Annotated in this window: 93 protein-coding genes (1 of these 93 running past the window's edge); 33 read left to right on the forward strand and 60 right to left on the reverse strand. The window is 71.3% G+C overall.

Annotated elements, in window-relative coordinates:
* Positions 1 to 258 precede the first annotated feature (258 nt).
* Complete coding sequence (locus ACW9TB_RS25240; RefSeq protein ID WP_472750533.1) at positions 259 to 2,136, forward strand: S9 family peptidase; 1,878 nt, start codon at positions 259 to 261, stop codon at positions 2,134 to 2,136.
* A 157-nt stretch (positions 2,137 to 2,293) separates the two neighbouring features.
* Here the strand turns inward: ACW9TB_RS25240 and rny are convergent, their stop codons facing one another.
* From rny to recA, 3 genes are all read right to left on the reverse strand, one after another.
* Positions 2,294 to 3,910: a ribonuclease Y gene (gene rny, locus ACW9TB_RS25245; protein ID WP_472750534.1), complete on the reverse strand. Its 1,617-nt coding sequence runs from the start codon at positions 3,908 to 3,910 to the stop codon at positions 2,294 to 2,296.
* Positions 3,911 to 4,196: 286 nt separating this feature from the next.
* A complete protein-coding gene (gene recX, locus ACW9TB_RS25250; protein ID WP_472750535.1) occupies positions 4,197 to 5,051 on the reverse strand; it encodes a recombination regulator RecX in 855 nt (284 codons plus the stop codon).
* Positions 5,052 to 5,065: 14 nt separating this feature from the next.
* On the reverse strand, positions 5,066 to 6,208 hold the full coding sequence (gene recA / locus ACW9TB_RS25255; RefSeq protein WP_472750536.1) for a recombinase RecA: 1,143 nt from the start codon (positions 6,206 to 6,208) through the stop codon (positions 5,066 to 5,068).
* Positions 6,209 to 6,566: 358 nt separating this feature from the next.
* Between recA and ACW9TB_RS25260 the strand changes: the two genes are divergently transcribed.
* Complete coding sequence (locus ACW9TB_RS25260; RefSeq protein WP_472750537.1) at positions 6,567 to 6,845, forward strand: hypothetical protein; 279 nt, start codon at positions 6,567 to 6,569, stop codon at positions 6,843 to 6,845.
* 179 nt (positions 6,846 to 7,024) lie between these two features.
* On the opposite strand, the gene ACW9TB_RS25265 is transcribed toward ACW9TB_RS25260, so the two are convergent.
* Together ACW9TB_RS25265 and ACW9TB_RS25270 are read right to left on the reverse strand one after the other, a co-directional pair.
* Positions 7,025 to 7,219 carry a DUF3046 domain-containing protein gene (locus ACW9TB_RS25265; protein WP_472750538.1) on the reverse strand — a complete coding sequence of 65 codons (195 nt, stop codon included), beginning with the start codon at positions 7,217 to 7,219 and terminating at the stop codon, positions 7,025 to 7,027.
* Positions 7,220 to 7,366: 147 nt separating this feature from the next.
* Complete coding sequence (locus ACW9TB_RS25270) at positions 7,367 to 7,855, reverse strand: VOC family protein (RefSeq protein ID WP_472750539.1); 489 nt, start codon at positions 7,853 to 7,855, stop codon at positions 7,367 to 7,369.
* 281 nt (positions 7,856 to 8,136) lie between these two features.
* Between ACW9TB_RS25270 and ACW9TB_RS25275 the strand changes: the two genes are divergently transcribed.
* Positions 8,137 to 13,197: an Lhr family helicase gene (locus ACW9TB_RS25275; RefSeq protein WP_472750540.1), complete on the forward strand. Its 5,061-nt coding sequence runs from the start codon at positions 8,137 to 8,139 to the stop codon at positions 13,195 to 13,197.
* A 282-nt stretch (positions 13,198 to 13,479) separates the two neighbouring features.
* Positions 13,480 to 13,623 (forward strand): hypothetical protein, encoded by a 144-nt coding sequence (locus ACW9TB_RS25280; protein ID WP_344920677.1) that lies wholly within the window; start codon positions 13,480 to 13,482, stop codon positions 13,621 to 13,623.
* 129 nt (positions 13,624 to 13,752) lie between these two features.
* Here the strand turns inward: ACW9TB_RS25280 and ACW9TB_RS25285 are convergent, their stop codons facing one another.
* Genes ACW9TB_RS25285 through ACW9TB_RS25310 form a run of 6 tightly spaced genes read right to left on the reverse strand, consistent with a single transcriptional unit; the run spans position 13,753 to position 25,736 of the window.
* Positions 13,753 to 19,470, reverse strand: a complete 5,718-nt coding sequence (locus ACW9TB_RS25285) for an amino acid adenylation domain-containing protein (RefSeq protein WP_472750541.1) — start codon at positions 19,468 to 19,470, stop codon at positions 13,753 to 13,755.
* The gene (locus tag ACW9TB_RS25290; RefSeq protein ID WP_472750542.1) at positions 19,467 to 20,681 is read right to left on the reverse strand and encodes a 2-oxo acid dehydrogenase subunit E2; all 1,215 of its coding nucleotides are present in this window, start codon (positions 20,679 to 20,681) and stop codon (positions 19,467 to 19,469) included. The genes ACW9TB_RS25285 and ACW9TB_RS25290 overlap by 4 nt, the downstream gene beginning before the upstream one ends.
* Positions 20,674 to 21,657, reverse strand: a complete 984-nt coding sequence (locus ACW9TB_RS25295) for an alpha-ketoacid dehydrogenase subunit beta (RefSeq protein WP_472750543.1) — start codon at positions 21,655 to 21,657, stop codon at positions 20,674 to 20,676. The genes ACW9TB_RS25290 and ACW9TB_RS25295 overlap by 8 nt, the downstream gene beginning before the upstream one ends.
* Positions 21,648 to 22,571, reverse strand: a complete 924-nt coding sequence (locus tag ACW9TB_RS25300; RefSeq protein WP_472750544.1) for a thiamine pyrophosphate-dependent dehydrogenase E1 component subunit alpha — start codon at positions 22,569 to 22,571, stop codon at positions 21,648 to 21,650. The genes ACW9TB_RS25295 and ACW9TB_RS25300 overlap by 10 nt, the downstream gene beginning before the upstream one ends.
* Positions 22,564 to 24,246 (reverse strand): condensation domain-containing protein, encoded by a 1,683-nt coding sequence (locus ACW9TB_RS25305; protein WP_472750545.1) that lies wholly within the window; start codon positions 24,244 to 24,246, stop codon positions 22,564 to 22,566. Before ACW9TB_RS25305 ends, ACW9TB_RS25300 begins: the two co-directional genes overlap by 8 nt.
* Positions 24,243 to 25,736 (reverse strand): class I adenylate-forming enzyme family protein, encoded by a 1,494-nt coding sequence (locus ACW9TB_RS25310; protein ID WP_472750546.1) that lies wholly within the window; start codon positions 25,734 to 25,736, stop codon positions 24,243 to 24,245. Before ACW9TB_RS25310 ends, ACW9TB_RS25305 begins: the two co-directional genes overlap by 4 nt.
* A gap of 366 nt (positions 25,737 to 26,102) precedes the next feature.
* Between ACW9TB_RS25310 and ACW9TB_RS25315 the strand changes: the two genes are divergently transcribed.
* From ACW9TB_RS25315 to ACW9TB_RS25335, 5 genes are all read left to right on the forward strand, one after another.
* Positions 26,103 to 32,552 carry an amino acid adenylation domain-containing protein gene (locus ACW9TB_RS25315; RefSeq protein ID WP_472750547.1) on the forward strand — a complete coding sequence of 2,150 codons (6,450 nt, stop codon included), beginning with the start codon at positions 26,103 to 26,105 and terminating at the stop codon, positions 32,550 to 32,552.
* Between the two features lies 1 nt (position 32,553).
* A complete protein-coding gene (locus ACW9TB_RS25320; protein ID WP_329091877.1) occupies positions 32,554 to 32,727 on the forward strand; it encodes an MbtH family protein in 174 nt (57 codons plus the stop codon).
* A gap of 75 nt (positions 32,728 to 32,802) precedes the next feature.
* Positions 32,803 to 33,054, forward strand: a complete 252-nt coding sequence (locus ACW9TB_RS25325; RefSeq protein ID WP_472750548.1) for an acyl carrier protein — start codon at positions 32,803 to 32,805, stop codon at positions 33,052 to 33,054.
* A 58-nt stretch (positions 33,055 to 33,112) separates the two neighbouring features.
* The gene (locus ACW9TB_RS25330; protein ID WP_472750549.1) at positions 33,113 to 34,450 is read left to right on the forward strand and encodes a condensation domain-containing protein; all 1,338 of its coding nucleotides are present in this window, start codon (positions 33,113 to 33,115) and stop codon (positions 34,448 to 34,450) included.
* Between the two features lie 187 nt (positions 34,451 to 34,637).
* Positions 34,638 to 36,476 carry a N,N-dimethylformamidase beta subunit family domain-containing protein gene (locus ACW9TB_RS25335; protein WP_472750550.1) on the forward strand — a complete coding sequence of 613 codons (1,839 nt, stop codon included), beginning with the start codon at positions 34,638 to 34,640 and terminating at the stop codon, positions 36,474 to 36,476.
* A gap of 70 nt (positions 36,477 to 36,546) precedes the next feature.
* Here ACW9TB_RS25335 and ACW9TB_RS25340 read toward each other — a convergent pair whose 3' ends face one another.
* Positions 36,547 to 37,734, reverse strand: coding sequence for an FAD-dependent monooxygenase (locus ACW9TB_RS25340; protein WP_472750551.1), 1,188 nt, complete (start codon positions 37,732 to 37,734; stop codon positions 36,547 to 36,549).
* 104 nt (positions 37,735 to 37,838) lie between these two features.
* On the reverse strand, positions 37,839 to 41,207 hold the full coding sequence (locus ACW9TB_RS25345) for a BTAD domain-containing putative transcriptional regulator (protein WP_472750552.1): 3,369 nt from the start codon (positions 41,205 to 41,207) through the stop codon (positions 37,839 to 37,841).
* A 136-nt stretch (positions 41,208 to 41,343) separates the two neighbouring features.
* Between ACW9TB_RS25345 and ACW9TB_RS25350 the strand changes: the two genes are divergently transcribed.
* The 3 genes from ACW9TB_RS25350 to ACW9TB_RS25360 all read left to right on the forward strand — a co-directional run bounded on the left by ACW9TB_RS25350 (position 41,344) and on the right by ACW9TB_RS25360 (position 43,530).
* Positions 41,344 to 41,937 (forward strand): DUF4291 domain-containing protein, encoded by a 594-nt coding sequence (locus ACW9TB_RS25350; RefSeq protein ID WP_472750553.1) that lies wholly within the window; start codon positions 41,344 to 41,346, stop codon positions 41,935 to 41,937.
* Between the two features lie 136 nt (positions 41,938 to 42,073).
* Positions 42,074 to 42,625, forward strand: coding sequence for an RNA polymerase sigma factor (locus ACW9TB_RS25355; protein ID WP_472750554.1), 552 nt, complete (start codon positions 42,074 to 42,076; stop codon positions 42,623 to 42,625).
* The gene (locus ACW9TB_RS25360; protein ID WP_472750555.1) at positions 42,622 to 43,530 is read left to right on the forward strand and encodes a hypothetical protein; all 909 of its coding nucleotides are present in this window, start codon (positions 42,622 to 42,624) and stop codon (positions 43,528 to 43,530) included. The genes ACW9TB_RS25355 and ACW9TB_RS25360 overlap by 4 nt, the downstream gene beginning before the upstream one ends.
* Before the next feature lie 342 nt (positions 43,531 to 43,872).
* Here the strand turns inward: ACW9TB_RS25360 and ACW9TB_RS25365 are convergent, their stop codons facing one another.
* Positions 43,873 to 44,205, reverse strand: coding sequence for a cupin domain-containing protein (locus ACW9TB_RS25365; protein ID WP_472750556.1), 333 nt, complete (start codon positions 44,203 to 44,205; stop codon positions 43,873 to 43,875).
* A gap of 70 nt (positions 44,206 to 44,275) precedes the next feature.
* On the opposite strand from ACW9TB_RS25365, the gene ACW9TB_RS25370 reads away from it, so the two are divergent.
* Positions 44,276 to 45,241 (forward strand): helix-turn-helix domain-containing protein, encoded by a 966-nt coding sequence (locus ACW9TB_RS25370; protein ID WP_472750557.1) that lies wholly within the window; start codon positions 44,276 to 44,278, stop codon positions 45,239 to 45,241.
* A 178-nt stretch (positions 45,242 to 45,419) separates the two neighbouring features.
* Here the strand turns inward: ACW9TB_RS25370 and ACW9TB_RS25375 are convergent, their stop codons facing one another.
* Positions 45,420 to 45,659 (reverse strand): DUF397 domain-containing protein, encoded by a 240-nt coding sequence (locus ACW9TB_RS25375; RefSeq protein WP_472750558.1) that lies wholly within the window; start codon positions 45,657 to 45,659, stop codon positions 45,420 to 45,422.
* Positions 45,656 to 46,558 carry a helix-turn-helix domain-containing protein gene (locus ACW9TB_RS25380; RefSeq protein ID WP_472750559.1) on the reverse strand — a complete coding sequence of 301 codons (903 nt, stop codon included), beginning with the start codon at positions 46,556 to 46,558 and terminating at the stop codon, positions 45,656 to 45,658. The genes ACW9TB_RS25375 and ACW9TB_RS25380 overlap by 4 nt, the downstream gene beginning before the upstream one ends.
* Positions 46,559 to 47,164: 606 nt before the next feature.
* On the opposite strand from ACW9TB_RS25380, the gene ACW9TB_RS25385 reads away from it, so the two are divergent.
* The 3 genes from ACW9TB_RS25385 (at position 47,165) to ACW9TB_RS25395 (ending at position 49,762) form a co-directional block, all read left to right on the forward strand.
* Complete coding sequence (locus ACW9TB_RS25385; RefSeq protein ID WP_472750560.1) at positions 47,165 to 48,199, forward strand: XRE family transcriptional regulator; 1,035 nt, start codon at positions 47,165 to 47,167, stop codon at positions 48,197 to 48,199.
* Between the two features lie 101 nt (positions 48,200 to 48,300).
* Positions 48,301 to 49,266, forward strand: coding sequence for an asparaginase (locus ACW9TB_RS25390; RefSeq protein WP_472750620.1), 966 nt, complete (start codon positions 48,301 to 48,303; stop codon positions 49,264 to 49,266).
* A 28-nt stretch (positions 49,267 to 49,294) separates the two neighbouring features.
* Complete coding sequence (locus tag ACW9TB_RS25395; RefSeq protein ID WP_472750561.1) at positions 49,295 to 49,762, forward strand: PPC domain-containing DNA-binding protein; 468 nt, start codon at positions 49,295 to 49,297, stop codon at positions 49,760 to 49,762.
* A 67-nt stretch (positions 49,763 to 49,829) separates the two neighbouring features.
* Here ACW9TB_RS25395 and ACW9TB_RS25400 read toward each other — a convergent pair whose 3' ends face one another.
* The 7 genes from ACW9TB_RS25400 to ACW9TB_RS25430 all read right to left on the reverse strand — a co-directional run bounded on the left by ACW9TB_RS25400 (position 49,830) and on the right by ACW9TB_RS25430 (position 55,443).
* Complete coding sequence (locus ACW9TB_RS25400; protein WP_472750562.1) at positions 49,830 to 50,540, reverse strand: hypothetical protein; 711 nt, start codon at positions 50,538 to 50,540, stop codon at positions 49,830 to 49,832.
* A 32-nt stretch (positions 50,541 to 50,572) separates the two neighbouring features.
* A complete protein-coding gene (locus ACW9TB_RS25405) occupies positions 50,573 to 51,238 on the reverse strand; it encodes a pentapeptide repeat-containing protein (RefSeq protein WP_472750563.1) in 666 nt (221 codons plus the stop codon).
* A gap of 72 nt (positions 51,239 to 51,310) precedes the next feature.
* Positions 51,311 to 51,493: a multiple cyclophane-containing RiPP AmcA gene (amcA, locus tag ACW9TB_RS25410; RefSeq protein ID WP_472750564.1), complete on the reverse strand. Its 183-nt coding sequence runs from the start codon at positions 51,491 to 51,493 to the stop codon at positions 51,311 to 51,313.
* Entirely contained in the window at positions 51,490 to 52,626 is a 1,137-nt protein-coding gene (gene amcB / locus ACW9TB_RS25415) for a cyclophane-forming radical SAM peptide maturase AmcB (protein WP_472750565.1), read from the reverse strand. Before amcB ends, amcA begins: the two co-directional genes overlap by 4 nt.
* A 41-nt stretch (positions 52,627 to 52,667) precedes the next feature.
* Entirely contained in the window at positions 52,668 to 53,126 is a 459-nt protein-coding gene (locus ACW9TB_RS25420) for an ATP-binding protein (RefSeq protein ID WP_472750566.1), read from the reverse strand.
* Positions 53,127 to 53,482: 356 nt separating this feature from the next.
* A complete protein-coding gene (locus tag ACW9TB_RS25425) occupies positions 53,483 to 54,127 on the reverse strand; it encodes a M15 family metallopeptidase (RefSeq protein WP_472750567.1) in 645 nt (214 codons plus the stop codon).
* A gap of 89 nt (positions 54,128 to 54,216) precedes the next feature.
* Positions 54,217 to 55,443: an ROK family transcriptional regulator gene (locus tag ACW9TB_RS25430; RefSeq protein WP_472750568.1), complete on the reverse strand. Its 1,227-nt coding sequence runs from the start codon at positions 55,441 to 55,443 to the stop codon at positions 54,217 to 54,219.
* A 207-nt stretch (positions 55,444 to 55,650) separates the two neighbouring features.
* Between ACW9TB_RS25430 and ACW9TB_RS25435 the strand changes: the two genes are divergently transcribed.
* From ACW9TB_RS25435 to ACW9TB_RS25450, 4 genes are all read left to right on the forward strand, one after another.
* A complete protein-coding gene (locus ACW9TB_RS25435) occupies positions 55,651 to 56,988 on the forward strand; it encodes an extracellular solute-binding protein (RefSeq protein ID WP_472750569.1) in 1,338 nt (445 codons plus the stop codon).
* Positions 56,989 to 56,990: 2 nt separating this feature from the next.
* The gene (locus ACW9TB_RS25440; protein WP_472750570.1) at positions 56,991 to 58,004 is read left to right on the forward strand and encodes a carbohydrate ABC transporter permease; all 1,014 of its coding nucleotides are present in this window, start codon (positions 56,991 to 56,993) and stop codon (positions 58,002 to 58,004) included.
* Positions 58,001 to 58,909 carry a carbohydrate ABC transporter permease gene (locus ACW9TB_RS25445; RefSeq protein WP_472750571.1) on the forward strand — a complete coding sequence of 303 codons (909 nt, stop codon included), beginning with the start codon at positions 58,001 to 58,003 and terminating at the stop codon, positions 58,907 to 58,909. The genes ACW9TB_RS25440 and ACW9TB_RS25445 overlap by 4 nt, the downstream gene beginning before the upstream one ends.
* 124 nt (positions 58,910 to 59,033) lie before the next feature.
* A complete protein-coding gene (locus ACW9TB_RS25450) occupies positions 59,034 to 60,488 on the forward strand; it encodes a glycoside hydrolase family 3 protein (RefSeq protein WP_472750572.1) in 1,455 nt (484 codons plus the stop codon).
* A 196-nt stretch (positions 60,489 to 60,684) separates the two neighbouring features.
* Here the strand turns inward: ACW9TB_RS25450 and ACW9TB_RS25455 are convergent, their stop codons facing one another.
* The 6 genes from ACW9TB_RS25455 to ACW9TB_RS25480 are packed head-to-tail and all read right to left on the reverse strand — an operon-like array spanning position 60,685 to position 71,798.
* Positions 60,685 to 61,389, reverse strand: a complete 705-nt coding sequence (locus ACW9TB_RS25455; RefSeq protein ID WP_472750573.1) for a DUF6875 domain-containing protein — start codon at positions 61,387 to 61,389, stop codon at positions 60,685 to 60,687.
* Positions 61,383 to 63,005 (reverse strand): FAD-dependent oxidoreductase, encoded by a 1,623-nt coding sequence (locus ACW9TB_RS25460; RefSeq protein ID WP_472750574.1) that lies wholly within the window; start codon positions 63,003 to 63,005, stop codon positions 61,383 to 61,385. Before ACW9TB_RS25460 ends, ACW9TB_RS25455 begins: the two co-directional genes overlap by 7 nt.
* A complete protein-coding gene (locus tag ACW9TB_RS25465) occupies positions 63,002 to 64,033 on the reverse strand; it encodes a class I SAM-dependent methyltransferase (protein ID WP_472750575.1) in 1,032 nt (343 codons plus the stop codon). Before ACW9TB_RS25465 ends, ACW9TB_RS25460 begins: the two co-directional genes overlap by 4 nt.
* Positions 64,011 to 65,423, reverse strand: a complete 1,413-nt coding sequence (locus tag ACW9TB_RS25470; protein WP_472750576.1) for an MFS transporter — start codon at positions 65,421 to 65,423, stop codon at positions 64,011 to 64,013. The genes ACW9TB_RS25465 and ACW9TB_RS25470 overlap by 23 nt, the downstream gene beginning before the upstream one ends.
* Complete coding sequence (locus ACW9TB_RS25475; protein WP_472750577.1) at positions 65,416 to 70,284, reverse strand: non-ribosomal peptide synthetase; 4,869 nt, start codon at positions 70,282 to 70,284, stop codon at positions 65,416 to 65,418. The genes ACW9TB_RS25470 and ACW9TB_RS25475 overlap by 8 nt, the downstream gene beginning before the upstream one ends.
* A complete protein-coding gene (locus ACW9TB_RS25480; protein WP_472750578.1) occupies positions 70,281 to 71,798 on the reverse strand; it encodes a condensation domain-containing protein in 1,518 nt (505 codons plus the stop codon). Before ACW9TB_RS25480 ends, ACW9TB_RS25475 begins: the two co-directional genes overlap by 4 nt.
* A gap of 181 nt (positions 71,799 to 71,979) precedes the next feature.
* Between ACW9TB_RS25480 and ACW9TB_RS25485 the strand changes: the two genes are divergently transcribed.
* The gene (locus ACW9TB_RS25485) at positions 71,980 to 73,488 is read left to right on the forward strand and encodes a glycoside hydrolase family 3 protein (RefSeq protein WP_472750579.1); all 1,509 of its coding nucleotides are present in this window, start codon (positions 71,980 to 71,982) and stop codon (positions 73,486 to 73,488) included.
* Positions 73,489 to 73,514: 26 nt separating this feature from the next.
* Here the strand turns inward: ACW9TB_RS25485 and ACW9TB_RS25490 are convergent, their stop codons facing one another.
* The 4 genes from ACW9TB_RS25490 to ACW9TB_RS25505 form a co-directional block, all read right to left on the reverse strand.
* On the reverse strand, positions 73,515 to 74,216 hold the full coding sequence (locus tag ACW9TB_RS25490) for a PIG-L deacetylase family protein (protein ID WP_472750580.1): 702 nt from the start codon (positions 74,214 to 74,216) through the stop codon (positions 73,515 to 73,517).
* Positions 74,213 to 74,335: a hypothetical protein gene (locus ACW9TB_RS25495; protein WP_472750581.1), complete on the reverse strand. Its 123-nt coding sequence runs from the start codon at positions 74,333 to 74,335 to the stop codon at positions 74,213 to 74,215. The genes ACW9TB_RS25490 and ACW9TB_RS25495 overlap by 4 nt, the downstream gene beginning before the upstream one ends.
* Entirely contained in the window at positions 74,332 to 75,516 is a 1,185-nt protein-coding gene (locus ACW9TB_RS25500) for a methyltransferase domain-containing protein (protein ID WP_472750582.1), read from the reverse strand. Before ACW9TB_RS25500 ends, ACW9TB_RS25495 begins: the two co-directional genes overlap by 4 nt.
* A gap of 260 nt (positions 75,517 to 75,776) precedes the next feature.
* On the reverse strand, positions 75,777 to 76,955 hold the full coding sequence (locus ACW9TB_RS25505) for an ROK family protein (protein WP_472750583.1): 1,179 nt from the start codon (positions 76,953 to 76,955) through the stop codon (positions 75,777 to 75,779).
* A 295-nt stretch (positions 76,956 to 77,250) separates the two neighbouring features.
* Between ACW9TB_RS25505 and ACW9TB_RS25510 the strand changes: the two genes are divergently transcribed.
* From ACW9TB_RS25510 to ACW9TB_RS25520, 3 genes are all read left to right on the forward strand, one after another.
* Positions 77,251 to 78,921: a condensation domain-containing protein gene (locus ACW9TB_RS25510; protein ID WP_472750584.1), complete on the forward strand. Its 1,671-nt coding sequence runs from the start codon at positions 77,251 to 77,253 to the stop codon at positions 78,919 to 78,921.
* 20 nt (positions 78,922 to 78,941) lie between these two features.
* Complete coding sequence (locus tag ACW9TB_RS25515; RefSeq protein ID WP_472750585.1) at positions 78,942 to 79,391, forward strand: RrF2 family transcriptional regulator; 450 nt, start codon at positions 78,942 to 78,944, stop codon at positions 79,389 to 79,391.
* Between the two features lie 201 nt (positions 79,392 to 79,592).
* Entirely contained in the window at positions 79,593 to 80,384 is a 792-nt protein-coding gene (locus ACW9TB_RS25520; protein WP_472750586.1) for an Fpg/Nei family DNA glycosylase, read from the forward strand.
* Here the strand turns inward: ACW9TB_RS25520 and ACW9TB_RS25525 are convergent.
* From ACW9TB_RS25525 to ACW9TB_RS25550, 6 genes are all read right to left on the reverse strand, one after another.
* On the reverse strand, positions 80,381 to 80,728 hold the full coding sequence (locus tag ACW9TB_RS25525) for a helix-turn-helix domain-containing protein (RefSeq protein WP_030904158.1): 348 nt from the start codon (positions 80,726 to 80,728) through the stop codon (positions 80,381 to 80,383). The two genes, ACW9TB_RS25520 and ACW9TB_RS25525, sit on opposite strands and share 4 nt — an antisense overlap.
* 207 nt (positions 80,729 to 80,935) lie before the next feature.
* Complete coding sequence (locus ACW9TB_RS25530) at positions 80,936 to 81,439, reverse strand: CinA family protein (protein ID WP_472750587.1); 504 nt, start codon at positions 81,437 to 81,439, stop codon at positions 80,936 to 80,938.
* A gap of 7 nt (positions 81,440 to 81,446) precedes the next feature.
* Positions 81,447 to 82,052 (reverse strand): CDP-diacylglycerol--glycerol-3-phosphate 3-phosphatidyltransferase, encoded by a 606-nt coding sequence (gene pgsA, locus ACW9TB_RS25535; RefSeq protein WP_472750588.1) that lies wholly within the window; start codon positions 82,050 to 82,052, stop codon positions 81,447 to 81,449.
* 25 nt (positions 82,053 to 82,077) lie between these two features.
* A complete protein-coding gene (rimO, locus tag ACW9TB_RS25540) occupies positions 82,078 to 83,487 on the reverse strand; it encodes a 30S ribosomal protein S12 methylthiotransferase RimO (protein WP_472750589.1) in 1,410 nt (469 codons plus the stop codon).
* A 156-nt stretch (positions 83,488 to 83,643) separates the two neighbouring features.
* The gene (locus ACW9TB_RS25545) at positions 83,644 to 84,399 is read right to left on the reverse strand and encodes a helix-turn-helix domain-containing protein (protein ID WP_472750590.1); all 756 of its coding nucleotides are present in this window, start codon (positions 84,397 to 84,399) and stop codon (positions 83,644 to 83,646) included.
* A gap of 252 nt (positions 84,400 to 84,651) precedes the next feature.
* The gene (locus ACW9TB_RS25550) at positions 84,652 to 87,183 is read right to left on the reverse strand and encodes a DNA translocase FtsK (protein WP_472750591.1); all 2,532 of its coding nucleotides are present in this window, start codon (positions 87,181 to 87,183) and stop codon (positions 84,652 to 84,654) included.
* Between the two features lie 219 nt (positions 87,184 to 87,402).
* Here ACW9TB_RS25550 and ACW9TB_RS25555 point away from each other — a divergent pair, with 219 nt between their 5' ends.
* Positions 87,403 to 88,914 (forward strand): sodium:solute symporter family protein, encoded by a 1,512-nt coding sequence (locus ACW9TB_RS25555; RefSeq protein WP_472750592.1) that lies wholly within the window; start codon positions 87,403 to 87,405, stop codon positions 88,912 to 88,914.
* 202 nt (positions 88,915 to 89,116) lie between these two features.
* Here ACW9TB_RS25555 and ACW9TB_RS25560 read toward each other — a convergent pair whose 3' ends face one another.
* The 4 genes from ACW9TB_RS25560 to kduI form a co-directional block, all read right to left on the reverse strand.
* The gene (locus ACW9TB_RS25560) at positions 89,117 to 89,302 is read right to left on the reverse strand and encodes a tautomerase family protein (protein WP_389912358.1); all 186 of its coding nucleotides are present in this window, start codon (positions 89,300 to 89,302) and stop codon (positions 89,117 to 89,119) included.
* An 87-nt stretch (positions 89,303 to 89,389) separates the two neighbouring features.
* Complete coding sequence (locus ACW9TB_RS25565) at positions 89,390 to 90,154, reverse strand: IclR family transcriptional regulator (RefSeq protein WP_472750593.1); 765 nt, start codon at positions 90,152 to 90,154, stop codon at positions 89,390 to 89,392.
* Positions 90,155 to 90,171: 17 nt separating this feature from the next.
* Entirely contained in the window at positions 90,172 to 90,909 is a 738-nt protein-coding gene (locus tag ACW9TB_RS25570; RefSeq protein WP_472750594.1) for an SDR family oxidoreductase, read from the reverse strand.
* Positions 90,909 to 91,721 (reverse strand): 5-dehydro-4-deoxy-D-glucuronate isomerase, encoded by an 813-nt coding sequence (gene kduI / locus ACW9TB_RS25575; protein WP_472750595.1) that lies wholly within the window; start codon positions 91,719 to 91,721, stop codon positions 90,909 to 90,911. Before kduI ends, ACW9TB_RS25570 begins: the two co-directional genes overlap by 1 nt.
* 186 nt (positions 91,722 to 91,907) lie before the next feature.
* Between kduI and ACW9TB_RS25580 the strand changes: the two genes are divergently transcribed.
* Positions 91,908 to 92,591: a hypothetical protein gene (locus tag ACW9TB_RS25580; RefSeq protein ID WP_472750596.1), complete on the forward strand. Its 684-nt coding sequence runs from the start codon at positions 91,908 to 91,910 to the stop codon at positions 92,589 to 92,591.
* Positions 92,592 to 92,704: 113 nt separating this feature from the next.
* Here the strand turns inward: ACW9TB_RS25580 and ACW9TB_RS25585 are convergent, their stop codons facing one another.
* Positions 92,705 to 94,390 carry a ribonuclease J gene (locus tag ACW9TB_RS25585; RefSeq protein ID WP_472750597.1) on the reverse strand — a complete coding sequence of 562 codons (1,686 nt, stop codon included), beginning with the start codon at positions 94,388 to 94,390 and terminating at the stop codon, positions 92,705 to 92,707.
* A 164-nt stretch (positions 94,391 to 94,554) separates the two neighbouring features.
* Entirely contained in the window at positions 94,555 to 95,481 is a 927-nt protein-coding gene (gene dapA, locus ACW9TB_RS25590; RefSeq protein ID WP_472750598.1) for a 4-hydroxy-tetrahydrodipicolinate synthase, read from the reverse strand.
* A 558-nt stretch (positions 95,482 to 96,039) separates the two neighbouring features.
* On the opposite strand from dapA, the gene ACW9TB_RS25595 reads away from it, so the two are divergent.
* On the forward strand, positions 96,040 to 96,762 hold the full coding sequence (locus ACW9TB_RS25595) for a GntR family transcriptional regulator (protein ID WP_472750599.1): 723 nt from the start codon (positions 96,040 to 96,042) through the stop codon (positions 96,760 to 96,762).
* Positions 96,763 to 97,033: 271 nt separating this feature from the next.
* The gene (locus tag ACW9TB_RS25600) at positions 97,034 to 97,690 is read left to right on the forward strand and encodes a JAB domain-containing protein (protein WP_472750600.1); all 657 of its coding nucleotides are present in this window, start codon (positions 97,034 to 97,036) and stop codon (positions 97,688 to 97,690) included.
* Positions 97,691 to 97,876: 186 nt separating this feature from the next.
* Here the strand turns inward: ACW9TB_RS25600 and ACW9TB_RS25605 are convergent, their stop codons facing one another.
* Complete coding sequence (locus ACW9TB_RS25605) at positions 97,877 to 98,200, reverse strand: hypothetical protein (RefSeq protein ID WP_472750601.1); 324 nt, start codon at positions 98,198 to 98,200, stop codon at positions 97,877 to 97,879.
* 109 nt (positions 98,201 to 98,309) lie between these two features.
* On the opposite strand from ACW9TB_RS25605, the gene ACW9TB_RS25610 reads away from it, so the two are divergent.
* Entirely contained in the window at positions 98,310 to 98,807 is a 498-nt protein-coding gene (locus tag ACW9TB_RS25610; protein WP_472750602.1) for a GntR family transcriptional regulator, read from the forward strand.
* Between the two features lie 2 nt (positions 98,808 to 98,809).
* On the opposite strand, the gene ACW9TB_RS25615 is transcribed toward ACW9TB_RS25610, so the two are convergent.
* From ACW9TB_RS25615 to ACW9TB_RS25630, 4 genes are all read right to left on the reverse strand, one after another.
* Positions 98,810 to 99,286, reverse strand: coding sequence for a peroxiredoxin (locus ACW9TB_RS25615; protein ID WP_472750603.1), 477 nt, complete (start codon positions 99,284 to 99,286; stop codon positions 98,810 to 98,812).
* Positions 99,287 to 99,794: 508 nt separating this feature from the next.
* A complete protein-coding gene (locus ACW9TB_RS25620; protein ID WP_472750604.1) occupies positions 99,795 to 100,691 on the reverse strand; it encodes a hypothetical protein in 897 nt (298 codons plus the stop codon).
* 1 nt (position 100,692) lies between these two features.
* Positions 100,693 to 101,193, reverse strand: coding sequence for a SigE family RNA polymerase sigma factor (locus tag ACW9TB_RS25625; protein ID WP_472750605.1), 501 nt, complete (start codon positions 101,191 to 101,193; stop codon positions 100,693 to 100,695).
* 127 nt (positions 101,194 to 101,320) lie between these two features.
* A complete protein-coding gene (locus ACW9TB_RS25630; protein WP_472750606.1) occupies positions 101,321 to 102,244 on the reverse strand; it encodes a DMT family transporter in 924 nt (307 codons plus the stop codon).
* Between the two features lie 58 nt (positions 102,245 to 102,302).
* Between ACW9TB_RS25630 and ACW9TB_RS25635 the strand changes: the two genes are divergently transcribed.
* The 4 genes from ACW9TB_RS25635 to ACW9TB_RS25650 all read left to right on the forward strand — a co-directional run bounded on the left by ACW9TB_RS25635 (position 102,303) and on the right by ACW9TB_RS25650 (position 106,135).
* On the forward strand, positions 102,303 to 103,709 hold the full coding sequence (locus ACW9TB_RS25635) for an aminotransferase-like domain-containing protein (RefSeq protein WP_472750607.1): 1,407 nt from the start codon (positions 102,303 to 102,305) through the stop codon (positions 103,707 to 103,709).
* A 220-nt stretch (positions 103,710 to 103,929) separates the two neighbouring features.
* The gene (locus tag ACW9TB_RS25640) at positions 103,930 to 104,496 is read left to right on the forward strand and encodes a CGNR zinc finger domain-containing protein (protein ID WP_472750608.1); all 567 of its coding nucleotides are present in this window, start codon (positions 103,930 to 103,932) and stop codon (positions 104,494 to 104,496) included.
* 132 nt (positions 104,497 to 104,628) lie between these two features.
* Positions 104,629 to 105,240, forward strand: a complete 612-nt coding sequence (locus ACW9TB_RS25645; RefSeq protein WP_472750609.1) for a GNAT family N-acetyltransferase — start codon at positions 104,629 to 104,631, stop codon at positions 105,238 to 105,240.
* A 25-nt stretch (positions 105,241 to 105,265) separates the two neighbouring features.
* Complete coding sequence (locus tag ACW9TB_RS25650; protein ID WP_472750610.1) at positions 105,266 to 106,135, forward strand: 1,4-dihydroxy-2-naphthoate polyprenyltransferase; 870 nt, start codon at positions 105,266 to 105,268, stop codon at positions 106,133 to 106,135.
* Positions 106,136 to 106,174: 39 nt separating this feature from the next.
* On the opposite strand, the gene ACW9TB_RS25655 is transcribed toward ACW9TB_RS25650, so the two are convergent.
* The 10 genes from ACW9TB_RS25655 to rbfA all read right to left on the reverse strand — a co-directional run.
* Positions 106,175 to 106,684: a GNAT family N-acetyltransferase gene (locus tag ACW9TB_RS25655; RefSeq protein WP_472750611.1), complete on the reverse strand. Its 510-nt coding sequence runs from the start codon at positions 106,682 to 106,684 to the stop codon at positions 106,175 to 106,177.
* The gene (locus ACW9TB_RS25660) at positions 106,653 to 106,829 is read right to left on the reverse strand and encodes a hypothetical protein (RefSeq protein ID WP_472750612.1); all 177 of its coding nucleotides are present in this window, start codon (positions 106,827 to 106,829) and stop codon (positions 106,653 to 106,655) included. Before ACW9TB_RS25660 ends, ACW9TB_RS25655 begins: the two co-directional genes overlap by 32 nt.
* 49 nt (positions 106,830 to 106,878) lie before the next feature.
* Positions 106,879 to 107,616: a 4-hydroxy-tetrahydrodipicolinate reductase gene (dapB, locus tag ACW9TB_RS25665; protein WP_472750613.1), complete on the reverse strand. Its 738-nt coding sequence runs from the start codon at positions 107,614 to 107,616 to the stop codon at positions 106,879 to 106,881.
* 145 nt (positions 107,617 to 107,761) lie between these two features.
* Positions 107,762 to 109,075, reverse strand: a complete 1,314-nt coding sequence (locus ACW9TB_RS25670) for a M16 family metallopeptidase (RefSeq protein WP_472750621.1) — start codon at positions 109,073 to 109,075, stop codon at positions 107,762 to 107,764.
* A complete protein-coding gene (locus ACW9TB_RS25675; protein WP_472750614.1) occupies positions 109,075 to 111,429 on the reverse strand; it encodes a polyribonucleotide nucleotidyltransferase in 2,355 nt (784 codons plus the stop codon). The genes ACW9TB_RS25670 and ACW9TB_RS25675 overlap by 1 nt, the downstream gene beginning before the upstream one ends.
* Positions 111,430 to 111,748: 319 nt before the next feature.
* Complete coding sequence (rpsO, locus tag ACW9TB_RS25680; protein WP_030904195.1) at positions 111,749 to 112,018, reverse strand: 30S ribosomal protein S15; 270 nt, start codon at positions 112,016 to 112,018, stop codon at positions 111,749 to 111,751.
* 255 nt (positions 112,019 to 112,273) lie between these two features.
* Positions 112,274 to 113,227: a bifunctional riboflavin kinase/FAD synthetase gene (locus ACW9TB_RS25685; protein WP_472750615.1), complete on the reverse strand. Its 954-nt coding sequence runs from the start codon at positions 113,225 to 113,227 to the stop codon at positions 112,274 to 112,276.
* A gap of 141 nt (positions 113,228 to 113,368) precedes the next feature.
* Complete coding sequence (truB, locus tag ACW9TB_RS25690; protein WP_472750616.1) at positions 113,369 to 114,268, reverse strand: tRNA pseudouridine(55) synthase TruB; 900 nt, start codon at positions 114,266 to 114,268, stop codon at positions 113,369 to 113,371.
* Between the two features lie 30 nt (positions 114,269 to 114,298).
* On the reverse strand, positions 114,299 to 115,306 hold the full coding sequence (locus ACW9TB_RS25695; RefSeq protein ID WP_472750617.1) for a DHH family phosphoesterase: 1,008 nt from the start codon (positions 115,304 to 115,306) through the stop codon (positions 114,299 to 114,301).
* Positions 115,303 to 115,343: the 3' portion of a 30S ribosome-binding factor RbfA gene (rbfA, locus tag ACW9TB_RS25700; protein WP_472750618.1), read on the reverse strand. Its footprint extends 442 nt past the window's final position; only the last 41 of its 483 coding nucleotides appear in the window; its start codon lies off the right edge, out of view — the gene reads right to left on this strand; its stop codon occupies positions 115,303 to 115,305. Before rbfA ends, ACW9TB_RS25695 begins: the two co-directional genes overlap by 4 nt.

A 115,343-nucleotide genomic window follows, 5' to 3' on the forward strand; every position in this document is an offset into this window, starting at 1 on the left:
GGGTCTCCGCGTGACGGGTCTCCGCGTGACGGGTCTCCGCGTGACGGGTCTCCGCGTGACGGGTCTCCGCGTGACGGGTCTCCGCGTGACGAGCGGGTGAAAACATCCGCAGGTCGGCCTATCGCAGAGACCGGGCCAACCGCCCTCACCTCACATTCCCCCTGATCTCGCGGCCCGCACGGTTCACCGACGGCATATCTCGGGTGACGCGAGCGTGATACCGACGACACGCGACGGGTTATCGGGCAGGATTGCGCCATGTCCCCCGAGCAGGTCGTCCTGCCGTACGCCACCTGGCCGTCGCCGGTCTCCACCTCCGACGTCGCCCGTTCCGGGCTGCGCCTCGGATACCCGACGGTGCTCGGCGAGGAGGTCTGGTGGACCGAGGACCGTCCCGCCGAGGGCGGGCGGACCACCATCGTGCACCGGAGCGCCGACGGCGCCCAGCGCGAGCTGCTGAGCGCGCCGTGGAGCGCCAGGACCAGGGTCCACGAGTACGGCGGCAGGTCGTACGCGGTGGTGCCCGGCGAGGGCGTGGTGTTCACCAACTTCGCCGACCAGCGGCTCTACCTGCTGCCCACCGGCGGCGAGCCCCGGCTGCTCACGCCGGAGCCCGAGGAGCCGACGGCCCTGCGCTACGCGGACCTGGTCGTCCACGACGGGCAGGTCTGGTGCGTCAGGGAGCGCCACGACGACGGCCGGGTGAGCCGGTCGATCGTGTCCATCCCGCTGTCCGGCGAGGACGAGCCGCGCGAGCGGGTCAGCGGGCACGACTTCTACGCCGCTCCCACCATCTCCCCCGACGGCGAGCACCTGGCCTTCATCTGCTGGGACCACCCCCGGATGCCGTGGAACGGCACCGAGCTGTGTGTCTCCCGGCTCGCCGACGGCAGTTCCTGGAAGGTCAAGGGCGGCACCTCCGAGTCGGTGCTCGCCCCACGGTGGCGTGACGCGCGGAGCCTCTATCTGATCTCCGACTGGTCGGGCTGGTGGAACCTCTACCTGGTCGGGATACACGGCACCTCACCGAGGGCGCTCTACCCGGCGGAGCAGGAGTTCGCGGGCCCGCTGTGGCAGCTCGGCGCGGTGCCGTACGCGCCGATGGCCGACGGGAGCCTCGCGGTCCTGCACGGGCGGGGCGACCTGCGGCTGGGGGTCTTCGACCCGGACAGTGGCGTGCTGAGCGACCTGGACGTGCCCTACGCGGGCTGGGACGCGGTGCTGGCCACCGACGGGCACGCCCTGGTCGGGATCGGGTACGGCCCGGCGCTGCCCCGGTCGATCATCAGGATCGACACCGTGACCGAGCGGGTGGAGGAGCTCCGCAGGGACGTCAACGAGCTGCCCGACCCGGGCTATCTGCCCCTTGCCAGGCCGGTGGAGTTCGAGACCCGGTTCGGGCGCGAGGTGCACGCGTTCCTCTACCCCCCGGCCAGCCCCGTGGCGCGCGGCGAGGGCCCCGCGCCGTACGTCGTGTTCGTGCACGGCGGGCCGACCGGGCACAGCGTCGGCGCGCTCGACCTGGAGAAGGCGTTCTTCACCAGCAGGGGCATCGGCGTGCTCGACGTCAACTACGGCGGCTCCACCGGCTACGGCCGCGTCTACCGCGAGCGGCTGCGCGGCCAGTGGGGCGTGGTCGACGTCGAGGACTCGATCGCCGCGGCCGAGTGGCTCGCGGCGGAGGGGCTCGGCGACCCGGCACGGATCGCGATCCGGGGTGGCAGCGCGGGCGGCTGGACGGTCATGGCGGCCTGCTGCGCGTCCGACGCGTTCGCCGGAGGTGTCTCCTACTACGGCGTGAGCGCGCTCGCCAACTTCAGCGCGACCACCCACGACTTCGAGTCACGCTACGTCGAGTGGCTCATCGGCCCGGAAGACCCCGCCCTGTACGCCTCGCGCGAGCCCGTCGGCCGGGTGGCGGGGGTGAGCTGCCCCATGCTGCTCCTGCAGGGCCTGTCCGACCCGGTGGTGCCCCCGGCGCAGTCGCAGGCCTTTGTCGACGCCCTCGCCGAACGCGGCGTGCCCTGCACCTACCTCACGTTCGAGGGCGAGGCCCACGGCTTCCGCCGCGCCGAGACCCGCAGCGCGGCCCTGGCGACCGAGCTCGCCTTCTACCAGCAGATCTTCCACTCCTGAGCGGGGCCGGACTCCCTGGTTCCCTGACTCCCGAAGGATCGGCGCATCCGGCTCCGCGGGGTCGGCGGACCCGTCGGGTTCGGGGATTCGGCGGGTTCGGGGATTCGGCGGGTTCGGGGATTCGGCAGGTGCAGCGGGTTCGGCGGGTTCGGGGGGTTCAGCGGGCGAACTCGGTGGCCCGCGATTCGCGGACGACCGTGATGCGGATCTGGCCGGGGTAGGTGAGCTCCTCCTCGACCTGCTTGGCGACGTCGCGGGCGATCACCTGGGCCTGGATGTCGTCGACCGCGTCGGGCTTCACCATGACCCTGATCTCCCGCCCCGCCTGCATGGCGAAGACCTTCTCGACGCCCTCGTAGGAGGTGGCGATCTCCTCAAGGCGCTCCAGCCGCTTGACGTAGGCCTCCAGCGACTCGCGGCGGGCGCCGGGACGGCTGCCGCTGATCGCGTCGGCGGCCTGGGTGAGGACGGCCTCGACGGTCTTGACCTCGACCTCGTTGTGGTGGGCCTCGATGGCGTGGACGACGTCCTCGTGCTCGCCGTACCGTCTGGCGATCTCGGCGCCGATGAGCGCGTGACTGCCCTCGACCTCGTGGGTGAGTGCCTTGCCGATGTCGTGCAGGAGGGTGCAACGCTTGAGCAGCGTCGTGTCGAGCCGCAGCTCGGCCGCCATGATGCCGGCGATGTGGGCGGACTCGATGAGGTGGCCGAGCACGTTCTGACCGTAGGAGGTGCGGTAACGGAGCTGGCCGAGAAGGGTGACCAGCTCGGGATGCATGTCGGTGATGCCGAGCTCCACCAGGGCGTCCTCGCCCGCGCGCACGCACAGCTCCTGGACCTCGGCCTTGCTGCGCTCGTGGGCCTCCTCGATGCGCTGCGGATGGATGCGGCCGTCGAGGACGAGTTTCTCCAGGGTCAGCCGCCCCGTCTCGCGACGGACCGGGTCGAAGCACGACAGCAGCACGGCTTCCGGCGTGTCGTCGATGATCAGGTTGACGCCGGTGGTCGACTCGAAGGCGCGGATGTTGCGGCCCTCACGGCCGATGATGCGCCCCTTCATCTCGTCGCCCGGCAGGTGCAGGACGCTCACCACGGACTCGGCGGTCTGCTCGGTGGCCACCCGCTGGACCGCCAATGTGACGATCTTGGTGGCGCGCTTCTCGCCCTCCTTGCGGGCCTCGCCCTCGATCTCCCTGATGATCAGCGCGGCCTCGCGCTTGGCCTGGTTCTCGATCTCCCGGACCAGCTCGGCCCTGGCCTGGTCGCTGGTGAGCCCGGACACCCGTTCCAGGATGGTCTTGCGCTCCTCGGAGACCCGTTCGAGATCCTCGCGGCGGTCGGCCAGCTCGGTCTCCGTCTCGGCGAGCTTGCGGGCCCGGTCGGCCTGGCGCCTGGCCTCCTCGTCGAGACGCTGCTCCCGCTCGGCCAGCCGGTTCTCCCTGCGTTCGAGGTCGGACCTGAGCTCCTTGAGCTCGTACTTCAGGATCTTGCCCTCGGCCTCGGCCTCCTTGCGCGTCTCGGCCGCCGCCTCGACCGCCGCCTCCGACTTGCGCAGGAGCTCTCCGGCGTCGTCCCGGGCCTTCGCCCGGATGTCGGCGGCCTCACGCCTGGCCTCCTCCAGGTGGGCCTCGAACTCGGCCTCCTGCTCGGGGGTGGGGCCCTTCGGCACGGCCCCGGCTCCACCGATGCGACGCAGCAACACGACCAGCACGGCTGTCATCACGGCGAGAGCCACAACCGCCACTGTCAACATGACGACCACGACCGGATCCATGCGCGCCTCACCTTCCTCGCGTCGCAAATATCAAGCACACGAGGGGTCACACGCACGGCACGGAAAGCTCAAGAGACGGCGCTGTCGGGACAGAAGTGAACCCAGAGGGGATCACCTACCGGCTTTCCCAGCCGGTCCGTCGTCCCGTCCTCATCCGCCAAGCCTGCTTGTCCGTATTACACCGCTATGACAATCCGCGCTGCGCGGAGTAACTCCTCACTGCCGTTGAGATTAAGCGTCAGAGAGGTAACGAGCAAGCAAAGACCCGCTGTCAAGCCGCTTTGAACTAGTCGAGCGGATAGCCCGGATCTTCCGAGAATGGCGATGTTTCCGCCCCCTCGTCCTCCAGCACTTCGCGGATGACGCGAAACGCCAGGCCGGGGCCGTATCCCTTCCGGGCGAGCATGCCGGCCAACCTGCGCGTCCTGACCGCGGGCTCCAGGCCACGGGTCGAGGAGAGCTTGCGCCGCACCAGGCGACGGGCGGTCTCCGCCTCCTCCTCGGGGTCGAGCTGATCCACCGCCTCGTTCACGGTCTCCTCGTCCACCCCCCGGTGGCGAAGCTCCGAGGCGAGGGCCTTTCTGGCGAGACCCCGCCCGGCGTGGCGCGAACTCACCCATGCCGCAGCGAACGCCTCGTCGTCGATGAGCCCGACCTCGGAGAAGCGGTCCAGCACGGCGTCCGCCGCCTCCTGGGGCACCTCACGCTTGCGCAGCGCCTCCGCGAGCTGGGCCCGGGTGCGCGGCGCCATGGTCAGCAGCCGCAGGCAGATGCCTCGCGCCACCGCCTGCGGATCGGCTTCGGACTTCCGGCTCGCCGAAGACCCCTCGGCCGGGTCGCCGGATCCACCGGGGTCGCCAAAGCCACCGGATCCGCCGGATCCATCGGGGAGGAAGCCGGAGGAAGCACCCCCGGACCGCCGTCCGCCACGCCGGGAGGCACGTTTCCTCCGGCCTCGCGGCGCGTCACCCTCGGGTTCCGCGGGTTCCGCGGTCTCCTCGCGGAACCCTCCTTCCGAGGCGGACCGGCCGTGGTCGCGCCCGCGCCTGCCCGGTGAGCCCGCCCGAGGCTCGTCGGGCCAGGCGCCCCAGTCTCTCGGCCCGGCCTCGCCGGCCGGACCGGAGTCAGGTCCCGTCGTCATCGATCAGCCCGGATTCAGGCGTCACCAGGCTTGGGGGCGGCGGCAGTGGCCTTGGTACCACGACCGGACCCGGCGGAAGCGGCGGCACCCGACGCGCGACCGGACGTGGCGGCCGGGGCCGACGCCGCGGGGGCGGGCGACGGGGTGGCCGGGTTGTCGACGCGCGGCCCGACCCCCAGCTTCTCCTTGATCTTCTTCTCGATCTCGTTCGACATGTCCGGGTGGCTCTTGAGGAAGTTTCGCGCGTTCTCCTTGCCCTGGCCGAGCTGGTCGCCCTCGTAGGTGTACCAGGCGCCGGACTTGCGGACGAAGCCGTGCTCGACGCCCATGTCGATCAGGCCGCCCTCGCGGGAGATGCCGACGCCGTAGAGGATGTCGAAGTCGGCCACCCGGAAGGGCGGGGCCATCTTGTTCTTGACGACCTTCACCCGGGTGCGGTTGCCGACCGCCTCGGTGCCGTCCTTCAGCGTCTCGATGCGGCGGATGTCGAGACGGACCGAGGCGTAGAACTTCAGCGCCTTTCCACCGGTCGTGGTCTCGGGCGAGCCGAACATGACGCCGATCTTCTCGCGGAGCTGGTTGATGAAGATCGCGGTGGTGCCGGTGTTGTTGAGCGCTCCGGCGACCTTGCGCAGCGCCTGGGACATCAGGCGGGCCTGGAGACCGACGTGGCTGTCGCCCATCTCGCCCTCGATCTCGGCCTTGGGCACCAGGGCCGCGACCGAGTCGATGACCAGCAGGTCGACGGCGCCGGACCGGATCAGCATGTCGGCGATCTCCAGCGCCTGCTCACCGGTGTCGGGCTGGGAGACGAGCAGCGCGTCGGTGTCGACCCCCAGCTTCTGGGCGTACTCCGGGTCGAGCGCGTGCTCGGCGTCGATGAACGCGGCGATGCCGCCGCCGCGCTGGGCGTTGGCCACCGCGTGCAGGGCGACCGTGGTCTTGCCCGAGGACTCGGGACCGTAGACCTCGACGATGCGGCCGCGCGGGAAGCCGCCGATGCCGAGGGCCACGTCGAGCGCGATGGAGCCGGTGGGAATCACCTCGATGGGCGCCCGGGTCTCGTCGCCCAGGCGCATGATCGAGCCCTTGCCGAACTGACGCTCGATCTGAGCGAGTGCGGTCTCAAGCGCCTTCTCGCGGTCGTTAGCTGCCATGGGAGCCCCCTGAAGGGTCGCGGGTTGGATCGGTTGCCAGAAAGCTACGGGGTGCCGCCGACAATTTCGGGAGGGCACGCCAGGAGTGGTGGCCTGTTCAATATAGCCGAACGACTGTTCGATCGCCGCCCGTTGGCACCACGGGTTACGGGAGTCGCGAACCGCCGCCGAGGCCCCCCGCGCACAACCTCGCACGGGCCGATATGGGTGGGTACGGGCAGGTATGGGCGGGGTGGGGCATGGCCCCAGGGAGTACGGAACCCATCCGGGAGGCGACATTTCCGAGAATTACCTTGGGCCTGTTGTCACCGAGCTGACCTGGAGTGATCCTGAGGGGAAACGACCCGAGGTGCCCGACGTGCCCAATGCGTTCACGCAGCAACGCCTAGCCCATCTCGATTCCCTGTCCACCGAACTGCGACAACGGGGGCTGGTGAGCCGCACCCTCGGGGGTACCGCCCCGGTGCTGTGGGTGTGGCATCCCGACAGTCGCAGGCAGACCATCGTGTTCGCCACCCCGGTCAAGGACGGCTGGCTGTTCCTGTGGGCACCGGACGGCGAGGAGAACGCCGACGATCCCGCGCACGCGGCCGACTCGGTGGAGAAGCTTCTCGCCCCGCTCCCGGAGCCGTCCTGACCGGTCCCGTCCTCCCTGTTTTCCCAGTTTTCACCGGGCTGCGTTTTCCGGGGTTCCCGGGGTTCCCGCGTTTTCCGGCCCGGGGCCTCACGCACTCCTGAGGCGTCCCCGGGTTTCACCCCGGTCTCCGGGCCTCGCGTACCGTCCGGGTTCTACCGCGGCCCGGGGCACACCGGTCCTCAGCGGAGCCTGGGCGAGACGTCGGTCACTCCGCACACGGCGTGCCAGACCTCCTTGGCCCCGACGCCCTCGGCCAGTGCCTGGATCACGGTCCGGCCACCGAGATCGGCGATGACGTAGTCGCGGGCCCACGAATCGGCGTACTGGTCGCCGAAGTGTGACTTCATCCGCTTCCAGAATTCCGACAGGCGCATAAGCCCAAGTATGGATCCACTCCGGTGTGCCGTGGCCCGTCCCGGCCTCCCGGCCCGGCGGGATCGGGCCTGGAGGAAGGACGTACGGGCGTACGAGGGAAAGGCCGTCGCAGGTGGGGGCGCGAAACGGCCGGGGGTGCGGGGTCGTCAGAGCACGCGGGAGCCGTACATCTCTCCGAGGGGGTCGGCGAGCAACTCCAGGCGGGCCCCGTCGGGGTCGGCGAAGTAGATGGACGCGCCGCTCTCGACCTGGTGCGGCACGCCCGCCGCCTCCAGCTTGCCCCGGAGGCGCTCCCACGTGGAGGGGTCCACGGAGATGGCGACGTGGTGCAGCCCGCCGAGAACCTCCTTGTAGGGGCCGAGGTCCAGGCCGGGGAAGTCGAAGAAGGCGAGCAGGTTGCCGTTGCCGATGTCGAAGAAGAAGTGGTTCGAACCCTGGTAGTCACGGTTCTCGAAGATCTCTGTGAGCGGGAACTCCAGGAGGTCCTGATAGAACGCGATCGTCGTCTCGACGTCGGAGGAGATCAGCGCGAAGTGGTGCAACCCTCTCGCGCTGCTCGGCGGGCGGTGCGTCCTGAGGTGTTCCGCCCTGATCCGCTCGCGTGTCGCCTCGATGGCCTGATGGTCGATGCTCACCGTTAGCTCACCACTCAATGCGTCGTGTGTTCGTCAAAGCCATGTCCGTGACGACAGGGAGCCAACCTATCCCGGCCGTCATGTCATGGTGGCGAAGCCCCTGACCCCGTCCGGGCGCGGTCTCCTGTGGTCCGGCCGTGGGAGCGGTGGATCATGTGTCCGCAGGTGGCGCGCGGGCGATCCGGTCCCGTCCGCCGGTCGGCGGGGGGTTCTGTCGGTGGGGCCGTGCAGTATGGGCGGTGACCCGGTTGGTCGGCCGGACCGGGAGCTAGGGGGCCACGATGAGCGGGACGACGGGCACGGGCGGAGCGCTCGGCCACTTCACCCGGATGACCAGAGACTGGTTCACCGGGGCGTTCGCCGCGCCGACCGCCGCGCAGGAGGGGGCGTGGGCGTCGATCGCCCGGGGTGACAACACCCTGGTGGTCGCGCCCACCGGCTCCGGCAAGACGCTGGCCGCCTTCCTGTGGTCGCTCGACCGGCTCGCCTCCTCCGCCCCGGGCTCCCCCTCTGAGGCCGAGTCCTCCGGTACGGGCACCCGGGGCGGGCGGGGGCGTTCGCGCGGAGACGGCGAGCCGGTGAAGCGGTGCCGGGTCCTGTACGTGTCGCCGCTCAAGGCCCTCGCGGTCGACGTCGAGCGCAACCTCCGGGCGCCGCTGGCCGGGCTGAGGCAGACCGCGCGGCGGCTCGGTCTCCCGGTGCCGGAGATCTCGGTGGCGATCCGGTCCGGCGACACCTCCCCCGAGGAGCGGCGCCGGTTCGCGACCAGGCCGTCCGACATCCTGATCACCACCCCCGAGTCACTGTTCCTGCTGCTCACCAGCCAGGCCCGCGAGGCGTTGCGCGGTGTGGAGACGGTCATCGTCGACGAGGTGCACGCGGTGGCGGCCACCAAGCGTGGCGCGCACCTGGCCCTCAGCCTGGAGCGGCTCGACACCCTCCTGCCCAAGCCCGCCCAGCGGATCGGCCTGTCGGCGACCGTGCGGCCGGTGAGCGAGGTGGCCGCCTTCCTGGGCGGGTCGCGCCCGGCGACCGTGGTCCAGCCGCCCTCCGACAAGGTGATCGAGGTCGAGGTGGTCGTCCCGATCGAGGACATGACCGAGCTCGACACGCCTCCCCCCGCCCCTTCCCCCGACGACGACCGCTGGCTGACCGAGACCCCGGCCAGGCGGTCGATCTGGCCGCACGTGGAGGAGCGGTTGTTCGAGCTGATCGGGAGCCACGGTTCCACGATCGTGTTCGCCAACTCCCGGCGGCTGGCCGAGAGGCTGTGCACCCGCCTCAACGAGCTGGCCTGGGAACGGCGGGAGGGTGGCGGGGAAGGGGCCGGGGAGAGCGCGGGGGCGGGGCCGACGCACTGGGCCGAGGGGTTCCCCGGGCCACCGGCCTCCCTTTCCACCCCGGCGGCGATGATGGCGCAGGCCGGGGCGGCCAAGGGGGTCGTCCCGGAGATCGTGAGGGCCCACCACGGTTCGGTGTCGAAGGAGGAGCGCTCCCAGATCGAGGAGGCGCTCAAGTCAGGGCGGCTGCCCGCCGTGGTCGCGACCTCCAGCCTGGAGCTCGGCATCGACATGGGCGCGGTCGACCTGGTGGCCTGCGTCGGGGCGCCGCCGAGCGTGGCGAGCGGCCTGCAGCGGATCGGCCGGGCCGGGCACCAGGTGGGCGCCGTCTCGCGCGGCGTGATCTTCCCCAAGTACCGGGGGGACCTGGTCCAGACGGCCGTGGTGGCGGAGCGGATGAGGAGCGGGGAGATCGAGGACCTGCGCTACCCGCGCAACCCCCTCGACGTGCTCGCTCAGCAGATCGTGGCGATGACCGCGCTGGACGAGTGGACCGTCGACGAGCTGGAGGAGGTCGTACGGCGAGCCGCCCCCTACCGGACGCTGCCCAGAAGCGCGCTGGAGGCGACGCTCGACATGCTCGCCGGGCGCTACCCGAGCGAGGAGTTCGCCGAGCTGCGGCCGCGCATCGTCTGGGACCGGGTGACCGGCACCCTGCGGGGCCGTCCCGGAGCCCAGCGGCTGGCGGTCACCAACGGCGGCACGATCCCCGACCGGGGGCTGTTCGGCGTGTTCCTGGTCGGGGAGAAGTCCTCCCGGGTGGGTGAGCTGGACGAGGAGATGGTCTACGAGTCGCGGGCCGGGGACGTGTTCGTGCTGGGCGCGACCTCCTGGCGGATCGAGGAGATCACCGCCGACCGGGTGCTGGTCACGCCCGCCCCCGGCCAGCCGGGAAAGCTCCCGTTCTGGCACGGCGACACCGCGGGGCGACCGGCGGAGCTGGGGAGGGCCATCGGCGCGTTCCTCCGCGAGATGTCGGCGGCGGGCGCGGACATCGAGGCGGGAGGCGGGGGCGGGGGTGCGCGCAGCGCGAGGACGGAAAACGCGGGAGCGGGAAGCGGAGAAGCAGGGAACGCGGGAGCGGGGACGGGAAACCCGAGGGTCGGAGACACGGGACCGGGAAACGCACAAGCAGGGAGCGCGGGAGCGGGAAGCACTGGAACGGGGACGGGAAACCCGGGAGCCGGAGACACGGGACCGGGAAGTGGAGAAGCGAGAAATACGGGAGCGGGGAACGCGCAAGCGAGGAGCGCGGGAGCAGGAGCGGGAAGCGCGGGAGCGGGAAACGCTGGAACGGGAGCGGGAAGCGCGGGGAAGGGGGACGCGGCGCGGGAGGGGGCTCTGGCGAGGATCAGGGCGGCGGGGCTGGACGACTTCGCCGCGGCCAACCTGCTCTCCTACCTGGCGGAGCAGCGGCAGGCGACCGGCTACGTGCCGGACGACAGGACGTTGCTGGTCGAGCGCTTCCACGACGAGCTGGGCGACTGGCGGGTGGTGGTGCACTCCCCGTACGGGGCACGGGTGCACGCGCCGTGGGCGCTGGCGATCGGGCGGCGGCTGCGGGAGCGCTACGGCGTCGACGTGCAGGCCGTGCACTCCGACGACGGGATCGTGCTGCGCATCCCCGACACGCTCTCCGACCCCCCGTCCGATGTCGCGGTCTTCGACGCGGACGAGATCGAGCGGATCGTCACCGAGGAGCTGGGCGGCTCGGCGCTGTTCGCGGCACGGTTCCGCGAGTGCGCGGGGCGGTCCCTGCTGCTGCCGCGCCGGGTGCCGGGCAGGCGGTCGCCGCTCTGGCAGCAGCGGCAGCGCGCCTCGCACCTGCTGAACGTGGCGGGCCGCTACGGGTCGTTCCCCGTGGTGCTGGAGACGATGCGCGAGTGCCTCCAGGACGTGTTCGACGTGCCGGGGCTGGTCCGGCTGATGCGCGACATCGAGGCGCGGCGGGTCCGGCTGGTGGAGGTCGAGACCGACAAGGCGTCGCCGTTCGCGGCGTCGCTGCTGTTCAACTACATCGGCGCGTTCATGTACGAGGGGGACGCCCCGCTCGCCGAGCGCCGCGCCCAGGCGCTCGCGCTCGACACGAGCCTGCTGGCCGAGTTGCTGGGCCAGGCGGACCTGCGCGAGCTGCTCGACCTCGACGTCATCACCGACACCGAGCGGGAGCTGGCCCGGCTGGACCGGCCGCTGCGCGACGCCGAGGACCTGGCCGACCTGCTCCGCTCCCACGGCCCCCTGGTGGCCGAGGACGTCAGCGTGCGCGAGGGCGACCCGGCGTGGCTGACCGCGCTGGAGGGCTCCCGGCGGGCCATCAGGGTACGGGTGGCGGGGCAGGAGCGGTGGGCGGCGATCGAGGACGCCGCCCGGCTGCGCGACGCGCTCGGCGTGCCGCTGCCCGTGGGGGTGCCGCACGCGTTCCTGGAACCGGTCGACGACCCGCTGGGCGACCTGCTGGCCCGGCACGCCCGTACGCGCACGTCCTTCCTCGCGAGCACCGCCGCGGCCAGGTTCGGCCTCGGCCCCGCGGTCGTCGCCGACGCGCTGCGCCGCCTGGCCGCCTCGGGGCGGGTGGTGGTCGGGGAGTTCAGGCCGGGCGGCCGGGGCGAGGAGTGGTGCGACGCGGGGGTGCTGCGGATGCTGCGCCGCAGGTCCCTGGCCAGGCTCCGCAAGGAGGTGGAGCCGGTCTCCCCGGAGACCTTGGCCGCCTTCGCGCCCGGCTGGCACGGCATCACCGGCTCCCCGCAGCGGGGCAGGCCGCCGATCGACGCGCTGGTGGGCGCGATCGAGCAGTTGCAGGGCGCGGCGGTGCCCGCGTCGGCGCTGGAGACGCTGATCCTGCCCTCGCGGGTGCCCGGATACGACCCGTCGTTCCTGGACGAGCTGACGGCCTCCGGCGAGGTGATCTGGGTGGGGCAGGGGTCCCTGCCGGGCGGTGACGGCTGGGTGTCGCTCTACTTCGCCGACACCGCGCCGCTGCTGATGCCCGGTCCCGCCGACGTCACCCTGACGCCGGTGCACGAGGCGGTGCTGGAGGTTCTGGGCGGCGGGGGCGCGCTGTTCTTCCGCGAGCTGGGCGGCCGGGCCGGTGCCCTCCTGGCCGGTGCCGTCCCGGACGACCGCGCCCTGTCCGCCGCCGTGTGGGACCTGGTGTGGTCGGGCCGGATCACCGGCGACACGCTGGCGCCGCTGCGGGCCGTCCTCGGGACGGGGCGCCCCGCGCACCGCCCGGCACCGACCCGGCGACGGCGGGCGGTGCTGCCGACCAGGAGCGGCCCGCCCACGGTGGGCGGGCGCTGGTGGGCGCTGCCCGCCCTCGCGGAGGACGCCACCCAGCGCGCCCACGCCCAGGCCGAGGTGCTGCTGGAGCGGCACGGTGTGGTGACCAGGGGCGCGGTGACCGCCGAGCGGCTGCCGGGCGGGTTCGCCGCCGTCTACCAGGTGCTCCGCGCCTTCGAGGAGAGCGGCCGGTGCCGCAGGGGCTACTTCGTGGAGGGTCTGGGCGGCGCCCAGTTCGCCCTTCCCGGCGCCGTCGACCGGATGCGCGCCACGTCCCCCTCGCCCGCCCGCCCGGACACGGCCCCGGCGCCCGACCCGTGGAGCACGCGGAGGCCGGAGCGGCCGGAGGGAGACACCCGGCGGGCGGTGGTGCTGGCGGCCGCCGACCCGGCCAATCCGTACGGGGCGGCCCTGCCGTGGCCCGCCCATCCCGGGGAGGTGTCCCACAAGCCCGGCAGGAAGGCCGGATCCCTGGTCGTGCTCGTCGACGGGCACCTGGTCCTCTACGTCGAACGCGGCGGCAAGACCCTGCTGTCCTTCTCCGGTGACGACCGTCTCCAGCCCGCCGTCGACGCCCTCGCGCTCGCCGTGCGCGACGGCGCCCTGGGCAAGCTGACCGTCGAGCGGGCGGACGGCACCGCCATCAACGACTCCCCCCTGGGCGCCGCCCTGGAGTCGGCCGGGTTCCACCCGACTCCCCGGGGCCTGCGCCTGAGGGCGTAGAAAACCCTGCGCGGCGGGCCGGGGGCCGGTTCGGCGCTCCGGGCGCGGCCCCGACGCCCGTCCAGCACGTCCGCGGGAGCGGCCCCCGGGTCGGCCCCGACGCCCGTCCGCCACGTCCGTGGGCGCGGCATCCGTGCCATTCGTGTCACCCGCGTCACCCGTGTCGCCCTCGGTTCTCCGCGATCCGGCGACCGGTCTCGCGCGATTGCAGCCATCCACCAGTGACCCACAACCGGACATTGCGATATTTAGCACGTTGTTAGATCGAAAGGGGAAACAACGATGGCTAAGGCTAAGCCGGAACTGTCCGCGCTGTCCGAAATCGGCACCGAGCTGGACGAGAGCCAGCTCGCGCAGGTCAACGGTGGCTACTACTGGGACTTCTACCACTGGGAGGACTTCGCTCCCGGTGGCTGGGCGTACTGACCCGACCGGATTGTGCTGACACGGCACGCGTAGCCGGATAGACGCGAGAAGACGGGGTGCGGCCACCGGCCGCGCCCCGTCCGCGTTTCCCCGCTTCCTCCGGTCGGAGTTCCGCGGGTCAGAACGAGGTCATCTCCGGAGCGGGATCACCTCGGCGACCGGCTCGCCGCGCTCGTGTTCCCGCTCGTGTTCCTGACGCTCGCGTTCCTGGCGCTTCTGGATGGCCTGGAAGCCGACCAGGTCGTCCGGGAGCGCGTCGGGGACGTCCACGTCGAACCTGGACAGCGTGCGGGTCCGCATCGCGACCAGCACCGTGACCGCGATGGCGACGGCGAACAGCACGTACATCAGGCCGACGCCCCGGCCCCCGCCGGTGCCGAGCACGAGTCCGGCCGTGTCGGCCAGCGGCCCCCCGGGAAGCAGCAGCGGTTCGAACAGCGCGCTGCCGTACGGGGCGACCAGGCCGAAGCCGATCGGCAGGGTGGACCAGGCGATGAGCGTGTTGAGCGCGATGACGCGGCCGTGGAAGCGCTGCGGCACCTTGACCTGGATGATCGTCGCGTAGACGCCGTTGAGCATGGTCAGCCAGAACGACATCCCGAAGGCGCCGACCGCGATCAGGACCAGGTTCTGCTGCAGGCCGATGACCAGGCAGAAGAGGCTCAGGGCGAGGGTGGAGAGCATGACGCCGCGCAGCCGCTGCCGTCGCGGGCCTCCCCATACGGTCATGGTCAGGCCGCCGAGGAAGACCCCGAGGCCGCCGAAGAAGGAGATCCGGCCGACGTCCTCCAGGGTGGCGAAGCCCAGGACCAGCGGCGAGACGAGCAGGAACAGCGGGGACAGGAAGATGTTCAGCACCGCGAAGAAGAACAGCATGCCGCGGAAGCCCCGGTTGCCCCAGGAGAACTTCCAGCCCTCGACCATCTCGGCGACCAGCGACTCCCTGCGCTTCCACGCCATGGTCCTCGGGAAGCGGACGAAGAGCAGCACCCCGATCGCGAAGACGTACGAGACGACGTCCAGGACGAGGATGCCCTCCAACCCGATCACGGCCATCAGGCCGACCGCGACCAGCGGGACGACCAGCTGGGCGGTACCGGTGACCATCTGGACCACGCCGTTGGCGTGACCGAGGAAGCGCTTGGGGACCAGCTGCGGGATGGCGGAGTTGTAGGCGAGGCGCTGGAAGGTCAGCGCGACCGACAGCAGTACCAGGAGCGGGTAGATGTGCCAGATCTGGAGGTTGCCGGTCCACAGCAGGACGCCCAGTGCCAGCTGGGTGCCGAACGCTCCGGCGTCTCCGGCGAGCATCACCTTGCGCCGGTCGTAGCGGTCGACGAGGGCACCGGCCAGGGGGGACACCAGCATGCCGGGGACCAGCGCGAGGACGGAGAACAGGGCCATCATGGGGAGCGAGCCGGTGGTGATGTAGATCCACAGCGGGATGGCGAACTCGGTCAGCGACGACCCGATGATCGAGACGAGCTGTCCGGCCGCCACGGCGGCGAATCGCTTCATGCTCGGCGGAGGACCGGAGCGCGCCGGGGGATCCGTCGCGACCGGGTGTCCCGTCCCGGGCGGCGCGCCGCCCGCGCCCGCGTCGGTGAGAACGGGCGCCACCGACTCCAACCCGGAAGAAACCGATCCCCTACCGGGAGAAGCCGATCCCAACCCGGAAGCAGCCAACCCCTGACCGGGAGAACCCGACTTCAGACCGGGGAAGGACCCCGCGCCGGTGACCGCGGGGGCCGTCGTCGCCGGGACGAGCTCCGTGAGGGTGTCCTGGGTGGAGACGCCGCCGAGCCACCAGGTGGACCGGTCGGTACGGGCCAGCTTGGCCGTGTCGCCGGAGGCGATGGCCCGGTGGGTGCCGGTGACGATGACGGCCAGCTCTTCCGCCCGATATTTCAGGAAAAAGTGCCCGGCCTCGTCGAGGACCACCACGGCCGTGGAGCCCGTCAGGAGATGCCACTCGCGGTAGCGCTCCTGGTAGAACTCGGTGGCCGGGTCACGGTCGCCCGCCACCGAGATGATCGGCGCCCTGAGCGGCTCGACGCCCTCCTCGAAGAGGCGGGTGAAGTAGCGTTCCGCCTCCTTGGTGCCCTTGCGACGGTTGTCGATCATCAGCTTGAGCTGGTCACGTTCCAGGTCCTCCACGTCGAGGCCCGCGGCCTGCAGGGCGTTGGCCCAGACCTGGTCGCTGCGGAGGCGGTCGGTCAGGTTCGACAGCTTGGCCAGCACCGAGGTGGGACGCGCGAAGGGGAAGATGCCACCGAGGTAGATCGCCTCGACCGGGCGGCCCGCGGCCTCCAGGCGGCGGGCGATCTCCACGGTCAGCATGACGCCGAGCCCGCAGTGCCCGTACAGCGCGAGCGGGCCTCGGATGTCCTTGAGGATCTCCTCCACGCAGCCCTGCGCGACCTCCGCGACCGGCCAGGTCTCCTCGATGAGCCCCATCTCCTGGCCGGGGACGGCGACCGCGTGCAGCGCCCAGTTCTGGGGCAGCGTGTCGGCCAGCGGCTGGTAGATGGCCGCGCTGCCGCCGCCGTACGGGACGCAGACCAGGGTCGAGGTGGCCGTGCGGGCCGGGGTGAGCCGGTGCAGGAGCATGCGCGGGCCGTCGTCGGCCGTCTCGACGAGCCGCGCGAGCTCGCGGACGGTCCGGTTCTTGAACAGGTCCAGGATCGTGACCTGGCGCCCGCCTTCGGGAATGGCTTTCCGAAGGCGGGCGACCACCTGCGCGGCGAGCAGCGAATGACCGCCCAGGTCGAAGAAGTCGTCCAGCACGCCGACCTGGACCAGCCCGAGCACCTTCGCCCACACCGCCGCGATCGCCTCTTCGAGGGGCGTCTCCGGCGGGACGAATCCGGCTTCCTGGTCGGGTCGTGCCTCGTCGGGTTCGGGCAGCCTGGCCCGGTCGACCTTGCCGTGCGACTTCAGGGGCAGCTCGTCCAGCCAGACGAACCGCCCGGGGATCATGTACTCGGGGAGCCGCTCACCGAGCCGCGCCCGCAGCTCGCTGACACTGGTCTTTTCTCCGCCGACCTCGCCGACCACGTACGCGACCAGCCGGTCCGCGCGCAGGTCGACGACGGCGTGGGCGACTCCCGGCTGGTCGGCGAGCACCGACTCGATCTCCGGCAGTTCCACCCGGTAGCCCCTGACCTTGACCTGAAGGTCGCGGCGGCCGAGGAAGCACAGGTCGCCGGAGGGCAGCCAGCGGCCGAGGTCGCCGGTCCGGTACATGCGGGCGCCGGGTTCACCGTACGGATCGGGCAGGAACCTCTCGGCCGTCAGGCCGGGCCGCCCGAGGTATCCGCGGGCAAGCCGGTCTCCGCCCAGGTAGATCTCGCCGGTCATGCCGGGCGGGACCAGCCTCAGGTGCTCGTCGAGCACGTAGACCGCGGCACCGGGCAGCGGCCTGCCGATGGGCAGGTTCAGCGCCCGCTCGTGCTCGCCGGTGACGGCGTGGGTGGAGATGCCGACCGTGGCCTCGGTGGGGCCGTAGTGGTTGACCACCGTGGTGTGCGCGGTCAGCTCGCGGGCCCAGCTCCACCGGGAGGCCTCGCCGCCGAGGACGAGGAGCTTGCGCGGGAGCAGCTCGGCGGGGTCGTCGACCGCGGCGAGCAGCGAGGCGAGGTGGGAGGGGGTCATCTTCAGGTAGTCGGTGCCGCGCAGCAGCCCGGCGAGCTCCTCGGCGGGGGCCTGGGGATCGGCCAGGTGCAGCTCTCCGCCGGTCATGAGCGACAGGTAGAAGATCGTCACCCCGAAGTCGAACGAGAGCGACTGCAGCAGCGTGTAGACCGCGCCGGGCTCGACCTCGAAGCGCTCCTCGACCCCGGCGAGGTAGTTGAGCACCTGCCGGTGCTGCACCCCGACGCCCTTCGGCCGCCCGGTGGTCCCCGACGTGTAGATCACGTACGCGAGGTGGTCCGGCGAGACCTCGGGGGGCTCGAACCCGGTCTCGTCCAGCGCCTCGGAGTCCAGGTGGATCGTCGGGGCGCCGGGAAGGTCGGGAAGCAGGTCGCGCAACGCGGAGGTGGTGAGGATTGCGACGGCCCCGGCGTCGGCGAGCATGTACGCCAGCCGGTCGCGGGGCTGCTTGGGGTCGAGGGGCACGTAGGCGCCACCGGCCTTCAGCACGCCGACGACGGCCGCCGCCAGGTCGGTGGACTGCTCCAGGAAGACGCCCACCCTGGTGTCGGGACCCACGCCGTGCCGGTTCCTCAGCAGGGCGGCGATCCTGGTGGAGCGCTCGTCCAGCTCGGCGTACGTCAGCGAGCCGCCATAAACCACGGGCGACGCGGGCGAAGCGGGCGACGCGGATGACGACGCGGACGAGGCGGTGACGTCGTGGACCACGGCCGTCGCGCCGGGGGTGAGCGCGGCCCGCGCGGTGACGAGGTCGTGCAGCAGGCCGTGACCCGGCGGGCGGAGCGCGGGTCCCGAGCCGAAGCCCAGGACCCTCTCCCGCTCGTCGCCGGAGAGCAGCGACAGCTCCCCCACCCGGGTGTCCGGGTCCGCCACGATCGAGCGCAGCAGCGTCTCGAAGCGCGCGGCCAGCAGCTCCACGGTCTCCGGGTCGAACAGGGCGGTGCTGTAGGAGAGGTGGCCGACCAGCCCGCCGTCCGGGCTCTCGAACAGGTAGAGGCCCAGGTCGAAGCGGGTGGTCCTGGCCGGGAGCGTGAGGTAGGAGACGCGCCCGTCCTCCTCGCCCGCCTTGAAGTTCTGCAGCGCGAACGTGACCTGCGCGAGCGGTGAGCGGCTCACGTCGCGGACCACGTTCAGCTCGCTGACCAGCTGGTCGAACGGGAGCTCCTGGTGCGCGTACGCGTCCAGGGCGGTCTCGCGCGTCCGGGCCAGGAAGGCGGTGAACGACGGGTCGTCGGCCAGGTCGGCGCGCAGGACCAGGGTGTTGACGAACATGCCGACCACCCCGTCCAGCTCGGGCAGCCCGCGCCCGGCGACCGGGGAGCCGACCGCGAAGTCCGTCTGCCCCGAGTAGCGGGCCAGCAGGACCTGGAAGGCCGCCAGCAGCGTCATGTACGGCGTGGCACCGGCCTCGGCGCCCAGCTCGGCGAGCCGCCGGGCGAGGTCGGCGTCCACCCGGACGTCGAGGGCGGCCCCCTCGTGGCGCTGCTCGGCGGGGCGCGGCCGGTCGGTTGGCAACTCGATGGCGGGCAGCCCGGCGAGCCGGTCGCGCCAGTGGTCGATCTCGCGGCGGTGGTCGCGGCCCCGCTGCCAGAGGGCGTAGTCGCCGTAGCCGACCGGCGCGGGCGGCGGGGTGGCGCCGTCGTGCAGGGCGAGCAGCTCGCGGATGAGCAGGTCGCTGGACCAGCCGTCGATGACGGTGTGGTGGGCGGCGATGAGGAGGACGTGGTCGCCGGGCGCGATCCCGACCAGCACGGTGCGGAAGAGCGGGCCGCGCTCCAGGTCGAACGGGACCGCGAGGTCGGCGTCGAGCAGCTCGATCGCGGCGTCCACGCCGTCCGCCTCGGCGACGCGCAGCGCGGCGGGGCCCGGCTCGTCGATGACCAGCTCGGGGGTGCCGTCGTCGGTGGTGAGGAACCGCGTCCGCAGGGCCTCGTGGCGCGCGACGATCTCGTCCAGGGCCCGGCGCAGCGCGTCGGCGTCCAGGTCCCCGCGCAGGCGCACCGCGACGGGGACGGTGTAGGTGGTGGTACCCGGCCGGTACTGCTCAAGGAACCACAGGCGTTCCTGGGCGTGGGACAGGGGCGGGACGGTTCCGGGGGCGCGGCGGGCGACGGCGGCCCGTGACTCCCCCCGGCTCTTGAGCCGCTTGGCGAGCAGTGCCTTCTTGGCGTCCGACAGGGTTGTCTCGGTCACGCGTGTAACTCCATCCGGAGGGCCGCGAGGAAGAGCGCGGCGTCCCGTCCGTTGATCAGCCGATGGTCGTAGGCGAGGCCGATGTTGGCGACGGTCCTCGCGGTCACCGCGCCGTCCTCGGCGAGTACCAGTTCGGGCTGCGGCGAGGTGATCGCGAGGGCGCAGACCGTACCGGGGAAGATGAGGGGGATCGCGAGGATGACGTCGGCGTCGGTGTGCAGGGTGACGGCGATGTTGGCGCCGGTGAGGTCCTTCTCGCGGAAGTCGCCCTCGGTGGCGGCGAGCCGGTAGCGCATGAGCGCGTCGGCGATGGCCTTGAGCGAGCCGGTGTCGTGGACGACCGGCACGTACAGGCCCTCGCCCATGTCGAAGGTGACGCCGACGCGCGGGGCGTCGGCCGGACGCGCCCGGTCCCCGTCGAGCGAGGCGAAGAACAACGGGAACGCCGGGTGCAGCGCGGCCACGGCCTGGACGAACAGCTCCGCGAGCCCGACCGGCCTGCGCACCTCCCTGCTCAGCCCCCTGGCCCGCTCCAGCAGCGGGCCCACCTCGAACCTCACGACGGTGTACGCGGCGGGGATGGTGGCGTGCGAGGTGGTGACGGCGCGCGCGACGGCCCGCTGCACCCGCGAGAGGCGGTGCGCGCCCGTGTCCACGGCCGGTTCCGGTACGTCCTCCAGCACGTCGCCCGGCACGATCCCCGGCGCGACCTCTCGTACGCCTTCCCGGACGCCTTCCCGGGCATCGGGAGCCGTACGGCGGGAGACCACGGCCTCCACGTCGGCCCTGCGGATGACGGCCAAGCCCAGGGACGCGACCTCGGCGTGGGAGACGCCGAGCTCCTCCATGGCCGCGCGGGCGGGAGCGGTGACGACCGGCTCGGCGACCGGCGCGTCTTCCTGTCCCGGCACGTCCTCCGAGGTCACGGACTCGGGCGCGACAGACACCGCGACGGACACCGGGGCGGGCGGCGGGGCCGCCTCGGGCGTGACGCGGGCGAGGAGCGCGCCGGGAGCGATCCAGGTGCCGAGGGCGGCGGCGTGGTGCAGGTAGCCGGTCTCCTCCGCCTCCAGCTCGTCGGCCGCCTTGGAGGTCTCCAGGACGGCGATCGGCTCCCCGGCGATGACGGGCTTGCCGTTCCCCACGAGCCACTCGACGATCTGGTACTCGGTGTCGTTGTTGTTGAGCTTGGGGACGTGGATGTCAGCCACGCAGAGCCTCCCGTACGGCGTGGTGGATCGTGGACTCCCCGACCAGGACCTCGTTCTCCAGGTGCGCGGCGGTGGGGATCACGGAGGCCCGCGAGTGGACGAGGCGGACGGGTCCGCGCAGGCGGTTCCAGACGCGGGCGTGCAGCAGGTGCGCGACCTCGCTGCCCCAGGTGCCTCCGGCGGTGCTCTCCTCCGCCACCAGGACGACGTCGCCGAGATGGGGCAGCAACGCGTCGGCGTCCAGCGGGTAGAGCCGGGAGGGGACCAGCAGCCGGACGGAGATCTCCTCCTCCATCATCAGGGAGCGCATCGCGCCCAGCACCCGGTGGGCCATCCCGCCCGGGGCGATGACCACGCAGTCCGGGCGGTCGCCCGCGTCGCGGATGTCCACCACGGCCAGGTCCCCGTCGCGGCGCATCAGGAACAGCGGGTCCACCCGCTCCATCTGCCGGGTGTAGAGGACCTTGTCCTCGAAGAACACGCACGGCTCGCCCCGTTCCAGCATCGCCGCGAACGCCGCGCGGTTGTCGTGGAAGGGGGACATCTCGTACAGCGACAGCCCCGGCATGCCGACGAAGTGCTTCTGCAGGCTCTGGCTGTGGGTGGGGCCGTAGCCCCGGCCGCCGCCGGTCGGGCAGCGCACCACCATCCGCAGCGGCAGCCGCTTGCCGTACATCGACACCGACTTGCTGGCGAAGTTGCACAGCTGGTCGAAGGCGAGCGCCACGAAGTCGCCGAACATGATCTCGGCCACGGCCGTGTTGCCGGTGAGCGCCAGTCCCGCCGCGACGCCGGTCAGCGCGCCCTCGCTGATCGGGGTACCGATCACGCGCTCGGGAAAGCGGGTGGACAGCCCCTTGGTGACCTTGAAGGCGCCGCCGTACGGGTCGAGGATGTCCTCGCCGAGCACGTAGGCGGTGGGGTCGTCGTCCAGCAGCCCGTGCAGGGCCGCGTTGAGGTTCTCCGCTACGCGCACGGTCCCTCCCAGCGGGAGAGCGGGCGCGCGGCCACCTCGTCGGCGACGGCCTCGACCTCGGCCCTGACGACACCGTCGAGCCGGTAGAACTGCTCGGGGTGGTCGTGGGCGTAACGGGTGTACCAGTCGTTGTCCCTGGCGGCCCGTACGACCTCGGCCGGGCGGATGTCGTCGCCCTTGCTGTGCGGCCCGAGGCGGTGGGTGACGAACTCGACCACCAGCGGCTGCCCCTCGCGCACCCGCGCGATCTCGCGTTCCAGCGAGAGGCGGATCTCGTTGACGTCGGTGGAGACGACCAGCCGGTGCGGGATGCCGAAGGCCGCCGCCCGGTCGGCCACCGTACCGGCCATCTGCGCGGCGGTCGGGGTGGACTGGGCGATGCCGTTGTTCTCCACCACGACGAGCAGCGGGAGCCTCCAGAGCGCGGCGAGGTTCAGGGCCTCGTAGACCGCGCCCTCGCCCCAGGTGCCGTCGCCGATGTGCACGCAGGCCAGGGTGCCGGGCTCGGAACGCTTGAGGTGCAGCGCGACCCCGGCGGCGACCGGCATGCTCTCGCCCTGTACGCCGGTGGACATGTAGCGGTCGCGGTGGATGTGCTGGCTGCCGCCGACACCCCCGCAGACCGCGCCCTCCCTGCCCATGATCTCGGCGAGCAGGCCGTGCGGGTCGCGGAACCTGGACAGGTAGTGGCCGTGTCCCCGGTGGTTGCTGAAGACGTGGTCGGCCGGGCCGAGCAGGGACCGCAGCGCGACCGGGACGTACTCCTGGCCCAGGCAGGTGTGCGTGGTGCCGTTGAGGTCGCCCCTGCCGTACAGCTCGAGAAGCTTGAGCTCGAAGTGCCTGACCAGGAGCAGGAGTTCCAGGTCGTCGTCGGCGAGGGGGGAGAGACGGAGCCCGTCGAGGGTCTCAGTCATCGCCGAGGGAGTCCACGATCCCGGCGATCGTCGGGTTGTCGAAGAAGGCGTCCAGGGAGACCTCGATGTCCAGGCGCTTGCGCATGCGGGCGATGATCTGCGTGATGGTGAGGGAGTGGCCGCCCAGATCGAAGATGTCGTCGTCATCGGCGATCGGTGAGATGCCCAGTACTTCCTCCCAGATCTCGCGCACCTGGTCGGTCAGCGTGGTGACGGAACCCATCTCGTTCTCCAGAATTTCGTGCAGTGGCAGGTCGGGGTCGTGAGTGGCGCGTTCCAGAAGGAGACGCAGGTCGTCGGCCACCCGGGCGGCGTCGGGCACCGTCTCGGGGTCGTGGCGCAGGCTGATCTCCAGCCCGTCGGGGCCGTCCACGCACTGCAGGTGCAGCGCGCCGCGTACGGCGTGGTTGAAGACGGTCCACTCCACCGACGCGTCGAGCCCGGTGAACACCGGGTCGGCGTCGCGGCGGGTGCGGTAGCTGACGGAGACGGGGACCAGCGCGGCGTGCGGCCGGAGGCGCGGCATCGCCCGGGAGAGCGGTACCTGGCGGAACCGGTACACCTCTCTCAGCTCGGCGCGCAGCGCGGTGGCGAACTCCCGGAAGGTCGTCTCCGGGGACGGGCTGGAGGCGACCGGAAGCTCGTTGACGAACAGGCCGATGTGCCCGGCGGCCTCGGGGGGCCGGGTCGACAGGTCGACGGCGGTGGTCACCGAGGTGTTGCCGTAGCCGAGGAGCAGGGTGTGCAGCGCGGCGAGCAGCACCTCGAACCGGGTCAGTCCGGGGACCGGCGTGTCCGGCGGGCCGGAAGGTGCGTTAACCCCACCGGAGAGCGGGCCGGAAGCCTGACCGGAAGACGCGCCAACCGGACCGGACGGGACCGCCGGGTTTGACGGGTTCGACGGGTTCACGGTGAATCGCAGTACGCGGCCCTCGCCCGCCCGCCGGGATTTCAGCGCGTGGCCGAGAACGACGGTCTCGCCGGGATCGCGCCAGCGGGGCTTCCAGAACTCCCGCGCGCCGGGAAGCAGGGCCGCCACCCGGGCGCGTTCGGCCCGGCCGTGATCGATCCCGGGCAGCGGGGGCGGCGGCTCGCCGTTGTGGAAGGCGGCCAGGTCGCGCACCAGGATGTCCTTCGACTGCCCGTCGAAGACCAGGTGGTGGGCGACGAAGAGAAGCAGGTGCCGTCCGGGGCCGGTCTCGAACAGGGTGAACCTGGCCAGCGGGCCCTTCTCCAGGTCGAACGGGCGCAGGATCTCCTCCCGCACGGCCCGCTCGTACGCCTCGCCGTCCTCACCGCTCTTGGACTGCGAATCCGGCAAAGATCCACCGGAGGGGATCGCCACCTGGCGTACGGGGACCTTGGCGCCGGGCACCAGCCGCAGCTCGTTGTCCACCTCCGCCACCACGCTGCCCAGCATCGGGTGCCGGGCGACCACCGCCTCGCAGGCCGCCAGCAGCGCGCCGGTGTCCAGGTCGCCGCGCAGGTGGACGAGTATCGGCATGTGATAGGCGGCGCCCCCGCCCACGGTCTGCTCGGTCACCCACATCCCCTGCTGGGTGAACGTGACCTCCGGCATGCTCGCGGGCACGGGGTCAGACGTACTCGCGGACACGGAGCCGGAGGTGCTCGCGGGCGCCGGTTCCGGGGTGTTCTCGGGCGGGACCCGGGTCATCGCGCGTTCTCCGTCGTCCGGCGCAGGGCCTTCTTGTCGACCTTGCCTCCGGCGTTGCGCGGCAGGGCGTCGACCGTGACGACGTGCGCGGGCAGCTCGTGCGGGGCGAGGCGGTCCTTGAGGAAGATCCGCAGGTCCTCGGGCGTGAGCGGCTCCCTGGTGACGAGGGCCACGGTGACGACGGTCCCGAGCACGGGGTGGGGAACCCCGAAGGCGGCGGCCTCGATCACCGCCGGGTGCCGGTAGACGACCTCCTCGACGTGGATCGTGGAGACCTTGAAGGCCCCGGACTTCACCACGTCGCCCTCGCGGTCGACGAGGTAGAGGTAGCCGTCGGCGTCGATGTAGCCGAGGTCGCCCATCCGTACCCAGCCGTCGCGGAAGGTCCCGCTGTCGGGGTCGCCGTAGTAGGCGCGCGGCGCGGCGGGGGAACGCATCCAGACCTCCCCGGTCTCCCCCGGCGCCAGCGGCTCGCCCTCCACGGTGGCGATCCTGACCCGTCCCCCGGCGATGGCGCGGCCGACGCTTCCCGGCCGGTCCGGGTCGAACATCATGACCGTCTGGGCCGGGGCGGCCTCGGTCGAGGTGTAGTAGTTGGTGATCGTCGCCTTGGGGAAGGCCGTGGTCAGCGCCTGGGCGACGGCCGAGGGCAGCGGCGCGGCGGCCGAGCCGAGCAGCAGCACGCTGGACAGGTCGTGCCGTTCGGCCACCCCCGCGTTGACCAGCTCGATGGCCATCGCGGGGACCAGGAAGACCGTCCCCGCGCGGTACGACTCGATCAGCGAGGCGAAGCGGGCCGGGGTGAAGCGCGGCAGCGTCACGACGGCCGGGTGGGCGTCGAGCGCGTTGATCAGCATCGCCTGCCCGGCGTTGGTCCCGATCGGGAAGGCGTGGACGAGATGCCGGGAGTGCGCGAACGGCCGTCGCTTGGCACCGCAGCCGTAGGCCAGATTGGCATGGGTGGCCGAGACACCCTTGGGACGGCCGGTCGTCCCGGAGGTGTAGAGGATCTGGGCGAGATCCCCAAGCCCCGCGAGATCCGCGAGCTCCCCGGGCTCCCCCGACTCCGGAGGGGCGATATCGGCCTTCTCATAGGACGTTTCGGCGCTCAGACCGTCAACCGTGACGCTCCAGCCGATCTCCGGCACGGGGAGACCCTCGGCGTGGACGACGCCGGTCGCGCGGCAGTTCTCCAGCATGAAGCGCAGGTCATCGAGGGTGAGGCGGTCGGAGAGCGGTACGGCCACCGCCCCGGCCGCGAGGACCCCGCAGAAGGCCACGGCGTAGTCCGCCCAGTCAGCGGCCCCGAACACCAGCCCCACCCGGTCGCCCCGGGCGACACCCCGTGTGACCAGGCTTTTCGCGAGCGCGGTGGACCGCTCGTGCCACTGGCCGTAGGTGAGCTGAGCCGAGCCGTGCACGATCAGCGCGACCCCGTCGGGGTCGGCGAGGGCCCGGTCTCTGAGCAGTTGGGGGACGGTCAGGTTCACCAAGTGAACCTCCCACTAAAGATCGGATGTATGTGCCTTCGGTGTGTGCGAGCATCGGAGGCACTACAGGAAAGAATCTTTACTATTTAAAAGCGAGCGTCAGTCTTACATGATCGTAAGGGTCGCGCAAGACTTTGGGGAGAGGTTCACAGAGGCAACAAAACCCACGCGAAAGTGACCCTTGCGCCCTCGGGGCGAAGGTGTAACACTGACGACCGCAGAACTAACTGGAAAGTTTCTTTCCAAAAAGAAACCATCCCAACGCCCGCCCAACTGGGCAAATGTGCACAGAGCGGGCTTTTTGCGTACTAACCTCCAGCGCGATTGCGTGAACTACCGGGCCCGCGGCCGACAAAGGAGCCCTGCGTGTTCCCACCGGAGACCGTTCCCACCGGCCAGCCAGGGACGGAGTACCCCCTGTCGTACGGCCAGCAGCGGCTTTGGTTTCTCCACCGGCTCGATCCGGGCGACTCGGCCTACAACACATCCTATGTTTACAGGTTGAAAGGTCACCTTGACAAGATCGCCCTGGGGGCGGCTTTCACCGCGGTGGCGGCACGGCACGAGAGCCTGCGGACCCGCTTCCGCGAGGTGGCCGGGGAGCCCGTGGCGATCGTCGAGCCGCCCTCACCGGTGACGGTCGAGCGGCTCACCGCCCGGGGCGAGCAGGAGACCGCCGCCCTGGTCTCGGCGCTCACCAATACGGCCTTCGACCTGGCCGCCGCACCGCCGTTCCGCGTCTCGCTGATCGAGCTGGGCCCCGCGGAGTACGTGCTCTGCGTCGTCCTGCACCACATCAACGGCGACGGCTGGTCGATGAACGTGCTCCGTTCCGAGGTCGCCACCCACTACGGGAGCCGGGGTACCGCCCCGCTGCCCGAGCTGCCCCTGCAGTACGGCGAGTACGCGCGCGCCCAGCGCCCCGCGGACTCGGAGCTTCGCTGGTGGACCGAACGGCTGGCCGGGGTGCCTCCCCTGGAGCTCCCTGCCGACCGGCCGCGTCCCGCCCGGCGGACCGGCGCGGGTGCCCAGGTCGACTTCCGGATCGCGCCCGAGGTGGCCGCCTCGATCGGCGACCTCGCCCGCCGCGCCCGGTGCACGCCGTTCATGGTGCTGCTCTCCGCCTACCAGGTCCTGATGCACCGGCACACCGGCCAGACCGACTTCTGCGTGGGCACCCCCTCGGCCGGTCGCGGCAGCACCGAGCTGGAGACCATGATCGGTTTCCTCTCGACCACGCTGGCCCTGCGGTGCGACGTGTCCGGCGACCCCACCTTCGAGGAGCTGCTCAGGCGCACCCGCAGGGTCGTGCTGGACGGGCTCTCGCGGCAGGACGTCCCCTTCGAGCGCCTCGTGGCCGAGCTCGACGTGGAACGGGACCTGAGCCGCACGCCCCTGTTCCAGACCCTGTTCGCCTTCCACACCCACGGCGAGTGGGCCGAGCCCCTGCCCGGTCTCGACGCCACGTACTTCCCCAACGGCTGGGCCCGCGCCCGGCTCGACCTGTCGGTGGACCTCTACCGGGGCGACGACGGCGCGCTGTACGGCACCGCCATCCACAGCACCGAGCTGTTCGACCGCGAGACCGTGGAACGGATGGTCGCCCGCTTCCAGGAGCTGCTGGTGGCCGTCGTGGCGGACCCCGGCTCCCCGGTGAGCTCGCTGCGGATGCTGCCGGACGCGGAACTCGGCCTGCTGGAGGAGTGGAACGACACCTCGGCCGGGCTGCCGGAGGTCACGCTCGTCGACCTGCTGCTCGAACAGGTCTCGGCGACCCCCGACGCGGTCGCGGTCCGCGCCGCGCCCGCCCGTACCGCCTCCCCGACCGGCACCGCGCCCGGAGACGGGCCGCTGGACGGGAGCGAACCGGCGAACGGGACCACACCGGTCACCACGGGCGGCCCCGCGTCCGGGAACGGGCCGGTGGACGGGACCGGCGCGCGGGAGCTGACGTACGCGGAGCTGGCCGCGCGGGCGGCGGAGCTGGCCGGGCGGCTGGGCGCGGCCGGGATCGGGCGCGGCTCGCTGGTCGCGGTCCGGATGGAACGCGGTGCCGACATGCTCGTCGCCCTGCTGGGCGTGGCGATGAGCGGCGCGGCCTACCTTCCGGTCGACCCCGACTACCCCGAGGCGCGCGTCGCGTACGTGATCGAGGACTCCAGGGCGGCACTGGTCCTCACCGGCCTCGACGACCTTCCTCCCGTCACCGGTACGGGAACAGGTGCCCCCGCGCGACCGCTTCCCGACGACACCGCGTACGTGCTCTACACCTCGGGGTCCACCGGGCGGCCGAAGGGGGTGGTGGTGCCCCACCGGGCGCTGACCAACTTCCTGCTGGCCATGCGCGACCTGGTGCGGTCCTCCCCGCAGGACGTGTGGCTCGCGCTGACCTCGCTGTCGTTCGACATCTCCGCCCTGGAGCTCTACCTGCCGCTGGTGACGGGCGGGCGGGTGGTCGTCGCCGACGCGGAGACGGCCCGCGACGGGATGCGGCTCGCGCGTCTCGTCAGGGACGAGGGCGTGACCCACGTCCAGGCGACGCCCTCGGGGTGGCGCGTCCTGCTCGCCGGGGACCTGCCGCGCGTGGTGGGCCTGACCGGCGGCGAGCCGCTCGCCCCCCGGCTCGCCCGCGAGCTGCGCCCCCGGGTCGACCGGCTCGTCAACGTCTACGGCCCGACCGAGACCACCATCTGGTCCACGGCCTGGGACGTCCCCGAGGACCCCGGTGAGATCGTCATCGGCCGCCCGATCGCCAACACCGTCGTCCACGTCGCCGACCCCGGTGGCGGGCCGTGCCCGATCGGGGTGGCCGGGGAGCTGCTCATCGGCGGCGCGGGGGTCGCCACCGGCTACCTCGGCCGCCCGGCCCTGACGGCGGAGCGCTTCGTCCCCGGCCCCGGCGGTTCGCGGCACTACCGGACGGGAGACCGCGTCCGCCGCCGCAACGACGGCACCCTGGAGTTCCTCGGCCGGACCGACAACCAGGTCAAGCTGCGGGGCCACCGCATCGAGCTGGGCGAGATCGAGGCCGTGCTGGACGCCTGCCCCGGCGTGCGGCAGGCGGTCGTCGCGGTGCGCGGGGACCGGCTGGTGGCCTTCGTCGTACCCGCCGCGCCGTTGGAAACGAACGCGGAGACGAACGCGGAGACGGACCCGGAGGGTACGGGAACGGACGGTGCGGGAGCACTCGACGGGCTCGGGGAGCGCGCCGCGCGGGAACTGCCCGGCTACATGGTGCCCAGCGTGTTCGTCGAGATGGAGACGCTGCCGCTCACCCCCAACGGGAAGGTCGACCGCAACGCGCTCCCCGACGTGGACGCGGCGCCCGCGCGGGACGCGGTCGCCCCCCGCACCCCGGGCGAGCGGATGGTCGCGCAGGTCTTCGCCGAGGTGCTCGGGATCTCCGAGGTCGGGGCGTACGACGACTTCTTCACCCTCGGCGGGCACTCGCTGCTCGCCACCATGGTCACCGCGCGGCTGACGGCGCTGTCCGGGACGGAGGTGCCCGTCCGGGAGGTGTTCACGCGGCCGACGGTCGCCGCGCTGGCCGAGCTGGTCGCCACCGCGTCCGGTGAGACGAGCGACGGGCCCCGGCCGAGGCCCGAGGGAACCGTGCCGCCGCTCTCCTTCGGCCAGGAACGGCTCTGGTTCCTCAACCGGCTCGACCCGGACGACGCGTCGTACAACATGTGCCTGGTCAGGCGGCTGCGCGGGCCGCTGGACCGGGACGCGCTCGCCGGGGCGCTGGCCGGTACGGTCGCCAGGCATGAGAGCCTGCGCACCCGTTTCCCCGAGGTGGACGGCGTGCCGGTCGTGGTCGTCGACCCGCCGGGGCCCGTGACCGTCGAGGAGACGGACGCGGCGGGCGAGGCCGGGGCGCTGGAGCTGGTCGCGGCCCTGACCAACGCGCCCTTCGAGCTGGGCGCCAGGACGCCGCTGCGCGTCACCCTGATCAGGATCGCCGAGGACGACCACGTCCTGTGCGTCGTGCTGCACCACATCCTCGGCGACGGCTGGTCGCTCAACCTCATCTTCGACGAGGTGTCGCGCCAGTACTCGGGCGCCACCGCCCTGCCGCCGGTCCCGCTCCAGTTCGGCGACGTCGCCCTCTGGCAGCGCGGGCGCGACCTCGACGGCCTGCTCGGCTACTGGCGGGAGCGGCTCGCCGACCCCACCCCGCTGGACCTGCCGGTCGACCGGCCGCGTACCGCCGGGGCCGCCAGGCGCGGCGACGTGGCGAGCGTCCGGCTGGACGCGGCGGAGGCCGCCGCCCTGGCCCGGCTGGGCAGGGAGCACGGCGCCACCATGTTCATGGTCCTGCTCGCCGCCTACCAGGTCCTGCTGTCCCGGCACACCGGGCGGAACGACATCCTGGTCGGTACGGCCACCGCGGGCCGGGACCGGGTCCAGCTCGAACCGGTCGTCGGCTACCTCAGCGACACCCTGGTCATGCGCGGCGACCTGTCGGCCGACCCCACCTTCGCCGGGCTGCTCCGCGACACCCAGATCGGTGTCCTGGACGCCTTCTCCCACCAGGGCGTGCCGTTCGAGGAGCTGGTGACGGCCCTGAGGGTCGAGCGCGACCTGACGCGCACACCGCTGTTCCAGACCATGCTCATCCTGCACACGCAGGACTTCGCGCAGTCCCGCGACGCCTTCGCGGGGCTGACCACGACGGGTTTCGAGCACGGCATGCGGCAGGCCAAGCTCGAACTGATGCTGGAGGCCTGGCAGGACGAGCACCAGCTGACGCTCAGCTTCGTCTACGACGCCGAGCTGTTCGACCGGACCACGATCGAGGCGATGGCCGCGCGGTTCCGCCTGCTGCTCACCGCGCTGCCGGACGCGTCCGGCGCCCGGGTCTCCGAGCTGCCGCTGCGCACCGGGGACGACGACGCCCTGCTGCGGCGCCTCTCGCGGGGACCCGCGCGCCCGCCCGCTCCCCCGGTGCCGGACCTGTTCGCGGCGACCGTACGGGACACGCCGGGCGCGACGGCGATCGGCTGCGGGGGCGCCACGCTCACCTACGCCGGGCTGGACGCCCGCGCGGACGAGCTGGCGGCGCTGCTGCGGGGGCGGAACGTCGTCCCCGGCGACGTGGTCGGCGTCTGCCTGGACAGGTCGCCCGACGCCGTCGCGGCCCTGCTCGCCGTCTGGCGGGCGGGGGCGGCCTACCTGCCGCTCGATCCGGAACACCCCGCCGAGCGGCTCGCCTTCATGCTGGACGACAGCGCCGCCTCCCTCGTCCTCACCTCGGCGGGCCTGGGCGACCGCCTGCCTCCCGGCACACCACGCGCGTACGCGGACGACCTCTCTTCGCCCACCGCCTCTTTGCCCGCCGCCCGTACGGCTGAGCCCGGCACGCCACGCGCCCTTACGGCCCAGCCTGGTACGCCAGGCGCGGACGAGCGTCCTCGCGTCCCGGTGCCAGGCTCCGCCGCTTACGTGATCTACACCTCCGGGTCCACCGGAACGCCCAAGGGGGTCGTGGTCTCGCACCACAGCCTGGCCGCCCGTGTCGCGTGGATGCGTGACGCGTACGGGCTGGGGCCCGGCGACCGGGTGGTCCAGTTCGCCTCGCTGAGCTTCGACACCCACGCCGAGGAGATCTACCCGGCGCTGGCCGCCGGGGCCCGGCTGGAGCTGCTGCCCGAGGGCGGCGTCACCCTGCCCGACCACCTCGACCAGGTCACCGTGCTCGACCTGCCCACGGCGTACTGGCACGCGCTCGTCGACGACATCGGCGAGATCGCCTGGCCGCCGACCCTGCGCCTGGTGATCCTCGGCGGCGAGCAGGTGCACGAGGCTGCGGTGGCCCGCTGGCGGGAGCGCTTCGGCGACCGGGTGCGGCTGGTCAACACCTACGGCCCGACCGAGGCGACGATCATCGCCACCGCCGCCGAGCTGGACGGCTCCCCCGGGCGCCCGCCCATCGGCGTCCCGATCGCCGACACCTCGATCCTGCTCCTGGACGGCTCCGGCGAGGCCGTGCCGCCGGGGGTGCCGGGTGAGCTGTGTGTCGGCGGGGCCGGGGTGGCCGTCGGCTACCTGGGCAGGCCGGACCTCACGGCCGAGCGCTTCCCCACCCTCGGCGTCCCGGGCGCTCCCGACGTCTCCGGTCTTCCCGGTGTCCCGGGCGTTCCCGGTGGCGTCGGCGGGGAGCGGATCTACCGGACCGGTGACCTGGCGCGCTGGCGGGCCGACGGGCAGCTGGAGTTCCTGGGCCGCCTCGACGACCAGGTCAAGGTTCGCGGCTTCCGGATCGAGCTCGGCGAGATCGAGGCACGCCTGCTGGCCCATCCCGGCGTCGGCCAGGCGGCGGTGGCCGTCCACAGGGAGACGCTCGTCGGCTACGTCGTCGGCACGGCCACCGGCGACGAGCTGGCCGGGTACCTGGCCGGGACGCTGCCCGCCTACATGGTCCCCGCCCTCTGGGTGAGCCTCACCGCCCTGCCGCTGACCGCGAACGGCAAACTCGACCGGGCCGCGCTGCCCGCGCCCGAGGCCGGGCCCAGGACGAGGACCGCCCCGCGCGGCGACGCCGAGGAACTGGTGGCCGAGATCTTCGGCGAGGTGCTGGGCATCGAGGAGATCGGCGCCTTCGACGACTTCTTCGCGCTGGGCGGGCACTCGCTGCTCGCCACCCGCGCGGTCGCCAGGCTCCGGGCCGCCGTCGAGGTGGACGTGCCGATCCGTACCCTGTTCGCCCGCAGCACCGTGGCCGACCTCGCGGCGGCGGTGGAGGAGCTGCTCGTCGCCGAGCTGGCCGAAATGTCCGACGAGGAGGCCGAGCGCCTCATGGAAACCGGGAGCTGAGATGGGTTACCGCGTCGTGGTCAACCACGAGGAGCAGTACTCGATCTGGCCGGACGGCCGGGACCTCCCGGACGGCTGGCGCGAGGAGGGCGTCTCCGGCACCAAGGAGGACTGCCTCGCCCACATCGACCGCGTCTGGACCGACCTGCGCCCGCTCAGTGCGAGAAGATCGTGAAAAGTCCTGAAATATCCGACAGCTGGAACCGAATCCCGGCGAACGGCGCCGGAGACCGTACGAGAGGGGCTGGCAATGGTTAGGGAACGGCTGGCGGCGATGGTGGCCTCGGCCTCCGACGGAGCGGTCACGGCCGGGGAGGCACTGGCCGCCACGGTCCCGCTGTCCGCGCTGGGGGTCACCTCCCTGGCGCAGATGCGGCTGATCGACGCGGTGGAGACCGAGTTCGGGGTGGAGATCGACCTGTCGGGCGACGGGTTCGACCTCCTGGACGACCTTGACGCGCTGGAACGCCATATCAACGAGGCGCGAAGCGCGCATTCCTAGACGCACTTCCGAACGGGGGAAGCACATGGACATCCGGTTCTCGGGGAGCCGATCGGGGATGGCACCGCTGACCTGGGGGCAGCGGGCCATCTGGGACACGATCCAGAAGACGGCGCCGGACGACCACTACTTCAACTTCGGCCGCGTGCTCGCCGTGCCCAGGCGGGCCAGGCCGCTCACGGTGGCGGGGGCCACCGAGGTGCTGCGCGCGCTGGTGGAACGGCACGAGTCCCTGCGTACCAGGCTGGGCGAGGCACCGTACGGCGACCGGGAGGGCGGGACTCCCTACGAGAGGACGCGCGGGAGCGGCGGCGCGGAGCCGTGGCAGGTGCTCGCGACCGGCGGCTCCATCCCGGTCACCGTGTCGGAGGGCGACCCCGAGCGGCTGCGGGACGAGCTGGCGCGGACCGCGTTCGACTACGGGAACGAGTGGCCGCTCAGGATCGGGCTCGTCGTCGACCGCGACGAGGTCACCCACATCGTGCTCGTCTTCTGCCACCTGGCCGCCGACGGCCTCGGGGCGGAGGTGGCGGTCACGGACCTGCGGCTGCTCCTGCTGCGCGGCTCCGTACCCGGGCCGACCCCGCCCTCGCCGCTGGAGCTGGCCCGCTGGCAGGGCTCGGAGCAGGGGCTGAAGGTCGCGGCGGTGGCCGCGGAGCACTGGGAGAGCGAGTACCGGCGCATCCCCCCGACCATGTTCGACCGGTGGGCGGGCGCCCCCGCGGATCCGCCGATCTGGCGGGCGCAGCTGGTCTCCCGGGCGATGGACCTGGCCGTGCAGCGGATCGCCGCGCTGAGCGGCGCGAGCACCTCGACCGTCCTGCTGACCGCCGCGTCCGTGCTGGCCGGGAGGGTGACCGGCCACGACGTGAGCGCGATGCTGCCGATCGTGGGCAACCGCTTCCGGGGAGACACCGTCAACGCGGTCACCACGCTCTCCCAGGAGGGCCTGTTCGTGCTGGACCTGCGCGAGGGCGGTTTCAGCGAGCTGCTGCGCGCGGCCAAGCCCGCCGCGCTGCGCGCCTACCGGTCCGCCTACCACGACCCGGACGACCGGGACCGGCTCACCGAGCGGGCCGGCCGGGAGCGGGGCGTGCGGGTCCACCCGTACTGCTGTTTCAACGACATGCGCTTCGCCGACCGGGTGGACGCCTCCCCCGACGAGCCGAGCGTACGGCGGGCGCTGGACGAGACGACCCTCACCTGGCCGCTCAGCCAGGAGCGGCTCAACTGCCGCTTCTGCCTGCACGTGACCGGCGAGCCCGGCGGGCTGGGCGTCTCGCTCACCGCCGACACCGGCTACCTTCCCCGCCCCGCCATGGAACGCTACCTGCTCGACCTGGAGTCGCTGCTGGTCGAGGCCGCGTTCCGCGAGGTGCTGGAGCCGGTCGGTTGAGCGTCCCGCCCAAAACCGAAACCAGGACCGGACCCAAAGCCAGAACCAGAACCAGAACCAGGACCGAGGCCGGAGCCGGAACCAGGACCGAGGCCGGGACCGGAACCGGGGCCAGAGCCCGAACCGGGGCCAGAACCGAAGCCAGAACCAGGACCGGAGCCCGGAGACCCCACGCCGGAGGTGTCCGATGACGGTCCACGCCTACGCCGAGTCGACGTCCTGCGTCCAAGGCGGCGCGCTCCGCTTCCACCTCGCCCGCGCCTCCCGTGCCCCGCTGCGCGGCTCGGTGCTGGTCGAGGACGTGGCCACCGACCTGGCCGTACTCGACGGGGAGTTCACCGGCCCGGTGTGGACGCTCGACGTCCCCCCCGGCTGGCGCAGCTCGCTCTACCGCGCGGTCTTCACCGCCGGTGAGGAGAGCAGCGAGGTCTACTTCGCCGTACGGGCGGCCCGTCCCCGTTCGCCGGTCCTGCTGTCGATCCCGTTCCCGACCTGGCAGGCGTACAACCGGGCGGGCATTCCCGGCGAGTCCATCTACTGGAGCGAGCAGCCGACCCGCGCCTCGCGCGTCGCCTTCGACCGGCCGGGCGGCGGGCCGCCGCCCGAGCGCTGGGAGGAGGGCATGATCCGCTGGCTGGGCCCGGCCGGGTACGACGTCGACTACTGCTCGGCCCTGGACCTGCACGAGGGGCGCGAGCTGCTCTCCGGCTACCGGCTGCTGATGGTCAGCGGGCACGACGAGTACTGGTCGGCGGGGATGCGCGACAGCGTCGAGGAGTTCGTCCGCCGGGGCGGCAACATGGCCGTCTTCTCCGGCAACACCTGCTGGTGGCAGTTCCGGCTGGAGGACGACGGGCGCACCATGGTCTGCTACCGCGACGCGGTCGCCGACCCGATGGCCGCGGTGGATCCCGCCCTCACCACGGTCGAGTGGTCCAGCGCGCCGGTGAACCGCCCGGAGAACGGCCTGACCGGGGTCAGCTTCCGGCGCGGCGCCGGGACCTGGGGCCCGTACATGCAGCTCATGCACGAGGAGTCCTACACCGCCCGCTTCCCCGAGCACTGGGTGTTCGAGGGCACCAAGCTGGGCGAGGGCGACACGTTCGGCAGGGGGGCCATCGGCTACGAGACGGACGCCTGCGACTTCGTCGAGGAGGACGGCGTGCCGGTGGCCACCGGGCGCGACGGCACCCCGCCGTCCTTCGTCATCCTGGCCACCGCCGACCTGCGGCACTGGCACCGGTACGGCCAGGGCGGCATGGCCACCATGGGCGTCTTCGGCCTCGGCGCCGGGACGGTGTTCACCGCCTCCACCGTGAACTGGGGCAACACCCTGCACGACCCGGTCGTGGACCGGATCACCCGCAACGTGCTCGACCGGCTGTCGGTACGCACCGGCGGCTGGGAGACCGTCGGCGGCGCGGACGAGGTCGGCGCGCTCACCGTGTTCGACTCCCTGCTGTACGGCGCCACCCCGGACGGCTCGCTGCTCACCCGCGAGGTCTCGAACCAGAACCTGCGCTGGCGCCCCGCGGGCACCGCCCCCGCCCTGGTCGCCCTGGCCACCCCCAGGGAGGCCACCGCCGTCCACCCGATCGGCCTGTACGGCCTCACCGCCGACGACCGGCTCGTCTACCGCGACCCCGAGCACGGCTGGACCACCCTCGCCGACGGGCCTCGCGGCGGGGTCGGCCTGGGCATGGTGAACGGCGAGCTGTTCGCCGCCGCCGGGGAGGGCCTGTGGCTGCTCGACCCGGAGACCTCCACCTGGAGCCTGGTCGAGGCCACCACCGGGGCCGACGCCGTGGCGCTGGCCGCGATGAACGGCCGCCTGTACATGGCGGACGCGGACGGCCGGATCCGCACGCGGCTGCCGGTGGCGACCCCGGACGGATGGACCGACCTGTGCGACGCGGGCGGCTGCACCGTGCTGACCGGGCACGCGGGCACCCTGATCGGCACCGCCCCCGGCCGCCCCCTGCTGCGGCGCGCAAGCTTCCTGGAGGAGACGGCTCCCGCGTCGTGACCCTCGCGTGGTCCGCGGGACACGGCCGTGTCACCGTCGTCGGCCACGGTGAACGCGAAGTCTCCGTCGCTCACGTCGCGGCGGAGGTCCCGGAGAGCGCCGGGTAGTCCTTGAGCCTGATATCCGTGGCGAACCTGTCCGTCATCTTGAGCATCGCCCGCAGCAGGAAGCGACGCTTGAAGATCCAGTTCCGCATCCTGATCCCCCGCCACGTCGCCGGGGCGAGGAAGGGACCGGCACTGCCCTTCCCCGCCACCTTCGCGTAGCCACGGAAGATCTCCTCGTACTCGCGGAACGCCGTCCGGTGGTCGCCACCGGCCGCCGCCAGCTCCCCGGCCAGCACGTACGCGCCCACGACGGCCAGGCCGGTGCCGAAGCCGCCCAGGGTGTTGCCGTAGGCGGCGTCGCCGAGCAGCACCACCCGGCCCTTCGCGTAGTGGTCCATCTCGACCCTGCTGATCGAGTCGAGATAGAGGTCGCGCGCCTCCGGCAGCCGGGCCATGAGCTCGGGAACCCGCCAGCCCATGCCCCGGTAGGCGTCGGCCAGGATGCGTTCGTGCCGCCCCACGTCGTCGCGGTCGTAGTCGAGCCGCTCGGAGGCGAAGACGAGGAACGCGGGCGACTTGGGGCCGCCGAACGCCGCCATCCGGCCGGGCTCGTTGTACATCCACCCGGGCCCGTCGTCCGTCACGCCGCCGGAACCGGCGCCGAAGTCGGCCAGCGCGTAGTAGTGGCCGAGGAAGCGCACGTGGTCGGACTCGGGGCCGAAGGCGAGCCGCCGTACGTTGGAGTGGATGCCGTCGGCACCCACCACGAGGTCGAAGGTACGCGGCGCGCCACGCTCGAAGGTGACGTGCACACCGCCCGCCGTGTCGGTCAGCGAGGTGATGGAGTCGCCGAAGACGTACTCGCAGTCTCCCTCGGTCCTCTCGTACAGCAGGGCGGCGAGGTCGCCGCGGAGGATCTCGATGTCGCCGCCGGTGAACTCGCCGGGCATGACCGCCAGCCGCCTGCCGTCCGCGTCGACGATGACCTGGTCGGTCCCGCCGGTCTGGCGCCGCCGCACCTCCCGGAGGATTCCCATCCGCTCCAGTACGACGCGGTGGGTCTCCCCCTTGAAGTCGACGGCCTGGCCGCCGGGACGGAGCGCGGGCGCCTTCTCGACGACGGTGACGGCGTGGCCGGAGCGGCTCAGCCAGTAGGCGAGCGCGGGCCCGGCGATGCTCGCCCCGGAGATGAGGACCGTGGTGTTCTTCATGCCCACGAGCTTCGCGGGGAGCGCTGACAGCTCACCGACCATCGGCTGACAGCCGGACGCCCTCGGCACCGGCTCTTGTCAGCCGCCTTCGACCCCAGGCGCTTTCAGTCGTCGTCCGGGTCAAGCTCCGCGAGCACCTCGTCGTGGCGCATCGCGGCCCCGCGGGCGTACGCCGAGGCGAACGCCTCCGCGCCGACGAGGTCGCGGGCGCCCGCGGCGACCCCGGCGACGTCGCGGTCACCGGCCACGGCCGTCCCGCGCAGTGCCACCGCCATGCCGAGCAGCAGCGCCGCCCGGTTCCCCGCCCCTTCGAGCAGGGCGGCTCCCGCCAGGCCCTCGGCGGCGTCGGCGAGGTCCACCGCCAGCGGCGACCTGCGCGCGCGATCCCGCGCCCGGCGATGGTGGAGCAGGGCCCCGGCGAGGTCGCCCTCGGCCTCGGCCAGCCGTCCCAGCGCGGTGAGCGCCCGCGCCCGCGCCGCCTCCGCGCCGAAGGACTCGGTCTCCGCTCCCCGAAGCGCCAGGTCGATCCGGCGGCGGGCCTCGGGGAGATCGCCTTCGAGCCGCGCGATCTCCCCGAGCCCCAGATGCGTCACGGCGGGCACGCCCGGCGCGCCCGCCTTCCTGGCGAGTTCCCCGGCGCGCCGGTGGTCGGCGGCGGCGGCGGCGAGGTCTCCCTCGCGTACCAGTGCCTCGGCCCGGCGTCCCAGCACGTCCGAGGTCTCCTCCAGGGCACCGAGTTCCTCCAGCAGTTCCAGCGCCTCCCGCCACAGGCCGCGGGCTCGCGCCCACTCCCCGCGCCAGCCCGCGACCAGGGCCAGCCAGTCGAGCCCCTGGGCCGTCCCCCAGCGCTCCCCCAGGGACCTGAAGCGAGCCAGCGCCTCCTCCAGCTCCTGCTCGCCCCCGGCCGGATCACCGCCGAGCACCTTCAGCAGGGCGCGGCTCAGCCCGGCCAGGGCCAGGCTCCACGGATCGGAACCGAACAGCCGGTCGGTCTCGGGCCCGGTGGGCGGCGACTCCGGCGGGCCGGCGGACATGCCCCACAGGGCCATGGCGAAGGGGTAGCGCAGCGGCCGGTCCCGCGACCGCATGATCGCCCCGGCCCGTTCCCAGTGTTCGGGCAGCGCCCGGGGTACGGCGTGCGCCACGCACATGACGTACTCCTCCTCCAGCCCCGGCAGGGGATCGACGGTCGCGTCGAGCAGCTCGGCCGCCGCCTCTCCCGCGTGACCGCGCCGGCCGCTCAGCCACCAGTACGCCGCCAGCGCGGCGACCAGCCGCATCCCCGTCTCCCCGTCGTCACGCACGGCCCAGCGCAGTGCGGCCGTCAGGTTGGCGTGCTCGGCGGAGAGCCTGGCCAGCCACCGGAGCTGTTCGGCCCGGCGCAGGTGGGGGTCGGCGCGCCTGGCCAGGTCGAGGAAGTGGCGGGCGTGGCCGCCGCGCAGGCGCTTCTCCTCCCCCGACTCGGCCAGCCGTTCGGCGCAGAACAGCCTGATCGTGTCGAGCATCCGATAGCGGTCGCCGTCCGCCACGACCAGCGACCTGTCCACCAGGTCGGCCAGCAGCCCGGCGGCGTCCTCCACCTCGCAGACCGCCTCGGCGGCCTCCAGGGACGCGCTTCCCGCGAACACGGAGAACCGCCTGGCCAGCACCTGCTCTCCGGGCGAGAGCAGGTCCCAGCTCCACTCCACCACCGCGCGCAGGGTCCGGTGGCGGGCCGCCGCCGTGGGGTCTCCGCGCGACAGCAGCCGGAACCGGCCGTACTCCGCCAGGCGCGTGGCGATCTCCTCGGCGGTGAAGGAGCGCAGTCGCGCGGCCGCCAGCTCGATGGCCAGCGGCAGTCCGTCCAGCGCCGCGCAGATCCGGACGACCGTCTCCACGTTGGCCCGCCGCACCTCGAACCCCGGTCGTACGGCCGCCGCCCGGTCGGCGAACAGCCGCACGGCCGGGCAGGCCAGGGCGACGGACGGCGAGGAGTCCGGTGGCGGGGTCTCCAGCGGGGCCAGCGGCACCAGCGTCTCGCCGGTGATGCCGAGGGGCTCGCGCCCGGTGGCCAGCACGGCCAGCCCGGGGCACTCTCCCAGCAGCCTGCGGGCCAGCGTGGCGGCGGCGGCGTTCACGTGCTCGCAGTTGTCGAGGACCAGCAGAAGTTCCCGCCCGGCGAGTGCCACCACCAGGTGCTCCACGAGGTCGGCCGGGCGCGGCGCGTGGAACCCGGGCTCGCGCAGCCCGAGCGCGCCGAACACCGCCCGTACCACCTGGTCACCGCCACCGGCCGGAACGTACCCACCGGGCAGAGCGGGACCACCGGGTAAAACAGGACCGTCGAGTAAAGCAGGACCGCCGGGTAAAGCAGGACCGTCGAACGGGACAGCGCCACCGGACAGGGCGGGACCGCCGAACGGTACGGTGCCGCCGGGCACGGCAGGATCGTGGGGCGAGGCGGGAGCACCGGGCGGAGCGGGACCGTCGAGCAGGGAGAGGTCGACGAAGCACGCCTCGCGCCGCCCGCGTCCGGCCGCCTCGATCGCCAGCCGGGTCTTGCCGGTGCCGCCGGGCCCGATGATCGTGATCAGCCGCGAGTCGCGCAGCGCGTCGATCCGCTCCAGCTCCCGCTCGCGTCCCACGAAGCTGGTGAGCTGGGCCGGTAGCCTCCGCCGTGGCGGCGGCGCGGGCCGCTCGGCGCGCAGGACGGCCAGATGGATCGCGGCGAGCTCGGGCGAGGGGTCGACACCGAGTTCCTCGGCGAGCAGCCGCCTGGCCTCCTCGAACACCGCCAGCGCCTCGGCCTGCCGCCCCGCCGCCCGCAGGGCGAGCATCAACTGGCCTCTGAGCCGCTCCCGCAGCGGATGCGCGGCCACCAGCCGCTGCAGCTCCGCCACCGAAACCACCGAAAACGCTGAAGCCGCAGAAACCGCTGAAGCCGCAGAAACCGCAGAAACCGCAGAAACCGCAGAAGCCGCTGAACCGCCCTCGGGAAGGGCCGACTCCGCCTCGGCGAGGTCCTCCGTCGCCGACAGCCGGAGCTCCTCCAGCCGGGCCGCCCGCGCCCGCCCGAAGGGCAGGTCGGCCAGCGCGGGCCCGCGCCACAAGGCGAGCGCCTCCCGCAGCGGACCGGCGGCGACCGCGTAACGGCCCGCCGCCAGCAGCCGCCGCCCCTCGCGAGCCAGTCGTTCGAACCGGTGGGCGTCGACGTCGTCGGGATCGGCCACCAGCCGGTAGCCGGTCCCGTGGAACTCGATCACCTCGCCGGGCAGGCTCCGGCGGAGCCGGGAGACCTGGGCCTGCACCGCGTTGGCGGCACCGGCGGGGGGATCGTCACCGTACTGGCCGTCGATCAGACGCTGGACGCCGACCACCCGGCCCACGTCGAGCAGCAGCATCACGAGCAGGGCACGCGGCCGGGGCCCGCCCACGGAGATCTCCTCACCGGTGGGGGACCGCACCTCCAGGGGACCGAGGACACCGAACCGCATCGCCTCAATTGTCTCCCATATCTCCGGGGACGCCCGTACAGCGGGGGCGTACCGGAGCAGGGGCATGGGCGAATCCGAAGAGGGCCGTTGGTAAATCAATGGCTTTTCCCGGACGGCCGGGCTCATCCTGTCCGCCATGGAAGAACCGAGGCACCGGATCCGGGCGGTTCACAACGCGTCCACGATCACCGTCTACCAGGCGTACACCCCGGAGATCGGTCTCCCCGCCGCTCGTCACGGCCGCTTCCCGGCCGCCTGGAAGCGCGACCGGATGACGTGGATCAAACCATCGTTCCTGTGGATGATGTACCGCTGCGGCTGGGGCACCAAGGAGGGACAGGAGACCGTCCTGGCCATCGAGATCACTCGTGAGGGGTTCGAATGGGCCCTGCGCCACGCGTGCCTGTCGCACTACGAGCCGGGGCTCCACCCCGACCGGACCGCCTGGAAGCGGGAGCTGAGACACGCGTCGGCCCGGGTGCAGTGGGACCCCGAACGCGATCTCCACCTGCGACCGCTACCCCACCGCTCCCTGCAACTGGGCCTCTCGGGTGAGGCCGCGCGCCGGTACGCGGACGAGTGGACGGTCGCCGTCACCGACGTCACCCCGCTCGCCCGCGAGATCCACGCACTCCTGCGCGAGGGCGAACCGGACACCGCGACCCGGCTCCTCCCCGAGGAGCGCCCCTACCCTGCCGGGGACGACCTTCTGGCCCACCTGCGCCCGTAAGCGGAAACGGGTCCGCCCCTCCGCAACGATCCGATCGGCTCAGCCGTTCTGTTCCCGGCCTGAAATTCTGCCGCCGCCCGCGGACACGTAGGAGGTGAAAGCCCGCAGCGTTCGGAAGGTCTGACGAGGATGACACGTGAGTGAACAAGACGACCGGTCCCGGTTCGAGGTGGTGTACCGGCGAACCCATGAGCAGATCCTCGGATACGCCGTGCGGCGGTGCTCCTCCCCCGAGGACGCCGCCGACGTCGTGGCCGAGACCTATGTGATCGCCTGGCGGCGGATAACCGAGCTCCCCGACGGTGAGGGCGGCAAGCTGTGGCTGTACGGCGTGGCCCGGCGGGTCCTGGCCAACCACCGCCGGAGCGAGCGGCGCAGGCTCACCCGGCACACCGAACTCACCGACGAGATCGCACACCTCTACACCGCTCCCTCCCACCACGGTGAGCGGGACGGCGTGGACGAGGCCATGGGCATGCTCGCCGACGGCGATCGTGAACTGCTGGCCCTGACCCTCTGGGAGGGGCTCGCCCCCGGCGAGATCGCCACGGTGCTGGACTGCTCCCGCAACGCCGCCCGTATCCGCCTGCACCGGGCCCGCAGGCGCTTCGCCAAGGCCCTGGAGAAAACCCGCCCATCGGCCGCCCGTTTCGCGTCACGGCCCCTCATCGAGAAGGAGTCACGGTGAACAACGACCAGATCTTCAAGGACCGGGCGAGGGCGCTGGACGAGGACCTGACCGGCCGGGCATCCACCGCGGGGGCGGACGCGCTGCTGGCGGAGATCGTCTCGCTGGAGAACATCCCGGTGATCGTCCCGCCGGAGCACACCCCGGCCCGGCGACGGCTCATGCCCTCTCCCGGCCGCGCCCTGCTCGGCCTGGCCGTGGCCGCCGCCCTGGCCGGAGCCATCGTCGTCGGGCCGTCCCTGTTCAGAGCGTCCGAGCAGGTGTACGCCAGTCAGGCCGTGACGATCGACCGCGTCGGCGACGAGTACGCCTTCTACTTCACCGACGGCGATCCCGATCCCGCCGAGCTGCGGAAGGCCTTCCACAAGGTCGGCCTGGACAACCTCACGGTGAAGCTGATCCCCGTCTCGCCGTACATGGCGCCGGGCTCCGTCTTCGGGTTCGAGAAGACCGACCCCGACGCACGGGCGACGTTCGCCGGGAACGGCTGCCCCGGGCGGGTCGCGGACTGCATAACGGCCTTCAGCGTCACCGCGGACATCGAGGGACCCGCGGAGGTCCGCCTGAGCCGCCCGGCGAAGCCCGGCGAGAAGTACGTCTTCCCCGGCGACGCGAGCTGGCCGGGCGAGGCGCTGGCCGGGGTGAGGCTGCAGGGACGTTCGGTGGCCGAGGCGGAGAGCGTCGTGCGCGAGCACGACCTGAAGGTGGCCTACGGCATCGACTGGCCGCTGCGAGGTGCCGTGGGAGTTCGCCCCGAGGATGACGTTCCCGCCTCCCGCGTCGATCCCGGCTGGTCGGTGACGACGGCGGAGACCTACAACGACGGCGTGATCGTCCTACGCGCCGAACCGGGCCCGGGCGCGACCCCGCCCTCCGGATTCTGCGTCGACCCGGTCTGCCCTTGACACCCGTACGGACATGACCGCGGCTGGGCTCAAAGCAGGTGGGCGGTCGTTGTCCACCTGTCCCTCAGCCCGTGCCGATCGACCGGGCAAAGGATATCGACCGGGCAAAGGATGAGGTGAGGGGCGGGCCTGTTCACCGGGATCCGTTTCGTGGTCGATCCCAGAACCGGCCCGCCTCTCGCCAAGGTGTCGACGAACGTGGGCAGGCTCGCGAACGAACGGCAGGTGGAGACCTTTCCGCGCCCGGCACATCCGGGTGGTCTCCGCGCCACCTGTCTCCTGGAGCCGTGAGCGGACAGGCGTCCGCACGGCTGTTCCTCCACCACAACGGGCACTCCCAGCTCAGTACGCCTGGCGCCGGGGGATGCTGATCCCGAGCATGCGCGCCCCGGTCTCCGTACGCGGGCGGTGGGTGCTGCCCGGGGCGAACACCACGTAGCTGCCCGGCCCGAGCCGGTGCCCCCTGTCGATGAACTCGCCGGACACGACGTAGTAGCGCTCCTCCCCGTCGTGCACGTCGACCTCCGGCCATTCGCTGCCCGGCGCGAAGTCGTAGACCCAGCCACGAGCCGACTCGGTGGCGGGCAGCAGCCGCCGGAAGATGCCGGGGACGACCTCAACGGATTCGACCTCGTCGACATTCAGGATCTGCACGCCGTCGTGTTCCTCGTTCATGAGCCCATCGTGGCCGGACACGGTCAGGCCGCCCAGTGTCCAGAATGACATCCTCCGGTACTTTCCTGCCATGGCCGTTCATCGCGTCGTCGCCCTGGTCCTCCCGCCGCAGTCCACCTTCGAACTCGCGTGCGCCGCCGAGGTCTTCGGCGTGCGCCGTCCCGGCCTGCCCGTCCGCTACGGGTTCGAGGTCTGTGCCGAGCACCCGGGCCAGGTGCCCACCCTGGCCGGTTACGACATGGCGGTGACCGCGGGCCTGACAACGCTCGACGCCGCGGACACGGTCGTGATCCCCGGCTGGCAGCGGCCGGACACACCCGCCTCACCCGCCGTCGTACGCGCGCTGCGGCTGGCTCATCGGCGCGGGGCCCGGATCGTCGCGATCTGCTCCGGCACCTTCCTGCTGGCCCAGGCCGGTCTGCTCGACCAGCGCCGGGCCACCACGCACTGGCGAATGGCCGCCGAGCTGGCGGCACGCTTCCCCGACGTCCAGGTCGATCCCGACACCTTGTACGTCGACCACGGCGACGTCGCCACCAGCGCCGGAACAGCCGCCGGTATCGACCTGTGCCTGCATCTGGTCCGTGCCGACCAGGGCGCCGCCTACGCCGCGCAGGTCGCCCGGCACATGGTCATGCCGCCACACCGCGAAGGAGGGCAGCTTCAGTACGCCGCACCCCCTCCCGCCGACCACCTGCCCGGCTCCCTGGCCCCCGTGCTCGACTGGGTGACCGAACGGCTCCACGAACCCCTCTCGGCCGATGACCTCGCCTCCCGGGCCGGGGTCTCCGCCCGCACCCTCGCCCGCCGCTTCGCCGAACAGCTCGGCGTCAGCCCCGGCCAGTGGCTGCTCGGCAAGCGGATCGCGGCCGCCCAGGCCCTGCTGGAGGAGACCGACCTGCCCGTCGAGACGATCGCCGCCAGGGTCGGCCTCTCCTCGGCCACCAACCTCCGCCGCCGCTTCCACCGCGCCCTGCGTACCACCCCCACCGCCTACCGCCGCGCCTTCCGCGTCGGCGCGCCCACTCCCCCGTGACACGAACCCACCGAAGCAGGCCGATGCCGTACGTGCCAAACAATGCAATCCCATGATCACGAAGTACCGCTGACCAACCGGCGTACGAGGTCAGATGGAGACCGGGCCGTCAAGGGTGGCCGGGGAAGCCGAGGCTCAGGGCCAGGGCCAGGCCGACCACCATGAAGTGACGTCGTGATCAGTCAAGTGTGGTCAGTTGGTCGAACTCACCGTCACGGGCGCCGAGGGCGAACGCCCTGAACTCCGCGAGCGTGTACACGTGAGGCAGCCTGTCGGGGTTCTGGGAGTCACCGACCAGGATATAGCCGTTCTTGCTCGCGACCCGGACGCAGTTACCACCGCCTCCGCTGTGGGAGGAGACCTGCCACTCCACATCCGTCAAGTCGAACGCGGAAGGGTGGGGCTTGCTGACACTCACGGCCACAGCTCCTTGATCATTTTCTTGAGGCGAACGCGCGTGCCGTCGGACTCCAGCGCCTGCTCCCACAGGTCGGCGAAAACCTCGGCGTAGCGATCCACATCCGACTCTTCCTCGAAGTACACCGAGCGGTTCATGGTTTCCACCCACACAACGTCGCGTGTGGCCTCGGGGAAGCTCATCAGTACGAACGGACCGCCGAGACCCGGATGGCACCCGATCGTATCCGGCAGGATCCGGATGGTGTTCTTGGATTGTTCGGACGCGGAAAGCAGATGTTCCAGCTGGTCCCGCATCACGTGCCGGTCACCGACGACGCGCCGCAGGGCGCTTTCTTCGATGAGAGCCTGGAACTCGCGGAGGGCCCCTTCTGCGATCTTTCGCTGCCTGTCCATACGGACATCCACCAGGCCCCTGACCTCGACCGGCTTTAGTTCGGTGCGCATGCTCTCGATGACGTGGCGAGCGTATTCCGGCGTCTGGAGCAGGCCCTGGACGAGGAGGGGCTCATAGTTGCGCAGAACAGAGGCCTGTGGCTCCAGCTTCAGATACCCCTCGAACCGCATAGGCCCCAGAAGCGCGGAGTGCCTGCGCCACAGAGCGGGCCTCCGGCGGCGGCTTGCCGAGGACACGTCCACGCTAAGGAGACCGATGATCTCGCGCCGCGCCTTCGGGTCGGCTTTGTAACAATCGAGAAGGGCTTCGACCAGCTCTTGCGCGAGACGACGGCGCTGGCCACTCTCGATTCGGCTCAGCGCGCTTGAGTCCGTCCTAATCCCTCGCTCGCGCAGTATCTCGTGCTTCGCGACCGCGACGAGTGTCAGGTTTTCCTTCTCCCGCAACTCCTCAAGACGTCTGCCGACCTCACTGAGTGTCAGCGACCACGGCGCCTTGTTCATGTCCGGCATGTTGAGTCAGTGTGATGGCTCACCGCGCTACTCACAACCAAATCTATTGAACAATTTGCTCGTTCATGTTGCCTGGGAAATGACGGGAGAGCATCCTGGCCAGAGCCACGATGCGTGTGAGCCCGCCCGTCTTTTCGTACATATGCCACTTTTTATGCCGAACTGAGCTCGTCCGACCTTCGTCCCGGGAGGCTGTCACGATGCCCCGTCCCACGTTGTTCCGCACCCTTCTTCAGGAGCGCCATTGGAACAGCTGGGGCCTGTTCTGCCCCCACTTCGAAGAGATGGCGCGGACACTCTCCGCGGAGACCAACTCGCCTCGCCTGGCCGACGTCACGGTGGGACGCAGAACCTTCGACCGGTGGATTTCGGGTGACTGGTATGGACGTCCCTGGCCGGACACCGCGCGAATCCTGGAACGTCTTCTCGGCTTTCCCTGTGCGGATCTGTTCAGCCCGACACCAGACGTCCTGAACGCGCGGGCGGCTGTCCGCGACCGACGACGTTGCCGACTCCTGGGAAATGACGGGCAGGCAGGCTCTGGACGGCACCACGGTCGCCGTACAGTTCCATCCCGCGCTCCGCCGCGGAGACGACGTGAGTATCCACACATCGGACACCGACGCGCTGAGGCGGTTCCTGCGCCCCGCACGACGCGGACTGCTCATCGGGGTGCAGGAGCAGGCTGACGACCTCCAGCTCTACGTGGTCGACTCCTCGAACGCCCGAAGGGCACGTGCCACGTTCGCGGCCCAGGGTACGCACGACCTGCCCGCGGCCCACCTCCTGGACGATCTCACCTACGGCATCCTTTGGGCTCTGATCCAACTCGACGACGGACTACTCGCCGATGACCGGTCCCTCGACGAGGAACAACACATGCTCGGCACGTATCTGTCCCTGCCACGCTCAGCCCCCAGCCGGGTGACCCTGCCCGAACTCACCACTGTCGGCTCGAACTGGCTCGGTTCGACTTTCTGCGCCCAGCACATCCAGCGACGCCTGCGGGGAGCCTCCGCGCCGCCGGTCTTCTGGACCCGTGAGCAGACCGGCGAGCAGGCGTCCGCATGGCTGTTCTTCCGCCACAAGATCGACTACTTGCGGGCACTCTCAGCTCAGTACGCCGGAACGAGCAGCCCGCTGTCCAGGGTCTTCTGCGTACCGGAAGCCGAGGTGGCGAAAAGCAGCCGCTACGAGCGCATCCTGCTCTTCCTTGCCATCACACTGATGGAGACATACGGGATCCACGTCCAAGTCATGGTTCGCCCGGAGTACTCCGCGGTCGACGGGTTCGCCCTGGTCCCGGAGCAGCGCGCGGTGGTCGCCAACTGGGTCCGTACGGAGTCTCTCTGGGCGGCCGACACCATCACCCGGCGATCCGAACTCCGCGCCTACAGCGAGGCGTTCAATGACGCCAGCTCCCGCAGCGTGATGCAGGGACCAGACTCCGAGACTCGCCTGCGCGCATTGACCGGCTACCTGGACATCCAGTGGTCCTGGCTCATCAGACGCTGCCGTGAGCTGGGCGAATACGGAACGGCGAGTCTCGTACGCCCCCGTAGCCGCCATATCAGCCTCGACGCGCTCGACAACGTCCTGCAGTTTCTCGGCACCCTTGCCCCAGACAGATGAAGGGGACAAGGCTGATCCTTGATCCCGACAGCAGTGACCTGCTCTTTCGAAAGGCGCTCTCCGTGACCCTCGACCCCCAGGAACCGAACCGCGCTGTTCTGGTGCTTTCGCTCGGCGGCACCATCGCCATGACCACTCCGTCCGGAGAGGCCGGTGGTGTCACTCCGCGGCTGACCGCGGCGGACCTCGTCGCGGCGGTGCCCGGTTTGAAGGGGGAGGCCACCCTGGAGGTCGAGGACTTCCGGCAGATGCCCGGCGCCTGGCTCACCGTCGACGACATCGCGGCCCTGGCCGAGCGGCTCAACGAGCGGGCCGCCACGGGGACAGCCGGTTTCGTCGTCACGCAGGGCACCGACACGCTGGAAGAGACCACCTTCCTGCTGGATCTCCTCTACCGAGGTGACGCCCCCGTCGTACTCACCGGTGCGATGCGCAATCCCGAGATGGCCGGTGCGGACGGCCCGGCGAACCTTCTCTCCGCCATACGCACCGCGGCGAGCCCGGCCTTCCGGAACCTTGGCGCTCTGGTGGTCTTCGCCGACGAGATCCACGCCGCGCGTCACGTTCGTAAGATCCACAGTACGAGCACGTCCGCGTTCTCCTCGCCCGGCGCCGGGCCGATAGGTCATGTCGTCGAAGGGCGACCCCGCCTGCACTTCTCGCTGCCGCGTCGGCCGACCGTAGCGCTCCCGTTCACCCGGCAGGCCGGGGTAGAGGTGATCCATACGACTTTGGGCAGCGATGGGATCCTGCTCCAGGGACTCGACGAACGCCTCGACGGCGTCGTGATCGCGGCGTTCGGCGCCGGGCACGTACCGGCGACCTGGGTCGAGCGCCTGGAAGAACTCGCGGCCCGCATCCCGGTGGTCCTCACCTCCCGCACCGGTGCCGGCAGCGTGCTCTCCAGCACTTACGCGTTCGGAGGATCCGAGAGCGACCTGCTGGCGCGTGGCCTCATCAACGGCGGATCGCTTGACCCGTACAAGGCACGCCTTCTCCTTCTCGCGCACCTGAGCACCGAAGCGGACCTTACGGTGATCACGGACGCCTTCGAGATCAGGCGCTGAGCCACCCGCGAGAGATCTGGAGTACCGCATGCGTACCACCGAAATCACCACGGGCCGGAGTTTCGCCGTCGTGATCGACCACGGTGAGGAGTTCTTTCCCACGCTGGAGAAGTTCTGTGCCGAGAACGGCATCCGTGCGGGCTACGTCCCGACTTTCGTCGGCGGCTTCCATTCCGCGAGGCTGGTCGGCTCCTGCGAACCGCTGGAGCACCCGGAGAAGCCTCTGTGGGAGGAGATCGAGGTGGAGACTCTCGAAGCGCTCGGTGGCGGCACACTCGCCTGGGACTCCGAGAACGACCGCCTCGCCCCCCACATCCACGTCTCCGCCGGTTTGAAAGCCCAGTCCGCGGACGGGCGCACAAGTCATCTGCTCGGCGCCAAGGTCCAGTTCGTCGTAGAACTCATCGTCGTGGAAATCCTCGCCCCGGCCCTGACCAGGCCCAGGATCCCGAGTCTGTACGACGTACCGCTGCTCACGTTCGGCGAGCGGAACTGATCCGGGATCCGCGGGGATACATCGGTCGTCAAAAGAGCAGGAAATTGAAAAGAACGGCGCGTTCGGCTCAGCCCAGCCAGAAGGCGGCGAGGGACCACCTTCGGGCATCGCTTGTAGAGCCGTCGTGCGGCAGGAACTCCGTGGGGGCGATGTACCCCTCGCCGGGGTCGAGCCGGATGCGTAGGCATCGCAGCGGGTGCCCCTCTGCGATGTAACGGCGCAGGTCGTCGGTGTGCGGGTAGTACCCGTCCTGGTCACGGCCCAGGGCGCGGCAGATCTCCTTGATATCCAGGTCGCCGACCAGGAGACAGCGGGTGCCGGGTCCAAGGTTGAGGCAGAGGCGTCGGCGGCTGTCCTGTCTGGTCTCGTAGGGCCGTTGGTCGAAGTTGTCGACGTGCAGCCCGATCCGGTGACCGGTCGTGGAGTCCTCGGTGCTGGTGAGCTGTCCGGGCGGGCTGGCCGCGCAGGCGAGGCGCCTACGCGGCCAGCGGCCTTCCAGCGGGTCGAGAGCGGTCGCGGCGTCCAGTCGGCCCGGTAGATCGTCGGAGGCGAAGACCGGCAAACTCTGGCTGACGAGTTCGACCATCGTGCTGGGCGGCGTGTCGGCCGCAGGCCGGAATCGTTCGGCTTCCTTCTCGCTGAGTGACGTCCAGTTCTCCTGGGGAATGACGGCCGCGCCGTCGTCATAGCCAGGCACGTCACCCGCCTGCCGGACATCCCCGATGTCGACGCGTCCCCGGACGTCGTCGAACCGGTCGAACAACAGCCGTACGCTCATCTCTCTACCTCTCGCGCAGCAGTTGGCAGGCCCTAACCGATGGTGATCTCCATCTCGGCCGCGAACGCCTCAGCGAGGCCCTGGAGCTGCGGCCGGTCGATGATGATGTGCTTGAGCGCGCTCACTCCGCGAATACCGGACAAGTCGGTGCCGCGAAGGTCAAGGTCGCGGTACTTGCCGTCGCTGAACTCGGCCAGCGTGAGATCGCAATCGTCGATGGCCACACCACCGCTCAAGTCGGCTGCGGAGAACCTGGCATCCCGCAGGGAGCAGGACGAGAAGATGACCGCCCCGGTGGCACGTACGCGGGTGAAGGCGGCGAGGTCGAGCTTGCACCCCTCGAAGACCACATCGTCGAGGGTGATCCCCTCCCACACGGTGCCGAGCATCTTGCAGTCGGTGAACGTGACCCGGGAGAGTTTGCTGTCTTTCCAGTGGAGGTCGGACAGGTCGCAGTCGGAGAACTCCACCGAGTGCAGGCGCAACTCGTCCAGGCGGGCACGCTGGATGGTGAGGCCGACGACGCGCCCGTCCATGAGCTGGGTCCCTGACAAGGACAGCTCACGCAGGCGGGCGTCAACGTATCGGAAGTCGCGCAGCTTGCCGTGCTCGCCCTCCAGCGAATCGACATCGTCCAAGTCCGCATCGTTCAAGTCCGGCAGCGTAACGCTCGTCTCGCGCACGGTACGGGTGTCCATTGTCCTACCTTCCAGGGGAGATGAGCGGTCCCGCCGTGGGCGCGGCGATCCCGTGCCCACGATGGTCGTCTGCTATTTCTTGCTCCAGTTGTCCCAGCTCGGCTTGTTGTCGAATCCCCCCTTGTTGTTGTCCCAGCTTGGCTTGTTGTCGAACTTGGCGGCCTGAATCGGATCGGGGCTCTCGGGGGTTCCGCTACTGATCAGTTTGTCGACCACCTTCGCATCCGTGGTGGCCAGGTGCTTCAGCATGGTCATGCCGCGTTCTCCTTTTGGGTTGCGGTGTATAGAGCGGTAATGAGGGCCTGGCGGGTGAGTCGGCAGTAGTCGGTCTCCGTCGTGGCGAAGCTGCCGTTCTCGAAATAGCGGTTGCACGCCTGGGCGCCCCGGCAGAAGTCCCAGAATTCGCATTCGGCTTCGCAGCGTCGCAGACCTGCCATGAACTCGCGGGTGTAGCGCAACCGGTGCGCCTGATCCAGCATGCTGGCGATGCTCTGAGAGCGGACGTTCCCGGCAAGGAAGTCGCCGTAGGCGTCGTCGCCGATGCCGGACAGCTCGGGCGAGAACAGCACCACGTCTCCATCCACTGACACCGTCGGAATCGGATCGAGGCCGTATCTGCACCACTCGTCGCCGCGCCCGCTGCGGACGAGGCGCAGGTAGCCGACGAGCCGGTCGAGTTCCCGCAGCACCGGCCCTCCGTCGTGAGCCCTGCGCCACTCCAGGACCTGATGCCAGAAGCGTTCGGCCTGATCCTGGGTGATCCCGCACCGCTGGTCGTTGACGCCTTCCATCTCCTCCACGTTCAGGCCGATGGTGTGCGGCCCCAGGTCCGCGAGGAAGTCCAGGAGGGATTCGGGCTGCTCGATACTTTCGGCCCCCACGACGGCGATCAGAGAGAATCGGATGCCGTAGTCCGCGAGGCGGCGGATGCCGCAGACGATCCGGTCGAAGGCAACGCGACCACGAAGATCGACTCGCCGGGTGTTCAGAGCCGCCGGGCCGTCGATGCTGACGCCGACGTGGATGTGGTAACGGGCGAGCAGATCACACCACTCGTCGTCGATGAGAGTGGCGTTGGTCTGCACGCTGTGCTGTATCCGGCCCGCATGACGCAGCTCCTCGAACGGCGCGAGCAGGGCGGCGAACTTGCGTCGGCCCAGCGCCAGGGGCTCCCCGCCGTGCCACACAATGTCCAGTTCGTCACCAGAGCCGGTCAGATCCGCAGCCGAGGCGGCAACGGCCCGAGCCACCTCAGGTGACATCTCATTGCCGAGTCGCCGGAACGGCAGATAGCAGTACACACAATCGAGATTGCACAGCGTGGTCGGCTGGAGTATCAGGGTCTTGGCCCGGCCGAACCACCGATTGAAATCCAACGGTCCTTCCATCTCGTGACGCTCCTTCCCTGAGGCAAGGTCGTTCCCAGCCATCAGTGGTCATCGGTAGACAAGGCAAAGAACGCCGTCACGACTTTTCCTGTTTTTGTCTTTTCCACCCACCAGGCGGTCGAGAGGAGGGCCACGAGGAACATCCCGCGGCCGTCTTCGGGTATGTCGTCCAGGTCGTTCGACGGGTTGAACGGATTGGCCGGGACGGCGTCGATGTTGGTGCCGCGATCAACGACCGCCACGACGGCGCACTGCTCGTAGATGTCGAGGGTGAGCGAGACCGGGCCACCGGCGTGCTTGAGCGCATTGCCGACGAGTTCATCGGCCACCAGGATCGCGTCATCGATCCGCTCCGTGTTGAACCAGCCGTTCAGCGCCGTGCGCACCTCGACACGGGCTACTCCCTGGGGAGCGACATGGTCGGCGAGGTCGATGTCACGGTGGTCGACCAGCTCTCCGAAACCTTGGTGATCGATCAAATCGATGGTTGTCGGGGGCACCCTCGTCTCCTCACAATCGAGACGCCCTGTGGAGTAGGCCAGGTTCGGCCTGAGTTCAACCGTGACGCAGGATGCGTGGCACCAATACGCCAAACCGTCGCCACTTCCACGCTACTTCTCGTGACGCAGCCCTTACCGCGAGAACCAGAACAGGACAAACAGAGCAAAGCGAGGGTCTTTGAGGAGCGCGACGAAGTAGCGCCGGTTCGGTATGCCAGTACCGAGGGATGCTCCTACCGAGGAAAAGGGCAATGCCAATTGGCACGGACTCGCCGAAGCAAGCCAATGCCCTACTTGTCGAACAACACAATTCCGTGACCGCGAGGGCCACCACTGTCCGGCGGCGCCGTACGAGGTCAGATGGAGACCGGGCCGTAGAGGGCGGTCGGGGAGCCGGTGGTCAGGGCCCAGTAGCGGTCGCCGTAGGACCAGTGCCACCACTCGGTGGGGTAGTTGACCAGTCCGGCCGCCTCCAGGGCGACGCCGAGGAGTTTGCGGTGGTGGCGGGCCTCGGGGGACAGTCCGGGGGCGTCGGTGTAGCAGGCGCCGTCGCTCTGCTCGGGGGTGGCGTTGAGCGGGGTGCCCATGTCCAGCTCGGTCCCGTCCTCGGTGGACAGAGTCAGGTCGACCGCCGCTCCAGCCGTGTGCGGGGCGATCTCGACGGGTGACACGTAGCGGCTCGCCGCGGCGCGCAGCTCCGCGGGTGACATCTCCGGATACAGCGCCCGGAGCTCCGCCGAGTAGCCGTCGAAGATCTCCTTCTGCGTCGCCGGTGGCCGGTACCCCTCCACGACCAGCAGCCGGTATCCCCCGGGAAGCTGCGCCTGCGCCTCCTCCAGCCGGGTCAGCAGCCCGAGCCGAAGGTGGGCGAAGGCCCCCTCGGGGTCGGCGAGCCGCCCGTCCGTCCGCAGCCGCCCCCGTACGTCGACCAGCTGCTCTCCGGACTCCTCGACGGGGATCGTGGCGACCCGGGCATCGGAGATCAGAACGATGTCACGCATGGCGGCAATTCTTCCCCAAGCGCCACGGTGCGCGGACCTCTCCACGGGGGCACCGCCCGCTCCCGGCACCCACCGCGTCGCGCGGGATGTCAGACCGTGTCCGAGAACACCTGCTCGCGGGCCTGGTGCAGTGCCGACACCAGGGCGCCGCGCAGTACGGGGTTGCCCTTGACCCGGGAGACCACGACCCTGGGCTGGCTGGGGCAGAACCGGGCCACCGCGTCCTGCACCCTGGCGGCGAGCGCGTCTCCCCCTGCCCTGCCGACGTCGCCGCTGAGCACGATCAGCCCGGGGTCCAGGACCACCGCGACCGCGGCGACGCCGACGGCCAGCCGTCCGGCCAGCTCGTCCAGGAACGCCTCGGCGCCCTCCGCGACGGCCGTACGGACGTAATCTCCCACATCTCCCACGGCACCGGCCCCGGAGCCGGAGTCCCCGGAGGCCCCCGAGGCCCCGGGGACGGAGGGCCCCGAGGAGCCGATGCCGTGGGCGTTCGCGAGCCCGGTCACGGCGTCGCCGCCGACCAGGCGCTGGAACGAGCCCGACTGGGGCTCGCTCACGTCGGTGGGGAGCGGTTCGCCGGGAACGGGGAGCCAGCCGATCTCGCCCGCGCCGCCGGTGAAGCCTCGGTGCAGCCGTCCGCCCAGCATGACGCCGAGCCCCTGCCCGACCCCCGCCCAGACGAGCACGAAGTCGTCGACGCCCAGCGCCGCCCCGTACGCGCGCTCGGCCAGCGCGGCCAGGTTCACGTCGTTCTCTATCGTCACCGGGACGCCGAGGTCGCGACGGAGCTCGGCGAGCACGCCGTTGTGCCAGGAGGGCAGGTCGAAGGAGAAGCGCACGTCGCCGGTGCAGGGGTCGACGACGCCCCGGGTGCCGATCACGAAGGCGCGCAGCCGGTCGACGCCGATGCCCGCCGACTCGCACGCCTGGCCGACCGCGCTCCGCACCAGCCGTACCGGGTCGTCGTGCCCGCTGGGGTCGGCGGAGACCTCGGCGACGAGGGTGCCGGTGATGTCGGCGACCCCGGCGCTGATCCTGTCAGGCAGCACGTCAAGTCCGACCACGTACGCGCAGGAGGGCACCACCCCGTAGAGCGCGGCGTTGGGGCCGCGCCCGCCCGCCTGCTCGCCGACCACCGTGACGAGGTCGCGCTCCTCCAGTCTGGAGAGCAGCTGACCCGCGGTCACCTTGGAGAGCCCGGTATATTCTCCCAGCTCAGCCCGGGTGAGAGGGCCGCTGGACAGCAGGAGTTCCAGCGCTGCGCGGTCGTTGAGCTGGCGCAGCAGCCGGGGGGTCCCCGGGCGTGTGGGCAAGGTCGTCCTCCCCGTCACGATCCGCTAACGATCGTTTCTTTTAAGAAAGTTTCTTGTTAGTTTAACCCTAGTCAGCCCGCAGGCAAGCGATCGGATCCGCGGGTTGCGGTAGTTACGACAGCTCCCAGTGAGTGCAGAGGGTCGCGGGGACCCCGGCCATAACAGTTGAGCGCAAACCCCGGCGAAAGCCTGAAAGGGAGAACTCCAGTGAAGTTCGCGAGAATCGCCACCACGACGGCCACCACGGCCGCCCTCGCCCTGGGTCTCGCCGCGTGTGGCAGCAGCGAGCCTGCCGCCCCGGCCGCCGGCTCCGACGCGACGGCACCCGCCGCGTCCGGCCCCAAGTTCGCAGGTCAGACGCTGACCGTCTGGCGCCTCGGCGCTCCTGACGAGAAGCAGAACAAGTTGATGGCCGACCTGAACGCCAAGTTCAAGGAGACCACCGGCGCCGATGTCAAGCTCCAGTGGGTGCCCTGGCCCGACGCGCAGGCCAAGTGGACCGCGGCGCTCGCCGGCGGCGAGGGCCCCGACGTCACCGAGTTCGGCAACGACCAGGTGGCCGCGTGGGTCGCGCAGGACGCGCTGACCGACATCACCGACATCGTCAAGGCCGCGCCCGACTTCCAGCAGATCCCGCAGAACCTGTGGGGCTACGAGACGGTGGACGGCAAGATCTACGCCGCCCCGTGGGGTGGCGGCACCCGCGCCGTCCTCTACCGCAAGGACTGGTTCGAGGACCTGAAGATCGAGGTGCCCAAGACCTGGGAGGACCTCGTCGCGGCGGGCAAGAAGATCGTCGCCGAGAAGGGCAAGGACGTCGACGGCTTCGCCTTCAACGGCGGCTCCGACGCCAACATGTCGCTCTCGCCGTTCGTCTGGTCGGCCGGTGGCGACTTCGCCGCCTTCGAGGGCGGCAAGTGGGTCGGCAAGCTGACGGAGCCCGGCTTCAAGGAGGGCTTCCAGTACTACACCGACCTGGTGACCAAGCACGGCGTCTCGCGCAAGTCCGCCCTGACCCAGAACTCGGTGGACATCGCGACCCGCTTCGCCAACAGCAAGGTCGGCATGTACGTGACCGGCGGCTGGGACATCACCACCATCAAGGAGCAGAGCGGCGGCAAGGTCGACGACGCGAAGATGGCCTTCTTCTCGCTCCCGGCCAAGGACGGCAGCGGCCCGGCCCCGGCCTTCCAGGGCGGCAACGACATCGCCATCTGGAAGGACAGCAAGAACGTCGAGCTGTCCGCCGAGTACGTCAAGCTGGCCGCCGGCAAGGAGTTCGGCACCCGCTACGCCAAGGAGGGTGGCCTGCTGCCGCTCTACCCGGAGGCGCTGACCGAGTACGCCGCCGACCCGGTGCAGGCGCCGTTCGCCGAGACCTTCAAGGTCGCCAAGGGCTTCCCGAACGACACCAACTGGGCCGAGGCGAACGACACCAAGGCCGTCCTGCAGAGCGCGGCCCGCTCGGTCATCGAGGGTAAGAAGGACGTCGACACCGCGCTGACCGACGCCAACAAGGAACTCGAAGAGATCCTGAACCAGTAACCATGGCGAACACCTCAACCATCGCCCGGGACGGGGGCACCCCCTCCGTCCCGGCGCGGGGGCACCGAGGCGCCACGCCCCCGCGCAAGTCCAGCGGACTGCCCGCCTGGGTCGTCCCCTACGCGCTGCTCGTCCCCGGCCTGCTCGTCATCGCCGGCCTGCTGCTCTACCCGCTGTACCAGATGGTCGTCATGTCCTTCCAGAACGTGGGACTGCGGCAGATCCGGGGAGTGCCGGCCGAGTCCGTCGGCCTGGAGAACTACCAGAAGCTGGTCGAGTCCGAGCTGTTCTGGACCTCCCTCCGCAACACCGTCGTCTTCGCCGTCGTCACGGTGGCGTGCACCCTGGTCCTCGGCACCCTGGTTGGCCTGCTCCTGCACAAGCTGGGCAAGAAGATGTCGACCTTCCTGATCGTCGGCATCATGGCCGCCTGGGCCACCCCGCAGATCGCCACCGCGATCATCTGGCGCTGGCTGTTCGACGCGGAGTCCGGCGTCATCAACTGGGCGCTGAACGCGCTGCCCGACTGGTTCTCCTCCCTGCTGTTCGGCCGTTCCGACTGGACCGGCGAGCCGTGGCTCAACGACGCGTTCACCATCTACATCGTGCTGATCATCGCGGTGGTCTGGGCGTCGTTCCCGTTCATCGCGGTGTCGATCCTGGCCGGGCTGAAGAGCATCTCCCAGGAGCTGTACGAGGCCGCCAGGGTGGACGGCGCCTCCGCGTGGCGGATCTTCTGGAGGATCACCTTCCCGCTGCTGAAGCCGGTCTTCGCGGTGCTGACGGTCCTCTCGGTGATCTGGGACTTCAAGGTCTTCACCCAGCTGTTCGTGCTGGCGGGCGGCACGTCCAACCGGGAGGCGTTCAACCTGTCGCTGTTCGCCTTCACCCAGGCCTTCAGCGCGCCGCCCAAGATGGGCATGGGCGCGGCCATCGCGGTGGTGCTGACGCTGATCCTGCTCGTCATCACCTTCTTCTACGTCCGCCAGATCGTGAAGACGGAGGACGTGCGATGACCACCTACGACACCCGGGCACCCCGGCGCGGGAAGCCCGCGTACGGGACGCAGGGCAGCCTCAAGAGGCGCAAGAAGCTGGGCAAGCTCGGCCTGAACACGATGGCCGTCGTGGTGTTCCTGTTCGCGGTGTTCCCCGTCTACTGGATGGTGACCACGGCCTTCAAGAGCAGCGAGCAGATCTTCACGACGGACTTCATCCCGTTCCCCACCGACCCCACGCTCGAACACGTGAAGCGGGTCTTCACCGAGGGCGTCGCGGGCCACTCCATCTGGCGCTACCTGCTCAACAGCTCCATCGTCGCCCTCGGCACCGTGCTCATCGGCGCGGTGTTCTCCCTGCTGGCGGCGACCGCGGTGGCCCGCTTCCGCTTCCGCGGGCGCACCTCGTTCCTGATCCTGCTGCTCATCGTGCAGATGGTCCCCGGCGAGGCGCTGCTCATCCCGCTGTTCATGATGGTCAGGCGGGCCGGGCTGTACGACCAGCTCCTCGGCCTCATCGTGGTGAACGTCGCCATGACGCTGCCGTTCGCCATCTGGATGCTGCGCACCTTCGTCGCGGCGGTGCCCAAGGAGCTGGAGGAGGCCGCCTGGATCGACGGGGCGAGCCGGTTCGCCACCTTCTGGAAGGTGCTGTTCCCACTGGTGGCCCCCGGGCTGGTGGCGACCAGCATCTTCTCGTTCATCACCGCGTGGAACGAGTTCGTGTTCGCGCTGACGCTCATCGGCGACCAGGGCAGCTACACCATGCCCGTGGCGCTGCGCTACTTCGTCAGCCAGCGGTCGGTGGACTGGGGCGGCATCATGGCCGCCTCCACCCTGATGACCATCCCGGTCATCGTCTTCTTCCTGCTGGTGCAGCGGCGGATGGTCTCCGGACTCGTCGCGGGCGCCGTCAAGGGCTGATCCCATCGGTGCTGGTACGGCACGCACCCACAAGGCGCGGGCCGTACCAGCCCTGTCTGTTTTCTCATTGTTTACCTCCATGTCCGACACCCCCCTACATCTCAGGTAAGGAACACCTACCGCCATGTCTGAGTTCATCGCGGAACGCGGCGATCAGGGGCTGCGTCGTCTCGCGGCCGGTACGCTGCTCGCCGCGTTCCAGGGCACCGAGGCGCCCGAGTGGGTCCTGCGGGAGCTGGAGAACGGTCTCGGCGGCGTCACGCTCTTCGGCTTCAACGTCGCCGACGCCGCACAGCTGTCCGCTCTCACCTCCCGCCTGCGCGCGTCCGCCGATCCGGTCATATCGCTGGACGAGGAGGGGGGTGACGTCACCCGGCTCGCCTACCACGTCGGCAGCCCGTACCCCGGCAACGCCGCCCTCGGCGCCGTGGACGACGTCGAGCTCACCCGGCGGGTCTACCGGTCCATCGGCGACGACCTGGCCCGGTGCGGCGTCAACCTGGACATGGCACCGTCCGCGGACGTCAACACCGCCGACGACAACCCGGTGATCGGCACCCGTTCGTTCGGGGCGGAGACCGCGCTCGTCGCCCGGCACACCGTCGCCGCGGTCCACGGCCTGCAGTCGGCGGGGGTGGCCGCCTGCGTCAAGCACTTCCCCGGCCACGGCGCGACCCGGCAGGACTCCCACCTGGAGGTGCCGCTCGTCGACGCCTCCCTGGAGCTGCTGCGCGAGCGCGAGCTGGCGCCCTTCCGTGCCGCGATCGAGGCCGGGACCAGGTCCATCATGACCGCGCACGTCCGCGTCCCCGCCGTCACCGGCACGCTTCCCGCGACGCTCTCCCCCGCCGCCCTGACCGGCCTGCTCCGCGGCGAGATGGGCTACGAGGGTGTGGTCATCACCGACGCCCTCGACATGAAGGCCGTCACCGCCGCCTACGGTCTCGCCGGGGGTTCGGTGCTCTCCCTCGCCGCCGGGGCCGACCTGCTCTGCCTCGGCCCGATCCCCACCGAGGACGACATCCGTCTCATCGTTGACGAGATCGTCGCGGCCGTCCACGACGGACGGCTCCCCGCGGCCCGCCTGGAGGCCGCGGCCGAGCGGGTCGCCGCCCTGCGCGCCTGGTTCGGCACGCCCCGCACCGGCGAGGCCGAGCGGGACGTGATCGGCCTCACCGCCGCCCGCCGCGCGGTCAGCCTCACCGGCTCGGCCGCTCCCCTGGTCGACCCGCTGGTGGTCGAAGTGGACACCCCGCCGACCATCGCGGTCGGCGACGTGCCGTGGGGCTTCACGCCGCTGCTGCCGCAGGCGGAGGTGCTGCGGGTCAAGCCGGAGGTGGCCGACGTGGCGGACATCCTGGAGCGCGCCACCGGCCGCTCCCTGGTCGTCGTCGTCAAGGACGCCCACCGCTACGAGGTCAGCCAGTCGGTGGTCTCCGCGCTGCTGGCCGCCCGCCCCGACGCCACGGTGGTCGAGATGGGCCTGCCGATCTGGCGCCCGGAGGGGGTCACCTACCTGGCCACCTACGGCGCCGCCCGCGCCAACGCCCAGGCCGCCGCCGAGCTCCTCGGCGTCTGACGGCACCGGCCACACCCCGCCGGTCTCCGTTCCTCCGCTCCTCCGTTCGGAACGGCACCGGCCACATCCCGCCGCCCGGCCGCTCCTGCCGCAGCCGGGCGGCCCCGGTCACACGGGGCCGACGAGTACGTACCGGAAACGACACGGCCCGCCCCCGCGAGAACCTCGGGGGCGGGCCGTGTTCTTTGTCCTCCCGTCAGGACGCCGTCAGGGACGGCGCGCAGGACGTGTTCGCGGGCACCAGGCCGTAGCGGTCCGCGACGGCCTGGATCTCCGCCCTGAGGGCGGCGGGCGGACGGTCGCCGAAACGTTCCAGGTACGCCGCGACCTGCGCGGGGTCGTCACGCAGGAACGGGAAGTCGGTGGCGACCATGTGCCGGATCGCCAGCAGCGGGACCGGGCTGCCCAGCGGGAGGAAGGAGGGGTTCCACAGCCCCGCCTTGGGCGGCGGCCCGGGGTAGAACTCCCCGATCATCAGCCCCTCCGAGACGTAGCGCGACTTGAGCGCCTCCTGGGCGTAGTCGATCACCGCCGCCGCCTCGGACTCCGGCAGGTCGGGGAAGAGGACCAGGATCGTGCGGTACTGCGCGGACACCCCCGGCGTCGCGGGCAGTCTCGGGAACCAGTCGCGGTAGCCGGCGAGGGTCTCGGCGGCCTCGGGCCCGCCGGGCCGCCCGGGGCGGACCGCCAGGTAGAAGGTGCCGCGCTCCAGCGCGGTCTGGGCGTACGGGCAGACGGGCCCCTTCCTGCCCAGTTCCTCGTGGGGGCGGCAGAGGTACTCTCGTGCCCAGGTGACGATCTCCCTGAGCGGGGTGCGGTAGCGCAGGACCAGATCGTGGTCACCGGCCAGATCGGCGGTCTCCAGGAGGACGCGAGAAGGATCCGCGGGATCGGTCAGCATGGTGGTTCGCCCTTCCGGGTGTTTCGCTGTGCGAGGCGTGCGCGACGTGCGAGGTGCGTGAGGCGTACGAGACGTGCGAAGACGGTGCGGCGTTCGGGGTCGGCACCGCGTGCGACGTGTGCGGCGTCGGCGGCGCGTACGAGAGGTGCGGGGTCGGCATCGCGTACGACGTGTGCGGCGCGTACGGAGGATGTGAGATCGGTGCCACGTACGACGTGTGCGGCGCGTACGGGAGACGTGAGATCGGCATCGCGTACGACATGTACGGCGGGTGCGAGGTCGGTGCCGGTCAGGGGGCGGCCGGAGCCGCGTACGAGGCGGACGACGGCCGGGGCGGCGGCGAGCAGCCCGGCGACGGCCACCGCCACCCCCGCGCGGCGCAGGAGGGTGTCCTGCCGCCGGGCGCGGGCGAGCGCGTCCGCGTACGGGACGGTGGTGTGGGAGACCATCGTGTAGAGCGGGACCCACCGGCCGGGGAGCGCCCGGGAGAGCAGCAGGTCCGCCTTCTTGCGCAGCAGGTGCAGCGGGGAGCGGAGCCGGTCGCGCAGCTCCACGAAGTTCTGCTTGGACAGCTCGTCGAGCACGTCGGTGTGCGGTTTGCGCAGCCGCTGGTACTCGGCGAAGGCGGCCCCGAGGTCCCCGGGGTGGTCGCCCACGCAGCGGTCGAGGACCGTGCAGTCCTCAAGCGCCGAGTTCATGCCCTGGCCGTAGAAGGGGTAGACGGCGTGGCAGGCGTCGCCGATGAGCGCCACCCGGTCCCGGTGGTGCCAGGGCGAGGTGCGGATCGACACCAGGTGCCCCACCGGGTGCTCGGCGTACTCCTTGGCCAGGTGGGGCATCAGGCCGAGGGTGTCGGGGAAGCGTTCCCCGAAGAACTCCTCGGGGTCGGTGATCTCGCCGAACCGCTCGACGGGCAGGAAGAGCGTGCCGGTGAGCGAGTTGTCGCGGTTGGGGTGGGCGACGATGAGGGCGTCCTCACCCGGCCAGACGTGCAGGGCCTCCAGCCTGGTCCTGGCCGACCCGTCGTCGGCGGCGGGAATGGTCAGTTCCTTGTACCCCCACTCCAGGAACTCCTGGTGGTGGTCGGCCCGCAGCCCGTGCTGCATGTGCGCCCGCACCTGCGAGAACGCGCCGTCCGCGCCGATCACCGCGTCGCCCTCGACGGTGCTCGCCACCCCGGTCTCCTCGTGGACGAGGCGCGCGGCGGCCGTCTCGCGGTCCAGGCCGACCAGCCGGTGCCGGAAGTGGAAGGTCACCCCCGGCTGGGCCTCGGCGTGGTCGATGAGCGTGGTGATCAGGTCGTGGCGCAGGACCGAGTGGAGGATCTCCCCCTCGTGGGCGCCGTAGGGCTGGAACGGCACCGCGCCGCCGGGCAGGTGGATGGCCCGGCCGCGCATCGGGACGGTGAGCGGCCACAGGGTGTCCATCAGGCCGATGTCGGTGAGCGCCGCGATGCCCCTGGCGGACAGGCCGAGGTTGATCGACCTGCTCTCGTCCTCGTCGAACAGGCGGGGGTCGGCCCGCCGCTCGTGGACCTCCACCCGGAACCCGCGCCTGACCAGGTAGCAGGCGAGGAGGGTGCCCGCGGGACCGGCTCCAATGACGGTGATCTTCATGCGGTCTCCAGGCGGGCGACGAGCAGTTCGTTGGGGCCGTCGACGTGCCGCCGCTCGATCCGGCCGAATCCGGCGCCGGACAGCCAGGCGGCGACGTCGGCGAAGGAGTGGATCCCGCCGCCCTGGGTGGTGGCGAGGTTGAGGCCGAAGGCGCGGACGAACGCCTCGACGGTCGCGGGCGTGCCCTCGGGCAGGTCGGCGAAGGTCTCCAGCACGACCACCGCGCCGCCGGGACGCAGCGCGCCCGCCACCCTCTTGAACAGCGCGCGGTTGCCCGCCTCGTCGAACCCGTGGCAGAGGTTGAACAGCAGCGCGGTGTCGTGCCCCGTCCCAAGGTGGGCGTCGGCGAGGTCTCCGGGGAGCAGGGTGACGCGGTCCCCCAGCCCGGCCGCCTCGATCCTGGCCCGGCCGCCCTCCAGGGCGTTCGGCAGGTCGACGATCGTCGCGGTGAGCCCGGGGTACGCCTGGCAGAACGCGACGCTGTAGCGGGCGTGCCCGCCGCCGACGTCGAGCAGGCGCTCCCCGGGGTGGGGCGCGCTCGCGGCGACCAGCGGGGCGAGCCCGGCGGCCATCCCGTCGAGCATGCTCTGGAACTCGGCCAGCGTCGCGGGCCGTTCCTCAAGCCAGGCGTAGAAGTCGACCTGGGGGACGCCGGTGCGCACCGACTCCTCCAGGCCGTCCCAGAGTTCGGCCAGCACGTCCTGCCAGAAGGCCAGGGCGGGGGCGTAGCTCCACGGGCTCCGCCGGTCCAGGCTGTCCGCCACCATCGGGCTGTTGCCGTACACCTGTCCAGGCGCCCGGTCGAGGTAACCGAGGGAGGCGAGCGCCTCCAGCAGTACGGCGAGTCCCGCCGGGTCGGTGCCCGTCCTGGCCGCCAGCTCCGTCACGGGGAGGGGGCCGGGCATGAGCGCCTCGAAGACCCCCAGCCGCTGGGCGGCCCCCGCCGCCCGGAACGCCATCGCGCCGATCAGGTCGAGGTGGGCGCCCGGCGCCCCGCGAAGTTCCTCAGGGTCGAGATAGAGCGGCATCGCTGTCTCCTTGCGCGACTTGCGCGACGTCGGTTTCCGAGCCGGTTTCCCCACCGCGTTCCGAAACAGGTTCCGAGGCGCGTTCCGGAGGGGCGTGCACGTCCTCGGCGTCGGGCAGTTCGGACTCCACCTTCCGCAGGCGCGGCTGGAGGTAGGCGAGCGGTGCGAGCAGCACCAGGCACAGGCCCGTGAGCAGGAAGATCGCCGCGATGCCCCGTCCCTCACCGGTGCCGATCACGGCGCCGAGGGTTCCGGAGAGCGCCCCGCCGGGAGCGAGCATCGGCTCGAAGACCCGGTCGGCCAGCGGCCCCGCGGCCAGGTAGGTGAGCACCGTGGCGGTCTGGGTGAGCGTGCGGACCGTGCTGAGCACCCGGCCCAGCGCCGCGGGGTCGGTCTTGATCTGCAGTACGGTCATCCCGGTGCCCTGCACGAACGGCAGCGTGAACAGGAAGGCGGGCGCCACCACCGCGATCAGCCAGGGCGAGGGCGCGAGGCTGTGCAGGGCGAGCAGCACCCCTCCCAGGGCGACGAACACCGCGACACCGCGCACCCGCCGCCTCGGCCCGCCCCACGCGCTCAGCGCCAGCCCCCCGGCGAAGACCCCCGCGCCGCCCGCGAACATCAGCGCCCCGAGCACCGCGGCCGATCCGAACGACAGGATCAGCGGCTGGACCAGCACCCCGGACATCCCGAAGAACAGGTTGTACGCGGCCAGCACCATGACCAGCTGGAACAGCCCGCGCCTGGCCCGCAGGTAGCGCCAGCCGAACAGCAGGTCCCCGCGCAGCGGCTCCGGCTCGGCCGAGGCTCCGGGGCGGGTGACCTCGCGCGGCAGCCGTACGGCGAACATGACCACCCGGGTGACCAGGAAGGTGACCAGGTCGATCACGACCACCCCGGTGACGCCGACCGTGACCAGGAGCGTTCCCGCCAGCAGCGGAGCCGCGATCCGCACCGAGTCGGCGACCTGCATCAGGCCGTTCGCCCTGCCCAGGTGCCGTTGCGGCATGATCAGCGGCATCATCGCGTGGTACGCGGCCATGTGGAAGGTCCCGAAGACGGCCCCGGCCACCGTGATCACGTAGACGTGCCAGACCTCCAGCGAGCCGAAGGCGAGCAGCAGCGCGAGGGCTCCGGTGACCGTGGCGGCCCCGGCGTCGGCGGCCATCAGCATCCGCCTGCGGTCCCACCGGTCGGCGAGCGACCCGGCGAGCGGGGAGAGCAGCACCTCGGGCAGCACCGCGCACAGCATGATCAGCACGAACTCGGTGGCCGAGCCGTTGCGCTGGTAGACCCAGACGCCCAGCACGAACCCCGTCAGGCTCGACCCGATGATCGACAGCAGCTGTGCCGCCCAGATGACGACGAACCGGCGTATCCCGTCATGCACGGCTGTCTCCCGGGAGGACTCCGGTGCCGATGTGGTCACCGAGATAGAGGTCGAGCAGCTTCCCGTCCGCCGGAGGGCAGACCAGCCCGGCGGCGGCGAGGATCTCCTCGGTGGCCGAGCAGTCGAAGGACGGGCCGGGCAGCGCGCCGTACTCGGCGAAGAACGCCGGGTAGGGGGCGATCGGCAGGTCGTCGCCGATCTCCAGCCGGTCGCGGACCAGCCGCCGCCATCGGGCGCCCGGCATGAGCCGTACGGGGAAGCCGTGCTCGCGCAGTCCCTCGGCGAGTTCCTCCGAGGTCAGCACGCGCGGGTTGTGGTAGTGGAAGTCGCCGGTGGCCCGGCTCGTCGCCAGGTGCACGATCGCCGAGGCGACGTGGTCGACCGGGGCCATGTCGATCCGTTCTCCCTCCGGTACCGCGCCGAGGCGCGCGCAGGTGGCGAAGAAGCGGCCGAGGAAGTCGCCGGGTACCGACCGGCCGGTGCGGCTGTCGGCGGAGACCCTGGCCGGGCGGTGGATCGCGATCGGCAGCCCGGTCGCCCTGGCGGCGCCCGCGAGCCGGTCGGCGACCCACTTGCTCCGGTCGTAGCCCAGGTGCAGCGGGCCGGGGTCCGGCAGCGGGTCGTCCTCCCTGACCGTGCGCTCCCCGGGGGTCAGGTGCACGCCGAGCGTCGAGACCAGGTGGACGGGCGTGGTGACGCGGCCGGACGCGGCCAGCCGCAGGACCTCCAGGACGGCGTCCACGTTCGCCCGGCGCAGCCGCCGGTAGGGCAGGGCGAAGTTGACCAGGGCGCCGTTGTGCACGACGAGGTCGGCCGAGTCCGCCAGCTCCGCGAACTCCCCGGCGGACAGCCCGAGACCCGGCAGGTCGAGGTCCCCGGCGTGCGGGACGATCCGGCCGTCGAAGCGCTCGTCCCAGAGCCCGTACCCGCCGAGGTTGGCGCGCAGCCTCTCGGCGGGCGTGTCGCCCCTGACCAGGCAGTGGATCTCGGCGTCGGTGGTGCGCAGCAGCCCGGCGAGCAGGTACGCGCCGAGGAAGCCGGTGGCGCCGGTGAGCAGCACCCGGCGCGGCGGCCCCTCGGGGACGGGCGCCCCGGTGTACGCGATGTCGCCGGGCAGCACCGCCTCCGCGTACAGGTCCACGGCCTCCGGGGCCCACCCCCCGGGGTCCGGGAGACCGGCGCGCTCGTCCACGGCGGCGGCCAGCCCGGCCAGGTCGGTCGCGGCGAAGAGCGCGGTCATCGGGACCGTCACCCCCAGCTCCGAGGCGATCCTGGAGACGATCTGCGGGGCCAGCAGGGAGTGCCCGCCGAGGTCGAAGAAGTTGTGCCCGCGGCCGGGGTCGGCCTTGAGCACGTCGGCCCAGATCGCGGCGATGATCCGCTCGGTACCCTCCCTCGGCGGTTCGTACGGCGGAGCCCCGCCGTCCGCGTCCGGCTCGGGCAGCACCCGGAAGTCGACCTTGCCGTGCGAGGTCAGCGGGAGCGCGGGAAGCGTGACGACCGCGCCGGGCATCATGTAGCCGGGAAGCCGCCCGGCGAGGAACGCGCGCAGCTCGGCGACGGTGAGCCGGTCCCCCACCAGATAGGCGATCAGCCTGCGGGTGTCGGCGGTGACCACGGCCTCGCGGACTCCGGGGTGCGCCAGGCAGGCCGCCTCGACCTCTCCCGGCTCGATCCGGTTCCCGTGGAGTTTCACCTGCCGGTCGGTGCGCCCCAGGAACTCCAGGTTCCCCTCGGGCCGGTATCTGCCCAGGTCACCCGTCGCGTACATCCTCGCCCCCGCCCGGGGTGAGAACGGGTCGGGCAGGAAGCGCCCGGCGGTCTGGCCGGGGCGGCCCAGGTAGCCGCGGGCCAGGCACTCGCCGCCGATGTGGATCTCGCCCGGCACCCCGATCGGGGCCGGGTTGCCGTGGCGGTCGAGCACGTAGACGCGGGTGTGCGGCAGCGCGGCGCCGATCGGCAGATGCGTGGCCGCGCCCAGCTCGGCGCCGTCGACCGTGCGGTACGAGGTGGCGCAGACGGTCGCCTCGGTCGGGCCGTAGTGGTTGTGGAACGCGACCCGGCCGCCGGTCAGCGCGGCCCAGGCGCGCAGGCGTTCCACCGGAACGCTCTCGCCGCCGACCATCATCGTGGTGACCGGAGCGGGGAACTCGTCCAGTTCCTCCACCCACTGCTGCCAGAGCGCCGAGGCGGTGTCGACCATGGTGATCGAGTGCTCCGCGCAGAGGGCGGCGAGGGCGGGGCCGGTCAGCGAGGCGGGAGCGGGGTGCAGCACCAGCGCGGCGCCGCTGATCAGGGCGGGGAAGACGTCCCCCGCCGAGGCGTCGAAACTGAGCGGCGGGACCATCAGCACCCGCTCTCCCGGCCCGAACCCGTGCAGGTCCCTGAACGACCGGGCCAGGTGCGAGAGCGTGCGATGGCCGACGACGACCCCCTTGGGACGGCCGGTGGAGCCGGAGGTGTAGATCACATAGGCGGCCCGGTCGGGGTGCCCCGCGACATGCTCACCCGCCGTCGCGCTTCCCGCTACTTCTCCGTCCGCGCTGCGCGTCGTCTCGCCATCAGCGCTTCCCGCCACGTTTCCGGCCGCGCTTCCCGTCGCCGTTCCGGCGGGATCGCCGTCCGTCCAGAGGTCTGCCCAGAGGGCGAGGTCGTCCCGGCTGACGACCGGCCCGGCGAACCCGGCGAGTTCCGCCCCGTCCGCGATCGCCGCACGCGCGCCGGAGTCGGCCAGCAGGTACGCCAGCCGCTCGGCGGGCTGCGCCGGATCGAGCGGCACGTAGGCGGCGCCCGCCTTGAGGATCCCCAGCAGCGCCACGATCGCCTCGGGCCCCGCGGCCAGCGCCAGCGCGACCCGTGCCTCCCCACCCTCGACGCCTGCGACACCGCCCTCGACGGTGCCTTGAGCGGTGCCCTCAGCGCTGCCTTCGGAGGTGCCCTCAGCGGTGCCTTCGGTGATGCCGGACCCCACCGGCCGTTCCAGCAGCGGCCGGAGCCGGTCGGCCACGGCGTCCGAGGCCCGGTCGAGCTCCCCGTACGTGAGAACGGCGCTCTCCCCGCCGGGAGCGGCAGGAGTGATCACGGCGGGGGCGCCGGGGGTACGGGCGGCCTGCCGGGCGATCAGCCGATCGAGAAGCGACTCCCCGGCCGCGCCCGGGTCCCACTCGTCCGAAAGCACGTCCCCCGGGTCCCGGACCGGATCATCCGAGAGCACGTCCCCGCGAATCCGGTCCTCCGAAGGAGAAGAGGCGACCACGCTCGGGTCCCATCCGTCCGAGAGCACGTCCCCCACCGCCGGAGCATCCCCGAGCACGATCGCGCGTTCGGCGGCGGGCAGGATCTCCAGCCGCGACAGGCGACGGCCAGGATCCGAGACGATCGAGCGGAACAGCGTCTCCAGCTGGGCGCCCATCCGCTCCACCGTGGACCGGTCGAACAGGCCGGTGTTGTAGGAGAACATCAGCTGGACGTGCGTGGGGTAGACGATCACGTCCAGGGAGAGGTCGAACTTGGCCACGGCCAGCCCCGACGCCACCGGCGCGGTGCGGACGCCGTCGAGGTTGAGCGATCCGGCGTCCGGGTTGCCCAGCATCAGCATCGTCTGGAACACGGGAGTCCTGGCCGGGTCGCGGTCGAGGCGCAGCTCGCTCACCACGTGCTCGAACGGCACCGAGGCGTGACCGTACATCGTGAAGGCGCGCCGTCGTACCCGCTTGAGCGTCTCGCGGAAGGTCGGGTCGCCCGCCAGGTCGGCGCGGAGGGCGAGGGTGTTGATGAAGACGCCGAAGACCTGCTCGAACTCCTCCTCGGTGCGGCCCGCGACGGGGGTGCCGACGCAGAAGTCCTCCTGGCCGGTGTAGCGGGAGAGCAGCACCTGGTAGGCGGCCAGCACGGCCATGAACGGCGTGCACCGCTCGGCGCGCGCCATCGCGGTGATCCCCCGCCAGAGCTCCAGCGGGATCCGGTGGATCACCAGATCGCCCTCGGTGGTCTGTACGGCCGGACGCGGCCGGTCGGTGGGCAGTTCCAGCACCGGGACGCCGTCGAGCTCGCGCACCACGGCGGCGACGTCCACCGGATGCTCGCGCCGCTCACGCACGTAGTCGGCGTACTGCCGCGCGGGCGGCGGGAGGGGTGACGGCAGCCCGAGGGTGAAGGCCGTGTACAGCGACGCCAGCTCCCCGAACATGACCTGCTCGATCGACCAGGCGTCCCCGGCGATGTGGTGCACGACGACCAGCAGGACATGCTCATCGGGCCCGGTACATATCAGGCTCACCCGCAGCAGCGGCCCGTTGACCAGGTCGAACGGCCGGTTGCTCCGCTCGGCGAGCAACGCCCCCAACTCCCGCTCCCGCGACACCCCCTCCCCCGACGAACCCCGCAACGAACCCGGCGGCAAACCCGACGCCCCCTCGCCCGACGAACCCGGCGACAAACCCGACGAACCCCCCGGCACCTCGCACGACGACCCTCCCGGCGAACCCCCCGGCACCCCGTACGACGAACCCGGCGGCGGTCCGTGTGGCGGCCCGTCCAGGCTGCCGTCCGTCCCCCGCTGCCTCCCCCGCCGCGTCCCCCGCTCCGGCGTCCCGTACGGAGGCTCGCCGGTCAGGTCGAGCCTCTCCATGACCAGCGGTGCGGGATCCAGGACCCTCGCGACCGGAGAGCCCCCGGCCTCGGGGAAGACGGTCCGCAGCGCCTCGTGCCTGGCCACGACCTCGCCCAGCGCCCGTTCCAGGGCGTCGGCGTCGAGCGGCCCGGTGAGCCGCTCGCAGACGATCATGTTGTACGTCCCGTCCCCGGGAGTGAGCCGGTCCAGGAACCACAGGCGTTCCTGGGCGTACGAGAGCGTGCTCACGCGACCTCGCCCCGCAGACGCGTGACCTCCTCGACGACGCCGGCGATGGTGGGGTTGTCGAAGAAGACGTCCAGGGAGACCTCCACGCCGAGCCTGCGGCGGGTCCTGGCGATGATCTGGGTGATGGTCAGCGAGTGCCCGCCGAGGTCGTAGAGGTCCTCGTCCAGCCCGATGTCGTCGAGGCGGAGGATCTCCTGCCAGATTTCCCGCACCTGCGCGGTGATCGGATCCTCCCCGGCGGGGGGTTCCGTCACGTTGTCGGGGGCCGGGACGAACAGGTCGGTCACAGGAGACTCCTCTTGAGGCATGGGGTGGGGTGGCTCCGCCAGGTCCGCGACCTTCGCGCGGGGGGCGGCGGAGATGGCGCGCAGCAGCGCGCGCAGGTGACCCGCGATCCTGGACACGTCGTCGTGGCCGATCGCGGCGGGGTTGAAGCGGAGGCCGAGGGTGAGGCTCGGTCCGGCGTCCACGGCCTGGAGGTGCAGCGCGCCGTGGGCGGCCCCGTTGAAGACCGTCCACTCCACGCCCGCCCCGACACCGGGGAACTCCGGGACGGCCGCCCTCCTGCGGTAGCTGAGCAGCACCGGCGAGGAGGGCGGCTCCGGGGGCGCGTGCCGGAACCGGTACATGGCGTGGAGCTCGTCCCTGACCGTGCGCAGGTAGCCGGGGAACCCCTCGTCAAGCGCGGGATGCGGGACGAACGGCACCCGCGCCACGAACGGCCCGATGCGGTCGCGCGTCTCGCGGGTCCGGGTGCCGAGGTCGAGGGCGAGCGGTGACGCGGAGGTGCCGTACCGGCGCAGCAGCACGCCCACGGCCGCCAGCAGCAGCTCGAACCTGGTCGCGCCGAGCGCCGTGGCGGCCTCGGTGAGCGCCCCGGACTCCGCGCCGCCGAGCACCATCTCGACGATCTCCCCGGGGCCGGTGCCGTGCGGGACGGCGCGCAGACCGGGCAGGACCAGCTCCGCGGGCTCGCGGTCACGCTCCTTCCAGAACTCCTCGGCGCCCTTCCAGGGCTCCCCTCCGCCCCTCCGGGACTCCCCGGCGCCGCCGGACGACGCCCGGGAGGCGCCGGAGCCGCCACGCCGGTCCGCCCGCGCGGGCGGCGAGCCGTACGGCAACGGGACCGGGGAGGAGTGCGACGTCAGCCCCGGCAGGGCGGCCCGGGAGAAGTAGGCGTCGGCCAGGTCGCGGACCAGGACGTCCTTGGAGTCCGCGTCGAACACTCGCGCGTGCGCCGTGAAGAGCAGCCTGACGCGCTCGGGACCCACCGTGACCAGCGTGAACCGGGCGAGCGGGCCGCGTTCCAGGTCGAACGGGCGTGCGGCCTCGGCCGTGGCGACCCCGGGATAGCGCTCCGGGGTCGACTCCGTACGGGCGACCCTGACACGCCCGAGCACCGGGTGCCTTCCGGCCACGTCGGCGCACGCGCCCAGCAGCGCCGGAACATCGACGGGACCGTTCAGGTGAAGCGCCAGCGGGATTCCCCGCAGGTCGAAAGGGCCGTGCGACATCCTGTCCGTCTCCCTCGTGGGTGACTCACCTCGGGCAGGCGCCGGGGGCCGCGTCGCCCCTGACATACAGTCTTGACAAACAATTATTAGGAAAGTTTCTTGTCTATTTACGCAACCCGAATGCTACACATGTGGTACGCCTGAGACAAGCGACTTGCCACGAACCGACCTGGAGGCGTTGATGATCGTTCGCGGTGGCCGCACGAGCGGGCCGAACGGCGCGAGCCCCGAACTGGCCGGGCTTGCCGACACCGTGTTGCAGCCCGGGTTCGTGGGCGTGGAGGTACCGGACTGGCTGCGGAGACGCCTCTCGGAAGGGCTCGGCGGAGTTGCGCTCTACTCCCGGAATCTTGTAGACAGCGAGCAGACCAGGGCGTTGACCGCCGCACTGCGCGCGGAGAACCCGGACGTGGTGATCGCCACCGACGAGGAGGCGGGCGACGTCACCCGGCTGGAGGCGCTCACCGGCAGCTCCCGTCCCGGCAACCTCGCGCTCGGCGCGGTGGACGACCCCGGGCTGACCGAGCGGGTCGCCCGCGACATCGGGCTGGACATGGCCGAGGCGGGCATCACCCTCAACTACGCCCCGGTGGTCGACGTCAACTCCGACCTGGACAACCCCGTCGTCGGCACCCGCGCGTTCGGCGCCGACCCCCGGCTGGTCGCCCGGCACACCCGCGCCTGGGTCACCGGCCTCCAGTCGGCGGGGGTCGCCGCCTGCGCCAAGCACTTCCCCGGCCACGGCGCCACCGCCGTCGACTCGCACGACGACCTGCCGACCGTCGCCTACTCGGCCGAGGAGCTCGCCACCACCACGCTCCCGCCCTACCGGGCCGCCATCGAGGCCGGGGTACGCGCGGTGATGACCGGCCACCTGCTCGTGCCCGCCTACGACCCCGACCTCCCCGCCACCATGAGCGCCCGCCTCCTGGTCGGGCTGCTCAGGGAGGAGCTGGGCTTCGACGGCCTGATCGTGACCGACGGCGTGGAGATGCCCTCGGTGGCCGAGCGGTACGGCGTGACCGGGGCGGCGGTCCGCGCCCTCGTCGCCGGGGCCGACGCGATCTGCGTGGGCGGCGAGCGCAAGGGCCCCGGAGTGGTCGGGTTCATGCGCAACGCCATCATGGGCGCGGTCGCCGACGGGATCCTTCCCGAGGAACGCCTGGCCGAGGCCGCCTCCCGGGTCCGCCGCCTGGCCGCCTGGTCGGCGGAGCGACGGCGAACGGCCGGCGAGACGAACCGGGCGGGAGAGCCCGCGGGACTCGCCGCGGCCAGGCGTGCCCTGCGGGTCCGCGGTGACGGGCTCCCGCTGCCCGCCGCGCCCCAGGTGATCGAGTTCGTCTCCGAGACGAACATCGCCGTCGACCGCGCCACCCCGTGGGGGGTCGCCGCACCGCTGGCCGCGCTGCTGCCGGGCACGACGGCGCTACGGCTCGGCTCCGGCGACCCGGTCCCGCCGCCCTCCGACGAACGCCCGCTGGTGATCGTGGTACGCGACGCCCACCGGCACGCCTGGGTCTCGGCCCGCCTGGACGCCCTGCTGTCGCGGCGTCCCGACGCGGTCGTGGTGGAGATGGGCCTGCCGGGCCCGGCCACCCCGGGCGCCACCCACATCACCACCCACGGCGCGACCACCGCCTCGGGCCGCGCCGCCGCCGAACTCCTCTCGGGCCGCCGCCCGCTCCCCTGACCCCACAAAACGCGGAGCGCGGAAGGTCAGCCGCCGAGGACCCACACCAGCTCGTGCTGGAGGGGGCCCGGCATCGCGAGGAACTCCCCGTAGTCGCAGGCGAGCGGCGCGATCTGCGAGGCGTACGCCAGCACGGCGCGCCGCTTGAGCGTCCACCCGTCCCCGTCCAGGCGCAACCGAGGCCCCGGCCGGAGGCGGTGGCGCCCGGCGAGCGCGCGGACCGGCGGCGTGGCCGCCAGGGCCTCCCCGGCCGCCGGGCTCCCCCACTCCCGTACGGCGGCGGCGTAGGGGAGGTCGGCGTAGACCCAGGGCTCCAGGGTCTCCAGCTTCTCCAGCACGTCGAGCGCCCGGTCGCGTACGGCCTCGTGATCGGCGTTGCCGATCCCCATCGGGACCAGCACGCGCGTGCGCGGGGTGACGTGCTCGGTGAGGAACGCCTCCAGGTCGTCCAGCGGGAGCCGGGCCGCGGGAACATCCGGATTGTCCAGCGCCACCTGGTCGACCCCGAGGATCTCGCACGCCCGCGCGTCCTCGGCCCGCCGCTCGTGCGCCGTCTCCTCCGCCGAGGCGAACCCGCACAGCCGGTCCCACGCCGAGAGCGTCTCACCGGCCGCGCCGCCCAGCGCCGTGACGATCACCGCGTTCCCCTCGCGGCGGCCGAGCAGCCCCGCCGCCGACAGCACCGCGTCGTCGAAGTGCGGCGAGACCACGATCGTCTCCCAGCTCACCGCCACCACCCCACCCAGGCCGACACGACCGTCGCCCGGCCCATCGCCGCCCACCCCACCCAGGCCGACACGACCGTTTCCCGGCTCACCCCGGACGACGCGACCGTCGCCCGGCTCATCGCCGCCACCCCGCCCTGGCCAGGACGAGACCTCGGCTGCCCCGCTTGCGCAGGTAGGCGAGGCCGTCGCAGACGGACTCCAGTGTCGGCGGGGCGAGCTCGACGCGCTCGGCGACCCGCCAGGTGGACTGCTCGCGCAGCCAGGGCCAGACCCGCTCGTTGAGCTGGCCGGTCTCCAGCGCGACGAGGACCAGGTCGGTCGGCAGCCGGTCGAGGAGTGTCAGGTCCTGGTCGTAGTAGAGCATCTCGACGAGCAGGTACGCCGCCGCCTGGTCCCCGTGGTCGGCGAGGTCCTCCAGGCTGTCCGGGAGCACCTCCACCCCCGGCCCCGCCCGCTCGGTCAGGCGGGCGCGGAAACCCGCGTTGGGCTCGGTCGCCTGGACCCGGTAGCCCTTCTCCACCAGCCGCCGGGTGAGCTCACCCTGGCACGCCCCGACCTCCACGATCGGCCCGTCCTGCGGGGAGCACCAGCGGGCGGTCCACGCGGCGGTCGCGTCCAGCCGCGCGGCCTCGTAGGCCGAGCGCCCGAACTCCCACGGGTCGTCGGCCACCGCGGCGTCGTCCCCGAGGCTGGAGATCAGCGCGTAGAGGCGGTTGGCCTGGGTGGCGCTCGCGGTGAAGAACCTCTCGACGGCCGGAACCCGGTCGGTGGTGACGAGCCGGTCGGCCACCCGGCTGCGCAGCAGCTCACCGGCACGCCGGTTGATGAAGTCGATCTTCGCCTCGGCCTCGGCGGCGGTGATCGCGGTCGCCGTGCCGGGGATCGTCTGCAGGAAGGGGTTGTCGCCGACCGAGCAGGTCACGGTCGGCGAGGGGTCCGGGGACGGCGGAGACACCGAGGGCGGCGAGAACGGCGACACGGCGCGGGAGACGATCCAGCCGAACCGGGCCCGGCGGATGCGGTGGTCGGCGGGCGAGTGGGTCCAGACCTCACCGGGCGTCTCGCCGAACAGGGCCGCCACCTCGGCGGGGACGGGCAGTTCCGCGGTGTTGCCCCCGGGCTCCAGCATGGGCGCGAGCAGTTCCAGGCGCTCGCGCAGGGACAGCCCCGCGGGCAGGGTCACGCTCGCCCTCGCCTGCCCGACGACCACCAGGACGTCCTGGTCGGCGTGGTCCCGCAGGACGGAGACGAACTCCAGGGCGACGTCCTCGGCATGCAGCACGGCGATGACAGCCGTCATTTGTCCCCATCCCCGATCACGGAAAGATGTCTTTTTCATGACATTTCCGCGCCAGCATAGGGGATCTTGCCCACCGCGCAACGGCCGTTCGCCAAGAAGGGTCCCCACCCCGCCGAACCTCGGGAACCCAAGGCTCCGGACCGGGACTCGGGACACCAGGGGCCCCGGACCGGGAACTCCGGATTCGAGGCGCCGGTCCGAGGACCCGAGACTCAGGGCCCCGGACCGAAGAATCCAGGATCAGTGTTAAGACCAGGGGCTCAGGAGGTGAAGATCTCCTCCCTCGCCTGTTCCAGGGCGGCGATGACGGCCCCGCGCAGCACCGGGTTGCCCCCCACCTCGCTCGCCACCACCTGCGGCCGGACCGGGCAGCTCCTGGCCACCGCCTCCTCGATCCTGGAGGTGAGCTCGTCGCCCCCGGCCCTGCTGACCTCCCCCGCGAGCACCACGAGCCCGGGGTCGAGCACGACGCACACCGACGCCACCCCCAGCGCCAGCCGCCCCGCGATGTCGTCGATCAGCGGCTCTCCCCGCTCCCCCGCCGCGACCGCCGCCGCGACGCACTCGGCGGCGCTCTCCCCCCCGAAGCCGTACGTCGCGGCGAGCTCGGCGACCGCCTCGGCGCTGACCAGGGACTGCAGGCCCCCGGCGAGCGACGGCAGCCTGCCCGGCACGGCCCGTACGTCCTCGGCCAGCGGCACCCCGGGCACCGGCAGGTAGCCGATCTCGCCCGCGCTGCCGGACCGGCCCCGGTGCAGCCGTCCGCCGAGCACGACGCCGAGGCCGAGGCCGCGCCCCACCCACAGGAGCACGAAGTCGTCGACCTCGCGGGCGACCCCCAGGGTGCGCTCGGCGATGGCGACGAGGTTCACGTCGTTCTCTATCCTGACGTCGCGGCGCAGGTCACGGGCGAGCGCCTCGTGGATGCCCTCGTGCCAGCCGGGCAGGTCGAAGGAGAACCGTACGTCGCCGGTGCGGGGGTCGACCACGCCCGGGGTGCCGATGACGACCGAGCGCAGCTTGGAGAGCGCGACCTTGGCCGACCGGCACGCCTTGACCACCGCGTTGTGCACGAGGGCCACCGGATCGTCGTGCCCGCTCGGTGCCACCCGCACCTCGGCGACGATCTCCCCGTGGATATCGGCGATGGCGGTCGTGACGAATTCCGGGCCGACATCCAGACCGGCCACATAGGCCGAGGAGGAAATAATCCCATAAAGCGCGGCATTGGGCCCGCGCCCTCCCGCCTGCTCCCCCGCCACCTCCACCAGACCGCGCCCCTCAAGGCGGGCGAGCGTCTGCGACGCCGTCACCTTGGAAAGGCCCGTGAGCTCGCCGATCTGCCCCCGCGTCAACGGCCCGGAAGCGAGCAACAGCTCCAGGGCGGCCCTGTCGTTGATCTCCCTCAATAGCCTGGGCACGCCAGGACGTCGCTCCATACGCATGCTCTCTTGTTCGCCGCTTCCCCGTCGCATTACTTTCAATGAAGAATAACGGTTCTATTCTTAATAAGGCTTCCTGATAGTTTAGCCCCGCCCGGACCCGGCGGGGAGCTGACGAGGGCGTCCCGCCACCGCCGCGTCCCTGCTCATCGCCATACCGCCCCCGCCGACCACCGCGAGGCCAGGAAATCAAGGGCTTGCGACGTCGGCCCGGCCCGTGGAACACTCCCGAAAACGGTAAAGGTTCTTTTCAGTAAGACCCTTGCCGTCGGGTGGCGAGGCAGGTTTCGACATGGATACCGTCATCACGATCGCGGCCGAATACACGGGTCTGCGGACCCGGCGGGGGCCCATGACCATGGGCCAGGCCAACATGGCGCGGTGCGTGCTCCGCGACCCGCCGCTCCACATGAACTTCCGCGTCACCAAGCACCTCCCCGAGGGGACACCCCTGTCCGCCGTCACCGAGACGGTCGGGCGCCTGCTCTCCCGGCACGAGGGACTGCGCGCCACCATCCACTCCGACGTCCAGGTCGTGGCCGGTTCCGGCTCCCTGCCCGTCGAGCTGTACGACGCCGGGACCGGTTCCCCCGGCGAGGTCGCCGAGGAGGTGGGCCTGCGGATGCAGGGCACCCGGTTCGACCTGGAGGCCGAGCTTCCGATCAGGGTCGCCGTGGTCACCGAGGGGGAGGCCCCCCGCGTGGTGATCTTCGTCCTGCCCCACACCTCGGTGGACGCCATCGGGCTGGCCACCGTGATGCGGGAGTGGGAGCGCCTGATCCGGGGGGTCGCCGTACCGGCACCGTGCCCGACGCAGCCGCTGGACCTCGCGACCGCGGAGGGCACCCCGACCACCCTGCGCCGGACCGAGGCGGCCCTGCGGCACTGGGAGAACGGGCTCAGGCGGGCACCGCAGTCGATGTTCGCGATCGACGAGGCGGCCGAGGCCGACACCGACGCGATCCGGCCCCGGCTGCGGATCCGCTCGACGGTGGCGGCCGGGGCCCTGGAGGCCGTCGTGAGCCGCACGGGCGCCAGCCGCTCGGCGGTCACGCTCGCCGCCCTGGGCGTCCTCATCGGCCTGCGCAACACCCAGCGGACCTGCGCGATCGCGTCGCTGGCGAGCAACCGGGTACGGCCCGAGCTGCGCGACTACGTCGGGCCGCTGGCCCAGGACGCGCTGATGATCGCGGACCTCGACGTCCCGACCTTCGACGAGGCGGTCCGCCGCTTCCGTGGCGCGTCCCTCTCCGGCTACCAGCACAGCCGTTTCGACTCCGTCGCGCTCTGGGAGGTGATCGAGGCCGTCAACACCGACCGGGGGGTGGACTTCGCCCGCGACTGCGTCTTCAACGACATGAGCGGCGTCACCCTCCCCGAACCCGAGCCCGCGCCGTCCGCCGAGGTCGAGTACGACTGGCTTCCCGCGGCCTCGCTCCCCGCGCACCTCGCGCTCTGGGCCAACCGGCTGGAGGACGTGGTCGACCTGACGCTGTGGATCGACCCGCGGGTGATGAGCCGGGCGGAGGCGGAGGGGTTCGGCACCGGACTCGTCCGGCTGCTGATCGCGGCCGGGGACGGGGACGTCCAAGCCTCCGACATTCCGAATATATCGGGAATTTCGCCTATCGAGCGCGATCCCGGGTGGATCTACACAGACTCCTGCTGGGTGAACCTCGGCGCGGTGGAACGGCTCGTCGGTGAAGCGGTTCAGGGGCGTCCCCACCTCGTGACGCACGACCCGGACGGCCGTCTGACCTGCCACGTCACCTCCGGAACCCCCGAGGAGATCCGCTCCGCCTGCCTCTCCCTGCTGCCGGGCCGCACCTCCGCGATGGTGCCTCACCACTACGTCGTGCACGCTCCGGGACCCACCGGCGCGTCGCTCTACGGGCCCGTGGTCACCGAAGGCGACGGACGCCACTCAACCTCCTTCGGCCCCTCGCGCGTAAGGAACCAATAGCAGGCGGGATAATCGGTTACATGCGCCTATCCGCTCGTGTCGACTATGCACTCCGTGCCGCCGCCGAACTCGCCGCCGCGGGTGACGGCCCTACCACGGTGGGTGAGCTGGCCAAAGAGCAGGACATGCCTCCCAAGTATCTTGAGAACATCCTGCTCCAGATGCGCCGCGCCGGGCTGGTCCGCGGCCAGCGCGGCCCCGAGGGGGGCTACGTGCTGGCCCGCCCGCCCGCCGAGATCAGCCTCGCCGACGTGATCCGCGCCGTCGACGGCCCGCTCGCCAACGTCAGGGGGGAGCGGCCCGAGCACGTCGACTACCGGGGTCCCGCCGAGTCGCTGCAGCAGGTCTGGATCGCGCTGCGCGCCAGCGAACGGGCGATCCTGGAGGAGGTCACCCTGGAGAACGTGGCCACCGGGGCCCTTCCCGAACGGGTCCGCACCCTGGCGGCCGACCCCGCGGCCTGGGACTGACCGTGCCGGCGTGGCCGCCCGCGGGGCCCCGCCCGGCCCGGCCGACCTCACGGACCCGGCCCGCCACCCGGCACCGGCCCACCTCGCGGCGCCCCATCTCTCGGCGACTCATCTCGCGGTGGCGGCTCACCTCGCGAGATCAGCCCGTCTCACGGGACCTGCCCACCACCCGGGCCCGGCCCGCGTCCCGGGGCGGGCGCCGTGCCCGAGGGTGACGTCGTCCACCTCTCCGCCAGGAAACTCGGCCGGGCGCTCGACGGGCGGGTGCTGACCCGCTCGGACTTCCGGGTGCCGCGCCACTCCACGGCCGACCTGACCGGGCGCGCGGTGCTGGAGACCGTCTCACGCGGCAAGCACCTGCTCACCAGGGTCGAGGGCGCGCTCACCGTCCACACCCACCTGCGGATGGAGGGCTCCTGGCAGATCTCACCCGCGGGGCGGGGGCTGCCCGGGGGCGACGTCGTCCGCCTTGTGCTGGCCAACGCGGAGTGGCAGGCGGCGGGAGTACGGCTGGGCATGGTCGACCTGGTCGCGACCGGGGAGGAGGGGCGGCTCGTCGGGCACCTCGGACCCGATCTGCTCGGGGAGGACTGGGACGAGGCCGAGGCCGTACGGCGGCTGGCACGACGGCCTGAAGAAAGCATCGGGGTCGCGCTGCTCGATCAGCGCAACCTGGCGGGGATCGGCACCATCTATCGCGCCGAGACGCTGTTCCTCGCCGGAGTGTCGCCGTGGCGACCGGTGGGGACGGTTGAGGATCTGGGGGCGATCGTGGCGATCGCACGGCGATTGCTGGACGCTAACAAGGAACGCCCGAGCAGGACGACGACGGGCGACCTCCGTCCGGGACGGAGCACCTGGGTCTACGGCAGGGCCGGGCGGCCTTGCCTGCGCTGCGGGCGTCGGATCAGTCGTGGGGAGATGGGCGCACAGCCGCAGGAACGGCTGATCGTCTGGTGCCGTCACTGCCAGCCGGAAGAACCGACCGGCTAGGCGGCGACCATGTCGTTGACCTCGGGGAACACGGAATCGGGCACGGTCTCGGGAATCGGCAGACGCTCCCGTTCCGGGACGTCGCCCGCCAGCACCGGAGCATGTTGCAACTCGGCCAGGGCGAATTGATCGGAAACCTCACGGAGAACCTGTGAAAGCGGCACGCCCAAGGCACCGCAGATCGACGCGAGCAGCTCCGAAGAGGCCTCCTTCTGACCACGCTCCACCTCGGAAAGATATCCAAGGGAAACCCGAGCCAATGTAGACACCTCACGCAAGGTGCGACTCTGCCGCACCCTCAGCCGCCGCAGCACGTCACCGAGCAGCTGACGCAGCAGGACCATCTGTCGCTCCCTCCCCGGCGCGGATGCCTTCACGACACTCCGCGCTATCGGTTCGTGCCGCCCGTTCTTCGAACGCGACCCTTGGTACATACTCCTCGCCGTCATCATCGCTTGACCTTTACCTCACTCACAGTTCCACCGTACCTGTATCAACCGACAACGCGGCAGACCATGTGGAGCATGTTCGCTGGGGACGTAACGCGGTAATCATCCTGAATGTTCCCTCACGTTCGTCTCCAGCACACCTCGGAGGAGGTCTACGGCCTCGTTCACGGTCGACTCCCGGATCTGGTCGCGCGTCCCGGCGAGCCGCGGATCCCGGTGCCATACCCGCCCGTCCGGTCCGCTAACGGCCAGATGCACGGTGCCCACCGGTTTACCGTCCTGCGGGTCCGGGCCGGCCACCCCGGTGACCGCCAGGCCGTACGTGGAGCCGGTGAGGAGGCGCACCCCGTCGGCCATCGCGGCGGCGACCCGCGGGTGCACGGCCCCCTCGCGGGCCAGCAGGTCCGCGGGGACGTTCAGCAGCCGGTGCTTGAGGTCGGTGGCGTAGGAGACGACCCCGCCCAGGAAGGCCGCGGAGGCCCCGGGCGGGCCGGTGAGGGCCGCGCAGATCAGCCCGGCGGTCAGCGACTCGGCCACCGCCACCGTCTCGCCCCTGCGGACGAGAAGGGAGAGGACCTCGGTGGCCGCGAGCAGGCGGTGGCTCATGTCCGCCTCATATCGCCCGCGCCCGTTTCGCGACCTGCCGCAGCTTGATCGCCCGGATCACGTAGTCGAGGCCGGTGACGACGGTGACGAGGGCCGCCGCGCCCATCACGACCCAGCGGATCAGGTCGGGCACGCCCGGCCAGATGTAGGAGACGATCGCGGCGATCTGCAGGACCGTCTTCACCTTCCCGCCGTAGCTGGCCGGGATGACGCCGTGCCGGATGACCGCGAACCTCAGCCCGGTGACGCCCAGCTCCCTGCCCAGGATCACGACGGTGACCCACCAGGGCAGCTCCCCCAGGATCGAGAGGCTGATCAGGGCGGCACCGATGAGGGCCTTGTCGGCGATCGGGTCGGCGATCTTCCCGAAGTCGGTGATCAGGCCGTAGCGGCGGGCCAGCTCGCCGTCGAGCAGGTCGGTGAGCGAGGCCACCAGGAAGACCACCAGCGCCGCGGCCCGCCAGCCGGATCCCGGCAGGAAGAGGCAGGCCGCGAAGAACGGAACCATCGCCAGCCGTATCACCGTCACGACGTTGGCGATGTTCCAGGCGCTCACCTTGGGGCGCGCGGACGCCGCTGTCGAGTCGGTGCCGGTCTCTGGCGTGTTGGTCATACGCTCTCCCGGCCCGGCGGCGCGCTCATGGGGCCGCCTTGATGCGGGCGATCAGGTCGACCCCCTCCGAGTCGACCACGACGGCCCGGACGATCTGGCCGGGGACCAGGCCGATGCCCTGGACCGTTACAGAACCGTCGACCTCGGGCCCCTGGTGGGCTGCGCGGCCCTCATAGCCGCCGTCGCCCAGGTCCTCCTCGATCAGGACGTCGACCTCGGTGCCGATCCGCTCCTCGGCCCGCTGGGCCATGAGCTCCTCGGCCAGCTCGGTGAGCGCGGACACCCGGGCGTCGACGATCTCCTGGTCGAGCTTGCCGGGGAGCGAGGCCGCCTCGGTGCCGTCCTCGTCGGAGTAGCCGAAGATGCCGATCACGTCGAGCCTCGCCTCCTCCAGGAAGCCCACCAGCTCGCCGAACTCCTCCTCGGTCTCACCGGGGAAGCCCACGATGAAGTTGGAGCGCACGCCCGCCTCGGGGGCGTGGGCGCGGACCGACTCCAGGAGGTCCAGGAAGCGCCGGGGGTCGCCGAAGCGGCGCATCCGGCGCAGCACCGTGCCGCTGGCGTGCTGGAAGGACAGGTCGAAGTAGGGGGCCACGCCCTCGGTCGAGGCGATGATCTCCAGCAGCCCCGGGCGGAGCTCGGCGGGCTGCAGGTAGCTGACGCGCACCCGCTCGACGCCCTCGGTCGCGGCGAGGGAGGGCAGGAGCTTCTCCAGCGCCCTCAGGTCGCCCAGGTCCTTGCCGTAGGAGGTGGAGTTCTCGCTGACCAGCACCAGCTCCTTGACGCCCTGCTCGGCCAGCCAGGCGGCCTCGCCGAGGAGCTCCGCGGAGCCGCGCGAGACGTACGCCCCGCGGAAGGCCGGGATGGCGCAGAACGTGCAGCGCCGGTCGCAGCCGGAGGCGAGCTTCAGCGAGGCCACCGGGCCGTCGCCCAGGCGCTTGCGGAGCGGCCGGGGGCCGCTGGCGGGGGCCACGCCCTCGGGCAGCTCGCCGTGGCCGGGAATGCCGGTCCTGGGGGCGGCGGCGCGTTCCACCGGCGAGATGGGCAGCAGGGTCCTGCGGTCGCGGGGACTGTGCGGGACGAGCGACCTACCCGCCAGCACGTCGTCGAGGCGCGTGCCGATGTCGGTGTAGTCGTCGAAGGAGATGACGGCGGCGGCCTCGGGCAGCGCGTCGGCGAGCTGGTCGCCGTACCGCTCCGCCATGCAGCCCGCGGCGACCACCTTGGCACCGGAGTCGGCCGCGGCGAGCAGCGTGTCGATGGAGTCCTTTTTCGCCGAGTCGATGAAGCCGCACGTGTTGACGACGACGACATCGGGGTCGTCGTCGCCCAGCTGCCAGCCGGCAGCCTCAAGACGGGCGGCGAGTTCCTCGGAGTCGACCTCGTTGCGTGCGCAACCAAGCGTGATCAGCGATGCGGTTCGGCGGGATGACATGGTGAACACTACGGTATCGGGAGTTGGCCACTACCCGATGCACCTCCCCCCATTCAGGCACCGCCGCACCCCTCGCCCCACCCCGGGCGCGCCGCCGCCGCGGGTGGCCCCCGGAGCCCCGGAGGACCCGGGGGACACCGGCCGTACGCGCCTGACCTAGCGCTTCTTGGCGGCGGGGGCCTCGTAGGAGCGGTTGACGACCTGCCCCCGGCGGCCGGGGGTGCCCAGGTTCTTGCCGTTCAGCTTCAGCGAGACGGCTCCCCCGTCGCCGAAGGTGACCCTCATCCCGGTCTTCGCCCTCCAGGTCGAGGTCTTGCCCGCCGCGAGCGTCCCCGAGAAGAGCCTCTTGCCGCCCGCGTCCTGCACGTCGAGCCAGGACGTGCGCTTCGCCTTGACCTGGAGGACGACCGTGTCGCGCCGCCTCTCCTCGGCCAGCGACGCCGCCCGGCGCGGCGAGTCGGGGCCGGAACCGGCCTTGGGCGGCGGCGCGGAGGGCACCGGCAGGGGGCGGAGCTCCGCCACGGGGGTGTCACCCCCGCTCATGGTCCGCGCCACGCCGAAGATGACCACGATGCCCAGGGCCACCGCCATGGCCGTCGTCCAGTTGGGCGAGCGGCGCTCACGGATCTTCAGGGGCATGTCGGCCTGGAAGACGCTGGAGGCCCGCACCGGCAGCGGCACGCCCCCGTGCTGCTCGTCGTAGCGGTGCACCAGCGTCTCGGGATCGAGATCGACGATCTTGGCGATGTTTCTTATATGGCCCCGTGCGTAGAAATCTCCCCCGCACTGGGAGAAGTCATTCCTCTCGATTGCCTGGATGAGCACCTCGCGAATGCGTGTCCGCGCGCTCAACTGCCCGACGGTCATCCCCATCGACCGCCGGGCATCCGCCAGATCGCTTCCAATGCCCATGGCGCACGCCTCTCAGCCCCCGACGTTGCGTAGCGATACCCATTCAATCAGTAACCGTGCGGACGGTGTGCGGCGGGGGTGCCATTCCCGTACGGCGCCGTCATCCCCGGGCGGGTCGGTCGCGGAGGACGATATCCCCTGATTCCCCCGAATTCCCCGACATGCTCCAGACCCTCCCCGTCACGAGCCGACCGGCACCGGCCCGTCCGGGGTTCCCGTACGCCGCCCGGGGACTCCCCCCGTACGGCGCCGTCAGCTTCCGCGCAGGTCGGCCAGCAGGCCGGGGAGCTCGTCGGGCTTGACCATGACCTCCCGCGCCTTCGACCCCTCGCTGGGCCCGACGACGTTCCGGCTCTCCAGCAGGTCCATCAGGCGGCCCGCCTTGGCGAAGCCGACCCTGAGCTTGCGCTGGAGCATCGAGGTCGAGCCGAACTGGGTGGTCACGATGAGCTCGGCCGCCTGGACCAGCAGGTCGAGGTCGTCGCCGATGTCCTCGTCGATCTCTTTCTTGACGGCCGTCGAGGCGGACACGTCCTCGCGGTACTCGACCGCCATCTGGGCCTTGCAGTGCCCGACGATCTCGCCGATCTCCTTCTCGGAGACGAAGGCGTTCTGCAGCCGCATGGGCTTGCTGGCGCCCATCGGCAGGAAGAGCGAGTCGCCCTGCCCGACGAGCTTCTCGGCGCCCGGCTGGTCCAGGATGACCCGGGAGTCGGCGAGCGAGGAGGTGGCGAAGGCGAGCCGGGAGGGCACGTTGGCCTTGATCAGGCCGGTGACCACGTCCACGCTGGGGCGCTGGGTGGCGATGACCAGGTGGATTCCGGCGGCGCGGGCGAGCTGGGTGATGCGGACGATGGAGTCCTCGACGTCGCGCGGGGCGACCATCATCAGGTCGGCGAGCTCGTCGACGATCACCAGCAGGTACGGGTAGGGCTGGTAGACCCGCTCGCTGCCCGGGGGCGGCACCAGCTTGCCCGTGCGGACCGCCTTGTTGAAGTCGTCGACGTGCCGGAAGCCGCTGGCGGCCAGGTCGTCGTAGCGGCGGTCCATCTCCCCGACGACCCATTCCAGGGCCTCGGCGGCCTTCTTGGGGTTGGTGATGATCGGCGTGATCAGGTGCGGGATGCCCTCGTAGACGCTGAGCTCGACCCGCTTGGGGTCGACCAGGACCATGCGGACCTCGTCGGGGGTGGCCCGCATCAGGATCGAGGTGATCAGCCCGTTGACACACACCGACTTGCCCGCGCCGGTGGCGCCCGCGATGAGCAGGTGCGGCATCTTGGCCAGGTTGGCCACTATCGTGCGCCCCTCGACGTCCTTGCCGAGCCCGACGATCATCGGGTGGTGGTCGGCCTGGGCCACCGGGGAGCGCAGGATGTCGCCCAGCGAGACGAGGTCCTTGTCGGTGTTGGGGATCTCCACCCCGATCGCCGACTTACCGGGAATAGGCGACAAAATCCGGACATCGGCTGACTTGACCGCGTACGCGATGTTCTTGGTGAGCGCGGTGACCTTCTCGACCTTGACCGCCGGGCCGAGCTCGATCTCGTAGCGCGTCACCGTCGGCCCCCGGGTGAAGCCGATCACCTGGGCGTCGATCATGAACTGTTCCATCACGCTGGTCAGCGCGTTGACGACGACGGTGTTGGCCTTCGTCTGCGGCTTGGGCGCGGTGCCGGGGCGCAGGAGCTGCGGCTCGGGCAAGGTGTACGGACCGGCCTGGGGCGACAGGACGAGCTGCTCGACCTTGCGCGGGGCCGGGGTCGGCTCGGGGGGCGCGGACGGCTCGCCCCGGACCACGGCGTCGGCCGCCTCCTCGTCCACCAGGCCGGGCACGATCTCCGGGGAGTGTCCCGGGGTGCCGCCGGGGGTCTCGGCGATCAGGGGCGTGTCGTAGGGCTTGACGTGGTCACCCAGCTCGGCGCCCTCGGGCTCGGGCTTCTTGCGGGTGGAGGGCTTCTTCCTGGACACGCGCGGCGTGGGGGGCAGGTCGCGGTTGAAGAGCATGTGCCGGATCTCGGCCAGCCGCTCGGGGACCCGGTGCACCGGCGTCGCGGTGATCACCAGGATGCCGAAGCCCGACAGGATCAGCAGCAGCGGGATGGTGATGAAGGACGGCAGGATGCTCGCCGGGGGCGCGGAGACGATGAAGCCGATCATGCCTCCGGCGGCCGACACCTTGTCCATGCCGTCGGAGCTGCCCCCCGAGGGGTACGGCGTGCCGTGGACGACGTGCACGACGCCGAGCACGCCGATGGTGAGGGCGGACCAGCCGATGATCATACGGCCGGTGTCGGCGTTCTGGTCGGGGTGGCGCAGCAGCCGCCAGGCCAGCAGCATGAGAAGGATCGGGATCACCCAGGTCAGCGAGCCGAAGACGCCGCGCATGACGCTGTCGACCACGGTGGAGACCGTGCCGGTGTTCTTCCGCCAGGTCATCGCGGCCAGCACGACCGCTCCGGCGAACACCGCCAGGCCGAGCCCGTCGCGGCGGTGGACGGGGTCGAGCTCGCGGGCGTTCTGCCCCAGTGCCCGCGCGGCGCCGCCGATGCCTCCCGCCAGGAGCATCCAGATGCCCATGAACAGCTTGCCGATCATGATGAGCACCCAGCTGATCGGGTCGTGCTGGGGCGAGGGCTTGCGGGCCTGGCCCGCGCTCCTCTGACGGCCGGCGGGCGCCCGTCTGGCGGGGGCCGCCGTACGGGCCCGGGAGGCGCCCGGACGGCCGGAGGACCCCTTGCCGGGGGGCTTTCCTGAGGAGCCTTTAGACGTACGGGTGGCCATGCTAGGGAGGTTAACGAGACGGGTGGGGGATTGCGCGCCGACGCGCCGGGGTGACCACCCCTCGCGGGCGTTTCACAAGATCGGTCGATACTTCGTGAACAGTGATGAAGAGCACTAAAAATCCCATTGACCCGCTGGAAAGCGTATTCCATTCCATGTATTGACATTGCGTTTCATGTAATAGAACCTCCTCACCAACAGGACGTTGGGAGGAGACACATGTCCGCACTCGACTGGTCCGTTCTGGGCGCGTACTTCCTTGTCATGATCGGTATCGGTGTGTGGTCGAAGCGCCGTATCAAAACCGTGATCGACTTCTTCACCGCGGGGGGCCGTATCCCCTGGTGGCTGTCCGGCATCTCCCACCACATGTCGGGATACAGCGCGGTCATGTTCGTGGCGTTCGCGGCCGTCGCCTACAACTACGGGCTCGCGATGTACGTCTGGTGGGCGCTGACAATCGGCATCGGGATCGGCATCGGCGCCTTCGTCTGGGCGGCCCGCTGGAACCGGCTCCGTTCCAAGCATGGCGTGGTCTCCCCGCTGGAGTACCTCGCCCGGCGCTACAACCTGCCGACCCAGCAGGTGCTGGCCTACAGCGGCGCGCTGCTGAAGGTCGTGGACATCGCGGCCAAGTGGGTGGCGATCGCCATCCTGCTCAAGGGCTTCGCGGGCATCCCGATCCAGTGGGGCATCCTGGTCACCGGGGCCGTCACGCTGGTCTACATCACCGCGGGAGGGCTCTGGGCGGACGTGCTCACCGACTTCGGGCAGTTCGTCATCCAGGGCGTCGCGGGCATCGCCATGTTCGTCGCGATCATGATTCAGCTGGACGGCGTCGCCACGCTGTGGACCATGTGGGACAGGCTGCCCCCCGGCCACGGCGACCCGTTCGCCGGGCCGTACACCACGACGTTCTTCCTCGCGCTGCTCTTCATCAAGACCTTCGAGTACAACGGCGGCATGTGGAACCTGGCCCAGCGCTACATGGCCTCCCCCTCGGGCTCGGCCGCCAAGCGCTCGGCACTGCTGTCCAGCGCGCTGTGGCTGGTCTGGCCGCTGATCCTGTTCATCCCGATGTTCGCCGCGCCGCTCATCGTGCCGGGCCTGGCCAACGCCGAGGAGGCCTACGTACGGCTGGCGCAGACCCTGCTGCCGCAGGGTGTGATCGGGCTGGTGCTCGCGGGCTTCTTCTCGCACACCATGGCCATGGTCGCCTCAGACGCCAATGTGATCTCCTCGGTCATCACCAGGGACATCGCCCCGGTGATCGTCCGCAGGGTGCGCGAGCTGTCGGCGCGGGCCGAGCTGACCTTCGCCCGGGTGACCACGTTCACCTTCGTCCTGGTCAGCATGGCGATCGCGATCTCGACCGAGGGCCAGGGCGTCGTCCTGAAGATCGTCGTCGACCTGGTCGCGGCGACGATGGGGCCGATCTCGATCCCGCTGATGCTGGGCATGCTGCCGTGGTTCAGGCGCAGCGGCCCGACCGCGGCCATCGTCTCCTGGGCCGCCGGGCTGGGCGTCTGGGCGTACGTCAAGTGGATCGTCGAGTCCAAGGACACCGCGATGGTCGTCGGCGTGCCGCTGGTCACCTCGCTGGTCCTGTACGTGGCGATCGGGCTGCTGAAGCCGGAGAACCGCGAGGACCGCGACGCGCTCGTCGACTCCCTGTCCACCGACCCCGCGTCCACCGACCCGGAGCAGCGGCGGGCCGGGGCGGTCGGCTGACCACCGCCTTCCCACCGGCCGTCACCGGCCCTCCGGCGCGACGCGGGCCTCCACGGCGCGCTGGGGGCCTCCGGCACACGGTCGGCGGTCGCGTGGCCGTCCCCGGGCGTGGCGGGCTCCAGGACCCGCCCGCCCGGGGACATGCTCCTTCCACCGTGAGGAGGAGGGAAACACGCGGACCGGGAGCGGGGCTTCCGGTGGGCTACTTGTCGGACTCCAGGACGCCACCGTTGGCCACGTCCGACTTCTCGATCTCGGTGAAGAGGATGCGCACCGCCTCGCGGCGCGCCTTCAGGATGTCCACGGCCGCCTCGGTCAGCGCGGCCGCGAACTCGCGGCGCTGGTCGAGGGTCCTGCCGGACAGGAGTTCCACGGTGATGTTCGGCATGTCGAAAATCCTCCAGGCTCAGGTTGTTGCACAACATGAGATCACATTCCATTACATGGAACAACTGGAGGTCGCGGTGCGGGGAAATCAGCCGTTGAGCACCGGGGCCGGGGCACCCAGGGCGGCGGAGACCTCACGGGCCGCGGAGACGACGTCGGGCGCGAACCGCTCCAGGTCCTCGCGGCCCATGTCCATCGCCAGCGCGGAGATGGAGATGCCGCCGAGCACCTGGCCGGTGTGGTCGAAGACCGGGGCGCCGACGCAGAGGATGCCCGGCAGGTTCTCCTCGTTGTCGAGCGCGTAGCCGCGGGACCGTACCAACGCCAGGTCGGCCAGCAGGTCCTCCGGCGTCGCCAGCGTGGTGGGCGTCGGGGCCGACATGCCCGTACGGGCGCAGATGGCGCGGACCTCGTCGGCGCCGAGCTGGGCCAGGACCGCCTTGCCGATCGCGGTGCAGTGCAGGCGCAGGCTCATCCCGACGCGCGAGGGCATCTGGTACGGTCGCCGGCCCTCCAGCTTGTCGACGTAGACCGCCTCGTCCCCGCTGCGGATCGCGAAGTGCGTGGTGTAGCCGATCCGCTCGTGCAGGGCGTTGAGCGCGCCGGAGGCCTGGCGGGCCGGGTCGAAGCGGCTCATGACCCGGCCGGCCAGCGTGAGGATCCGGGGCCCGGGCTCGTAGCCGCCGCGACCGTCGGCCCGCGCGAACCCCCACTCGACGAGCGACTGGAGGATGCGATGGACGGTCGACTTGGACACGCCCGTCGCGGCGGCTATGTCGGTCACGCGGTGGTGCTCGGCGATCGCCTCCAGCACCGCCAGCGCCTTGTCGATGGAACTGCCTTCCCTGACCACGCTCGTGAGCCTACTGGTCAGCGCGCCAACCAGCCTCCGTCGACCGCCAGCAGGTGCCCGTTGACGTAGTCGGAGGCGCCGGACGCCAGGAAGACGGCGGCGCCCACGAGGTCCTCGGGGGTACCCCAGCGCCCCGCGGGGATGCGGCCCCTGATCTCGGCCTCCCGCGCGGGGTCGTCCCAGAGCCGCTCGGTGTTGCCGGTCCTGATGTAGCCGGGGGCTATCGCGTTGACCTGCACCCCCGAGCCCGCCCATTCGCAGGCCAGCGCCTTGGTGAGCCCGGCGACGCCGTGCTTGGCCGCGGTGTAGCCGACGACGTTGACGCCCCCCTGGAAGGACAGCATGGAGGCGATCATGATGATCTTCCCGGAGCCCCGGGCGAGCATCCGCGTCCCGAGAACCTGGCTGAGCAGGAAGACCGCGTCCAGGTTGACGTCGAGCACCTCGCGGAAGGACTCGTGGGGGTGCTCGGCGGCCGGGGCCCTGCGGATGATCCCGGCGTTGTTGACCAGCACGTCGACCGTCCCCAGGCGCCCGGCCGCCTCGGGAACGTTCCGGGGGTCCGACAGGTCGAGGATCCACCGGGAGGCCCGCCTGCCGGTCTCGCGGACCTCGGCCTCGACCTCGTCCAGGTCGTCGTCGCGGCCGTGCAGCACGATGTCGGCCCCCGCCGCCGCCAGGCCCACGGCCAGGGCCCGGCCGATCCCGGTACGCGCGCCGGTGACGAGCGCGGTCCTGCCCTCCAGCGAGAACATCAGCGCAGCTCGCCGATCTCGACCTGCTCCATGTCCGCGAAGGCCTGGTTCTCCCCGCCCATGGCCCAGACGAAGGAGTAACTCCTCGTGCCGAAGCCGCAGTGCACCGACCAGCACGGGGAGACGACCGCCTGCCGGTCGGCGACGACGAGGTTGCGCGTCTCGTCGGGCCGTCCCATCAGGTGGATCACCCGTTCGCCGGGCGGCAGGTCGAAGTAGAGGTAGACCTCGGTCCTGCGCTCGTGGGTGTGGCAGGGCATGGTGTTCCACATGCTTCCGGGCTCCAGCACGGTCACGCCGAGCACGAGCTGGCAGCTCTGGATGCCCTTGGCGTGGATGTACTTGTAGATCGTCCGGTCGTTGGAACCGTCCTGGCCGCCCAGCCGTACGGGCTCGGCGTCCTCCAGGGTCGCGGCGGTCGTCGGCAGGGTGGCGTGCGCAGGGGTGGAGACCAGGTAGAAGGCGCCCCCCTCGAAGACCACCTCGCGCGCGCCCCTGCCGACGTAGAGGCACTCCTTGGAGGCCAGGGGGTACGCGGTGCCGTCGACGGTCACCGTGCCGGGCTCGCCGATGTTGACCACGCCGAGCTCGCGTCGCTCCAGGAAGTACTCCGACCTGAGCGGGTCGGGGCAGTGCAGGGTCAGCGGCCCGTCGTCCGGCAGGGCCCCGCCGACCACGATGCGGTCCTCGTGGGAGTAGAGCAGGCGAACCTCCCCGGAGACGAACAGCTGCTCCACCAGGAACCGGCGGCGCAACCAGTCGGTCGTCGCCCCGGTGATCTGGTCGGGTGCCGTGGCGTGCCGTACCTCCATCGACCCTCCATTGTTCTATTACATGAAATTGGAAGCTGCTACATAGAACACTGTGAGCATACAACGCACCCCTTCCCTGTGCACTCACCGCGATTCCGGCCGGGAAGACGACCGTCCCGCGAGAACTTTCCCGGCCGGAGCCGAGTCCCACATAGGGGACCACCACCGAGCAGAGGGAGAAGACCGATGACGACCGGCACGGCACGGACGGCGATCAGGCTGGCGGCGGCGGGGACGGTTCTGGCGACCTCCCTCGCGGGCGGCACCGCCCTCGCCGAGACGAGCGAGACGGGGAAGGCGGGGGAAACCTCCGCGGGGATCCCGAGAAACTTCCTCCTGCACGAGCCCCAGGCCCGCAAGCCGGTGAGGTATCCGGACGAGGAGAAGTGGACCATCAGCGACAGGCCGGGGACGAACCTGGAGATCAACCCGTGTGGCCTGCTGCGCCCCGCCGACCGCGACCGGGCGGCCGTGCGGACCGTCACCTACCAGGCCCCCGAGCACCGCTCCGGCGAGCAGCTGGTGCTCTACCGCTCCACGAGCGCCGCGCGTAAGGCGATGGCCGGGATCCTCGGGCAGGTCCAGAGGTGCGCCCGGATCAGGTCCGAGGACACGGTCACCAAAACCTGGGCCCGGCCTGTCCGCATCGGGGACCAGGCCGCGCGGATCACCGTCCAGGGCTACGACGCCAAGGGAGCGCGTCCCGCCATCGGCGGGCAGCGGGCCGTCGTCGTGCGCGAGGGCCGGGCCGTGGCGATCTATCTGCTGGCGGGCGAGTACGGCAGGGTGCGCGACTCCGACTTCACCCGGCCGCTGAGGGACGCCAGGAAAATGGCGGTCAAGGTCTGCTCCCTGCCCGGCGTCTGCTGACCCGCCCCAGGAGGGACTGGGCCCGTACGGCGGGGAGACCGCACCGATCAAGGCTGATCAGGGCGGCCGATGGCCCGTACGGCGGCCGGTGAGACCGCCGTACGGCATGGAGATCAGACCTCGACCACCACGGGGATGATCATCGGGCGGCGGCGGTAGGTGTCGCTCACCCAGCGCCCCACGGTCCTGCGGACCACGCGGCGGACCTGCTGGATGTCCACCACCCCGTCGGCCGCGTTCTCCTGGAGGGCCCTCTCGACCTGCGGCAGGATGTCGTCGAACATGGCCGGGTCGATGCCGGATCCCCTGGCGTGGATCTCCGGGCCCCCGGCGAGCTTGCCGGTGGCGGTGTCGACCACGATGACGATGGAGATGAAGCCCTCCTCGCCCAGGATGCGGCGGTCCTTCAGCGCGAAGTCGGTGACGTCGCCCACCGAGGTGCCGTCCACGTAGACGTAACCGGCCGGGACCGCGCCCACGATCTTGGCCCGGCCGTCGATCAGGTCCACCACGACGCCGTCCTCGGCGATCACGATGTGGTCGTCGGGCACCCCGGTCAGCGCGGCGAGCTTGGCGTGCGCCCGCAGGTGACGCCATTCGCCGTGCACCGGCATGAAGTTGGACGGCCGCGTCAGGTTGAGCACGTACAGCAGCTCACCCGCGGCGGCGTGCCCGGAGACGTGCACCTTCGCGTTGCCCTTGTGCACCACGCGGGCGCCCCAGCGCGACAGCCCGTTGATCACGTTGTTGACCGCGGTCTCGTTGCCCGGCACCAGCGAGGAGGCGAGCAGGACCGTGTCGCCCTCGGCGATCCGGATCGGATGGTCGCGGTTGGCCATCCGCGACAGCGCCGCCATCGGCTCGCCCTGGGACCCGGTGCAGATCAGCACCACGTCCTCCGGCGGCCAGCCCTCGATCTCCTTGGCGTCGACGATCAGGCCGGGCGAGACCCGCAGGTAGCCCAGGTCGCGGGCGACGCCCATGTTGCGCACCATCGAACGGCCGACCAGCGCGACCTTGCGGCCGTGCTTCTCCGCCGAGTCGATGACCTGCTGGACGCGGTGGATGTGGGAGGCGAAGCTCGCCACGATCACGCGCTTGCCCGCGGTGCGGATGACCTCGTCGATGACCGGCGCGATCTCCCGCTCGCTGGTGACGAAGCCCGGCACCTCGGCGTTGGTCGAGTCGGACATCAGCAGGTCGACGCCCTCGGCGCCGAGCCTGGCGAATCCGCCCAGGTCGGTCAGCCTGCCGTCGCTGGGCAGCTGGTCCATCCGGAAGTCGCCGGTGTGCAGGACGATGCCCGCGGGCGTCCTGATCGCGACGGCCAGCGCGTCGGGGATGGAGTGGTTGACTGCGAGGAACTCGCACTCGAACGGCCCGAACCGGTGCCGCTCGCCCTCCACGACCTCGCGCTTGTTCGGCTGGATGCGGTGCTCGGTGAGCTTGGCCTCGATCAGCGCCAGCGTCAGCCGGGATCCCACGATCGGGATGTCGCGGCGCTCGCGCAGCAGGTAGGGCACGGCACCGATGTGGTCCTCGTGCGCGTGGGTCAGGACCACGGCCTCGATGTCGTCCAGGCGGTCCCGGATGTACTCGAAGTCGGGCAGGATCAGGTCGATGCCGGGCTGGTCGGGCTCGGGGAAGAGCACCCCGCAGTCGACGATCAGCAATCGGCCTTCGTACTCGAACACGGCCATGTTGCGGCCGATCTCGCCGAGACCGCCCAGCGCGACGATGCGCAGGGCACCCTCGGGCAGCGCGGGCGGCAGCCCGAGTTCGGGATGGGGGTGACTCATCCGGCCACACCTCTCTCAGCGATCTCACATGCGACGGAGGTCCCCGTGGGCAGCGGGACTACTCCCTCGCCGAGCACTCCGTCCCCCAGCGGACCGTTGTGTCTTCTTTCTCGCAAACTCTCGTTCCTCCCGGATGCGGCCGGTGAAGGCTGCGGTGTTTTATCTCATGTCACAACTTCGTCGGACAGCTTCACACCGCCCGCGATCAAGTCTTCGCGCAGCCTGGCGAGCTGCTCCCGGGTCGCCTCCACCAGGGGCAGCCGCATCGGTCCCGCGGGCTGCCCGACCAGGGACAACGCCGCCTTCGCCATGATCGCACCACCGGCCTGCATCATGATCGCGGAGACCACGGGAAGCAGCCTGCGGTGGATGGCGAGCGCGCCCTCGACGTTCCCCGAGCGGTACGCCTCGATCATCGTGGCGATCTCCGCGCCCGCGACGTGGCCGATCACGCTGACGCACCCCGCGGCCCCCACCGACAGCCACGGCAGGTTGAGCGTGTCGTCACCCGAGTAGTAGGCCAGGCCGGTGGACGCGATGATCTGCGACCCCTCGAACAGGTCGGCCTTGGCGTCCTTCACCGCGACGATCCGCTCGTGCCTGGCGAGCCGCGCCAGCGTCTCGCTCTGGATCGGCACGCCGCTCCGGCCGGGGATGTCGTAGAGCATGACCGGCAGGGCCGTCGCGTCCGCCACCGTGGTGAAGTGGCGGTAGATCCCCTCCTGGGGGGGCTTGCTGTAGTACGGCGTCACCAGCAGGAGACCGTGGGCCCCGGCGCGCTCGGCGGCCCTGGCCAGCTCCACACTGTGGTGGGTGTCGTTGGTCCCGGCTCCGGCGACGACCGTGGCGCGGTCACCGACCGCCTCGACGACGGCGCGCAGGAGGCGCTCCTTCTCGTCGTCGGTGGTCGTCGGGGACTCCCCCGTCGTACCGCTCACGACAAGGCCGTCGTTACGCTGCTCGTCCACCAGGTAGGTGGCGAGCCGCGCCGCTGTCTCGTAGTCGACCGCTCCGTCGCTCGTGAACGGTGTGACCATCGCGGTCAGCATGCGGCCGAGGGGGGCGTCGGAGGTTCCAGTTGGCGCTGCCATAGACCGAACGCTACCTGGATCCGCTGAAACGGTGGACCCCGCCACCCCGCCTAACCTCCGTCCACCGATGGGCCCAAGAGCGAACATCCCCCCGAGGTGCCCGCTGCACACCGTACACGCGGATATACACCGCCGCGGCGGCGGACCTCTCCCGGGCCCTGCCGTACGGGGACGGGGCCCCGTACGGGGTGGGTGTCGCGGGCGGAGTGGCGGGGGCGGATCCGGACGGTCGCGGCGGGAGGAATTGAGCCAGAAACCGGCCCTCGTACGCCTCGCGCCCGGTTACGTGAAATAACTAGAACTTTGTCCGCTTTGGCGGCGGCGAGGACAGCCTTGAACGAGAAAGAGGCCGCCGATATGTGCTCGGGGGTACACACATCGACGACCTCTACCGTTGAATCGGCGCTCCTTACGCGGGCGTTACAGGGTCTCTGAGATATTTTTGGACACTTCTGGGGGCGGCGGTAAAGTTGGAGCTCCAAATCGGAGCCATTACCCTGCGTTGTGCATTGAATACGACAGGATGGGACAACGCCCCAGACCCCCAGGGATGGACACGTGGCAAGCTCCGATCCTGTCTACCTGCGCGTCGTCGCCGACATCCGGCGCCAGATCGTCGACGGCTCCCTTCCCCCCGGCGCCTCGATCCCGTCGCGCGCCCAGCTGACCAGGAAATACGGCGTGGGCGAGACCGCCGCCCGGCACGCGCTGCGCGTGCTCGCCGCCGAGGGCCTGATCGTCGGCCGCGTCGGCTCCGGCCACTACGTACGAGAACAGCCGGTGCTGCTCCCCCTGCACCGATGGCGTTTCCACGACCACCACGCCCCCTTCGGGGCCGACATCCAGTCGCAGGGCACCCGGGCCACCTGGGACTGGCGGGCCGAGCCCGCCGACGCCACCCCCGACATCGCCCACCGCCTCCGGCTGGACGAGTCGGCCCCGGTCACCCGCACCCACTACGTCTTCCGCGGCGACGGCAAGCCGATCCAGCTGGCCACCTCCTACGAGCCCGCCGAGTTCGGCGAGACCGCCGAGGAGAGCCCCCGGAGCCTGATCGCCCGCCTGTCGGCCATCGGCGTCAAGGTCACCGAGATCGTCGAGCAGGTCTACACCCGCGTCCCGCAACCGGCCGAGAGCGACGCCCTCGCCCTGCCCGCGGGCGTCCAGATCCTGCACGTCGAGCGCACCCACTGGGCCGGAGACCGCCCGGTGGAGACGAGTGACATCGTCATCCCCGGCGACCGCTTCCGCCTCGTCTACACCCATCCCCTGCACCCCTGACGGCCCCGTACGGCAGGTGCCCGCACCTCCGGCGAACCCGTCACGAACACGCGGCGGGAATCGCCGGCCGCGCAAGGTGCCCGCACCCCCGACGGACCTCGTCGCGAACACGTGGAGCCCGCGCCTCCACGCTCCCCCGTCCCTTTCCACGACCGGCCGCCACCCGGGCGGCCGGGCATGTTCGCGGCCGGTCGCCGTCCGGTCGTCACCCGGCCGGAATGTCGGCGCCACCTGGTAGAACCGACCTGGTTTCCCGAGCCGGAGGTGCCGATTGCGCGTCAAGGACATGCCCGCCAACGACCAGCCCCGCGAGCGCCTCCTGTCCGGCGGGGCGACCGCGCTGGCCGACCGGGAGCTGCTCGCCCTGCTGATCGGCTCCGGCAGCCGGGGCACCAACGCGATGGAGCTGGCCTCCCACCTGATCGCCCACTGCGGCGACCTGCACGGCCTGGCCCGCTCCGACGCCCACCGCCTGATGAGGGTGCCGGGCATCGGCCCCGCGAAGGCCGCCAGGGTCATCGCCGCCTTCCATCTCGTACGGCAGGCGCAGGCGGAGCCCGAGCGCCGTCGCGTCACCTGTTCCGGGGACCTGGCCGCCGTGGCGGCCCCGCTCCTGCGCGGCCTCAGTCACGAGCGCGTGGTCGTCGTGGTGTGCGACCCGAGCGGCGCGGTGACCCGCAAGACGATCGTGAGCGAGGGCGGCAGCGACCACGCGCCCGCCCCGGTCCGCGAGATCGTGAGCACCGTCCTCACCTCCGGTGGTTCCTCCTTCGGTCTCGCCCACAACCACCCCAGCGGCTCCCTCGACCCCAGCCCAGCGGATCTGGAGGTCACCGCCCGGCTCCGCGACGCCGCCGAGACCGTCGGCCTCCGCTTCCTCGACCACCTCGTGGTCACCGACACCGCCTGGCGTCGCGTTCCCCCGTGACAGGGGGCCCGGCAGGTGAGTGTGGGAAGGGACGCCTGCCGGGCCGCTGTCCGGCGGTCCCGCACCAGACCCTCCGACCGGTGCGGGACCGCCGCCCGACCTCCCCGGACGACATGGGCTCCTCGGGGAGATCGGGGGCTTTCGTGGGCGCCGGTCCGGAGTCGTCCCCCTCCCGGCGCCCGATCGTCAGCAGGCGGCTCCCATCAGGAGCCGAAGCCACAACTCCTGTGTCCGCTTGGCGACCACCCAGGGCGACTCGTGCACGACCACTCCTTTTCTCGCCCGTTTCGTTCGCCGTACGAACATCAGCCCGCCCGCCTGACAGAGCTCGTAGAAGACGGGCAGGCAGTCACAGGTGTGCTCCTTGATCCGCAACCGGTCGGCCCTCGGCCGCTCCGGCCTCCAGTCGATCGGCTCATGACCCACCTGCAACGGCGCCACGTGATGCCCGTGATGCCGTCCACCCGGCACCCCCGCCACCACGAGAGCTCCCATCCCCCACGTGCTCACCCAGCAACTATAAGTGATGACGTCTATCCCGGTCTACTAGCTCGTATCTCTCACGGCTGCCAGACGTCTGGTTTGTGGGTATACGTATCCATTGGTCTAGCATTCAACTGTGCTCGATCGAGACGGTCCCATACCGGTCTATAAGCAGATAGCGGATGAGATTCGGGAACGAATCAGCAGCGGTGACATCGTTCCCGGCGAAGCGATGCCCAGCGAGACCGAGCTTGAGAGTGAGTACGGGATCGCCCGTACGACCGCGCGGCGGGTGGCCCGCGAACTCCGGGAGCAGGGGCTCGTCTACACGGTGCAGGGTGAGGGCACCTTCGTCGGCGAGCCGGACGTCCCGCGCGCCCCTCGCAAGACGCCGCTCTACCAGGAGATCGCCCTTGAGATCGCCGAGCGGATCCGAAAGGGCGACTTCTCGCCGAACCGGGCGATTCCCAGCGAGAAAGTGCTCATGGAGCAGTACGGCGTCGCCAAGGTGACCATCCGGAACTCCGTCGCGTTCCTTCGCGAGCAGGGCTGGGTGTTCACCGTCCGCCATCGCGGAACGTACGTGTCACAGCCCGAGAAATGGCCACGGGAGCAGGAGAAGGACGACTCCTGAGGTCAGGGGTGGGGGCGGGAGCGCAGGACCTCCAGGGCGCGGTCGGCGTGGGCCTCCATGGAGGTCTCGCTGTGGATCACTTCCAGGAGGCGGTGGTCCACGTCGATGACGAAGGTCATCCGGCGGGTGAGGAACGGTCCCACCGCGACGGTGCGGCGGGCGCCCAGACGCCGGGCGACGGTGCCGTCGGGGTCGGAGAGCAGGGGGAAGCCCAGCTGGTTGGACTGGGCGAACCTCGCCTGCCGGTCGACCTGGTCGCGGCTGATCCCGATCCTGGTCGCCCCCTCGGCGGCGAAGTCGGCCGCCAGATCGCGGAAGTGGCAGCTCTCGGCCGTGCATCCGGAGGTCATCGCCGCCGGATAGAAGAAGAGCACCACCGGCCCCTTGGCCAGGAACTCACCGAGCCGCCTCGGCGTGCCCGTCTCGTCGAGGAGCTCGAAGTCCTCGACCACATCTCCCACCGCGAGGCTCACACCCACGAGTCATCTCCTAACGTCATCGGAGGATCTCCGCTCGCCCGCCGTCGTGATCGGCGAAAGCTGGAGTCGGAGTCCCAACCTCATTTCTAAGCGATTCACCGGCCGAACGACAGGCCCACGACCGACCCACCCTGGAATATCCGTTCTCGTCCTCCGGAAACCCCGCGAATCACCGCTGGATTCCCCGGCCGTCACCTCCGGCCCGGTCGTCCCCGGCGGCCGAGGAGCACGTACGGGCGTAGGACGGCGAGCGCGAGGAGCGGCCCAGGGCGGCGTGAGGCGCAGGAGCAGGGACGCGCAGAGGGCACCGAGCACGAGAGCGCCGCTGGACGGACCTCGCCTTGGGGAGCGTGATGGACTCCCGGCTCCGCGAGGTCCCTCCGATTGATCACGATGCTGCGGTGCCCCCTCGAACGCGCCCTGGCCCCACTGAGCCCAACAGGGTCCCCACGGAGCCCAACGGTGCCTGGCGCGCTCAGGTCACGTTTCGATCCGCCGAAGGCGGCCGTCAGTTCCTGGGGGTGGGCCGGTGGGCGGGACCCCTCCACATGAAGTTGACGTCCTTCTCCTGCCCGACAACCCGGCCCGCCTCGTCGTAGGCGGTCACGGTGGCCGAGGGGGTGTCGACGACTTCCAGGGGTTTGCCGAGCGCGTCGACACCGCCCCCGGGATCCGGGACTGGTTTCGAGAGCGTCCGCCCGATGAAGAAGCCGTTGGCCACCCGCGCGTCGGCGCGTCGCCCGCCTGCCCAGTCGATCTCCACTCGCCGCACGTCAGGGGTGACACGCCCGGCGACGACCAGGTAGTTGTCATCCCTTTGCTCGCGTTCCGGCCCTACCGCGTACGAGTGGGCTTGCCCCTCGTAGGCGTCCACGTTGAGGTCGCCGGAGAAGCCGGTGAGGTCTCCGGGGGATTCGTAGCCCCAGTAGGTGAACACCGCGCGCTCCGCGAACTCCTTCTGCGTGGTCGGCGTGCACAGGACGAAGCCGGCGGTGCTGCCGACCAGCGCGGTGGATCCTCCCTTGTCGCGGTACTCCACCAGTACGCGGAAGTCCTCGGCCTTGCCGTGTGCGGGGATTCGCCGTTTGCCGTCCATGTTGTGCACCGGCCCGCCCATGGGCATGCACTCGCGTACCGCGCGTAGCTGCTCGGGAGTGTTGCGCGGCAGTCCGGCGACCTCCGCGGCGATGTCCCGGCCTTCGGGAAATCCGGGAGAGGAGCCCATGACGAAGACACCGGCCACGGAGGCCGCGGCGACCGCGAGTCCGGCGAGCGACCACGACAGGCGGCGGCGCCTTGAGGCTCCGGTGGCCGCCCTGGAGGCGTAGGCGAGGGCGTTGACCGGCCGGGCCTCGTCCGCCATCAGCCGCAGTTCCTCGGTGATCCTCTGCTCGTTGACGGTCATGTCAGGCCTCCAGGGTGACGTTTTCGCCGACCAGCTCGCGGAGCCGGGCGACTGCCTGATGGGTCTGGCTGCGGACGGTTCCCACCGAGCAGCCCATGATCTTCGCGACCTCCGATTCGGAGAGGTCCTCGTAGTAGCGCAACACCAGCACCGCGCGTTTGCGCACCGGCAGGGTACGCAGCGCCTGTTGCAGGGTGAGGCGGTTCTCGATCTCGCCGGCGCGGTCGCCGACCGCCTGGTCGGGGGGCGTCCGGACCACTCGTTCGCGGCCCCAGCGGGGACTTCGCCAGCGGCCGACCTGCTCGTGGTACATCACCCGCCGTACGTAGGCCTCGGGATTGCCGCGGATTCTCCGCCAGTGGCCGATGGTCTTCATCAGCGCCGTCTGCAGCAGGTCCTCGGCGGCGTGCTGGTCGTTGGTCAGGACGTAGGCGAGCCTGATCAGGTTGTCCGATCGGCTGGCCACGAATTCAGCGAATTCGCGGTGTTGGTTAGGGTGCAAGGCTCTCCTCGGGTCTCACCCGTTCAGATGCGACCGAGGCCGTGCATCTATGGCGTACCGCCGACGATTCACCGTGCCGACTTGCCGGAGGTCGGTCCGAGTCTTTCAAGGAACGCCCCGAAGGCGCTCAGGAGCGGGCCCGCTGTGTCAGGGCGACGCACGCGAGGACGGCCAGCGCCGCCGCTACCGTGACCGCGCCGAAGAGCTCGCCGAGCAGCAGCCAGGCCCACAGCAGCGTGAGCAGCGGCTGGGCGAGCTGGGTCTGCCCGGCGCGGGCGATGCCGCCCATGGCCAGGCCCGCGTACCAGGGGATGAAGCCGAGGAACATCGAGACCAGGCCGACGTACGCGAATCCGGCCAGTGAGGCGGCGGTGGGCCGGGGGTCGGTGGTGAGCGCGAGCGCGACGGCGATCGGCACGGTCAGCGGGGCGGCGAGGACGAGGGTGTGGGAGATCACCCGCCAGCCGGAGGTGTCGCGGGCCAGGCGCCCGCCCTCGGTGTAGCCGACGGCGGCCGACAGCAGCGCGCCGACGAGCAAGAGGTCGGCCCCGGTGACGTGGCCGCCGCCCATGCTGAGGGTGAAGGCGGTGATCGACACGGCCCCGAGGCCGCAGGACACCCAGAACAGCGCCCTGGGCCACTCCCCCGCCCGCAGCACCGCGCAGGCGGCGGTGGCCGCGGGCAGCAGCCCGATCACCACGGCGGCGTGCGAGGTGGAGGCCCCGGCGTGCAGCGCCAGGCCGCTGAAAAGGGGGAAGCCGAACACCACGCCCGCCACGATGACGGCGTACGACCGGAGCTGGGACCTGGGCGGCAGCAGCGGCACCCTGGCCACGAGCAGGAAGGCCGCCGCCGCGACGGCCGCTACGGCGGCCCGGCCGACCGCCACCAGGTAGGGGTCGAAGCCCTCCATCGCGAAGACCGTCGCCGGGAACGACCCCGAGAACGCCAGCACCCCGAGCCCGGCCAGCAGGGTCCCCCGCCAGGCCCTGCCCGATGCCCCGGACGGCCCCTGATCGTGATGCGCCTCTCTCGGAGAGACCACCCGCACCGGCGAGACCGTATCCGCCGCTATCCGATTTGGTACGATAGCGCTACTCTTTTCACTCATGAATGACGATAGCAGTATCGTCCGGCTCACCGCCACGCTCCGTGAGGAGGTGTCGCGGCTTCGTCCGGGCGACCGGCTGCCGTCGAGCCGGGAGCTGGTCCGGCTGCACAACGTGAGCCCGGTGACCGTGTCGCGCGCGATCGGCAGGCTCGCCGCCGAGGGACGGGTGATCACCAGGCCCGGCAGCGGCGCCTACGTGGCCCCGGCGATCACGCGGGGCGGCGACACCGCCGACATGTCGTGGCAGACGGTGGCGCTCGGCGACCGGGTGGTGGACGACAGCGAGGTCAGCGGCCTGCTCACCGCGCCGCCCGAGGGGGTCATCCCGCTCACCGGCGGCTACCTCAACCCGGCCCTGCGGCCCTCCAGGGCCCTGTCGGCCGCCGCCTCGCGGGCGCTGCGCCGTCCCGACGTCTGGGCGATGCCGCCGCTGGCCGGTCTGCCCGAGCTGCGCAGGTGGTTCGCCCAGGAGCTGGGCGGTGACGTCACCCCGTCGGACGTGCTGGTCGTCAGCGGCGGGCAGTCGGCGCTCGTCCACGCCTTCCGCGCCCTCGCGGCCCCCGGCACCCCCGTACTCGTCGAGACCCCCACCTATCCGGGCGCGCTCGCGGCGGCGCGGGCCACCGGGCTCCGCGCGACCGCCGTGCCCATGGACCGCGACGGGGTGCGGCCCGAGCTCCTCGCGGAGGCGTTCGCCGTGACCGGCGCGCGGGTCCTGCTCTGCCAGCCGACCCTGCACAACCCCACCGGCGCGACCCTGCCCCTGGATCGGCGTGAGCAGGTGCTGGCGATCGCCCGCGCCGCCGGGGCGTTCGTGATCGAGGACGACTACGCCCGCTACTTCACCACCGCCCCCGTACCGCCGCCGCTGGTCGCGCTGGACGCCCACGGCACGGTCGTGCACATCAACTCCCTGACCAAGGTGCTGTCGCCGAGCCTGCGGGTCGCCGGGGTCGTCGCCCGGGGTCCCGCCGCCCGGCGGCTGAGGGCGAGCCAGCTCGTGGAGTCGTTCTTCGTGGCCAGGCCGCTCCAGGAGACGGCGCTGGAGTTCGTCGGCTCATCCGCCTGGCGGCGCCACCTGGCCGCGCTGGGCACCGAGCTGGCGCTTCGCAGGGACACCCTCGCCGCGGCCCTGACCGCCCGGATGCCCGGCGCCGGCATCCACCTCGTCCCCCGTGGCGGCCTGCACCTGTGGGTACGGCTCCCCGAGGACCTGGACGAGGAGGCCGTGGTGGAGGCGGCCGGGAGGGCGGGCGCCCTGGTGAGTCCCGGGCGCATCTACTACCCGGCCGAGCCGCCGGGCCCGCGCATCAGGGTGACCCACTCGGCGGCGGTCCACACGGCCGAGCTGGTCGAGGGCGTCCGCAGGCTGGCGACGGCTGCCGAGCCCTCCGGCCGCCCCTGACCGTCCCCGTGACCGGCGGGTATCTCTCACGGGCGGCGGCGCCCTCGGCGGTCTCTCTTCCAGTACGGCGGGTACGACGCGCGCCTGCCGGTCTCCCTGAACGCGAGATAGGCCAGATACCACATACACAACCTCCCCAAAACACCACTTATCACGTTATGACGGTGTCGAAGAGAACACAACCCCCTAATGGCGTACAGTGGTTGCGAAGCGGGAAGAGGTGAGCGACGACATGGACAACCCCTCCGACCTGGTGATCGACTTCGTGAACACGTACGACGTCGAGGAGAGGACCGACTCGATCCCCTCCCCGGCCGCGCTGACCGCCTGGCTGGGCAGGCGGGACCTGATCGGCCCGGAGGACACGGCCGACGAGCGGGACCTGGCGACGGCCGTCGATCTTCGCGAGGCCCTCCGCGAGGCGCTGCGCCGCAACCACGACCGCCCCGGCTCGGCCGGAAACGGCCACGAGGCGGGCCCGTCGAGATCCTTCGCCGCCCTCCCGCTGCGCGTCGCCCTGACCCCTCGGGGACCGGTGCTCGAACCGGCCTCGGCGGGGGTCCCCGGAGGGCTCGCCGGGATCGTCGCCGCCGTGATGGGCGCCCATTCCGACGGGATGTGGCCGCGCCTGAAGGTCTGTACCGAGAGCACCTGCCAGTGGGCGTTCGTCGACTCGTCCAAGAACCGCTCGCGGTCGTGGTGTTCCATGAGGGTCTGCGGCAACCGTACGAAGACAAGGGCATATCGGGCCCGGCGGCAGACGGAGCCGGGTTCACGTCATCTCTGAGTCGGATTCCCCGATACGGTGTAAGAGCCTGACTCACGGATCCACCCGCCTGATGCCCGCTCGCGTGGCACGAGATCCGCGAGACAGCGCGTTCCGAGGCGACGGCAGACGGCAGAGAAGGAGCGGGCCGAGATGGCAGACGTAGGCGTGCGGGCGGCTCGGCACGATGATGTCGCCGCGGTGACGGGCACCCAGATCCGCGCGTGGAAATACGGCTACCGGGATTTCCTTCCCGAAGGACCGCTGGAGCAGATGACCGGTCCGGCGGCCGAGAACATGTGGCGACAGCAGTGGGACGACGCGATCACCTCGCCGCCCAGCCGCAGGCACCGCGTGCTGGTGGCCGTGGAGCAGGTCGTCCTCGACACCGACGCCTTCCCGGCGCTCGGTCCCGGTGGCATCGAGGCCATGGCCGCGCTGCAGGGCGCGGAGAAGGTCGCCGGTCTGGCCTCACACGCCCCGGCGGAGGATCCCGACCTCGACCCGACCACCGCCGGAGAGATGCTCACGTTCCTGATCGACCCCGACCACGTCCGGCGCGGCCACGGCAGCAGGTTGCTGAACGCCACGGTCGACTACCTCCGTGACGACGGCTACCACACCATCGTGACCTGGGTCTTCGCCGAGAACTACGCGGTGCGCGGCTTCCTGGAGTCCGCCGGATGGGGCGCCGACGGGGCCGAGCGGGTCATCGACATGGGCCGTACGGTGCGGATGATCCGCCTGGCGACCGACATCAGCTAGAGCCGGAGAGGAACGCCGTACCCCCATGGCCACCCCGAGCCAGTGGATCGCCGGAGCACGTCCGCGCACCCTTCCCGCCGCCGTCGTCCCCGTCGCCATCGGCACCGGGGTCGCGGTCGGATACGCCGGAGGGGTGTGGTGGCGGGCCCTGCTGGCCCTGTTCGTGGCCCTCGCCCTCCAGGTGGGCGTCAACTACGCCAACGACTACAGCGACGGGGTGCGCGGCACCGACGAGGACCGGGTCGGCCCGATGCGCCTGGTCGGCTCGCGCACCGCGTCGCCCCGCCAGGTCCTCACCGCGGCCCTCGCCTGCTTCCTGGCCGCCGCGGTGGCCGGGCTGGTGCTCGTCGTGGTCACCGGGGCCTGGTGGCTGCTGCTGGTCGGCGCGCTGGCGATCGCCGCGGCCTGGTTCTACACCGGCGGCTCCAGCCCGTACGGCTACCGGGCGCTGGGCGAGGTCTCGGTCTTCGTGTTCTTCGGCCTGGTGGCGGTGACGGGCACCACCTACGTCCAGCTCGAACGCCTGCCCTGGCTCGCGGTGGCGGCGGCCGTCCCCGCGGGACTGCTCGCCTGCGCGATGCTCGTGGTCAACAACCTGCGCGACATCGTGACCGACGGCCCCGCGGGCAAGCGCACCATGGCCGTGGTGCTCGGTGACACCCGCACCCGCGTCCTCTACACCCTCTGCCTGGTCCTGCCGCTGGTGATCGCGCCCGCGCTGGTGCCGTGGCGGCCGTTCGCGGCGCTGGCCCTGCTCGCCGCCCCGCTCGCCGTCGCCCCGGTGAAGGCCGTACGGGCGGGCGCGACCGGCCCCGCGCTCATCGCCACGCTCCAGCAGACGGGCCGCTTCCAGCTCGTGTACGGCCTGCTGCTCACCATCGGCCTGGCCCTCTGACCTTCGCCGCTTCGCCGCCGAGGCGCGGTCGGGGCCCCTTCACAGGACGCGGCGCATCACGACGCGGGGGGCGATCTCGATGCCCAGCTCCCGCTCGTGGCGCACCAGCCCGGCCATCTCCGGACCCCACTCGGCCGGATCGAGCACGGCGAAGCCGCGCCGGGCGTACCAGGGCGCGTTCCAGGACACGTCGCGGTAGGTCGTCAGCGTCACGGCGGCGGAGCCCGCCGAGGCCGCGTGCTCGCAAACGGCCTCCAGCAGGCGCCCGCCGGACCCCCTGCGCCCGTGGCCGGGGTGGACGGCGAGCTGGTCGAGGTGGACCTGCCCGTCGACCCAGCCGAACAGGGCGAACCCGATCGGCGGGTCACCCGTCACGAGCACCCGGGAGGGGTCGTCGGCCTCCTCGATCATCGTGGTCCCCGGCGGGAAGGTGATCCCGACCTGGGCGAAGACCGCGTCGGCCGCCAGCTCCACCGCCGTCAGCCCGGCCAGCTCCTCCGGCCGGGCCCAGCGGACCTCAGTCGAAGTCGAAGATCGAGTGCTTGTCATAGAAGTGCAGGATATAGCGGCACCTCGCGCAGATCATCAGAGTCAACCGGTGCGAGGTGATGCCCCAGCGGCTGTCGAGCCTGCCCTCCTCCATCTGGAACTCGGTGCCGTGACAGAGCGGGCAGGCAAGCTCGGGAGGTGTCATGGTCGGGCAACGAACGGCGGCGGGCCCGGGGTTCCGGCGGGATCACGCGCTAGAGGTCGAGAAGATGCTCCAGGCCGACGGTCAGGCCGGGCAGCTCGCGGACCCGGCGCACGCCCAGGAGCACACCCGGGGTGAACGACGAGCGGTTCATCGTGTCGTGACGGATGGTGAGGATCTCGCCGTCGCCGCCCAGGATGACCTCCTGGTGGGCGATGAGCCCGGCCAGCCGTACCGCGTGCACGCGAACCCCGTCGACGTCGGCGCCGCGCGCCCCGTCGAGCTCCGTGCTGGTGGCGTCGGGCATCGGCGCCGAGCCCGCCTTGCGCCGGGCCTCGGCGACCAGCTCGGCCGTACGGCGGGCGGTGCCCGAGGGCGCGTCGGCCTTGTTGGGGTGGTGCAGCTCGACGATCTCGGCCGACTCGAAGTAGCGGGCGGCCTGCTGGGCGAAGTGCATCATGAGCACGGCCGCGATGCCGAAGTTGGGGGCGATCAGCGCGTTGACGCCGGGGTTGGCGTCCAGCCAGCCCCGCACGGTCGCCAGCCGGGCGGCGTCGAAGCCGGTGGTGCCGACCACCGGGTGGATGCCGTGGGAGACGCACCATTCGAGGTTGCCCATGACGACGTCGGGGTGGGTGAAGTCGACCACCACCTCGGCGCCCTCCAGCGCCTCGATCGGGTCGCCCTGGTCGACGGCCGCGACCAGCTCCAGATCGTCCGCCGCCTCGACGGCCCTGCACACTTCGACACCGACGCGCCCTCGGGCGCCGAGAACTCCAACCCTGATCACGGGCCCAAGGCTATACCGTACGAGCCCGCCGGGCCGTCGCGGACCGGGCGAGCGGCGTCCGGCAGGAGTGGGCGCCCCCGGAACAGCGGACGGCCCCGGCGCGGGATGCGCCGGGGCCGCCCGTACGTGGAGCCGGGAGGGACCGTCAGCCGGTGACGACCGCGCTGAAGTCGCGGTCCTCCTCGTAGGGGCCGATGACCGCGAGGGACATCGGGCGGGTGAGGACGTCCGAGGCGACCTCGGCGATCTGCTCGGGGGTCACCGCGTCGATCCTGCCGAGCAGGTCGTCGACCGAGAGCAGCTCGTCGAAGACCAGCTCGCCCTTGCCGATCCTGGACATCCGGGAGCCGGTGTCCTCCAGGCCGAGCACGAGACCGCCGCGCATCTGGCCCTTGCCACGGACGAGCTCCTCCTCGGTGATGCCGTCGGCGACCACGCGGAGCACCTCCTCGCGGCAGATCTTCAGCACATCGTCGATCTTCGACGGCAGGCAGCCGACGTAGATGCCGAACTGGCCGGTGTCGGCGAGGGCGGAGGTGTAGGAGTAGGCCGAGTAGGCCAGGCCCCTCTTCTCCCTGATCTCCTGGAACAGCCGCGAGGACATGCCGCCGCCCAGGGCCGCGTTGAGCACGCCGAGCGCGAAGCGGCGCTCGTCGGTGCGGGTCAGCGCGGTCGTGCCGAGGACCAGGTTGGCCTGCTCGGTCGGCCGGTGGACCACCCGCGTACCGGAGCGGAGCTCGACGCCGGGCCCCGACACGCGCGGGGGCACCGGCGAGGCGTCCCCGCCCAGCGCCCCGGCCCGCTCGTAGGCGGCGGCGACCAGGGCCACCACCCGCTCGTGGTCGACGTTGCCCGCCACCGACACCACGGTGTGGGTGGGCAGGTAGTAACGCCGGTAGTACTCGGCGATCCGGTCGCGGGTGACCGCGGTGATCGAGTCGACCGTACCCAGGATCGGCCTGCCGACCGGCGTGTCACCGTACAGCTCCGCGGAGAACTGCTCGTGCACCACGTCCGAGGGATCGTCGTCGTGCATGGCGATCTCCTCCAGGATCACGCCACGCTCGGCCTCGACGTCCTCCTCGCTGATGAGCGAGGAGGTCACCACGTCGGCGAGCACGTCGATCGCCACCCGCAGATCCTCGTCGAGGACCCGCGCGTAGTAGCAGGTGTACTCCTTGGCGGTGAAGGCGTTGATCTCACCGCCGATGCCCTCGATGGCTGCGGAGATCTCCAGGGCGTCCCGCGTGGGCGTCCCCTTGAACAGCAGGTGCTCAAGGAAGTGGGAGGACCCCATGTGCTGGGGGGACTCGTCTCTCGATCCGATGCCGACCCACATGCCGACCGCGACGGAACGCACGGTCGGCATGGACTCGGTCACCACCCGGAGCCCACCGGGAAGGACGGTGCGCTTCACGACCCCGGCGCCGTCCTTGCCGGGGTGCAGAGTGGTGGTGATCACGAGTTGCGGTCTTCCCCTCCGCCGCCACCGCGGTTGCCGCCACCGCCACCGCCGTTGCTGCTGCGGGTACGGGTGCGACGGGGCCGCTCCTCGCGGGGCCTGTCGTCGGCGGCGGCGGACGCCTCGGCCTCCGGGGCCGCCGACGTCTCGGTGTCGCCGGACTCGGCCCTGGCCGCGGCCTCCTTCTCGATGACCTCGACGGGCACCAGGGAGAGCTTGCCGCGCGAGTCGATCTCGGCGATCTCCACCTGGACCTTCTCGCCGACGTTCATGACGTCCTCGACGTTCTCGATGCGCTTGCCGCCGTGCAGCTTGCGGATCTGGGAGACGTGCAGGAGGCCGTCCTTGCCCGGCATGAGGGAGATGAAGGCACCGAAGGCGGCGATCTTGACGACCGTGCCCAGGTAACGCTCGCCGACCTCCGGCATGTGCGGGTTCGCGATGGCGTTGATCGCCGACCTGGCCGCCTCGGCGGACGGGCCGTCGGTGGCGCCGATGTAGATGGTTCCGTCGTCTTCCAGGGTGATCTCGGCGCCGGTGTCGTCCTGGATCTGGTTGATCATCTTGCCCTTCGGGCCGATGACCTCTCCGATCTTGTCCACCGGGATCTTGATCGTGATGATGCGCGGGGCCGTCGCGTTCATCTCCGCCGGGGAGTCGATGGCCTCCTGCATCACGTCGATGATCGCCAGGCGGGCGCCCTTGGCCTGCCGCAGCGCGGCCGACAGCACGGAGGCCGGGATGCCGTCCAGCTTGGTGTCGAGCTGGAGGGCGGTGATGACGTCCTTGGTACCGGCGACCTTGAAGTCCATGTCGCCCATGGCGTCCTCGGCCCCGAGGATGTCGGTCAGCGTGACGTACTGGTCGCCCTCGTTGATGAGGCCCATCGCGATGCCCGCGACGATGCCCTTCAGCGGGACACCCGCGTCGAGCAGCGCCATCGTCGAGGCGCAGACCGACCCCATGGAGGTCGAGCCGTTGGAGCTCAGCGCCTCGGAGACCTGGCGGATCGCGTACGGGAACTCCTCGCGCGCCGGCAGCACCGGCAGGATCGCCCGCTCGGCGAGCGCGCCGTGGCCGATCTCGCGCCGCTTGGGAGAGCCCACCCGGCCGGTCTCACCGGTGGAGTACGGGGGGAAGTTGTAGTTGTGCATGTAGCGCTTGGTGCGCTCGGGGTTGAGCGTGTCGATCATCTGCTCCATGCGGAGCATGTTGAGCGTGGTGATGCCCAGGATCTGGGTCTCGCCGCGCTCGAACAGGGCCGAGCCGTGCACGCGGGGCACGACGTGGACCTCGGCGCTGAGCTGCCGGATGTCCTTGACGCCACGGCCGTCGATGCGGACGCCCTCGGCGATGACGCGCTCGCGCATGAGCTTCTTGGTCAGCGACCGGAACGCGGCGCCGATCTCCTTCTCGCGGCCCTCGAAGTCGGGGCCGACCTTCTCCAGCACCAGGGCCTTGACCCGGTCGAGCTCGGTCTCGCGCTCCTGCTTGCCGGCGATGGTCAGCGCGGCGGCGAGCTCGCTGCGCACCGCGCCGGTCACGGCCTCCAGGACGTCGTCCTGGTAGTCGAGGAAGAGGGGGTACTCGGCGGTCTCCTTGGCGGCGACCTTCGCGACCTTGGCCTGCGCCTCGCACAGCACCTTGATGAACGGCTTGGCCGCCTCAAGGCCCTGGGCCACGGTCTCCTCGGTCGGGGCCATGGCGCCCTCGGCGACCAGCTTGAGCGTGTCGCGGGTGGACTCGGCCTCGACCATCATGATCGCGACGTCGCCGTCGTCCAGGACGCGGCCCGCGACCACCATGTCGAAGGTGGCGCTGGCCAGCTCGGTGTTGGTCGGGAAGGCGATCCACTGGCCCTCGATCAGCGCGACGCGGACGCCGCCGATCGGGCCGGAGAACGGCAGCCCGGCGAGCTGGGTGGAGAGGGACGCGGCGTTGATCGCCACGACGTCGTACAGGTGCTCGGGGTGCAGCGCCATGACGGTGGCGACCACCTGGATCTCGTTGCGCAGGCCCTTCACGAACGAGGGGCGCAGCGGCCGGTCGATCAGGCGGCAGGTGAGGATGGCGTCCTCGGAGGGACGGCCCTCACGCCGGAAGAACGAGCCGGGAATGCGGCCCGCGGCGTACATTCGCTCCTCGACGTCCACCGTGAGGGGGAAGAAGTCGAGGTTCTCCTTGGGATTCTTGGACGCGGTGGTCGCGGAAAGGACCATCGTGTCGTCGTCCAGATAGACGACGGCGGAACCCGCCGCCTGGCGCGCGAGCCGCCCGGTCTCGAACCGGATGGTACGCGTGCCGAATGAGCCGTTGTCGATAACGGCTTCGCTGCTGTGGACACCCTCCACGGGGGACCTCCTTGTGGGTCGGTCGCCCGCGTCCGGCCAGACGCACGTGTCGCGCCTGGTTCGTCGTGTTGCCGGCTCCCCGTAGGTGCAGCGCCGGTCTTCGATCGAAGCGCCCGGTTCCGTATGGCTTGTGCCATGATGACCGGGGGCCACTACCGAGGACCGGCCCTCCGACGCCGTGGGGCGCGCTTGCTTGCGGACGCGGGGCACTGTCTCGGCTATTCAGTTTGCTCACTGGGACGGCGTCTTCGTGGCGCGACGCGCCGACACCATCCCGTATGAGATGAGGGAGCGGCGCGAACGCCACTCCCTCACAACACTATCGGCGCAGGCCGAGCCGCTCGATGAGCGAGCGGTAGCGCGCGATGTCCTTGCTCTGCAGGTACTTCAGCAGCCGGCGACGGCGGCCGACGAGCAGCAGCAGGCCACGACGGCTGTGGTGGTCGTGCTTGTGCACCTTCAGGTGCTCGGTGAGCTCGCTGATGCGCTTGCTCAGCAGCGCGATCTGCACCTCGGGGGAACCGGTGTCGGTCTCACCCTTGGCGTAGTCACCGATGATCTGCTTCTTGGCTGCGGTGTCGAGCGACACTTTTCTCCTTGAACCTCTGCGGGCACGCGCGATTCCGGCTCCCCGAACGACCGTGCGTGCCTACAGTCGCCGTGGCGAGATCAGCACCGGGATCGTGAGACACCGGTTACAGAGCTGACATGCCAGGTTACCACCGGCTCCAACGCCCCCGCACATAGTCGTGGAGCCCGGCGCGTCCCGCCCGGAAACCCCGGTGGGGCCGGGGTTTCCGAGCCCCGGCATGAGAACCGTGGGACACGGGAGCCGCCTGGGAAATCAGCTCGTCAGGCGCCGTACCTCGTCCACGTCGGCGTGGATCTGCGCGACGAGCGCCTCGATCGAGTCGAACCTGGTGTTGCCGCGCAGCCTCGGCCCGAAGTCGACGGCCACGTGCGCGCCGTAGAGGTCGAGATCGTCGCGGTCGAGGGCGTACGCCTCGACGGTGCGGGGCACGTCCTCGAAGGTCGGGTTGGTGCCCACGGAGATCGCCGCCGGCCAGCGCTCGCCGCCGTACACGGCGGGCAGGTTGCCGGTCTCGACCCCCTGCAGCCAGCCGGCGTAGACGCCGTCGGCGGGGATCGCGGTGAACTCCGGCGACTCCAGGTTCGCCGTCGGGAAACCGAGCTGCCGGCCACGCTGGTAACCGCGGACGACCACTCCCTCGACCCGGTGCGGGCGGCCGAGCGTCTGCGTGACCGCCGCCATGTCGCCGGAGGCGATCTGCTCGCGGATCAGGGTGGAGGAGATCGTCTCCCCGTCGCTGACCAGCGGGACCGCCTCGGCCACGAAGTCGTACTTCTCCCCGAGGGTGCGCAGCGTCTCCACGTCACCGGAGGCCTTGTGGCCGAAGCGGAAGTTCTCCCCCACCACGACCCCGGCGGCGTGCAGCCGGTCGACGAGCACGGTCTGCACGAACTCGTCCGGGCTCATCCGGGAGAACTCCAGGGTGAACGGCAGGACACACACCGCGTCCACGCCCAGCCCCGCGAGGAGCTCGGTGCGGTGCCTGGCCGTCGTCAGCCTCGGAGGGTGCGTACCGGGCCGCACCACCTCCTCCGGATGCGGGTCGAAGGTCACCACCACCGAGGACACCCCGAGACGCGCGGCCATCGCGACGGCGCGGGACACCATCTGCTGGTGCCCGCGGTGAACGCCGTCGAAGACGCCGATCGTGACGACGGACCTGCCCCAGTCTCCGGGCACGTCGTCCAATCCGTGCCAGCCTCGCACCGCAGCCTCTTCCCCTCGTAGCGGATGAACCCCTAAAGCCTGCCATGCTCCGCGTCCTTCTCCCCAATCGGGGAGCCCCTTGCCCCCGGCGCGCCCTCCGCGAGAGAACCGAGGGCCTCACGAGGAGAACCGGACGGGCCGTCAGGGGACGAAGACCGCCAGGGACTTGGCGATCTGGCCGTGCTCCTCCACCAGCGCCACCAGGGTGCCGTCGGGGCCGAACACCCCGATCGGCCCGCCCCCCAGGCCCAGCGCGGGCAGCCGCCCGCCGTGCGCGACGGAGGCCGCCTCCTCGGCGGTCACGTCCCGGCGGGGGAAGGCCGCCGCGACCGCGTCGGCCATCGGCAGGATCACGCACTCGGCGGCGAGCCGCTCCAGGGTGTGGGCCGCCGCCAGGTCGTAGGGGCCCACCCGGGTACGGCGCAGGGCGGTCAGGTGACCACCGACCCCCAGGTCGGCGCCCAGGTCACGGGCGAGCGCGCGGATGTAGGTGCCGCTGGAACACGACACCGAGGCGTCGACGTCGACGAGGTCACCGTGCCGGCGTACGGCGGTGATCTCGAAGCCGGACACGGTCACCGGGCGCGGCTTGAGCTCGACCTCCTCGCCCGCCCTGGCCCGCTTGTAGGCCCGCTCGCCGTTCACCTTGATGGCGCTGACCTGCGGCGGGATCTGCATGATCGGGCCGGTCAGCGCGGCGACGCCCTTCCTGACGTCCTCCTCGGCGACCCCCGCCGCCGACACCGTGGCGATGATCTCGCCCTCGGCGTCGTCGGTGTTGGTGGTCTGGCCGAGCCGGATCGTGGCGTCGTAGCCCTTCTCGGTGAGCGCGAGGTGGCCGAGCAGGCGGGTGGCCTTCTCGACGCCGACCACCAGCACGCCGGTGGCCATCGGGTCGAGGGTGCCCGCGTGGCCGACCTTGCGGGTGCCCGCGATGCCGCGGAGCTTGGCCACGACGTCGTGCGAGGTCCACTCGGCGGGCTTGTCAACGATGATCAACCCGCTCGGCGGCGGGGTGCGCTTGGCGCGAGCCGTACTCATTCTGGTCCTCACAGGCGTGCCGGGAAGGTTTTACAGCAGTGCCCGGAGACTCGCGATCGTCTCCTCGACAGGCTGGTGGGAGGTGAAACCGGCCGCCTTGGCATGCCCGCCGCCCCCCAGCGCGGTGCTGACGCACGAGACGTCCACCCCGCCCTTGGAACGCATGGAGACCTGCCAGACGCCGTCGTCGTCCTCCTTGAGGATCGTGGCGACATCCGCCTCGTCGGTGCGCCGGATCACGTCGATGATCCCCTCGACCTCGTCGTACGGCAGCCCGTACGCGGCGCGGTCGGCCCGGGTGACGAACGTCCAGACCAGGCCGCCGCCCACCTCGGGCTCCAGCCGCACCCTGTCGAGCACGACGCCGAGCACCTTCAGGTAGCCGAACGGGGAACGGTCCCACAGCTCGCGGGCGATCTTCTCGGGCTCGATCCCGGTGGCCAGCAGCCGGGCGGCCATGGCGTGCGCCCCGGGGGTGGTCGAGGAGTGCCTGAAGGAGCCGGTGTCGGTGACGAGCCCGACGTACAGGCAGGTCGCGATGTCCCTGTCGACCGGCAGGCCGAGCCGGTGGATCAGCTCCTCGGCGAGCACGGCGGTGGCCGCGGCGCCGGGATCGACCAGGTTGAGGGTGCCGAACCCGGTGTTGGAGGGGTGGTGGTCCAGCACGACCAGCTCGTTCGCCTTGATCGTGTTGCCGGTCAGCACGCCGAGCCGCCCGACGGTGGGGACGTCGAAGGTGACCATCACCTCGGGCGCGGCCGGGTAGTGCGCGGGGTCGGCCAGCAGCTCCTGCCCGGGGAGGAACCGCAGCAGCCTGGGCACCGTGAAGCGCCGGTCGCCGAAGGAGGCGGTGACCCGCTTGCCCGCCGCGCGCAGTGCGAGCCCGACGGCCAGCATGGAACCGAGCGCGTCGCCGTCGGGCGAGACGTGACAGGCCAGCGCGATCTCGTCCGCGGCGGAGATGAGCTCGACGGCCCGGGCCCAGTCTTGACCGGACACCGGGCCCGCCGAGTCGCTGTCACGCGGGGCGGGCGTCACGTCGCGGAGTGTCCCGCGCGTTCCGAGGATTCGTCTT

Source organism: Streptosporangium sp. H13245 (assembly GCF_055690525.1).

Excerpts from the sequence above, each read along its gene's own strand:
- ACW9TB_RS25425 (WP_472750567.1), bottom strand. The coding sequence starts at position 54,127 with ATGCGTGACATCGTTCTGATCTCCGATGCCCGGGTCGCCACGATCCCC.
- ACW9TB_RS25655 (WP_472750611.1), bottom strand. The coding sequence starts at position 106,684 with ATGACAAGCACTCGATCTTCGACTTCGACTGAGGTCCGCTGGGCCCGG.
- ACW9TB_RS25455 (WP_472750573.1), bottom strand. The coding sequence starts at position 61,389 with ATGCTGACCGATCCCGCGGATCCTTCTCGCGTCCTCCTGGAGACCGCC.
- ACW9TB_RS25405 (WP_472750563.1), bottom strand. The coding sequence starts at position 51,238 with ATGGACACCCGTACCGTGCGCGAGACGAGCGTTACGCTGCCGGACTTG.
- ACW9TB_RS25335 (WP_472750550.1), top strand. The coding sequence starts at position 34,638 with ATGACGGTCCACGCCTACGCCGAGTCGACGTCCTGCGTCCAAGGCGGC.
- ACW9TB_RS25395 (WP_472750561.1), top strand. The coding sequence starts at position 49,295 with ATGCGTACCACCGAAATCACCACGGGCCGGAGTTTCGCCGTCGTGATC.
- ACW9TB_RS25440 (WP_472750570.1), top strand. The coding sequence starts at position 56,991 with ATGGCGAACACCTCAACCATCGCCCGGGACGGGGGCACCCCCTCCGTC.
- ACW9TB_RS25580 (WP_472750596.1), top strand. The coding sequence starts at position 91,908 with ATGACGACCGGCACGGCACGGACGGCGATCAGGCTGGCGGCGGCGGGG.
- ACW9TB_RS25445 (WP_472750571.1), top strand. The coding sequence starts at position 58,001 with ATGACCACCTACGACACCCGGGCACCCCGGCGCGGGAAGCCCGCGTAC.
- ACW9TB_RS25480 (WP_472750578.1), bottom strand. The coding sequence starts at position 71,798 with ATGTCGCACGGCCCTTTCGACCTGCGGGGAATCCCGCTGGCGCTTCAC.
- ACW9TB_RS25505 (WP_472750583.1), bottom strand. The coding sequence starts at position 76,955 with ATGGAGCGACGTCCTGGCGTGCCCAGGCTATTGAGGGAGATCAACGAC.
- ACW9TB_RS25460 (WP_472750574.1), bottom strand. The coding sequence starts at position 63,005 with ATGAAGATCACCGTCATTGGAGCCGGTCCCGCGGGCACCCTCCTCGCC.
- ACW9TB_RS25465 (WP_472750575.1), bottom strand. The coding sequence starts at position 64,033 with ATGCCGCTCTATCTCGACCCTGAGGAACTTCGCGGGGCGCCGGGCGCC.
- ACW9TB_RS25550 (WP_472750591.1), bottom strand. The coding sequence starts at position 87,183 with ATGGCCACCCGTACGTCTAAAGGCTCCTCAGGAAAGCCCCCCGGCAAG.
- ACW9TB_RS25570 (WP_472750594.1), bottom strand. The coding sequence starts at position 90,909 with ATGTTCTCGCTGGAGGGCAGGACCGCGCTCGTCACCGGCGCGCGTACC.
- ACW9TB_RS25560 (WP_389912358.1), bottom strand. The coding sequence starts at position 89,302 with ATGCCGAACATCACCGTGGAACTCCTGTCCGGCAGGACCCTCGACCAG.
- ACW9TB_RS25340 (WP_472750551.1), bottom strand. The coding sequence starts at position 37,734 with ATGAAGAACACCACGGTCCTCATCTCCGGGGCGAGCATCGCCGGGCCC.
- ACW9TB_RS25510 (WP_472750584.1), top strand. The coding sequence starts at position 77,251 with ATGGATACCGTCATCACGATCGCGGCCGAATACACGGGTCTGCGGACC.
- ACW9TB_RS25495 (WP_472750581.1), bottom strand. The coding sequence starts at position 74,335 with ATGAGCCGGGCGACGGTCGCGTCGTCCGGGGTGAGCCGGGAAACGGTC.
- ACW9TB_RS25365 (WP_472750556.1), bottom strand. The coding sequence starts at position 44,205 with ATGAACGAGGAACACGACGGCGTGCAGATCCTGAATGTCGACGAGGTC.
- amcA (WP_472750564.1), bottom strand. The coding sequence starts at position 51,493 with ATGACCATGCTGAAGCACCTGGCCACCACGGATGCGAAGGTGGTCGAC.
- amcB (WP_472750565.1), bottom strand. The coding sequence starts at position 52,626 with ATGGAAGGACCGTTGGATTTCAATCGGTGGTTCGGCCGGGCCAAGACC.
- ACW9TB_RS25330 (WP_472750549.1), top strand. The coding sequence starts at position 33,113 with ATGGCACCGCTGACCTGGGGGCAGCGGGCCATCTGGGACACGATCCAG.
- ACW9TB_RS25450 (WP_472750572.1), top strand. The coding sequence starts at position 59,034 with ATGTCTGAGTTCATCGCGGAACGCGGCGATCAGGGGCTGCGTCGTCTC.
- ACW9TB_RS25320 (WP_329091877.1), top strand. The coding sequence starts at position 32,554 with ATGGGTTACCGCGTCGTGGTCAACCACGAGGAGCAGTACTCGATCTGG.
- ACW9TB_RS25265 (WP_472750538.1), bottom strand. The coding sequence starts at position 7,219 with ATGCGCCTGTCGGAATTCTGGAAGCGGATGAAGTCACACTTCGGCGAC.
- ACW9TB_RS25350 (WP_472750553.1), top strand. The coding sequence starts at position 41,344 with ATGGAAGAACCGAGGCACCGGATCCGGGCGGTTCACAACGCGTCCACG.
- ACW9TB_RS25240 (WP_472750533.1), top strand. The coding sequence starts at position 259 with ATGTCCCCCGAGCAGGTCGTCCTGCCGTACGCCACCTGGCCGTCGCCG.
- ACW9TB_RS25485 (WP_472750579.1), top strand. The coding sequence starts at position 71,980 with ATGATCGTTCGCGGTGGCCGCACGAGCGGGCCGAACGGCGCGAGCCCC.
- rimO (WP_472750589.1), bottom strand. The coding sequence starts at position 83,487 with ATGTCATCCCGCCGAACCGCATCGCTGATCACGCTTGGTTGCGCACGC.
- pgsA (WP_472750588.1), bottom strand. The coding sequence starts at position 82,052 with ATGACCAACACGCCAGAGACCGGCACCGACTCGACAGCGGCGTCCGCG.
- truB (WP_472750616.1), bottom strand. The coding sequence starts at position 114,268 with ATGAGTACGGCTCGCGCCAAGCGCACCCCGCCGCCGAGCGGGTTGATC.
- rny (WP_472750534.1), bottom strand. The coding sequence starts at position 3,910 with ATGGATCCGGTCGTGGTCGTCATGTTGACAGTGGCGGTTGTGGCTCTC.
- ACW9TB_RS25280 (WP_344920677.1), top strand. The coding sequence starts at position 13,480 with ATGGCTAAGGCTAAGCCGGAACTGTCCGCGCTGTCCGAAATCGGCACC.
- dapA (WP_472750598.1), bottom strand. The coding sequence starts at position 95,481 with ATGGCAGCGCCAACTGGAACCTCCGACGCCCCCCTCGGCCGCATGCTG.
- ACW9TB_RS25650 (WP_472750610.1), top strand. The coding sequence starts at position 105,266 with ATGGCCACCCCGAGCCAGTGGATCGCCGGAGCACGTCCGCGCACCCTT.
- ACW9TB_RS25555 (WP_472750592.1), top strand. The coding sequence starts at position 87,403 with ATGTCCGCACTCGACTGGTCCGTTCTGGGCGCGTACTTCCTTGTCATG.
- ACW9TB_RS25305 (WP_472750545.1), bottom strand. The coding sequence starts at position 24,246 with ATGACCCGGGTCCCGCCCGAGAACACCCCGGAACCGGCGCCCGCGAGC.
- ACW9TB_RS25585 (WP_472750597.1), bottom strand. The coding sequence starts at position 94,390 with ATGAGTCACCCCCATCCCGAACTCGGGCTGCCGCCCGCGCTGCCCGAG.
- ACW9TB_RS25400 (WP_472750562.1), bottom strand. The coding sequence starts at position 50,540 with ATGAGCGTACGGCTGTTGTTCGACCGGTTCGACGACGTCCGGGGACGC.
- ACW9TB_RS25645 (WP_472750609.1), top strand. The coding sequence starts at position 104,629 with ATGGCAGACGTAGGCGTGCGGGCGGCTCGGCACGATGATGTCGCCGCG.
- ACW9TB_RS25530 (WP_472750587.1), bottom strand. The coding sequence starts at position 81,439 with ATGAGCCACCGCCTGCTCGCGGCCACCGAGGTCCTCTCCCTTCTCGTC.
- ACW9TB_RS25545 (WP_472750590.1), bottom strand. The coding sequence starts at position 84,399 with ATGGGCATTGGAAGCGATCTGGCGGATGCCCGGCGGTCGATGGGGATG.
- ACW9TB_RS25325 (WP_472750548.1), top strand. The coding sequence starts at position 32,803 with ATGGTTAGGGAACGGCTGGCGGCGATGGTGGCCTCGGCCTCCGACGGA.
- ACW9TB_RS25620 (WP_472750604.1), bottom strand. The coding sequence starts at position 100,691 with ATGACCGTCAACGAGCAGAGGATCACCGAGGAACTGCGGCTGATGGCG.
- kduI (WP_472750595.1), bottom strand. The coding sequence starts at position 91,721 with ATGGAGGTACGGCACGCCACGGCACCCGACCAGATCACCGGGGCGACG.
- ACW9TB_RS25635 (WP_472750607.1), top strand. The coding sequence starts at position 102,303 with ATGAATGACGATAGCAGTATCGTCCGGCTCACCGCCACGCTCCGTGAG.
- recX (WP_472750535.1), bottom strand. The coding sequence starts at position 5,051 with ATGACGACGGGACCTGACTCCGGTCCGGCCGGCGAGGCCGGGCCGAGA.
- ACW9TB_RS25345 (WP_472750552.1), bottom strand. The coding sequence starts at position 41,207 with ATGCGGTTCGGTGTCCTCGGTCCCCTGGAGGTGCGGTCCCCCACCGGT.
- ACW9TB_RS25380 (WP_472750559.1), bottom strand. The coding sequence starts at position 46,558 with ATGAACAAGGCGCCGTGGTCGCTGACACTCAGTGAGGTCGGCAGACGT.
- ACW9TB_RS25525 (WP_030904158.1), bottom strand. The coding sequence starts at position 80,728 with ATGGTCCTGCTGCGTCAGCTGCTCGGTGACGTGCTGCGGCGGCTGAGG.
- ACW9TB_RS25300 (WP_472750544.1), bottom strand. The coding sequence starts at position 22,571 with ATGACTGAGACCCTCGACGGGCTCCGTCTCTCCCCCCTCGCCGACGAC.
- ACW9TB_RS25275 (WP_472750540.1), top strand. The coding sequence starts at position 8,137 with ATGAGCGGGACGACGGGCACGGGCGGAGCGCTCGGCCACTTCACCCGG.
- ACW9TB_RS25500 (WP_472750582.1), bottom strand. The coding sequence starts at position 75,516 with ATGACGGCTGTCATCGCCGTGCTGCATGCCGAGGACGTCGCCCTGGAG.
- recA (WP_472750536.1), bottom strand. The coding sequence starts at position 6,208 with ATGGCAGCTAACGACCGCGAGAAGGCGCTTGAGACCGCACTCGCTCAG.
- ACW9TB_RS25370 (WP_472750557.1), top strand. The coding sequence starts at position 44,276 with ATGGCCGTTCATCGCGTCGTCGCCCTGGTCCTCCCGCCGCAGTCCACC.
- ACW9TB_RS25660 (WP_472750612.1), bottom strand. The coding sequence starts at position 106,829 with ATGACACCTCCCGAGCTTGCCTGCCCGCTCTGTCACGGCACCGAGTTC.
- ACW9TB_RS25515 (WP_472750585.1), top strand. The coding sequence starts at position 78,942 with ATGCGCCTATCCGCTCGTGTCGACTATGCACTCCGTGCCGCCGCCGAA.